The following is a 115,343-nucleotide window of genomic DNA, read 5'->3' as shown; positions in this document are numbered from 1 at the left end:
GAACCATCGCGGCCTTGACGGTGCGTGACGTGGTCAGTGGTCCGGGGGTCAGCAACAGCGGATCGCCAGTTTCGGAACAAGCCGGCGATGCATACGTGGAACCGGTCATCGATGTCTCCTTGTGGGTCGATTTAGGTACTGCGCAGGTGCGTGAGACCCACTCTAGGAGCCGCAACAAAAACAGTCAAGATGCCAAAAAATGCCACATTCCAGTCGGACGCGCGAAACGCCGCCTGAAAGTTCGCGAAGTCCGCGATGGATATGGGAAAGCGGCCGCCGCTCGGGACAAACCCGCATGGGGAGACAGGAGGGGATAACCGGGGTTGGTGGAGTGCAGGGCGCGGCCTGATGCGTCACCGGTCAGAAGCCCCGTGGCCTGCCGTCATCGCCGAAACCCACGCTGAGAATCAGAACAGCCGCATCAGCGCAAGGCCGGCCAACGTCAACGTAGCGGCCGCGGTGCGCACGCGGCTGAACGGCTCCTTGAGCACATAGACGGCGATGAAGCCGGCGAACACCACGCTCGTCTCGCGCACTGCCGCAACGAGGGCGATGGGAGCGACGGTCATCGCCCAGATCACGATCCAGTATGCCGCGAGGGACATCGCGCCGCCGGCGAAGCCCGGCAGCAGAAAACGCCGCATCGGCGCCATGCCGGCCGGCCCGTAGCGATACAGGCAAAGCGTCAGCATCGGCAACGCATCGAACACGAACAGCGTCGCCGCGTAGGAGTTCGGATTGCCGGCGACGCGCGCGCCCACGCCGTCGACGACCGTGTAGCCCGCGATCGTCACCGCAGTGAGCAGCGCGAAGCCGAGCGCGACACGGTTTTCCGACGCGGAGTGATGGCGGCCGCGCAGCGACAGCAGCAACACGCCGCTGCCGAGCAGCACGATGCCCGCGACGCCGCCCGCGCTCATCGTCTCGTGCAAGATCGTGACGGAGACGAGCGCGGTGATCAGCGGCGCGGAGCCGCGCGCGATCGGGTAGATCTGGCTCATGTCGGCACGACGGTATGCCTCGCTCAGGCACACGTAGTAACCGAAATGAAGCGCCACCGATCCCGCCACCCAGGGCCACGCAGCAGGCCGGGCGAATCCGGTGAACGCGAGCGACGGCAGCGCGATCAGACCGCAGGCGATGCACAGCAGGGTCATCGCCAGAAAAGGATCGAGGCGCACCTTGATCACCGCGTTCCAGCCCGCATGCAAAAGCGCGGCCGACAGCACGGCGAAGAACACGGGAAGCGTCATCGTCATGCTAGCTGTGGCGATTGGCGATGATGACTTCCCAGCGCTGTTCGGCGCAGGCGCGCACGATGCCCGCGGGCGGCTCGGCGTCGACGATCAGTCCGGCGATGTGCGGCACGGGCGCGATCAGCACGGGCGTCTGCTGTTCGAACTTGCTGTGGTCCGCGAGCACGTAAACCTTCTTGCCCGACTTCATCATCAAATGGCGTTGCTCGGCGGCGAGCCGCGAGTAATCGGTGAATTCGCCTTCGGGCGAGATGCCGCCCACGCCGACAAACACGAGATCGACGCGGAAATGGCTGAGCGCGGTCATCGTCTCGACGCCGATAGCGGCTTCGTCGTTCGGGTCGATGTCGCCGCCGAGCACGACGACCTTCACGCCAGGCGCGCGGCACAGCATCAGTGCGATCGGCAGGCTGTTGGTGATGACGGTCAGGTCGCGATGATGCTGCAGCGCCTCGGCCAGACCCAGCGTGGTCGAGCCCGAATCGATCAGCACGACCATGCCGTCCGCGACGAGTCGTGCGGCCGCGGCGCCAATCGCCGCCTTGCCCAGCGCGTTGACCGCTTCGCGGCTCGCCAACGACGGTTCGGCGACCGGGCGCTTCGCCGCGCCGCCGTGCACGAGATTCGCGCGGCCCTGCTCCGCGAGGATCTTCAGGTCGCGGCGGATCGTTTCGCGCGACACGCCGAGCGTCGCCGACAGGTTCGCGACGCTGACCGAGCCGCTCGCCTCGAGGCTTTGCACGATGTAGTCGATGCGCTCGATCGCGAGGCGGCGGTTCGGGTTCACTGAAGCGGGCACGGGCCCCGCTGAGCGGTTATCGAGCATGGTGTGGCTCTCCGTGCGCATCGTCGGCGAGGACGTCGCTGGATGAATGGCAAGTTGCGTCGGGCAGACCGCGCGGATGCGATCGATGCGCTGCCTCGCCCGGGCCTTCCGTCTCCCGTGCGAGGGCGGCGATCACAGGCGCGGCCGCGCTGCCCGGATAGCGCACTTCGACGCGTGCCGCGGCGAAGAGCTGCGCATAGTGCGCGTCGAGCGGCGCATCGGTGACCAGCACGTCGATCTCGTCGGCGTTCATCGCGCGCACCAGCGCGCTGTGCTCGAACTTGGCGTGCACGGCGACGACCACCCGCTGCCGCGCCTGCCCGAACGCGGCACGCGCGAACTCGACATCCCACGGCTGTGCGTCCATGAAGCGTCCCGCGCGATCGACGGCCGTCAGCGAGACGATTGCATACTTGACGTGAAATTGCCGGATGTAGGCGAGCACGGGCTCGCCGAGCGCGGCGGCGTCGTCTGCGCAGAGTTCGCCGCCCGCCATGAACACGCGATTGCCGTTGTGCTGCGCGAGCAGGCTGGCGATGGCGGCGGAGTTGGTGATCACCGTGAGCGGGGAGCGGCTGCGCAGTGCCTGGGCGATGTGCGTGCAAGTAGTACCGCTGTCGAGGATCAGCGAGTCGCCGTCTTGCACGAATTCGCAAATCTGCTGCGCGACGATTTCCTTTTCCGCCCGGTGCTCGTGCATACGCCGCCGGAACGGCGACTCCTCTAGATGGCTGGGCAGCATCACACCACCGTGCACCTTGATGAGCAGGCCCTCCTCGATTAGCGGCTTGACGGTGCGGCGGATCGTTTCGTCCGATACGGCGAGCGCCTCGGCGAGCTGGGTGATCGAGGTGGTGCCCCGTGACTGGGCGATCCGCAAAATCTCGGCACGACGTAGCAACGGATACATAAGCGGCCAGCGTGACAAAAACAGAAAGGGGCGCGACGCGTAACGGCGTGACGGGTTTCGACCGTCAGGATGCCACAAAATAACACAACTTTCCTCGTCGATCGGGATTTTTATTGCGGTTGGATACCCGTGGCCCCAGCTCGAAAAAGGCGAGGTGGGAAGGTGTCTCGCGGATTACGGGCCTGCGTACAATGCCCATTACTCAAGGCTTTTCGGCGAATTTTCACCGTGTTCGCGCTCTCCGCTGCTCCCGGCGATTTCCGGTTTTTGTTGTTTTTTGCGTTTTTTTGTTGCAGTCTATGGCCACAGCGTTTTCCACACATTGCCACACACTTCCAAAAAAGCGAGGTCGCCCGGTGTCGACGGAAATTCCAAGCCACGCTCGTGTCGTCATCATCGGCGGCGGCATCGTCGGTTGCTCGGTTGCGTGGCACCTGACCAAGCTCGGCTGGACCGACATCGTGCTGCTCGAACAGGGGCAGCTATCGTGCGGCACCACCTGGCATGCGGCCGGTCTCGTCGGGCAGCTGCGGGCGCAGGAAAGCATGACGAAGCTGATCCGCTACTCGACGAAGCTTTACGCGGAACTCGAGGCCGAGACCGGCCTTGCCACGGGCTGGAAGCAGTGCGGTTCGCTGTCGGTCGCGCGCACCGCAGAGCGCATGACCCAGCTGAAACGCACGGCGGCAGTCGCCCGCGCCTATGGCGTGGCCTGCGAAGTCATCGGGCCGCGCGAAGCCGGCGAACTGTGGCCGGTGATGCGCACCGACGATCTGCTCGGCGCGGTCTGGCTGCCGGGCGACGGCAAGGCGAATCCCACCGATCTGACGCAGTCGCTCGCGCGCGGGGCGCGCATGCGCGGCGCACGTATCGTCGAAAACGTTCGCATCACCGCAGTGCAGACTCGGCCGGCGCGCCAGGGCCGCGAGGCCTGCGGCGTCACCTGGCGCCGCAAGGACGGCGCCGAAGGGACGCTGCACGCCGATATCGTGGTCAATTGCGCAGGCCAGTGGGCCAAGGCGGTCGGGCGGATGTGCGGCGTCACGGTGCCGCTGCATTCGGCCGAGCACTACTACATCGTCACCGAGCCGATCGCCGGCGTGCACCGCGATCTGCCCGTGATGCGCGATCCGGACGGCTACATCTACTTCAAGGAGGAAGTGGGCGGCCTTGTGATGGGCGGCTTCGAGCCGAACGCGAAGCCGTGGGGCATGGCGGGCATCCCCGAGAACTTCGAGTTCCGGCTTCTGCCGGATGATTGGGATCAGTTCGAGATCCTGATGCAAAACGCGCTCGTGCGCGTGCCGGCGCTCGAAACCGCGCAAGTCAGGCAGTTCTATAACGGCCCCGAATCGTTCACGCCGGACAACAACTTCATCCTTGGCGAGGCGCCGGAGCTGCGCCGCTTTTTCGTGGCGGCCGGCTTCAATTCGATGGGCATCGCGTCGGCGGGCGGCGCGGGCATGGCGCTCGCCGAATGGATCGTCGCTGGTGAGCCGACCATGGACTTGTGGCCGGTCGACATCCGCCGCTTTGCGCGCTTCAATGGCAACGACACGTGGCTGCACGATCGCGTGAAGGAAACGCTCGGCCTGCATTACGCGATGCCGTGGCCCAACCGCGAGCTCGATACGGCGCGGCCGTTCCGGCGTTCGCCCCTGTATGCGCTGCTGCGCGACGACGGCGCGTGCTTCGGCAGCAAGATGGGCTGGGAGCGCGCCAATTTTTTCGCACCGAGCCCCGAAGAAGTGCGCATCGACTACGCGTTCGGCCAGCAGAACTGGCTACCGTGGAGCGGCGCCGAGCACCGTGCGTGCCGCGAACGGGTCGCCCTGTTCGACATGAGTTCGTTCGCGAAACTGCTCGTCAAGGGGCGCGATGCCGAAGCGGTGCTGCAAGGCATCGTAGCGAACGACGTCGCCGTGCCGCCCGGCACCACCGTCTATTCCGGCGTGCTGAACGAGCGCGGCAACTACGAATCGGACGTGACGCTGACCCGCGTCGCCGACGACCAATACCTGATCGTGACGGGCTCGGCGCAGGCAACGCGCGACCTCGATTATCTGGAGAAGGCGATTGCGCCCGAGCGCCACTGCGTGGTGGTCGATGTCACGAGTCAGTACGCGGTGCTCGCGGTGATGGGGCCGCACGCTCGCGCGCTGTTGCAAAGCGTGTCGAAGGCGGGCTGGAGCAACGAGGCGTTCCCGTTTGGCCAGAGCCGCGAAGTCGACATCGGCTACGCGACGGTGCGGGCGACGCGCCTCACCTACGTCGGCGAGTTGGGCTGGGAGTTGTATGTGCCGGTCGAATTCGCGGTCGGGGTCTATGAGACCTTGCACGCGGCTGGCGAGCCGTTCGGCCTCGTCAACGCCGGTTACTACGCGATTGAATCGCTGCGGATCGAAAAAGGCTATCGGGCGTGGGGCCGCGAGCTGACGCCGGATTGCAATCCGTTCGAGGCGGGCCTCGCATTTGCCTGCAAGCTCGACAAGAACATCGATTTTCGCGGCCGCGACGCGCTTCTGCGTCTGCGCGACGCGCCGCTGCGCCGGCGTCTCGTGACCCTGACAGCCGACGGCGTCGAGCATCTGATGCTGTGGGGTGGCGAAGCTATCCTGCGCGACGGCGAGCCGGTAGGGGCGGTCACCTCAGCCGCGTTCGGGCATACCATGCGATGTCCGGTCGCAATGGGTTTCGTGAACCGTGCCGATGGTCCCGCGGATGCCGCGTGGCTCACGCAAGGCCGCTATACGATCGACGTGGCGGGCGAACAGGTGAGGGCAACCGTGCATCTGAAGGCGCCGTACGATCCGCGATCCGAACGCGTGAAGAGCTAGATGCAACATCCTTCGATCCAAACCTTGAACGGTCCCGCGATAGAGCCTGTGTGTCGGCGTCCACGAAACGATTCATGGATTTGATGACAACCGATCGATCGCCGCGTCGGAACGGATGCGTAGCATGGGAGACTTGCCGAATGAATTCTTTTCGTCACGGTGACGCGTCATACGCGGCTGAAACCTTGCTCGGTGTCGGCGTGGTGATTCAGCGCGAAGGCCGTTATCTTCTGGGTCTGCGCCGTAGCGAATATGGCTACGGCACATGGGGCTTCCCCGGCGGCAAAGTCGACATGGGTGAAGATCCGCTTGCCGCTGCTTCGCGCGAGTTGCTCGAGGAGACGGGTCTGGTGCTAACGGAACCGGTGGCAACAACCTGGAGGACGGGATGGATCGAGTCCGGCAAGCTTCGGCATATCACTTTGTTCGTCGAGGGCGATTCAACAGGAACGCCAATATGTATGGAGCCGGACAAATGCGAAGCATGGTCATGGTTCGCGGAAGACGCTCTGCCGGCGAATCTCTTCGAACCAACCGAGCTCTATTTTTCTCGGGCGCAGGGAACGGGATCGCCGTAAGGGGGAGACAGTAGACGTAGGCGACCGGTCCGCACGGAAAGCGCAATCCGGTCGATCTGTCGAGCATCGCCTACCTATCCGGCCGATACCGTGGGACGCTGCTCAATGGTTGCTGCGTCGCTTTCTCGCACTGTCAATCTGTTCCTCACCGACTTGACACCGAGCACTGATCTCGCCGCATTGGCGGCGCGCGAGATCTGCCAGCTTTCCGGCACCGTCCCGGTGAGCGTAACGACGCCGTGGCTCGCCCTGATGTGAATCTTTGAATCATCCATATCCGGTACGCGCCTGAGGGCACGGCGAACGTCGCGAACTATCGAAGTATCCGGCTTGGGTCGAGGCGGTGAGCTCGAGGCCGCCACCTTTTGTGCGACCACGTCGGTCGTCGCGCTCAGACCTGGTTGCGCGTTCGCATAGGCCGAGGCACTCGCGATGGCCGCGACTAAGGTTGCGCCGATTATTCTGCTCGCATTGCTTTTATTCATGCTGCCTCCGTTGAGTTCTGTCGACCTTGCGGTTCAAGACAGAAAGATGGGGCGCGGCTCCGCCGTTCGTAGCGCGGTTGAGCGATTTTGTGGCATTTCCGTGAACGCGTCCTGCCCGGCAACAAAAGGAATAGGGCGGTGACGCAAACCCACGTAGTCCACTGCCGTCAATTCCGACGCATACGTTCAAGAGAGTACGCCTTACGCGGAAATCAGAACAGGGAACAGATAGAAACGCGCCAGGTTGATAGGCGGGGCGTGAATATCCGGTTTGCGCGAAGCTGGGCCTCATGTGGTAAAGGCGCCGGCGGCCGTGCGGTTGAGCAGGAGGAGCACGTGTTCTTAGGAGCCTGGCAGCAGCAGTGTATTTGGGTTTTTTTTGCCACCGGGGAGTCGCAATCAGCCAGGCATTTGGGCGAATCGTGACGCTGTCGAACGTCGCAGTCGCCATCCGCACACAGCGGGAGGCACCCTAAAGCGCCGCCCGGTTTCAAGCGACTTGAAGCATCCCATGGAATCGCGACGCCGCCAGTTCTCAACGGTTAATTTACCCGCGCATCGCACTCGCTAGAGTGAGGGGTTTCTGGGCTTTTCGCGTGGCACTCTTCACGAATATCTTCATTTGCCGAGGCACCTTGCAGGGCCTCTGGCGGCTTGCACGGAATCGCTGTTTCGTCCGGCTCAATGTCGGCACAGAGGCCGATTTCCGATTGTGCGTGGCGCAGGAACAGAGCAAGAAGTTCGGGACGCAGCCCATCACCGCTTTGCGCTGCAAGTGCATGCAGCGAGAGAAATGGCAACATGGTTCGACTCCAATCAATATTGGGCTGTTCGATTCAGGAAAGATAAAAAGTCACTTCGAATCGGCAACCCTAACAACGGGCATCGCTATACTCCGGCCGAGCGATCAAATAGGGTGATCTCGCCGCCACGGTCAGGCGGCAAAAGCGGGCCTTGCGGCTACCAGGAGAAACGTTTGTCACGCCGGTTGATCTTGAGCGTCGGCGTCTTTCAACTCGACGTAACAGGGAAACGCGTGCTATCCGAACCATGTCGCCAACTATTTTTGACCAGCTTGTATCGCATGCATACCCCCATTTGGGAGTAACGAATGATTGACGCCAAAGTGAATCATGATTTGCGTCAACGAGATGAACGATATTTTGTTGTAGTTACACGATGAATATTCGACCACATTTTCCATCGATTCTGGCGGCGTAATGCCGCCCAAAGGCGTTTTAAAGCGTCGAGACGTGCTTAAACTGGAAATCGTCGAGGTTAGGTGATCCCTCTCGTGGCAAGGATCAGGCGATTGTGGGCACAGACAATATTCATTTGGCGATTCAGCGTATCTACGAAGCGGTTCTAGCGCCGCAAGCGTGGGAAGAGGCTGCGGCAAGTATTGTCACGGCCATCGGTGCGGACTGGGGATTTTTAATCGCGACCCAGAGAGGCGCGACGGCGCTTTCAGTGTCGGCGGGGCTCGAGCCGGTTTTTGCCCGAGGGCTTCAGCGCGAATTTCAAAACCGCCTTCCGCAGTGGATCAAAAATATTCCAGTCGGAACACCGCGACGACAGTCATCAGAAATCTCAGACTCCGAGTTCAAACGCACTCACATCTATAACGAGGTAGTCAAGCCCGCGAATATGTTCTATGGGCTCGTTCTGCCGGTTTCCCGCACCGATATGCAGCAGGTTTATTTCTCGGCTGGTAGACAGCTCGGTGCCATAGACTTTGGCGAGGCCGATCTTTCGGCTGCCGCAATGATTGCGCCACACCTAGCCGCGGCGTTGAACGCGCGCAGTCATATGGTGTCGGCTGATCTGCGCGCCAATGGTGCATTCGACCTTTTGATGCGCCTCAATATAGGCGTCGTGCTTCTGGACTCGAAAGCCCAACCCGTCTTTGTCAATCGCTATGCAGAGGCGCTTTGCGAACCTCACGATGGTTTGATAATTAACCATCAGGAAGTATCTGCCCTTGTTCTGTCGGACGCGAAAAGCTTACGGGACACGATTGCTTGCGCGATCGATATCAATGGTGACCGGTCGCATCTGACCATCAGTCGCCTGACGATGCGTGCAGCGCCTCGCTGCTATGTTTCTCGACGATCTCCGCGATTACCGTTGATTGTTCGCGCCATACCGGTGATGCCGCCTGAATCCTTGGGTGGGATCAGTCCACTTGTTTGCACGGCTTTATTAATTTTCGATCCGGAGCGACCCGTTGCAGTCAATCAGTCGGACGTAGCGAAAACATTCGGGCTCACCCGGCGCGAGGCCGAGTTCGCAGCACTATTGGCGCGCGGGCATGATGTTGACGAAGCCGCGTTGATCATGGGAATCAAATCTAAGACCGCACGAGAATATCTGAAGGACATTGAGGGGAAAACACAAACGCATCGCCAGTCACAGTTGGTCTCGCTCCTGCTGCGTGGTGGCACGATATCTTTCGCGAATAGAGAATGCCCGCCATCTGCGGTTCACGGCCGAACGATGCCGAGGAACCGGGAGTCAATCGCTACGACTTCCACGCAAAATCCGGTCTCCGAGTCGAACGATTTCCTTGACCAGCAGATCCAGGTCGTCCCGACGTGTCCGGTGATTGCATATCGCGACCCTGAGGCAATGTACTCCTTGCACCGTCGTATCGGACAACGCAGCGATACCAGCCTCCTGAAGCTGCAACATGATCTCGATGTTGAGAGCCTTTAACGCTTCCTCTTCCATTTCCTTCTCTGGCCGATATCTGAAGCATACGATGTTGATGTTGGTCGGCACGACCAACTCGAGGCGTTGCTCAGAGACGATGAGCTCACTGAGGTAGCGACCCTGCGCGATGTTTTGATCGATCAGACGGCCGAACTTCTCGACACCATGCTCTTTCAGAGCCATCCACACTTTCAGCGCACGGAAACCTCTGGACGTCTGCAATCCATACTCGTATAACCACGGAGCCGAAGCAATGCCACGCGTTGTCGGTTGCAGATATTCCGGAGTCAGCGCGAATGCGCCTCGATGCGCAGCGGCGTCGCGAACGAGCGCGCAGCCGACCTCAAACGGGGCGTGCAGCCACTTGTGAGGATCGAGCGCGATCGAATCAGCGCGTGCGATGCCCGCAACGCGATTTGCATTGTCGGGCGCGATCGCTATCAGCGCGCCGATGCATCCGTCGACGTGTAGCCAGACGTCCTCTTCAGCGGCCAAATCGGCCAGCGCGATCAGATCGTCGATCGCGCCGGTATTGACGGTCCCTGCCGTTGCGATCACGCACGCAGGCTGAAACCCCGCGGCCCGGTCCTCTGCGATCGCATTCCGCAGAGCGGCAACGTCGATTCGCAACGCCCCATCGGTCGGAATTCGCCGCAACGCCGTATTTCCCAGGCCGAGCGACTCCATCGCCTTACGATGGCAGCTATGCATCTGATCGGAGCCATAAAACCGCAACGGCCGCTCGATGGCGGCGACACCATGCTCCCGCACGTCGATTCCAGCCTTCGCGTTGCGCGCCACTGTCAACGCAATGATATTGGCCATTGAGCCGCCGCTGACCAATGTGCCGCTGGCCGAAGCGGGAAAGCCGACCATCTCCTTGCACCAGTCGACGACCTGCTGATCCATCAACGCCGCCGCATGATTGCCGCCACCCAGGTTGGAACCCTGAATGGCCGCGAGGAAGTCTCCCAGTGCCCCGGTGAAGTTGCTTGCGCCCATGTACCAGGACCAGAAGCGAGGATGCACGTTGCCCAGTGGATAGGGCATCAAATTGTCGCAAAGCTCGTGATAGATGCTTTCCGCCGATGCTCCCGAGCGTGGTAGCGGCTGCTCGAACAAGGCCTTGGCGTCTTCGGGCATGCTTTGCCACACTGGCCGGCTGCGGACGTCGCGCAGGTAGTCGATCGCATCGTCGACGATGCGGTGCGAGAGTGCGCGCAGCGCCGTCCAATCGTCGGGATCGAGGGTTTCCTCGGCACGCGGCACGCCGTGGATAGGGAGCAAACCGGCTGCGTCGTTCTTATCCATCACGGCACCTGTCGGATTCAATGTTGAGCGAACAAGAATAGCCCCAGCAGGAGACACAGGACGAAGAAAGGGCGCCTTTCACACCAGTGGTGAACTCATCGTCCTCGATCCGCCTCGTCCGCGAGCGCAGCGTCGATCGTTTGGAGCGCATAAAGGAAACCCAGGCTGCCGCCCTCCTGCCGTAGCCGCCGCAGTTCCTTCAGCAACACGGGATCGCGCTTGCCGGTTCCATACGGGACGAGCGCCCGTGCGCGCGCCACGAAAAATGCAGAAAACGGCGATGGTTCGCGGCGCGCGTAATCTTCAAGGGCCGCGGCATGATGCGCGGCCGCATTCCAGCGTTCGCGGTCGATGCATGCATCGATCGCATCGCGTCGAAAGAGGAAGTGGTTGTGGCTCACCGCGCCGGCAGCGAGCAAAGCTTCGCCTTCCGCGAGCGCCTGTGCGAAGACCACGGGGTCGTCCGTCGTGCGCGCGAGCACGCCGAGATAAGCCGCGCCCAGGTAGTTCATGCCGGTCTCGCGACTGATCGACAGCGCCGCTTCGATATCGGCGCGCGCTTCGCGCTGACGGCCGGCGACACGATGCATTTCCGCGCTAAATGCGAGCGCTTCACCTTCGAAGCGCCTCGATTTCAGCTCGCGCGCGCACTGTAGCGCAGGAGCCACGTGCTCCCACGCGCGATCCCACTCCGCGCGATCGTGCAGGCAGTGCCATGCCGCGTGATGTGCGACGGCAAGCGCGCGGGGATGACCCACCTTCTGCGCCGCGGCGACGCTGGCGAGGGCGGCGTCGAGGGCGCTCGCGGCTTCGCCGGTAAACCACGTGGTGATGGCCCGCATCGGCAGATTGGCAACCTCGATGCGACCGAAGCCATGGCATTGACAGAGTTCGATGCAACGGCTGAAGGCCTCGTGGGCGCTGATCATCCGTCCGCGCATGTACTCGGCGTCGCCAAGGCCGCCAAGTGCGGCCGCTTCCTGTTCGGGGTCACTGGCGTCGCGCGCGAGGGTCAGGCTGCGTCCGTGTTCACGCACGCAACCGTCGATATCGCCGCGCGGAAAACACAGATTGCCGCGCAGGAAGTGAATGCGCGCCTGTTCGTGCGCAAGGCCTTGGGCGGCTTCGGCGGCATGATCGAGGTCGGCCCATGCACCGTCGAGATCGTCGATGATCCGCTTCACAGTCGCCCGCCCGATCCATGCGCGGCAACGCTCCGCGTCGGACGTCGCGAATTCGAGGGCGGTTTCGAATGCATGGAGCGCCGACTTCATGTCACCCAGGTCATGCAGGACGTTGCCACGCAGACACTCGAGTGCGGCGCGCTCGCTACGTTGATCCGCGAGATCGAGCCCGCGTTCGACAAGCCGCAGCGCGGTTTCATGGTGGTAGCCGGACGCCTGCGCCCGCGCTGCGTCGCAATAGGCGAGCGCTGCCCCGGGGTCTCCCGCGCGATCGAGATGTTCGGCCCGCAGCACGAGGTCGCGCTCGCCGTACCACTGTGCGGCGCGTCGATGCAAATCGCGGCGCCGGCTTTTCAGCAGCCCGTCATAAATGGCGTCGCGAATGAGTGCGTGATGGAAGATGAATCCGCTGCCTTGACGTCGTAACAGCAGACCGATCACGAGCGGTTCCAGCGCAACACCGGCATCGGCGCTAGCGCCGTCGCCATCGACGAGAAAATCGACTGCCTCCTTCTCAAACAACTGGCCGAGCACCGAGGCAGCCTGCAGCACGGTCTTATTGGCCGGATCGAGTCGATCCAGTCGCGCCTGTACGAGGCTTCGCACCGACCCCGGCACGCCTGTCCCTTGACCGTCTTGCGCATCGTTCAGCAACTGCTCGAGAAACAGCGGATTGCCGGCCGCCCGTGCGATGCAGCGTCCCGCCAGATCCGCCTGCGCCCCGGGGAACGATCTGGCCATCGCTTGCGCGTCGCCGGTGCTCAGCGGACCCAGATCGATCAGCGAATACGGCTCGCCGATCGCCGCGCGCCATGGCTCCTCGCTCGAATCGCCGTGCGTTCGCGCGGTCAGCACGAGTACGGCCGGACATTGCGCCATCGTTGCCGACAGCCCGGCGAGGTCGCGGAGCGTCGATTCGTCCGACCAGTGAATATCCTCGACGACCAGTACCCGAGGCCGCTCGCGGCTCGCGCGCTGGACGAGCCGGGTAAGGGCGTTGCGCCGGCCGCGAACGCGCATTTCGTTGTCCATGGCTTCGTAGACCGCCCGGTCCTCGAACCCCATCGGCACATCGACCAGATCTTCGAGAAACAGCGCGTCGCCAGCGTCGATCAAACCGGCATCGAGCGCGTGTTCGACGCCGGTGGCACTCGCATCTCGATCAGTTGAGCCGTCGGGTGCCAACAGGCCGCGCACGAGAGACTGAATTGCGCCACGTCCGGTTGACGCACCGAAGTCGAGCACGAGGCCCGTATGAGAAAGGAATCCTGACTCCCGTGCCGCGCGTTCGAATTCCTCGACCAGCCGTGTTTTGCCGATTCCGGCCTCACCGCGCAGCAGAACGGTACGTCCGGCCCCGGTCTCACGGCACGAATCGAGCACGGTTCGAAACTGTTGCAGCTCACGATGCCGGCCGACCAACGGCCGGCCCGGGCGTGAGCGCAGCAGGCCGGCAATAGACCACGCCGTGACCGCTTCCGCGAAGCCTTTAACCGACAACGCGCCGCGTTCGGCGCAGTCGAGGCGGTCAGCCAGCGGGCGCCGCACGGTTTCCGATATCAGGATCTGCCCGGCCTCGGCCGCATCCGTGAGACGGGAGGCGAGGTTGACCGTGTCGCCGGTGACGGTGTATTCCCGGTGAGTCACGCTGCCGGTGCCGCTTGCGACGACTTCGCCGCCGGCTATGCCGATATGCACGGAGATGGAGCGGCCGAGAGAACGCGATAGGCCGGGCATTCCGTCCCTGATCGCGAGTGCCGCCCGCACGGCGCGTTCGACATCGTTGCCATGCGAGACCGGCGCGCCGAATACGGCCATCACGCAGTCGCCGACATGCTTGTCGACGTGCCCGCCGTGCTGCTCGATGGTGCGGTCAGCCTGCTCGAAGTAGCGTTCGAGCACGGCGAGTACTTCCTCCGCGTCGACTTCACGGCTCATCTGCGTGAAGCCGGCGAGATCGGCGAAAAGGACGGCGACTTGCCGTCGTTCGCCCTTCGCCTCGGCGGGGCTCGCGGCGCTGTGCCGGGGTTCGGTTTGCGCCCGCAATTCAGTCAACGCGGCGAGCAGTTTGCGGCGATGACCTACCGACGCAATACCCAGTTCTTTCAGGTCGTCGGCGGTGAGATTGCGGAGCACGTCGGCGTCGATGGCGTTCTCGCGAAACACCGGTTCATACCGCTCCATTCCGAGGCTGTGCAGCCATACGGCGACGTCCACGAGCCGTCCTGACAGGAAGGTTTCGAATTCGTCAAAGATAGCACGCGGTTACACCGCGCCCGGCCCGCGGTTCGAGCGTGCCAACGCGAGCGCGAGCCTTGCGCCGACCTCGGCATTGTGTTTTACGAGCGCGATGTTTGTCGCCAGGCTGCGCCCGCCTGTCAACGCTTTGATGCGCGCCAGCAGGAAGGGGGTCACCGCCTTACCGGTGATTCCTTGCGCAGCGGCCTCGTCGAGCGCCTGCTGGGTCAGCGCGTCGATCTCTTCGGACGACATCGCTGCCGCTGCCGGCACTGGCGTGCTCAACACCACACCGCCGTCGAGGCCGAGGTCCCACTTGGTGCGGATGAAACGTGCCTGCTCCGCCGCGTCGTCCAGCCTGAAGTCCGCGCGAAAGCCGCTGTCACGCGTGTAGAACGCCGCAAAATTGTCCTGTTCGCAACTGAGCACCGGCACGCCGTGGGTTTCCAGATATTCCAGCGTGAGCCCGATGTCCAGGATGGACTTCGCACCGGCGCAGATCACCGCGACCGAGCTCTTCGCGAGTTCCTGCAGGTCGGCCGAGATGTCGAAGGTCTCCTGTGCACCTCGGTGTACGCCGCCGATGCCTCCGGTGACGAAGACCTCGATGCCGGCCAACGCCGCGCAGATCATCGTGCCAGCCACGGTCGTGGCGCCCAGGCCGCCGCCAGCGAGGACGGCCGGAAGGTCACGGCGGCTGACCTTATGCACGTGGTCGGAATGGCCGATCATTTCCAGTTCGTCGTCTGAAAGACCGATGCGGATTCGACCGCCGATCAGCGCGATCGTCGCCGGTTCGGCGCCCGCGTCACGGATCAAGGCCTCCACTTCGCGCGCGGTGCGAACGTTCTCCGGGTAGGGCATGCCGTGGGCGATGATGGTCGATTCCAGCGCCACGAGCGGGCGGCCGGCGGCCTGCGCAGCGGCGGCAGGCGCGCTCCAGGTCAACCAGGAGCGTGCAAGGTTGGCAACCATGTCGATCCTTTCGGGGGCGATTCATCGAAGTATGCGGGACAAGACCGGGTTAGGTGTCCGTGCGTCCCTGGCGCCTTAAAACGACATGGGCGGCTTTCTCCGACGCTACGAATTCAACGCATTCGTATCCCAGAGCCCGCAAGTCGACCCCTTCGAACAGCGATTCTCCCCGGCCGAGCAGGACCGGCGCGATAGCAATGTGCAGCTCGTCAATGAGGCCCTCGCGGAGATACTGCCGGATCGTCTGCGGCCCACCGCCGATCCGCACGTCCATTCCGGCAGCGGCCTCGCGTGCACGGTCGAGCGCCTCGCGAATGCCCCCTGTGACGAAGTGGAACGTCGTGCCGCCCGCCATCTCGATGGGGGCACGCGGATGATGGGTCAGGACGAAGACCGGGACGTGATACGGCGGACTGTCTCCCCACCAGCCTTTCCAGCTTGTGTCCGGCCATTCCCCACGAATGGGGCCGAACATGTTCCTGCCAAGAATCCAGGCCCCGACATTCTGAAAGCCGCGGGCGGCGAAATCATCGTTAACCCCCGTCGTACCGTTGTCCTTGCCGAACAAGGCTCGCTGGAAAGTGCGGGTTGGGACTAGCCACTGATGCAATTCCGTCCCGCCAATGCCGAGCGGATTGTCGATGTCCTGATTCGGACCTGCGCCGTATCCGTCGAGCGAGATGGTGAAGGCCTGAACGCGAACGCGTGTCATCGTTCCCCTCCGATTGGACGCCTAACGTAATGTGGACTGTGGACCGTAGATCTGCATGATTTGCGGAACTACGCGAAATAGTCTGGCAGCAGATTTATGCTTAACCATACGTGTTCAAGAGAATTTTCTGAATTTGTAGGTTGGCATACAGCAGTGATCATCCGCCCACAGTATCGCCTGCGTCAGGCGTACGATAAACAGCATCGTCCCGTTGGCGGACGCCTTGATTGATGGGAGGATCGAGATGAGACGTCTTTATTTCCTCGCACCCGACACGACGACGGCGAAGGCGATCGTAGACGACTTGCTGCGCTCGCGAATCACATGGCGGCATAGCCATGTTCTCGCGAATCACAGCGTCGCACTCGAAGAGTTACCCGAGGCAACTTTGCTGCAAAGCAGCGATGTCGTGCACTCGCTCGAACGCGGCGTGGCGCTCGGCGGTGCGACCGGAGCGCTCGTTGGCCTCGTGGCGCTGGCGTTTCCTCCCGCGGAGCTCGCCATTGCGGGCGGAGCCGTTGTCGCATTGACGTTGGCGGGTGCCGGCTTCGGGGCCTGGACGGCCGCGATGATCGGCGTCGGCGAACCGAACGCACAACTTGAGCGCTTTCGGGGCGCGATACGTGACGGCCAGCTCCTGATCATGGCCGACGTGCCTGGATCGCGCGAACAGGAGATCGAGCAGATGGTCGCGCAGCATGTACCGAAGGCCGATCTGGAGGGCGCGGAGCCCACGACGCCGATCTTCCCGTAAGAAGCGGCTGAGACGAGGCCATCGGCGTCAGCCGGATGGGTAACAGAGGCGTCCCGGCCGATGCCGTCGCGGGCAGCTTTCGTTAGAATCTGTTTTCGATTCTTTTACTCGTCAATTACTGGAGGCGAACGTGCCAGGTTTACTTCCCGATGTCGACCGCGAGGGACTCCTCGAATATTCGGTCGTGTACACCGACCGATCAATCAATCATATGTCGGAGCTCTTTCAAGGCGTCGTACGCGATATTTCCGCCTCCCTGAAAAAAGTCTACAACGCGAAGTCGACCGTGATCGTCCCCGGCAGCGGGACGTTCGGCATGGAAGCCGTCGCCCGGCAGTTCGCGACGAACAGGAAGTGTCTGGTCATCCGCAATGGCTGGTTCAGTTACCGCTGGTCGCAGATTTTCGACATGGGCGGCATTCCGTCTGAATCGATCGTGTTGAAGGCGCGCCCGGTCGGCGAGGGAAGGCAGGCCGCCTATGCCCCGGCTCCGATCGAAGAAGTGGTCGCTGCGATCAAGGAACACAAGCCGGACCTGGTGTTTGCGCCGCATGTCGAAACCGCATCCGGGGTGATGCTGCCCGATGCCTATATGCGCGCGGTGTCCGACGCCGTGCATGCGGTCGGCGGCATGTTCGTTCTCGATTGCATCGCCTCCGGCACGATCTGGGTGGACATGCAGGCGAGTGGCATCGATGTCCTGATCAGCGCACCGCAAAAAGGATGGAGCGCGTCACCTTGCTGCGCCATGGTCATGCTCAGCCCGCTCGCCCGCGAACGAATCGACGCGACGACCAGCACCAGCTTCGCTTGTGATCTTCGCAAGTGGCTGCAGATCATGGAAGCGTACGAGAACGGCGGGTTCGCGTACCACGCCACGATGCCGACGGACAGTCTCGCGACGCTGCGCGACGTCATGAAGGAAACCGAAGCATATGGCCTCGACAAAGTGAGGGCAGAGCAGCTCGAACTCGGCAAGCGCATTCGCTCACTACTGAGCGACAAAGGCTTCAAAAGCGTCGCGGCCGAAGGTTTTCAGGCTCCGGGCGTCGTGGTCTGCTATACGGACGATGACGGCATACGATCCGGCAGGAAATTCGCCGATGTCGGTTTGCAGATCGCGGCCGGTGTTCCTCTTCAATGTGACGAGCCTGACGACTTCAAAACCTTCCGCGTCGGATTATTCGGCCTGGACAAACTGCATGACGTCGAGGGTTCGGTAGCCAGGTTCGCCAAGGCGCTGGACAGTATTCTCTAGCGCGTTTTTCCAAAGCATGTGCGCATGGCTCTGCCGGAATAGCTATGCGCACTCCAATGCCTGAGCTATAGCTGCGAACGTAGTTGTGGATGATCGGCTCCGCCGCTATACCACTTGCTTTGACCGAGTAGGGGATTTTGTGATTGCTACTGAGTCACTGGATCGTGACAACACACGCAAATCCTGTTTCCCTCTGGGTCGCGGAAATACGCGCCGTAATAGTTCGGGTGATAGTGCGCGCGCAAACCGGGAGGGCCTTTGTAAGAACCTGTGTTTGCCAACGCGGTAGCGTATGCGCTGTCGACTGAACGACGATCAGGCGCAAGCAATGCCACCATCTGGCCGTTTCCGTGTTCCGCTGGGTTGCCATCATATGGCCTGCCGATAAGGAAAGCGGTCGAGCCATACCACAGCCATCCTCGGCCCTTTAGGCGTTCGCGAGTGCGGGCCTGCGACTGGAAACCTGGAAGCTTCGATTAATAAATCTGTAATAGCGAGCGACAGAACCGTGCACGCATGCCCCATCTTGGGCGGACTAAGGAAAGCGCGCTCGCACATGGTGCCTGGGTACATGCCGCATTCGGCGAAGAAGCCTTCTGACGGTCCCGCCACCCAATTCTGCTCCGTTCCTCTCAACATCCATCTGATCGCCGTAAAACCCAACGCGCGGCGCCTCCGATAACTCTCCCGCTCCAATACCGTTCGTGCAAATGGCATGACAGTTGCTTTGAACGTCCCCGCGCGCTGAGCCACGGTCATCGTAGGCCAGCATCGGGATGGGCGATCAACGGAGAGGCAAATTGAAACTAATAACTGCGGTCATCAAGCCATTCAAGCTTGATGAGGCTCGTGAAGCCTTGTCATCGCTTGGCGTCTCTGGAATCACGGTGACGGAGGTCAAGGGCTTTGGGCGTCAGAAGGGCCACACCGAGATGTATCGGGGCGCGGAGTACGTCGTCGATTTCCTGCCGAAAGTGAAGATCGAGGTCGCCGTCCCGGATGACATCGTCGATCAGGCTATCGAAGCGATCGAGCGTGCGGCGCGTACGGGCAAGATTGGTGACGGGAAGATCTTCGTGACGCCGATCGAGCAGGTGATCCGGATCCGCACCGGCGAGACCGGCGCCGACGCCCTATAAAGACATTCGGACAAGAGGAAAGAGAGATGCGCAAACTGTTGATGACTTTGTTGATGGCGGGCTCGTTGCTCGCGGGCGGGCTGAGCCCCGCATTCGCGCAAGACGCGTCGGCACCCGCGGCCGCCTCCGTGCCGGTCGCGCAAGCGTCCGCGGCTCCCGCGGCAGATGCCGCTGCATCGGCGCCGGCCGCGCCCGCCGCGCCGACCGCACCGTTCTCGGTCGATTCGTCGAAGATCAACTCCGGCGACACCGCGTGGATGCTGACCTCCACCGCGCTGGTGCTGTTCATGACGATTCCGGGCCTCGCGCTGTTCTACGGCGGCATGGTCCGCAAGAAGAACGTGCTCGCGACGCTGATGCAAAGCTTCGCGATCACCTGTGTCGTGACGATCGTCTGGACCGTGATCGGCTATAGCATCGCGTTCACGCCGGGCGGCTCGTTCATCGGCGGCTTCTCGCGCGTGTTCATGACGGGCATGAACTACATCAAGGGCGACAAGGCCACGACGCTGACCGTCAGCCATCTCGCGCCGACGATCCCCGAGACGGTCTACTTCGTCTATCAGATGACCTTCGCGATCATCACGCCGGCGCTGATCACCGGTGCGTTCGCGGACCGCATGAAGTTCTCGGCGATGCTGGTGTTCATGACGCTGTGGTCGATCCTCGTCTACTCGCCGATCGCGCACATGGTGTGGGAGCCGAGCGGCTGGCTGGCTAGCGCGGGGATCCTCGACTTCGCGGGCGGCACGGTGGTGCACATCAACGCCGGTATCGCGGGTCTGGTCTGCTGTCTGGTGCTCGGCAAGCGCGTCGGCTACGGCAAGGAGGCGATGGCGCCGCACAACCTGACGCTGACGCTGATCGGTGGCGCGATGCTGTGGGTCGGCTGGTTCGGCTTCAACGCGGGTTCGGCGGTAGCGGCCGACGGCCGTGCCGGCTTCGCGATGTTCGCCACGCAGGTGGCGACCGCCGCGGCGGCGCTCGCATGGATGTTCGCCGAATGGGCGGCCAAGGGTAAGCCGTCGGTGCTCGGTATCGTGTCGGGCGCGGTCGCGGGTCTGGTGGCGGTGACGCCGGCGTCGGGCTTCGTCGGCACGGTCGGTGCGCTCGTGATCGGCATTGTGGCGGGTGTGGTCTGCTTCTGGTCGGCCACGTGGCTCAAGCACAAGCTCGGTTACGACGATTCGCTCGACGCGTTCGGCGTGCACTGCGTGGGCGGGATCGTCGGCGCGATCCTGACGGGCGTGTTCGCGGTCAAGGACATCGGTGGCGCGGACGGTGACGTGCTGCTGCAGCTCAAGGGTGTCGCGACGACGCTGATCTATAGCGGGGTTGTTTCGTTTGTCCTGCTCAAGGTAATCGACGCGGTGATGGGCTTGCGCGTTGCCGAGGAAGAAGAGCGCGAAGGACTGGATCTGGTGCTGCACGGAGAGGCGGTCGAATAACGGTTGCGCCGCGAATGGAGTGGGTACGACGGTCACAGTCGGTCGTGGCCTGGCACTGACAGCGCTCAGGCCACGACCGAAGCCGGAGCCCACTTCGTACTTGAGGCATGCGGGCGTCTGTCCCGTAGGCGCCCGTATTGCCGAAGTTCGGCCAGACGAGCGAGGAGGTCGTAGCGGGTTCGAGCAACCGGATATCCGCCAGCCAATGAAAAAGGATGATCAGCAGCATATTGCGGTACTGGTTGTTCTTATATCCCAAATCGCCTTTCTGGCAATGTTCGCATTCGCTGAGCATGTCGTCAGGCATAACAAATGGATCGCCGCAGGATTTGGTTTCGACCTTCTATTCGGGCTGATTCTCTCGGTCGGTTTTGTCGGGATCTGGCGCGCGCGCTCTATCGATTCAGATTTTCTCGGCCTTCTTCTGGCCAATCCGGTCGAACTGGCTGTCGTTATTGCGACCGCCGGTCAGTTATTGGCCATTCTCCTTGTTTAAGGCGATCGGAAAGTACGTGTCGCGACATACGCTCAGCTATCGACATGGCTCGCGACAAAGCTCGCGAACGCGTTATACGGAAGCGGAAGCGCCGTGCCGTTGATCATCAGGCCGTAAGTGGAGTCCCCGCTATCGAGCTCGTAATACATCGCCGATTGGATGTTCTTCGTCTTTCTCGCCTGATAGTAACTGAGCAGACGCGAGCTGATGTAGTTGGCCCGGTATGCCTCGCTCTTCTCGGGCCCAGTGTTCCATTCCGAGATCATGAAGGGGACGCCATAGCGGGCCTTGCAATAGGTGGGCAAATCGAAGCCCGGGCCGGACCCGTCGGTGCCGATGTCGAAGATGTCGCCGTACACCTCGTAGTTGTGCCACGTAGTCAGGTCCCATCTCACGGTCGGATGGCCGCTCGTGCCATCGGGCTGCTTGCCATCCCACAGAGCGTCGGATGCGCCGGTATCGGCAACACAGAAGTTGACGCCGCACTTAGCGTCCGCCTGCACCGACTTCACTCCGTCGATCATGCCGCGCATCGCACCGCGCATCAGCGGCCAGCTCGCGTTGTTGAAGTCGGCCAGGCTCGTTCCCGCGCTGGTGGAGTCGAGAATGATCCCGTTCGCGCGCGTCAGTTCGTTGCCGCATTCATACATGGTCACGCCGTGGGGTTGCAATGCCGACGCGACCGTCACCGCGCAATTGAAGCCGCGCGTATAGGCCGCCGATTCACTCGTGAACAGGTTGCCGTTACCGTCGTAGATGCCGACGTCGACCAGCACGAAAAGCTTCAAGCCCGCCGGCTGGAATGCTTGCGCCAACGCCAGGACCTTGGCGAGTTGCGGTGCGTAGTCCGTACAGCTGAGCCGGTACGTCGAGCAGCCGAGGGCTTGCATGATCGATACGATATCTGAGGTCGAATACAGGTAGTCGTAATGTCCGTTGATACCGTGAAACGAGCCGGCCGGTGCCGCTGTCGCGATGCGCGGATCGTTGCATGGCAACCATTGATCGGCATCGCCGCATACATAGAACTGACCGCCGGTCGATTGTGCCCAGAACTTGCCGCCGTACCACAGCAGCAGCGCTGCATTCGACATCGTGCCGACGGCACTGCGGTTGCGGTACACGACGCCGTTCACGACGGTCCATATCGAGCCGGCCTTGTCGATCAGATACGTCGCGGGCGGGATCATCGCGCCGTCGGCCGAGGTGCCGCCCAAACGCGGGTCGTTGCACGCGCGCCATGTCGTTCCATTCCATCCGTAAAACTGACCGCCGGTTCCCACGTGATAGATCGCATTCCCGTACCAGAGGATCAACGAGACGTTGTAGGTGTTGCCCGCCGCGACGCCGTTCCGGTAGACAGACCCGCCGACCAGGGTCCACGACGCGTTCTGACTGTCGATGATTACCGTCGCCGGCGGGATCGTCGTGTTCTGCGGCGAAGCGTTCGAAGCGTTGCCGGGCGACCCCAAGTTCGGGTCTGATGCAGAGCCAGAGCTGTCGCCCGAGGTCGAGCCGGACGTATCGGCGGGTCCCGTTCCATTCGATGGCGCCGGCGACGAGCCGTTCGCCACGGTGGTCGCGCTACCTGTCAACGGCGCAATACTCGAGCTGATGGTGCCGGTCGTGCCCGTCGAGGCCGCGATGCCGGAGGTTGCCGTGCCGGTGGAGGGTGCTGCCGCCGTGCCCGACGGACTGGCGGAATTGCCCGTGGGAGAACCGCCGGTATCCTGCGTACCACTACTACCACCACCGCCGCCGCACGCGCTCAATACGACGCTTCCGCCGAACGCAGTAAGACAGCCAAGAAATTGACGTCGTCCAATCATGACAATAGCGCGGGCTGCCGCGAGGCGGCCCACGAGAAAATCTGGAGTGAGATGGGGAGTCCTGCGGGTCGCGAGTGCGTCGCGTGAGCCGTTCAGGACATTTGATGTGCGGTAGTGGATGGTCTTTCGTTGCTGCGACCGATCACTGAGTCCGGCAAGTCGTGGCTGTCTGTCGGCACAAGTTGTGCGTGGGAGCAGGGTGGTGCGGAAATAAAATCTTTTCGCTCGCAATGGATGAACTGCGGAAAGATTTCACTCGCTGGGTGAGGGCGTGGGAATCGGGCGAGGTGTGGGCAACGGCGGACCTGGCTGGCCGCCGCCTTTCGCTACCGGTAGATCGACAGCACTGCCGAGCCGCGTGCGCAGCCCAGTAAGAGAGCGCGTCTCGCTGCGAGTTCCTGCTCCGAACTCAAGCCTTCGAATTCGAGGCCGTGCGTGCAAAGTGCCGCTGTGATGCCGCCTATGCGCGATGCGGCCCGACGATGCCCAGCCGCGCAATGCGCCGGTACAGCGTCGCGCGCGATATGCCCAACGCCTGCGCGGCGGCGTTAGGCCGCCACTGGCAACGCGTGAGCGCCGCGACGATGCGTGCCCGCTCGTCGTCGGCGCTCGCTGGCGACGTGGAGTCCGCCGCGAGAGCCGGTGTCGCAGCGGGCGCGAGTTGCGCGGCGAACTCCGGCGACACGTGCCGCAATTCGACGCGAGCCGAATCGCAGACCGCGCACGCATAGCGCAACACGTTGCGCAACTGCCGGATATTGCCGGGCCACGAGAAAGCGGCAAGACGCTCGGCGAATTGCGGATCGAGCATCAGCACGTGGCTGGCCGCCTGAGCTTCCTCGTTGAACACCGTATCGATCACATCGCGGATGTCGGTGCGCTCGCGCAGCGGCGGTATCCGCAGCGTCGCGCCGCTCAGGCGATAGTAAAGATCTTCGCGGAACGATCCGGCATCGACCATCTGCATCAGATCGCGGTGCGTCGCGCAGATCACGTCGATATCGACGCGCACCGGCGTGTCGCCGCCAAGCGGCACCACTTCGCCCTCGGCGAGCACGCGCAGCAGGCGTGTTTGCAGGCCGAGCGGCATGTCGCCGATCTCATCGAGAAACAGCGTGCCGCCATGCGCGAGCGCGATCTTGCCGCGCGCGCCGCGACTGCGCGCGCCGGTGAACGCGCCAGGCGCATAACCGAATAGCTCGCTCTCGATCAGCGGCTCCGGAATCGCGCCGCAATTCACCGCGACGAACGGCCGCGTGCGCCGCGAACCCGAGTCGTGCACCGCGTGCGCGAACACCTCCTTGCCGACTCCGGTTTCGCCGAGCAGCAGAACCGGCAGCCGCTTGCCGGCGATCCGCAAGGCGACTTCAGCGTTGCGCGCGACTCGTTCGTCCGAGCTGTGCAGAAAGCGGCTCATTGCGCCGATGCTGCTATCGGCGTGCAGATCGCCCGGCCGCGTCGTGACGAGCGGGCGAGCCGCGCGTCTCATCGGCGCGCGAATGCGTGCATACAGCATCGCGCCGGTCGAGCGCAGCCGCAGCGCCACGATCATGTCGGTGCGCGCGACGTCGTGCAGACGGACCTCGGACGTGTCGAATATCTCGTCGATGTGGCGCGGACCGTCGAGGCCCGCGATGCTCTCATGCGCCTTGCGGTTGGCGGCGGCGATGTTGCCGCATTCGTCGAATGCGATCAGCGCTTCGGGTTGCGCTTCGACGAAATGGCGGCTTTGATGGCCGAACAGCACCCAGTGCTGCGCGGTCTGGTTCAGGAAGTAGCCGTCCTCGATCAAACTCGCGCTTTGCCGCACCAGCTGAAACACCAGCCCCTGGCTGTCGCGGTTGTCGGGCGATCGGATCGCCGAGGCGTCGAGCACGCCGATCAATTCGCCGGTCGGCGCGAAGATCGGTGAAGCGCTGCACGTGAGCGTCGTGAAAGCGGCGCGGAAGTGATCGGTCTTGTGCACCGTGATCGGCGCGAGATCGGTGAGCACATTCGCGATGCCACAGGTGCCTTCTTCGCGCTCGGACCAGCATGAGCCGATATGCAGCCCCGCATGCTTGAAATCGTTGCGCCGGTCGCGGTCGATCCGATAGTCGATCGTGACGCCGTGCGCGTCGGACAGCATCACGCAATAGTCGGCGACGCGAATCATTTCGTGCAACCGCGTCAGGCACTGGCCCGACGCGCGCAGAAAGGCTTCCTCCTTGCCCTGGACTTCACGCAGCTCGGCGGACGACAGCACGCGCGGGCCGATCGCGGAGCTGGGGTCGAGCCGGTACTGCTCGTACGAGCGTTGCCACGACGACACGAGGCGCGGCGAATTCGCTGGCGCGGGCAAGCGTCCTTCGATGGCCCCGCGTACGCGATCGACGTGCTGCGTTTGAGAAACATAGGCATGGCCGGCTCCAGGCGAGCGACACCGAGTAGGGCGAGTCCCTGTCTTGTAGCACATCCGGAACGGGCAATCACATTGCGGCGCAGCACTCGAGCCGCGTGAGACGAACGTCTCAGAGGCTGGCGAGACGCTGGTCGCATCGCGCAAACCCTTGTCTGGCGCGGTGCCGCGCAAGCGCCGCGACGTGCGTCGAGCCTTGCTCCGCGTCGCGAAGCGCGCTCGTGAGACACAGTGAACTGCGCGGCGCAGGTCTGATGAAAGCGGCCGCAAGCGCCGATTCTCCGCGTCTGCCTTTTGAACACGGCGCTTCCGGCGCGTGCGCACGGCACGCAAGCAACTGGCCCGACCTTTGCAGTGTCGCTGGCAGACGAAAGCAAACGCGACAGCAAGCGCAAAAGCGAGCGCGCTTCACCCAGCAAGTCCGCTTCGCAACTCGCGCACAGGAGACAAGCCAGTGTTATCCCCCATCACCGTCGGCGTGATCGCGAACCCGGCATCGGGCCGTGATATTCGACGCCTCACCACCCACGCTTCGGTGTTTCCGACCGCCGAGAAAGCGAACATGGTCGTGCGCCTGCTCGCGGGCCTCGGCATGCTCGGTGTCGCTCGCGTGCTGACCTTGCGCGACCGCACCGGTGTCGCCGCCCTGGTGCTGCGTGCGCTCGAAACCCATGCGGCCGTGGCCGAGCCGCAGCCCTGGCCGAAGGTCGAATTCCTCGAACTGCCGATCACGGACAGCGCGGCGGACACCCACGCGGGTGTCGCGCGAATGGTCGGCTCGGGTGTCGATCTGATCGCGGTGCTCGGCGGCGACGGCACGCATCGCGCGGTGGCCGCGCATTGCGGCGACGTGCCGCTGCTCACGCTATCGACGGGCACCAACAACGCATTTCCAGAAATGCGCGAAGCGACGGTGGCGGGCCTCGCGGGCGCGCTCGCCGCTTCCGGGCTCGTGCCGCCCGAGGTCGCGCTGACGCGCAACAAGCGTCTCGTGGTCCGCTGTGTCGCGGGCCCGAACAAGGGACGCGAGGAAATCGCGCTGGTCGATGTGTGCGTGAGCCGGCAGCGTTTCGTCGGTGCGCGGGCAGTCTGCGAGCCGGCGGATCTCGAAGCGCTGTTTCTGACGTTCGCGGCGCCGGATGGCATCGGCCTGTCGTCGATCGGCGGCGCGTGGGCGCCGGTCGAGCGCGGCGCGCCGTACGGGCTGCATCTGACGTTCGCGCGCGCGGGCGAATCCGGCGTGCCGATCTTCGCGCCGCTCGCACCGGGCCGTGTCGACCAGGTGACGATGCGCACCTGCGAGCGCTTCGAAGCGGGCTGCTGGACGCCGCTGCATACCGAACGAGGAACGCTCGCCTTCGACGGCGAGCGCGAGATCGAGCTCGAACGCGACGACCGCTACGAGATCGCGCTCGACTGGGCGGGACCGCTCACGGTCGATGTCGGCCGCACGCTGCGCTTTTGCGCGTCGCGGCAGTTGATGCGCGAAGCAGCGGCGCGTCGGAGGTAATCAAAGGAGGAAGCGAACGCTGGAAGCAAAGCCGGCTGAAGTAGCAGTGACCATCGAGATCATTCCAAGGAGACACACCATGTCTGTTTCGACGCAGTTGAGCAAGGAAAAGCTGCTGGAAGCGTACCGGATGATGCGCACGATCCGCGAGTTCGAGGAGCGTCTGCACGTCGAATTCGCGACCGGCGAGATACCCGGCTTCGTGCATCTGTATGCCGGCGAGGAGGCGTCGGCGGTCGGCACGATGATGCATCTGAACGACGCGGATTACGTTGCGACCACCCACCGCGGTCATGGCCACTGCATCGCGAAGGGCGTCGACGTGCGCGGCATGATGGCGGAAATCTACGGCCGCAGCACTGGCGTGTGCCGTGGCAAAGGCGGCTCGATGCATATCGCCGATCTGTCGAAAGGGATGCTCGGCGCGAACGGGATCGTCGGCGCGGGCGGTCCGCTCGTGTGCGGCGCCGCGCTCGCCGCGAAGCTAAAGAAGACCGGCGGCGTCGGCGTGTGCTTCTTTGGCGACGGTGCGTCGAACCAGGGCGTGATCTTCGAATCGATGAATCTGGCGTCCGTCTGGCGCCTGCCGGCGATTTTCGTCGCGGAGAACAACGGCTATGCGGAGGCAACCTCGTCGACGTGGTCGGTCGCGGCCGACAACATCGCCGACCGCGCGAGCGGCTTTGGAATGCCCGGCGTGATCGTCGACGGCTTCGATTTCTTCGCGGTGCACGAGGCGCTCGGCGCCGCGATCGAGCGGGCGCGCGGCGGCGGTGGCCCGACGCTCGTCGAAGTCAAGCTGTCCCGCTATTTCGGTCACTTCGAAGGCGATGCGCAAACCTATCGCGCACCTGGTGAGGTGCAGAAGCTGCGCGACGAAAAAGACTGCCTGAAGCGCTTCGAGGAGCGCGTGGTTCGCGCCGAAATGCTCAGCGCCGACGAATTGCGCGGCGTCGATGCCGAGGTGAAGCAGTTGATCGACGGCGCGGTGACGGAAGCGAAGGCCGCGCCTCTGCCGACCGCCGCTGACCTGCTGACCGACGTCTACGTGTCCTATCCGTAATCCACAGCGCGAACCATTCAATCAGGAGACAGTCATGGCACGGAAGATCACGTTTTCTCAGGCAATCAACGAAGCGCTGAGCCAGGAGATGGCGCGCGACGAAACCGTCATCGTGATGGGCGAGGACAACGCAGGCGGCGCCGGGTCCCCAGGCGAGCAGGATGCGTGGGGCGGTGTGCTCGGTGTGACGAAAGGGCTCTTTCACAAGTATCCGGGGCGCGTGCTCGACACGCCGCTATCCGAAGGCGGCTTCATCGGCGCGGCGGTCGGTGCGGCCGCATGCGGGATGCGTCCGGTGGCCGAGCTGATGTTCATCGATTTCATGGGCGTGTGCTTCGACCAGATCTTCAATCAGGCCGCCAAGTTTCGCTACATGTTCGGCGGCAAGGCAGTGACGCCGGTCGTGATTCGCACGATGCAGGGCGCGGGCCTGCGCGCGGCCGCGCAGCACTCGCAGATGCTGACATCGTTGTTCACCCACGTACCCGGCCTGAAAGTGGTGTGCCCGTCGACGCCGTACGACGCGAAGGGCCTGCTGATCCAGGCGATCCGCGACAACGACCCGGTCATCTTCTGCGAGCACAAACTGCTGTATGGCCGCGAGGGCGACGTGCCGGAAGAGTCGTATGCGATTCCGTTCGGCGAAGCGAACGTGGTACGGGAAGGCGACGACGCGACGATCGTCACCTATGGCCGGATGGTTCATCACGCGACCGATGCCGCAGAAAAGCTCGCGAAAGAGGGCATCCAGGCCGAGGTGATCGATTTGCGCACGACCTCGCCGCTCGACGAGGAAACGATATTGGAAAGCGCCGAGCGTACCGGGCGCGTCGTCGTGGTCGACGAGTCGAATCCGCGCTGCTCGATTGCGACCGATATCGCCGCGCTGGTCGCGCAGCGCGCGTTCCATTCGCTGAAGGCGCCGATCGAACTCGTGACCGCGCCGCATACGCCCGCGCCTTTCGCAGGCGTGCTCGAAGACCTGTATATCCCGTCGGCGGAAAACATCGCCGCGGCCGTGCGGAAAGTAAGGAGCTGAGCAATGCCGATTCACATGATCACGATGCCCAAGTGGGGGCTGTCGATGGAGCAGGGGCAGGTCAACGGCTGGCTGAAGGAGGTCGGCGAAAAGGTCGCGAAGGGCGACGAGATACTCGACGTCGAGACCGACAAGATTTCGTCGGGCGTCGAGTGCGCTTTCGACGGCACATTGCGCCGGCTGATCGCGCAGCAGGGCGACACGCTGCCGATCGGCGCGTTGCTCGGCGTCGTCGCGGACGCCGAGACGTCCGACGCCGACATCGATGCTGCCGTCGAGGCGTTCCAGCGCGACTTCGTGCCGGCCGCCGCGGATGCCGCGGACGCGGGACCGCAGCCGGAAAAAGCGCAGATCGGCGGGCGCACCGTGCGTTACCTGAAGATCGGCGACGGCGGCACGCCCGCGGTGCTGATCCACGGCTTCGGCGGCGATCTGAACAACTGGCTATTCAACCATGCGGATCTCGCCGCGCACCGCGCCGTGTGGGCGCTCGATCTGCCGGGGCATGGCGAGTCGGGCAAGGCGCTCGACACGGGCAGCCTCGACGAGCTGGCGGACAGCGTGATCGCGTTTCTCGATGACCGGGGCATCGAGCGCGCGCATCTGGTCGGCCATTCGATGGGCGGCGCCGTGTCGATGACGGTTGCCGCGAAGGCGCCCGAACGCGTCGCGTCGCTGGCCTTGATCGCGGGCGCGGGGCTCGGCGACGAGATCAACCGCGAGTACATCGAAGGCTTCGTCTCGGGCAGCAGCCGCAACACGCTGAAGCCGCATCTGGTGAAGCTGTTCGCCGACGGATCGCTGGTCACGCGGCAACTGGTCGAAGACATCGTCAAGTACAAGCGGCTCGAAGGCGTGAACGACGCGCTGCGCAAGATTGCGGCGTCCGCGTTCGAAGGCGGGGTGCAAAGCCGCGTCTATCGCGACCGGCTCGACACGCTCGCGCCGCGCACGCTGGTGATCTGGGGCGCGCAGGATCAGATCATTCCCGCCGTGCACGCGCAGGGGCTGCCCGCTCAGGTGCGCGTGCACGTGATCGACGGCAAAGGGCACATGGTGCAGATGGAGGCTGCATCGGACGTGAACCGCCTGCTCAACGAGTTCTTCGGATAACCGCGATGGACGCCGCTTCTCCTACCGACAGCTTCACGGCGCTTGGCCAGCATGGCAAGCGCAATCGCGACAAGCTCGCCCGCATTCCGGTGAAGATCGTGCCGGCGGACCATGCGGCCGTCTTGCCGAAGCCGCCCTGGCTGCATGCTCGGCCGATGATGAGCGAAACCGTCGCGGGCGTGGCGGCGGTGCTGCGCGAGCACAAGTTGCATTCGGTCTGCGAGGAGGCGATGTGTCCGAACATCGGCGAGTGTTTTGCGCAGCGCACCGCGACATTCATGATCATGGGAGGGATCTGCACGCGGCGCTGTGCGTTCTGCGACGTCGCGCATGGCCGGCCGCAAGCGCTCGACGACGACGAGCCCGCGCGACTCGCCGACGCTGTCGCGGCGCTCGGGCTGCGCTACGTCGTGATTACATCGGTGGACCGCGACGATCTGCGCGACGGCGGCGCCGCGCACTTCGCGCGCTGTATCAAGCTCGTGCGCGAGCGCGTACCGGGAATTCGCGTCGAAATCCTGACGCCGGATTTTCGCGGGCGCATCGAGCGCGCGCTCGATGCGCTGTCCGGGGCGTGGCCGGACGTCTTCAATCACAACATCGAGACGGTGCCGTCGCTGTATCGGGCGGCGCGGGCCGGCGCGGACTATCGCGGCTCGCTCGAACTGCTGTCGCGCGCGAAACGCCAGAACCCGGCGGTATTGACCAAATCCGGGCTAATGGCCGGCCTCGGCGAGACCGACGGCGAATTGCTCGCGACGATGCGCGATCTGCGCGCGCACGACGTCGACGTGCTGACGATCGGTCAGTATCTCGCGCCGTCGCGGTATCACATGCCGGTGCGGCGATATGTGCCGCCCGCGACTTTCGACATGCTGCGCGATGAAGGTTTGAAGATGGGGTTCGTCGAAGTGGTGGCGGGGCCGCTCGTGCGTTCGTCGTATCACGCGGATCGGACGCCGCAAGGCCGCGCGCCAATCCCGTGAATACCTCCCCGTAACCTCGGCTTTTCGACCGATTGGCCGCCAGCCAGGTAGCCGACAATTGGTGGCTATACGAGGCGAGTCCCAGCGCGCGGCTGCCTCCCGGACGACGAAACGGTATTCGTCACCACGTGCACTTTGTCGAGGCAGACATGTCAAGCAACATTACGATCACGGACGAACTCGTAGCTGAAATCGCAAACCGGATGGCCGACGAGGGCCAAAAGGTGTCCCCCGTAGCCATCTGGTCCGAAGTCCATAGCGGTTCGGTGGTCGCGGTGTCCGCGGCATTGCGCAAGTGGCGCGAAACGCGCGCCGCGCGGGTGCCGCAGGTCGTCGAACGTCCTGCTTTGCCGGAAACCGTGACGGACACCATGCGCGAAGCGCTCGACCGGCTGTGGACGTCGGCGCAGGACGAAGCGGAACGCTCGGTGGCGCGACGCCTCGCCGCGATGCGCCAGCGTGTCGAAGACGCCAGCAACGAGCGCGACGAAGCGCTCGCCGAACTGCAAACCACCGTCCAGGAACTGGATGCGCTGCAAGTCCAGCTGGACAAGATGACCCGAGCCTACGACGAGAAGGTCGATGCCGTGGCCGGGCTGGAAGAGGACATCGCGCTCGCGGTGCAACGCACCGACGCAGCCGAGAAGCGCGCGCAGGAGCTGGCCGAGCGCGTTTCGCACCTCGAAGCGGAACTGGAGCGCGCGGAACAGGCCGCCGGGCGTGGAGCGATTGCGGGCGACGGGAGCGATGGCGAAGGCGAGGTGGCGAGCGAGTCGGCTGAGCCGGTTGTCGAAACGCCGGCAGGCGAAGCAGAGCGCGCGGCGCAGGAAGCGGAGCATGCCGAAGCGGTCGCTCGTCTTCAGAGCGAGCTCGAAGCGATTCGCGCGGAGCTGCAGGCCGAGCAGGAAGCGCATGCGGCTCGACGCGAAGAGATCGCCGGCGCGCAGGCCGAACGGGATGCCGCCGCGCTCGAATTGCAGAATGCCCAGACGCAAATCGCCACCCTGAGCGATGAGCGCGATGCGGACGCCTCCGAAATCGCGCGGTTGTCGGCCAGCTTGTCCGAAGCGCAGGAACGTGCCGACGCGGAGCCGCAGCGCGCGGCCGAACTGGCCGAAAGCGCGGCGGCGAGCGAGAAGGCCGAGGACGTGGAATCGGCGTCGTCGGCGGGTGTCGACTCGCAGGAATTCGAAGCACTGAAGGCGCAGATGTCGCGCGATGCGGAAGCGCATGCCGCCGCGATTGCCGAAGCACGGGAGACCGTCAGGAAATGGTCCGACTACTCGAACGCACTGAAGCAGCAACTGACTCAGGCGAATGAAAAAATGGTGGTCGTTCTTGCCCGCGGCGCAGGCGAAGCGACCTTGAGCCGCCGGCTTTCCGCTGAACTCAGTCAGGTCAAGCCGGAGCATGAATTGCTGCGCAAGGAGATCCAGCAGCAAGTGATCGTCGAAACGATCACCGCTCACCTCGAGAAACAAGGCTACCGCTACGACGAGCAGACGGGTGCGGTGTCGAAGCTGAACACCGAAAGCTCGCCTGCGTGACGGGATCGTTGATGTGATGGCGCGCGTCGCGGGAATGGCGACGCGCAATGGGCTCGTAGGGAGGGCGGCGGCGTCGAAGGCTGGGTCCGCTCACTCGGAAGCGGGAACACCTGCCGGAGCAGTGTGGCGGGCGCGCGAGCCGTCGTTCGATGCAAACAGGTAGTAGGTCACTGCCGTCGCCACCAGTCCGACGATCCACGAAACGTCCGCGCCGCCCATGATCGATGCCCACGGACCGTGGAAGAAGCTCTCCTCCATGAACGGGACCTGAACCGCGATCCCGAAGATGTAAATCGCGATGGCCTTGAAATTGAACGAACCGTACACGCCGCCGTTACTGCTGATGATTTCCGACACGCGGTAGCGCCGGTTGCTGATCAGGTAGAAGTCGACGAGATTGATCGCTACCCATGGCGCGAGCACGATTCGCATCGCGAAGATCGCGGTCAGGAAGATCGCGATAAAGTTGCTCGAAGCCCACAACGCAGTGACGGTAGACGAAACCAGCAGCACCGTCGACACGATGATGCGAACGTTGCGGCCCGGCACCCAGTTTGGACGGAACGTTTGCGCGGCGGTAATGAACGACAACACGCCGCCATACAGATTCATGCCGTTGTGGCCGATGATATTGACCAGGAACAGCAAGATCAGCACGTAGCCGAACAGGCCGGTTTGCGTGCGGATGGCTTGCATCGCATCGGTGGCGTGGCTGGTGCTGATCGCAAGTACGCCGAACAGGAACGCGAAGATCGTGCCGAGCGACGTGCCGAAATACGTGAACGCGAAGGTCTTCATAAAGCCGGTGGTGGCCGGAAGGTAGCGCGAATAGTCGGACGTGTAGGGAGCGAAGCTGATCTGCCAGACGGCACAAAGTCCGAACATCGCGAACCAGTTCGACAGATCGAAATGGCCTTGCTGAAGAATTCGCGCGTCGAGACCAGGCGCCATCATGATCATGCCGATCAGCAGCGCGCCGCCCATGAACCATGCGCCCACCTTGTTGAAGCGGTGGATGAAGTGATAGCCGATAACGCCGACCAGCGTGGCGAGAATCGCGCCGAGCACGGTGCCAAGCGCCACCGGTACCGCAGGGACAGCGGTGTGCAGCGTCTTGCCCGCGAGGATGATGTTCGAGACGAAGAAGCCGAGGTAAATCAGCGTGGTGAAACCGACCACGAGCAGCGAGCCATAACGGCCGAACTGCGCGCGGCTTTGAATCATCTGCGGCACGCCGACGAGCGGGCCTTGCGCGGAGGTCAGCGCATGGAAGACCGCGCCGAAGAACTGGCCGGCGGCGATCGCGAGAATCGAGCTCACCACATCGAGGTGAAAGACGAGTACGGAAGTCGCACCGGAAATCACCGCGAGCGGCGCGACGTTCGTGCAGAACCACAGGGTGAAAAGATCGACCGGTTTGCCGTGCCGATCCGACGGAGCGACGTACTCGATCGAGTTGCTTTCAATGGCCAGAACGCTGTTGTCGTTCGACGGGCTTTTCATAGTGTCTCCATCTTTATCGCACAGGCGTGCGCGATGCCACGTTCGATAGACGTGACATGGCGTTGCCCTCTATGGCTTTGAAACGGTGCTGCGGGGGAATGGACCGCGCGTTGGACTCAGCGCATCACGAACGGATCGCTGATCGGTTCGTCCGAGGTGCGCAGCCATACCGACTTCGTCGTCGTGTATTCGAGCGCCGCGGCCAAGCCGCCTTCGCGGCCGTGGCCAGACAGGCCGAAGCCGCCGAACGGCACCAGCGGCGACACCGCGCGATAGGTGTTGATCCACACGATCCCCGAGCGTACGCGCTTCGACACGCGATGCGCGCGAGTCAGGCTGGTGGTGAAAATGCCCGCGGCGAGACCGTAGGCCGTGCTGTTCGCCTTGTCGATCGCTTCCTGCTCGGTGGTGAACGTATCGACCGAAAGAACCGGCCCGAACAGCTCCGTCGTGATGCTGTCGGCGTTGCTTACGCCGGTGCAGTCGAGAATCGTCGGCGCGTAGTAGTAGCCGTCGCGCGCGAGCGCGTTGCCTCCGGCGAGTACCCTGGCGCCCTGGCGTACCGAGTTCGCGACGACCTTCTCGATGTTGCGCAGTTGCCTCTCGGTGCAAAGCGGTCCGTACTCGGTCGACATCTCGTTGGGCGAACCCACGCGGATGCGCGATACACGCTCCACCAGCAGGGCGAGAAACCGCTCTTTCACGGAGGCTTCGATCAGCAGCCGCGAGCCCGCCACGCAGCTTTGGCCGCTCGCCGCGAAGATGGCCGCGACCTGCGCGTTCACGGCGCTCTGGATATCGGTATCGGCGAACACGATGAAGGGCGACTTGCCGCCCAGTTCGAGCGACACCTTCGCGAGGTTGTTCGATGTATTCGACACGATGTGCCGCGCAGTTTCCGGGCCGCCCGTGAACGCAACCTTGTCGACCTTCGGATGGCCGCTGAGTACCGCGCCGCATTCCGGCCCGAAGCCGGTGATCACATTGACGACGCCCGGCGGGAAGCCGGCTTCGTGCACCAGCTTCGCGAATTCGAGCAGCGGCCCCGGCGCTTCCTCGGACGCCTTGAGCACGACCGTGCAACCGGCGGCGAGCGCCGGTCCGAGCTTGACGGCGGACAGGAACAACTGGCTGTTCCACGGCACGATCGCGGCGACCACGCCGACGGGCTGCCGTTCGAGCCAGACCTGCATGTCAGGCTTGTCGACGGGAATGCTGCTGCCTTCGAGCTTGTCGGCGATGCCGGCGTAGTAGCGGTAATACTCGGCGACGTAGGTGATCTGGCTGGAGGTCTCGCGAATGATCTTGCCGGTATCGTTCGTTTCAATTTCAGCGAGTCGCGGCGCAGCCTGTTCGACGAGCCCGGCCAGTTTGTACAGCAGCTTGCCGCGCGCCGACGCGGTGAGGCCGGCCCACGCGGAATCGGTGAGCGCGCGATTGGCCGCCTCGACCGCGCGGTTGACCTGCTCGGTGCGTGCTTCGGGCATCTGCGCCCATGCTTTGCCGGTGGCCGGATTCACGCTCGCGAACGTGGCCGCGCCGGGTTCGAACTGTCCGTCGATATACAGCTGAAAATGCGAATCCATGGCGTCGGCCCCTTACCGGAATGCAGGCATCACGTCGTTGATCATGCGTTCGAGCGATGCCTTCTTGCGCTCGAAGCTCATGCCCGTGTCGATCCAGAACGAGTACTCGTCGAAGCCGAGTGCCTCGTATGCCCTTAGGCGCGCGATCACTTCCTCGGGCGTGCCGATCACGTTGTTCTTGCGCATCGCCGCGGGCGTATAGAACGGATGAGCAGCGATCTCTTCCGGGCTCAGCGTCTTGATCATGCCGCGGCTTACCGGTCTCTCGTTCTTGAACCACGCGCCGAAGTAGTTGTAGAACGTGTTCACTTCGTCGGCGGCGATCTGCGCGTCGTTTTCGCTGCTCGCCACATACGTGTGACGCAGCAGCATGATCTGCGGGCGCGGCAGGTTGCTGAACTTCTTGCACGCGGCGTTGAAGTGGCCAACCAGCTTCTCGACCTCTTCGTCGCCCAGATGCAGTGGCGTCACCTGCACGTTGCAACCGTTGGACACCGCGAACTCGTGGCTGTTCGGATCGCGCGCGGCCACCCAGATTGGCGGGTGCGGGCGCTGCAGCGGCAGCGGCGAAGACGTCGTGGCAGGGAATTTCCAGAATTCGCCTTCGTGCGCGTAATCGCCTTCCCAAAGCTTTTTCACGGCCGGGATCAGTTCGCGCATGCGTTGACCCGCGCCCCACGCGTCGAGCCCCGGATGCAGGCGTTCGTATTCGAACGAATACGCGCCGCGCGCGATGCCCAACTCCAGCCGGCCGTTCGAAATGATGTCTGTCATCGCGGCTTCGCCGGCCAGCTTGATCGGGTGCCAGAACGGCGCCACCACCGTGCCGGTGCCGAGCCTCACGTGCTTCGTCTTGTTGGCGAGGTCCGCGAGATTGATGAACGGATTCGGCGCGATCGTGAAGTCCATGCCGTGGTGCTCGCCGGTCCAGACGGCGTGCATGCCGCCGCGATCGGCAATCTGGCAAAGCTCGACCATTTCGTCATACAGCTGCTTCTGACTGGTCTGCTCGGAGACGCGCTCCATGTGAACGAAGAGGGAAAATCGCATGATGTGACCTTTCAGGAATGAAGCGGGCGGACTGTGCCGTTGCTATGGTCGCCGAAGTACAACCCGTAGCTCTTCAACTGGCTTTCCTTGCGGTAGCGGTGCAGCATGCTGGCCAACGCGCTGTCCTGCAACGCTTGCGTGTCGATGTCGTCGAGGCTGATGAATTTGCCCGAAGCGTGACCCGAAGCGGCGCGTTCATCCGGTGCGCTGCACAGGAACGAGATGTACTGGTATTGGGTTTCGGTGTTGTTGTAGGTCGAATAGATGAAGCTTGCCGATGCGTCGGGCTGGTACTTCTCGAAGATCTCGGCGAGTGCCTTGTCGGCGCCTTCGTTGCCGATCTGTTTCGACGGGAGTCCCCATTTGTCGTCTGCTGTTTTGACGAGCAGCACTTTGTCGTCGCGCGCGATGATCGCGCTGACGATCACCTTCGGGCCCGCGATGACTTCGGCCGACACTCTGGCCGGCGTGAAATAGCCGCCGCGGTAGTAGCCGAGACCCGCGCAGCCGGCCGAATGGAACGCCTCGACCTTGCCGACGATCAGCGCATGGTCGCCCGCGTCGATCACCGCGTGCGTCGTGCAGTCGAACCACGCGCTGACGTCGTCGATCAGCGGGTTGCGGTTTTGGCTCAGATGCCAGGCCACGTTGGCGAAGCGATCGTCGCTCGGTCGCGCGAAAATGTTGGACAGATCTTTTTGCCCTTCCGCGAGGATGTTGATCGCGAAGTGCCCGCTGGTGGAAAACGTCTGAAAGTTGCTCGACGTCTTCGCGATGCTCACCAGCAGCAATGCGGGGTCGAGCGAAACGGACGAAAACGAATTGGCGGTGAAGCCGAGCGGCTTGCCGTCGTCACTCGCGGTGGTCACGATCGTCACGCCGGTCATGAACGCGCCGAACGCGTCGCGCAGCTCGCGCGTGTTGAGTTTCGGCGCTTCCTGGCTAGCTACCTGACTAACATGCTGGCTCGTCTGTTGGCTCATTTCACACTTCCAATTCGTGGTCTTGCGTCTGCGGCGTCGTCTGCAACCAGGCACGCAGGGCGCGATTGACTTCGCGAGGCGCGGTCAGATTCACCATGTGTCGCTCGTTGTCGATCACGACCGCGTGGCCGTGACGGGCGGCTTGCGCCATCTGTCTGGCCATCGCCGGGGTCGAGTTCGGATCGTCGGAACCGGTGAGCACGAGAGCAGGGCGGGCGATTGTGTTCCAGCCGTCGGCATATACGTCGTCGCCGTTCGCGAAGGCCGTATAGGCGGTCGCGTAGCCACACAGGTCCGCCGACTTCAGCCACGACTCGACCCGTTGCGCGGCAACCCGTTGCGATTCCTCGGCCGTGAACCAGCGCTGCAACGGTGTTGCCACATCGACGGCGCCCGAGCGCAGTTCGGCCGCGCGACGCAGCACGGCATCGCGCGCTTGCGCGGTGCGCCGATACACACCGTTCAACACGGCGACGCGCTTGACCAGATCGGGCCGCGTGACCGCGACGCCCGCCGCGATCAACGAACCCATCGAGTGACCGGCCAGATTGACGGGGCCCATATCCAGCGCCTCGATGAAACTCGCTGCCCACTCGACGAACTGTTGCAAGCCGGCGCCCGGTTCGAGCGGATCGCTTCGACCGTGGCCGGGCATATCGACCGAGATCACCCGGAACTCGGGCGACAGCGCTTCGATCTGCGGATACCACGCGTGCGCCTGCATGCCCACGCCGTGGATCAGCACCAGCGGTTCGCCGCTGCCCTGCTCCAGATAGTGCGCGACGCGCTTATTTGACAGCTGCAGGGTTCTTGACGTCATTTCCGAGCTCTGCGAGGTCTTTGTAGCGATCGCCAATGCGGTGATGCGGACGGCCGCCAGTAGCAGCGCCAATCGCGATCACGAGTTGGTCTGCGGCCGGCGCGTCCGCAATCGCAAACTGCAGCGTCAGATAGTGCGAACGGCGGCCTTCGTCGTTCTTGTCCATCATCGGGATCAGCAGCGGCGCATTGGCGGGGCCGCGCGTGTTGTTGAACGCCAGATACGACTTCGCACCGACGGCCGAGCGATACGTGTTGCCGAAGTGCAGTGTGTGGATCAGCGCGGACGCGTGCTCGATCTCGCCCGCAAGGCCGACGATCGCGCTCTTGCCGAACGCTTCGACCGCTTCGCCGGAACCGGCTTCGTCGATGATCAGCCTGGTCAGGTGCTCGCTCAGTTGCGGCGCGAGCGCGCGAATCTCCGGCGACAGGTCTTCCACATAACCGCGGCCCGCCCACGGGTTCTTGATCACGGCGGCCGCGCCGATCATTTTCAGCGGCTTCGCGGCGACCTTGTCGCCGTCGACGAAGACGGTCTCGACATGGAGGATGGATTTGCGAATCAGGCTCATGGCAGCTTCCTGCGTGGGTTGGATGTGTGAGGCATTGTGGTATACCATGTTACGGCATGCCATGAGTGTTAACCCGCGGCGTCGGCGGAAGCCGCGTCGGGCGGGGAGAAGGGCGTTTTTGCGAGGGATTTGACGGCGAGCAGCGACGCCAAAAACACGCAGCGCGCGGTTTGTCAGACCATCAAGGAAGCGGCAGGCATTGCGCAAACCATTCCGGATTTAGAAGGAGGAGATATGGCTGCATATTGGATCGCCCACGTAACCGTGCTCGACGCGGCGAAATACAAGGGCTACACGGACATCGCACCGCAGGCGTTCAACAAGTACGGCGCGGTGTTTCTCGCGCGCGGCGGCGCGTCGGAGGTGCTGGAAGGCGAGTCGTTCGAGCGGCACGTCGTGATTCGCTTCAGGGACATGCAAACGGCGCTCGACTGCTATCACTCGCCGGAGTATCAGGCCGCCAAACAGAAGCGCGATGGACATTGCCGGGCGCAGATCACGATCGTCGAGGGCTTGGTGGATGTTTGAAAACAAAACGTGTCCTGACGCAAATGGCTAAGTCACCGTTTGTATGAATATTCGTTCTTCCTCGCAATTCCCTCGTTGCAAAAAAATGGTCTAGGCGCGCGGCGCGCTGCAAAAACGGATTTGCAAATGAAATCTGTACTGACGTCCTTGGGGCGTGCCGCGCAGGCAGGCACGCAGCAAGTTCTTATCGGGGAAAGCTGCCAGGGTTCGCTTTGCGATGACCTCCTCGCCTGCCGGCATCAGTTCGGATATCGATGTACGTGCTGACTGTACTGTCAAGGCGGGGAGGGTGGCCAGCCCTTCACCACCGTCACGTTGGACAGGAAATCTTCATCGCCAGGCTCGCCTCAATTACGGATCTCACCCTCGCGACGGGGAGCGGTTGACGATGCAGAAACAGCCTGCCCGCCAGGTTTCCCGGGAGGGGGCGGCTGCCGCAGTACGTGGAGTTCCGGTAGGGCAGCGCTATCCGGCCGGGGCGGGGCCGCACTGCCTGCGCTTGCCGCTTGCGGACCCTCTCCGTAGGGGAGATCGTCGGTTTGCAGCGACAGGTTGGTCTCTTCCGACGACGTATGAAGCTGCATTTGCGGCAATGGGATCTCGATGCCGGCCGCATTCATCTTAAGCTTGAGCCTTGCGTTGAACGCGCGGGAGATGCTCCACTGCTGCAGCGGTCGAGTCTTGATCTGCCCTTTCACCACTAGCCAGTTGGTGTCGAAGCGCTCGAGCCCCCACACCTCGATCGGCGCGAGTATCTCGTCGCGGAAGCGATAGTCTTCGATCAAATCCGTGCCCACTTCCGCGATGATGCGCGTGACTTGATCAATGTCAGCAGAGAACGGCACTCTTACTTCGAAGACCGCGTTGGCGAAGTCGCGGGACAGGTTCTTCACGATCTTGATCTGCGAAAACGGAATCGTGTGGACCGCGCCCTGCCCGTCGCGTAACCGGACCGTGCGGATCGTCAGATCCATGACGATGCCCGCATGGCCGCCATCGACGTCGATCCAGTCGCCGACGGAGATGGTCTCCTCGACGATGATGAAGAGCCCCGTGATCAGGTCAGTGACGAGCGATTTCGCCCCGAAGCCGAATGCAAGACCGATTACGCCTGCGCCCGCGAGCAGGGGCGTCAGATTGATGCCCAGGCTGGCCGCGCCGATGATGGCGGCCAGGGTTGCCACCGTCGCAAGGGTTGCATTGCGCACCAGCGGCAACATCGTACGCGCACGAACGCCGGGCTCCAGTGCCTTGTTGCGTGAACTGCTCGGGCCTAGAACCTCGAGAATGACCGTGTCGACGAGAATCCAGACGAACCATGCGCCGAAAACGGTCGCGATGACTGTAAAAAGCGCATGTCTGAAACCGGGTGTCATCGCACTTCGTTTGACCAGCCTTGCAATCGGGCCACTCCACAGAACCAGTTCGAATCGAATGTACGCGAGCCACATCACGAGAACGAGCAGCGAACTGGCAAAGCGCAGGAGCCGCATCAGGTGTGGCGCGCGGCGCTCGGCGCGGCTGTCCATTCGACGCGTCAGGTGCGGCAGCAGCACCGACGCAAACAGCGTGAGCACGAGCAACAGCGCGCTGAGCAGCGACGGCTGCCATACGTTGCCCTCGTCGCTGCGTCCAGCAATGGTGGCGACGACCGAAGCGACTGCAATCAGCAGTATCGGGATGTGCCACAGCGAGGCGAGGATATCGAGCGCTTCGGTGGCAAGTTTGTGGTCGCGTCTTCGCGAATAAGGTCGATTGCGAATCAGATGCGTGACGGGGCGGCGGTATGCAAGCGCGAAGTAACCGCTCAAAACGGCCGCCGCCATGTTTGCGAAGCTCGACACGATGCCGGCAACATTCGGGCCGACAATGCGCGTCACGTCAGGGTCGGCCATTGCGTCGCCGAGCGCGCCGAATGCCCCTATCGCGAAGATCGGCAAGAGGCCGCCCGCCAGCAACTGCCGCACTGCGACACGCCGGTGTGCCGTGCTAAACGCCGAAATCACGACCACGCAGAGCACCCGGAAGGTTATACCCACGACGATCGCGTAGGCGATCACGAGTCCGAGCGTACGGCCAATGGCTTCGGGCATGCTCTGCCCAAATAGCAGTACCGCTACGAACGCGATGATCCATGGCCCTGTCTTGCGCAGCGTGAAGCTCAACAGGTCCACGAAACTCGGATCCGCAGCTAGTGTGACGTCCCGGCCATAGTGCGCAAGCACGCGCCGCTGCAAGTGGACTAGCAGCGCGGCATACGCGCCCCACCCCGCAAGCGTCGAGGCGATGCCGAGCAAAGCCTGGCCGAGTGTTTCGCCCCTCCCGCCCATGACCAGGGCTCGCAGTTCGCTAGCGGCCGAAGCAAAACGTGCCGCCCAGAAGTGCAGCGGTGTCCGGCCTTCGTTCAGATTCGTTTCGACCGACGCAATGCCCGATGCGATCACGCCGAGAAGAGCGCCATTAGTCTGCGCCGACGCCGCAACGGGTGCCGGAGCTTGTGTCCCGTCGCGGAGTCCCTTCAACTGGGCGATAAGCGCTTCGCGCCCTTTCTCATTCTCAAGCGTGACGATCAGGGTGTTCAGCGAACGCGTAAGTTCTGCCTGACTGGCGGGCGAAGGTGCAGAAGCGGCCTGTGGCGCCGAGGGCGGCTGTGTAGAGGCACCCGTCATAGCGGTGACGCTGCTTTGCAGCGGGGCAGGCAAGGGCGCTGCTGCGGCCGCGCGGACCCATGCTGGCAGCAGCGCGAGGATGCCAATCAGCATCATGCATGCGCGAGCACGCCGTGTGGTTCGTCCTGCCGTTCCGCCCATCCTTGGTGTATGCGACGGAGCAGCTACAGCCCCGAGAGTATTCGGCGCGGAAAGAGGCCGGGCGTGGCCAGATTGACGCCGCATGAACGCGTTCATGGACATCCTTCAGGAAGGTCGCCACCAGTACGGTGCCGCGTAGTCGGGTGCGTTCGCGCAGCAGACATTAGAAGTGACTCTTTTCCCCCTCGAGAAAATCAGTGCCTCGCGTGCTGCAGTGCGACGCCCTGTGTTTTTGCGGCGACGAGAGAAGGCAAAATGCGCGTCAGACGTTGAACGCTCGAGAAGCGGTAGCCTCCGACTTCCATAACGAATGCCATCGACATGAGCGAACCTGTTTCCAGGAGGGCGATCCTGACAAGACATTTAATGATTGACTGCCGGGCAAATTGCGTGCACGGCGACGTTCGATCGTCTTCGGAGTCTTACCGTACACGGTCAAGCGGGCAAAACCAATGGGACCAAAGTCCGATAGCAGCCCGGCGCTGCACTTTTTACCGCGCTGGACCTTGCGGTCGGCTCGTCGGACCCGCTAGAAACTCATCGCGAATCCGAACGACACGCCGTGCACGTTGCGACCGAACACGTAGCGCACCATCGCGCGCGTGCGGGTGACGATGACGGGATACCTGCTGCTATCGAGTTCGAGGCCGACTCCCAGCGACGTGAGGTCGTTGAAACCCAGCACCCCGGCGCTGTCGCCGAAATAGTGCGAGTAAGCGGCTTCGAGCACATAGCGGACTGGCCGGTCCAGCGCGTGCCAGCCGGTGGGCGCGCGCCAGCGTGTCCATAGGCTCACTTGCTGGGCCGTGGCCGAGCCCTGAACGGCCTGCGATGAAGCGCCGAAACTGCGCAGGTAGATATCGGTCGCCCGCAATTCGGCGTCGATTTCGTAGTTTTCGCGGTAGTGCTCGTAGTCGAGCATCAGGGAGCCGCCATAGCCGTAGGCATTGAGCGAGCCGTTCTCGAGGAACTGCAGGTTGCTGTCGGTGACGTGATTGAACAGCGTCTGCCCCACCTTCAGGTCGCTCGACACGCGCCCGATCGTACCGTTCAGGATCGGGCGGAATGCCAACTCGTCGGTGATGCGGAAATCCCAGCCCAGGCCGACCGTGCCGCTGAAGGTGTTCCACTTGGTGGGCACCGCACGCTGCTGGGCGCCATCCGTGGCGATGAAAATCGGATCGTAGCGGCTGTAGGCGAGCGTGCCCTCCATGTACAACGGAAACGACCTGCTGAGCGTGAAGCCGCCGCCGAATTGCGTCTGCCCGAAGCCGGGATTACCGGTCAGGCCGTTATTGACCGACAGATTGCTGGTCGTGACGTCCGGGACCGTCGTGTAGCTCATGATCGCGAGCACAGCGTCCGCGTGCTGCTTTACATTGCCGCCGATCACAGTGTTGATCGAAGATCGCGCTGGGGTCGTCTGGGCAATCACGAGGCCGGGTAGCAGGAGCAAGGACAGAGCGACACACATCCGTGACGTGTGAAGAGTCCGATGTAACGGCAGTGCACGCATTCTTAAGCAACCTGGCCGGTTCTCCATGATGAGTAGGCATCGACACCCCGGGCCTGCCTCTGAGCTGCCTGTTCATTGCTGAAGTTGCATGAGCCCTTGAGGGCTTGCTCGAGGGCGATCGAAATGTTGACCGGCTTGCCAAGGGGAATGGATGGGGTATTGCAGCCGGCACCGAGAAACGGCAATAGAAGTAGGGAAAGAGAAACATAGGTGGGCATGGCGATCTCCTGCCGAGACTCATACGATACCGGTCTGCCGGACGATCGATTTCAGGATCGGACAGCCACTGGCCTGCTAGATTCTGGAGAGAGAATGCCCACGAGCACCGCGTTTCCCAGCAAGTTGTCTGGTTGGCGTCGTGTATGTGTCGGGCAGCACGTGCGCGCCACTGAGGAAGTCGATGTGGCTTGTGGCGGATGTATTCCACGGAGCAGATCCGCATCAGTGACGTTCCCGCTCTGCGGGAAGTGAGCGTGCGCCAATACGTTTTCCCCTCAGTGCTCAATAGAAAGTCACGCCAGTCACGAGCATCATGTTGCGAACCTGGTTCGTCACGCTGCCGAGATTGGGGTTCAGTTGACCCCAGAAGTCGGCCGTGAAGGTTCCGCTACTGAAGCCTTCGCAAATGCATAGACCCCGCCGTTGAGTTCGGGCTTGCGCAAGGCTAGCGCCTGGAACACGAATGCAAGCATCAGCATGCCGACCGCGGTAATTGTCCAGCCGATCAGCACGGCGCCGGCATCCGCACTGGCCGCCATGTTCTGTGGCAGTGAAAAGATGCCGCCGCCCACCATCGAGCCTACGACGAGGGCAGTGAGCGCGCCGAGGCGCAGCTTGTTCGCTGAGGCGGGCGTCGCGGCGCTTTCGGGTGTCGGGGCGGCACGAGGCGTGGACGTCGAATCGGACATGGATGGTCTCCGGTACAAGCCGGTCGCGCCGCAGACTCGCGTTGCACCGACCAGTGAAAGCGCTTTCTTGTGTGAGGAGTGCGCGAATTTCCTGAAGCAAAAATGGAAAGCGCGCCTGATCGCGTTTCAAATCTGCTAGGGAACGACACGGCTCACAATAGGACCTTGGTCCAATAGGGCAAAGCTTTTGGTAGAAGTCGCTACTGCTGGCGTGTGTTCTGGAAATACAAGAATTGCGCGGAAAGTAAGGAGCGGTATTTCGAGGGGTATGCAAGACCGATTTGTATGAACGCCGGTCATGTCTTTCTCCGGCAGCAAAGTGGACGACACCGCTTTGTGAGACCAGGTACGCCTCAGTTACTCCCGTTTCTCACCATTTACATCGAAGCACCGAATGGCCTTTCAGGATGACCGAACCGATCAATCGAATGATTATCGGACCAATACTTGCCGGAACCGGAGGCCTGCGGCCGCAAACGGAGATGCAATTGGCAAATCTACGGCTGCTTTCAGTGGAGAAACCGCCATTTGAAATGGCCCCGCGTTGGCATGCGTGAATAGCAGTTAGCGGCCGCGTTGCGACCCGCTACGGGGTGCGGTTTCATGCGAGATAGGCGACGCCGCCCGCTCGGAAGATGTTGGGGAGGTCATAGCAATGACAGCCTCCGGGCGTAATGGCCGTCGGCGTCTGCATGCTGATCGAACTCCCATGCTAGCGCAGAAATTGGCCGCTAAGAGAGCGCGTTGATCGCACTGTGTGCGATTCTGAGTAAGGTCGCCTTTTGCCACAAAACCTGTGCGCTCATAATCTTACGCCGATAGCTCTTAACGTATCGCTCCCGTGCGTCCTTTTCATTCAGATGATACTGTCTTCGATTTCCGGGAATGGCTACGCACGATTCTGACCGCGTTTTCGGCGCGGGAGCGAGCGCTCTTCAAGGATGCAACACGCGCCTCGCCGAGTGCGATCATGGCGTCGGTGAGTTGTTCCATTTGCGTGTCCATTGATCTTTCGTCGCCAGACTGCAAGGAAATAAAGGCACCGTCAAAGCCAAGCATGCCAAAGTGAGCAACGTCGTCGACGACTTCTGATGCCCGGGTGTCGTCCTGAACGCTGAAAGCGTTCTGGACCAACTCTCGCATATAGCCGCGGCCCTCGTTGCGGACTTTGATAACCATCCGCAGAGCTTCAGGTTCCGCGGCCTCGTTGCTCATGACCAGGACGAGCATCAATCGCAGGAAGTTTTCCCGAGTCTTAAACACCTCGCCCGCCTTTTTGAGGTACCACCTTAGCCGCTCACGCGGTGTGCCACCTTCAGGTGGATTCCGGTGAGCTTCCTGCATGGCTGCGAAAAAGCCCCGGGCCCCCTGAGCCATCACTTCGGCCAGCAGTCCGGCTTTAGAGCCAAAGTGATGGTAGATCGCACTCTTCGGGATGCCGGTTGCATTGACAAGGGCGGACATTGAAGTGCCGGCATAACCGTAAGCGGACATCACACGCGATGCCGCGTCGAGGATTTCCTGGCGCGATCGCCGACCTCGACGATTGGTCGTCTTTTGCCGCTTTTCCATTGAACGATGATAGTCCCTAAAGTTATGAACCGAGCAGTACATTTCTTATGGCTTACCCTGGTGTTGGCTTGTGGACCTATTGGTACACTTTCAAGGTGCCCAAGGCGGTCATTTCACGGACCGGCGTATCGGGAGAAACATGAGAAACGAAAAGCTCACTGTGACTGACTCGATGACACCGCGTGCGGTTGCCGCTTTGCGTGAGTGGTTGATACGGATGACACGATCCGGCCTGAGACACGCGGTGAAGCCGACGATGCAGAAGAGACATCAGGCGTTATCCGACCCACAAGATCTCCTCGCGCAGAGCCTGCATAGCATTCTTGAGGTGGTGCCCGCGGTCGCGCTGGTACTCGATAAGTCTCATCACGTTGTCTGGGCCAATGGAAGGGCGACCCAGGTACTTGGTTACGCGCTCGATGAAATGTCGGGTATGCAAATCGAGTCAATTCTCGTTCCTTCGCCCCGCGACAACCGCCCGATTTCGTTTGCCGCAGAGAGGGTCCTGCAAGGTTTGTCTCAAAGCACTACGTGGTCGGCCGTTGCGCGCACAAAGAGCGGAAGAGAACTTCAGGCTCAGGTCAGCATGTCTGCTTCGCTGGCGATCGAACCGGAGCCGCGGGTGGTGATCGTTATTGAGCCGCAAGGAGTGGATGCAACGGATGTGCTGGCGCGCGGCGACCTGGAAGGCATCCCGCTGCGCACGAGCACGGCGGATCTCGGCGACCTGGCTGCCGCGCTGGGCCACGAAGTCGATCAGCCGCTCACCGCCATTCTCAGCAATGCCCAGGCGGCACAGCGGTTTCTCGCGCAAACGCCACCGGCTCTCGGCGACCTGCGCGAGTTGTTAGCGGACGTTGTTGCCGACAGCGAGCGTGCGCACGCCATCGTCCGCAAGATGCGTCGGTCCGCCAAAGGCGAACCAACCGCAACGAGTCTGGTTGACCTGGGCAGCCTCGTGCGTGAAGTCATTCGACTGTTGCGTCGCGAGACGCAAGCGCGCGGTGCAACGGTTTGCGCCAGCGTTGCAGACGGGCTGCCGCGGTCGCGCGGTGATGTCGTTCAACTCCAGCAGGTGCTCGTCAACCTGCTGCTCAACGCGCTCGATGCTGTGCGCGACTGCCGCGCGGAGCATCGCAGGATTGATGTTACGGTTTGTGCCAGTGACGATCGCAGCAAGGTATGCATCGCGGTGATAGACGAGGGCCCGGGTGTGGATGCGGACCGCTTCGAGACGCTGTTCATGCCGTTCGTCACCTCCAAACCGCGAGGGCTCGGTCTTGGACTTGCCATCAGCCGGACCATCGTCATGGCGCACGGCGGTCGGTTATGGGTCGAGCGCAATGCCGGGCGCGGCCTGACGTTCCATGTCGAACTTCCTACACAACCGGGATGCTGAGAACGGGGTTTTGCAATATAACGGAAAACGCGCCTGCGCCCAGGACGTGTGCAACGCCCTGCGTGGCTCGCTGGGATCAAGCAACTACAGCGTGCAGGCCTACGGTGTCACTCGGGCTGACGGGTCGGATGAACAAGCTAATTGAGGACGAGCTTGGCGCGCCGGAGAAGACCGTCAAGATTCATTGGGCACGGGTGACGGAGAAGACGAACCTGGAGTCGCTTGCAGAGTTGGTATGCCGGCAAAGAAAGGCGCGGAGTTTGCCGCTGTTGCACGCGAGGTTGTCACGGCGCTGGGAGCCGGCAACCCGCACACCGCGGTTCAGTGGCGCATTACAGATTGTGCGGCGAGCGTTACGCGCCATGCTGGGTATCAGCCAGGTCCAAATTGCGCGGCGTGACGTGCGCGCCGGGGAAACGGTCGCGGCGCGGCTTTCGGTCCCGCGCAAGCGGCTGAGTGCGAGCGCGGCCCCACTGACGATGCAGCGCGAGTCTGGCCTAAGCCAGATCCCGTCGTCATGCACGCCACGAACGCTTTCGCACAGCGCGTGACGGATCGGCACTGTCCGGGCATTGACCTGAGGAGTGAGACGGATGAGAAATCGGTATCCAGCAATCAAGCTGCCTGAGTCGGTGTTGCGCTACGCAAGGGAGCTAGCAGACACAGGGACCTACGCGGACTGGATCGCAATCTCCCAGCCCCTGTGTGCTCGATATGGGGAACACCGAAGCGCCCGGTTGCTGAGCGACCCCGCCGTTCGCGATGAGCTTGACCGGCGCTGCAATTTCGCGTCGCATCAGCGACAACAGCAACATGTGAATCCTCCGGGGATGCTTCCATGACGATACTGGCGGACGGGCCAGGTCGCGTCATGCCTCTTTCATGTATTCGCCCAGCATGGTGGATGACACTGAGGGATTACCGTCCCGCGCAAGAATGGCAGTGGATTCCTGGTAGCTGCCCACAACAGAATAGCATTCGCACGAGAGAGAGCGATGCTGCTGCAGGCGTCTGCCGAACGTCGGATCTTATAAAGGCAGTGTCGCCCGAAGAGACCCAAACACTGCGAGACACCCGAACACTTCGCCGGCGTGTCGGGAGTCTGCCGCCATTTGGACTTCCTTGACGAAAGAACATTGACTTACGGGAAAGATCGGCGAGCTCGGCCTATTCGCCAACTCCCTGGTGTGCTGCCGCTATTGCAGCATCACGCTCCTTTCCGGCTGCTGTCTTTTTCTCATCGAAAACTTTCTTTGCAGCGGCTACCTTCTTGTTGTAAACACGATTAGCTGCTGCAACCTGTTGGTGCATCCGCACGATTTCGTCGGGATGCTCTGTGGTCGCAGGCGCATTGCTTGCTGAATTGTCCTGGGCCCATACGTACGAATTCGATAGCACTACAACGAAGATGGCTGAGGCCGCAAATGCTGAAATCCTCATGATCTACTCCGGTGCGAGTTTGTGGATATGTCGCCGCCCTAAAGGTCGGTTGAATATCAACCTATACGACCACCTGCATGAAGCCAATGGGACTAAAGACCGATGGTGCTCACGAAACTCTAGTTAGGCGCGCAGTTCTTCCACGGACTCACGGACCGGAAAGGTGTGAAGGCCAACACGACCGCATGTCTGCGCGTGATCACTTCGGGGCTCGTGGCGTGCACCTTCATCCAATTCGGCATCACACTCGCGGCTCTGCTCGGCATGCTTCGTCTGACACATCGCTCGAATATGAGACCAAAGTCCAATAGCGTGCAGGCCACAGAGGAATTATTTTTGGCGTACACCCGGCAGCGATCGCCGGAGACCTGATTGTCGCTCTCTGATCGGATGTGCTGTCTGGACGTCGTCACAGACGGGCCGAGATGAAGATTGCGATTGGCGGTACGGCTGCGGCGCGTCGCGGGTCGGCGCGTGACTGCGGATGCCGCGTCAATAAGGGAGAAAGCCATGAAAGTAAACAGAACACTCAAGCTGGCTAGTGGAGCATTGATCGCTGTCGCATCCATCAACGCATGGCCGCAAGGAAACGAGTCCGCCGCCACGTCCACGGAATCGGGCACGACGGCGGCTCCATCGAAGTCGGACATTAGAAAAGCGAACGGAGCCCTCAGCAAAAAGGTGCTGCGCGCGCTTACAAAGGGTGGGGTCGACACCTCGCACTTCACAGTGCTGGTCAAAGGTAGTGCGGTGACGCTCGCAGGGCATGTCCCGGATAATTACCAGATCGAAAAGGCCGGCAACATTGCGAAGGACGTTCCCGGCGTTACGTCGGTGACGAATGCCCTGGCGATTCACGACTGACACTATTGTTTTCCGTCGTGTGAATCGTAAATTGCGTTACATGAATCACTATTTCCATAGAACGGATGCTTGAAGGATTTGAATGAGCGCTGTCCTTGGTGCTATTCAATCGGTCTGCAACTCAATGAACGTCGCATGAGCGGCGTGAGGATAGCTGCTCGTGGCTCACGCGCAGCAGGGATTTCTGAACGCCCGCTTCACTTTTGACAGCCGCTAATTGCTGCGAGCTTTATCGTCCAGGGCCGGTGCACACGTGCACAGTCATATAACGATATCGACGTGGACCGCCGCTGTCCTTGCAACGATCACGGCTCTGTCCTTTGACGCGTGCGCCGACGAAAAGCAGCCGCTCAGTTTTACCGATCCTGATGATGGGAAACTCGACATGAGCGATTTCCTCATCAAACACAAAGGCGCGTTACCCGTGCCGGTCGTGATCACCGAACCGGCCGTTGGCTATGGCTTCGGACTTGGGCTGCTGTTCTTTTCCGGGCCGATTGGCGAATCAGGCGCGACGGATTCGACGGGCCAATCTGCCAACCGTGGTCCGCCGAACGTCACGGCGCTGGGTGGTCTGTACACGCAGAACGGCACCTGGGCCGTGGCGGCCGCTCATTTCCACACGTGGGACGACGACCGTTTCCGCTACCTCGGCGCGGTCGCGAAAGTCGACGCGCATCTCGACTACTTCGGTCTATCCGGGCAGCCAAGGGCCTACACCTTGCTGGGCGCGGGTCTGCTTCAGCAGTTTCTTGCGCGCATTGGCAATAGCCGCTGGTATGCGGGCGTGCGTTATGTGTTCTTCGATGCTTCGTCGAACTTCGCGGGCGGAGTCGTTCCCACCGAGGTGCGCAACTTCCAGTAGGATCAGCGGATCGGCGCCGGCAGTCTGATCGTGGACTATGATTCGCGCGACAACATCTTCTATCCCGGCTCCGGCAGCTTCGCCGAACTCGAGAGCCAATTCGCGCGCACGGGCTTCGGCGGTACGCAGAATTACATTCCGTTTTATGCGCAGCCGTACGTCGATTTGCGTGGAGTGCAGAAGGGCCGTTACCAGGACCGCAATGCGATCTCGATCGAGGCGGAGTTGCGGTGGGATCTTACGCCGCGTTGGTCAGTTCTAGGTTTTACTGGCGCCGGCAAGGCCTACGGGCGACTGGAGAGCTTCTCCCAAGCTCAGGACGTCCAGAGTGTCGGCGTCGGGTTCCGATATCTGATTGCGCGCAAGCTCGGCGTTTCGATTGGTATCGACATTGCCCACAGCAAGGATCAGAACGCGTTCTACGTACAGGTCGGCAGCGCATGGCGTTGAGACACGACGCGATCGCGCCCTTCGTCATGGTCATCGATACGGAAACGATCGATCGCTACGAGGAAACCAACCCGTCAGGGCAGGCCAGAATCCGAAACAGGTTTCCTTTGCAAAGAACCCCTGGGCAGAACCACTGGGCGGCTGATTGTGCCCTCGTGTGCAAGCCTGGACGCCGGATAAGTCATAATATGGCATTCCACGCCCGCGCCCTTGGTGGGGGCCTTCGTCCATCGTCCCACTGCCGCCTATGCACGACCTCAAAATCGACCGCAATGTCAAAACCTTGCGTGAGCTCACGCTCGACAAACTGCGCGCCGCGATAGTCCAGGGATATTTCCGGCCGGGCACCCGTCTCGTCGAACGCACGCTGTGCGACGAGCTTGGCGTGAGCCGCACTGTCGTGCGCGAGGTGCTGCGGCATCTGGAGACCGAAGGCTTGGTCGAGATCGTCGCGCGGCAAGGTCCGATCGTCGCGCGGCTCGACCCCGCACAGGTCGGCGAGATTTACGAATTGCGCGGGCTGCTCGAAGCGAACGCCGCGCGGGCCTGCGCCGAGAACGCGACGCCAGAAGTCGTGCGGCAACTGCGCGAGATCCGCGCAGTCATCGAAGACGCGTTCGAGAAACGCGATCTGCCGCGCGTGCTGGAGTACACCGAGCGCTTCTACGAAACGCTGTTCGAAGCCGCCAACAAACAGGTGTCGCTGGCGGTCGTCACGTCGCTGAACGCGCGCATCAACCGGCTGCGCGCATTGACCATCGCAACGCCGGGCCGCGGCAGCGACTCGAACCGCGAGATGAACCTGCTGCTCGACGCGATCGAGCGGCGCGACGGCGACGCGGCTTCCGCAGCGTCGTTCGCGCATATCAAGCGGGTGTCGGAACTGGCTTTGACGGTTCTTGCGGAGCAGAACGAAGCGACCGGCGACGCCTAAACCCCATCCGCAGCCGCCCCATCAAGGCCGCCGGCATCTGCCGGCGGCCTTTTTTTGTTTGTTTGATCAGCCAAACACACAACGCTTAGCCCAAAGCGTGCCTGAGCAATTCCCCCAATATCATGGTATTCCATAATACGCCATGCATTGTCGTAGGCCATAAGATGGCATACCATAATCTCATCGATTTTGTATTGCGGCTCGAAGCCTGAAAGGAGAACCCAATGACGTTCGAAGTGGAGCGTGTCCGATGAAGCCCGATTTATCGCCGACGCGCGTGATTTCGCATGGTCAGCGTGGCCGAACCGCGGGCACCTGCTACAGCGTGTACGCGCCGCAATCGGACGCCGCCGCCGAAACCGTCGTGCTGATCCACGGCGTGGGCATGAATCAGAGCGTGTGGGCGCCGCAGATCGATGCGTTAGCCGAATCGTTTTGCGTCGTTGTCTACGACATGCTGGGGCACGGCGACAGCGTGCTGCCGAGCGCGGAGCCCTCGCTCGACGAATACGCGGCGCAGCTCGCGTCGCTGCTCGACGCGCTGCGGATCGAGCGCGCGCACGTGGTGGGGCACTCGATGGGCGCGCTGGTCGCGCTCGAATTCGCGCTGACCCATCCCGAGCGCACGCTGAGCGTCGCCGCGTTGAACGCGGTGTACGACCGCACGCCGGCACAGCGCGAGGCGGTGGTGACGCGCGCGGCCACGCTCGGCGATGCGCGTGCCGACACCGGGGTGGACGGAACACTGTCGCGCTGGTTCGGCGATCCCATTCCGGGACATCTGACCCAGGCCGCGCGGGCGGTGCGCGCGCTGCTGCTTGCCGTCGATCCGGTGGGCTACGCGCGCACCTACCGTCTGTTCGCCTGCTCGGACGACGCGCATGTCGGGCGTCTCGCGAGTCTCGCGGTTCCCGCGCTATTTCTGACGGGCGAGGGCGACCCGAATTCGAGCGCGCAGATGTCGCGGGCGATGGCCGCGGCGGCACCGCATGGCCGCGCCGAAATTATCGCGAACGCGCGCCACATGATGAACGTCACCGACCCGGAGCGCGTGAACGCAAGCCTGCTCGCTTTCCTCGTCGAAGCATCGGCGCTGCGACGGAAGAAGCCCGCAACGACCACAGCAACGAACGCAGCAACTACCGCAGTCGCAGTACCAACCGGAGAACGCCATGGCTGAGTCGATTACCGCCCCGAGCGCGCAACCCGCTTTCGATATCGTCGATTTTCGACGCGCGCTCGGCGCTTTCGTGACGGGCGTCACCGTCGTCACGACGATCCAGGCAGACGGCTCGCCGCGCGGCTTTACGGCGAACTCGTTCACGTCGGTATCGCTCGATCCGCCGCTGATTCTCGTGTGCATCGCGAAGACCGCGGCGAGTTATGCGGTGTTCTCGGACACGCACCGCTTCGCGGTCAGCGTGCTCGCCGAAGACCAGAAGCATGTGTCGGGCGTGTTCGCTTCGAAGGCCGTGGACAAATTCTCGCAAGTACCGTGGAGCACGCGCAAAACGGGCGCGCCGGTGATGGATGGCTCAGCGGCGAGCTTCGACTGCACGACGCATCAGGTGGTCGATGCGGGCGATCACATCATCCTGATCGGTCGCGTGGTGGACTTCGTGCAAACGAGTTCGTCGCCGCTTGGCTACTGCCGCGGCGCGTACGTGAACTTCAGCCTGTCGCAGGACGCGCTGGCCGCGGCGGGTGCGCGCGCGAAAGTCGGCGCGATCCTCGAGCATCGCGACGGGCTGGTGCTCGTCGACACCGGCAATGGTTTGGGGCTGCCAACCGGCATCAAGCTCGACCCGGCCACCGACCCCGCGAGCCTGCACGGCGTGCTCGCGAAGCTCGGCCTGCGCGTGCATCTCGACTTCCTGTTCGCGGTATTCGAGGACGGCAGCGGCAAGGAGCCCGGCGTGCATATCTACTATCGCGGCCGCGTGATTCCGAACGGCTCGCCGTGGCTCGACAGCAGCGTGCGCATCGTGCCGCTGTCCCAGATTCCGTGGGACGACGTGAGCGACGCCGCCGTGCGCTCGATGCTCGAACGCTATGAGCGCGAACGCAGACAGGACGCGTTCGGCATTTATGTCGGCGACAGCGAAGCCGGCACCGTGCAGCCGGTCGGCCTCGCGCATTGACAGCGCGGCACCGCTGCAACCCAAAACTCACAACTCACGACGATGAAGCCGGCGCGTTTTCTCGCCGCCGGACCGACGAAGCAACACCCAACCGTATCCCGGAGACAGACATGAGCAGCAGAAGCATTCCGTTTATCGCACCGTTGTTCGTTGCTTGCGCGACGGCGTTCGCGGCAGCGCCCGCACTCGCCGCAGACCCGATTGTCTTCACGAGCTGGGGCGGCACCACGCAGTCGTCGCAACAGAAGAATTGGGCGCAGCCGTTCACGCAGGCGAGCGGCATCACCGTATTGATGGACGGCCCGACCGACTACGGCAAGCTGAAGGCAATGGTCGATAGCGGCAACGTGAGCTGGGACGTCGTCGATGTGGAGGGCGACTTCGCGTACGCCGCGCAAAAGGCCGGCCTGATCGAGCCGATCGACTACTCGGTCGTGAAGAAGGACGAACTGGACCCGCGCTTCGCGACGCCGGACGCGGTAGGCAGCTTCTATTACTCGTTCGTGCTCGGCTACAACAAGTCGAAGTACACGGGCGCACAGCCGCAGACGTGGGCTGATCTGTTCGACACCAAGAAATTCCCCGGCAAGCGCACGTTCTACAAATGGTCGGCACCGGGCGTGCTGGAAATCGCGCTGCTCGCCGACGGCGTGCCGCCGAACAAGCTCTATCCGCTCGACCTCGATCGCGCGTTCAAGAAGCTCGACACGATCAAGGGCGACATCGTCTGGTGGAGCGGCGGCGCGCAATCGCAGCAACTGCTCGCATCGGGCGAAGCGCCGATCGGGATGTTCTGGAATGGTCGCTTGCACGCGCTCGCGCAGACCGGTGTGCCGGTGGCCATTTCGTGGAACCAGAACCTGACCGCCGCCGACATGCTCGTGATTCCGAAGGGCGCCAAGCATCGCGCGGAAGCGATGAAGTATCTGGCGGCCGCGACGAGCCCGCAGGCGCAGGCGAAATTCGCCGCGGAGACGGGTTACGCGCCGATCAACGTGAAGTCGGCCGCGCTGATGCCGGCCGCGATGGCGAAGACGCTGCCCGACCAGTACAAGGACTCGCAAATCAATCTCGACATGAAGTACTGGGCCGACAACCGCGACGCGATTGCGAAGCGCTGGTACGCATGGCAATCGAAATAAGCCGCACGGACCGACGTTAGAGCCGAGCGCCGCGCAGTGAATCGGCGCGCACAGAGACACCGAGCAGGAGACATCATGCCCAACGTAATGAGTACCGTCGCGCATCCGCCCGCGACGGCCGCGCGCAAGCGGCGCGACTGGCGCAGCGCCTGGCTGCTGACGCCGGCCATGCTGCTGCTGCTGATCTTCTTCCTGCTGCCGGTGCTGTCGCTGCTATTGCGCAGCGTGCTCGAGCCGACGCCGGGACTGGAGAACTATCAGCAACTGGTTGGTTCGACCACGTACCTGCGCGTCTTCGGCAATACCTTTCTCGTCGCGACGGTCGTCACGCTCGTGACGGTGCTAGTGGGCTTTCCGATGGCATGGCTGCTCGCGATCGCGCCGCGCAAGCTCAGCTCTTTGCTATTCGCGATCCTGCTGCTGTCGATGTGGACCAACCTGCTCGCAAGGACTTTCGCGTGGATGGTGCTGTTGCAGGGCACGGGTCCGATCAACCGCGCGCTGATGGCGATCGGCCTGATTCACGAGCCGCTCGCGCTCGTGAACAAACTCACCGGCGTGACGATCGGCATGACGTACATCATGCTGCCGTTCCTCGTGATGCCGCTGCACGCGACGCTGCGCGGCATCGATCCGTCGACGCTGCGCGCCGCCGCGGTTTGCGGTGCGAGCCGCTGGCAGGCGTTCTGGCGCATCCTCGTGCCGCTCGCGATGCCGGGCGTGGCATCCGGCGCGCTGATGGTGTTCGTGATGGCGCTCGGCTACTTCGTCACACCCGCGCTGCTCGGCGGCCCGTCTTACATGATGCTCGCCGAACTCATCGCACAGCTCGTGCAGGAACTGCTGAACTGGGGCCTCGCCGGTGCCGCCGCTTTCGTACTGCTGAGCGTGACGCTGGTGCTCTATGCGTTGCAATTGCGCTTCACCGGCAGTGCGCGCGCAATTCAGGGAGGACGCTGACATGTTGCTCGATTTCGATCGTCTCGGCGGGCTTCGCTGGGCACTGGTGGCGATAGGCGCCGCCGTCGCACTGTTTCTGCTGCTGCCGATCCTGTTCATCGTCGCGCTGTCGTTCGGCGATTCGCAGTGGCTGATCTTCCCGCCGCCGGGCTGGACGCTGGAGTGGTATCGGCAGCTTTTCACGGACCCGGGCTGGATCGATTCGCTGCTGACGAGCGCGAAGCTGGCCGTGATCGTGATGGCGCTTTCGGTGCTGCTCGGTTTTCTAGCGTCGCTTGCGCTGGTGCGCGGCAAGTTCCGCGGCCGTGAAGCGGTGAAAGGCTTCTTCCTGACACCGATGGTGCTGCCCGTCGTCGTTCTGGCCGTCGCGCTGTATGCGTTCTTTCTGCGCATCGGCCTGAACGGCACGATGACCGGTTTCGTGATCGGCCATCTGATCATCGCGCTGCCGTTCTCGATCATCTCCATCAGCAACTCGCTGGTGAGCTTCGATACGGCGCTCGAAGACGCGGCGCTGATCTGCGGCGCGTCGCCGCTCACCGTGAAGCTGCGCGTGACCCTTCCCGCGATCCGGCTCGGCCTGTTCGCCGCCGCGATCTTCGCGTTTCTGGCGTCGTGGGATGAAGTCGTGGTGTCGATCTTCATGTCGAGCCCGACCTTGCAAACACTGCCCGTGCGTATTTGGTCGACGCTGCGGCAGGACCTGACGCCCGTCGTTGCGGCGGCGTCTTCACTGCTCGTCGCATTGACGACCGTATTGATGCTGGCGGGCGCCGTGCTGCGCCGCGCGCGCTAATCGACGTAATCAGCGAGGTAAACAAGCCATGACTGCATTCCTGCAAATCCAGCGTCTGCGCAAGACCTACGACGACGTCGTCGCCATCGACCAGGTTTCCCTCGATGTGCGCAAGGGCGAGTTCATGACCTTTCTCGGACCGTCCGGTTCGGGCAAGAGCACGACGCTGTATATCGTCGCGGGCTTTCAGGAGCCCTCCGACGGCCGCGTGCTGCTCGACGGCAAGCCGCTGCTGGCGGTCGCACCGAACAAGCGCAACATCGGCATGGTGTTTCAGCGATATACGCTGTTTCCGCACCTGACCGTGGGTGAGAACGTGGCATTTCCGCTGCGCGTGCGCCGGCGCCCGCAAGCCGAGATCAACGCGAAAGTCGACAAGATGCTCAAGCTCGTGCATCTGTCCGAGTGCCGCGACCGGATGCCCGCGCAGTTGTCGGGTGGGCAACAGCAACGCGTGGCGATTGCTCGCGCGCTCGCCTACGATCCGCCCGTGCTGCTGATGGACGAGCCGCTGTCGGCGCTCGACAAGAAGCTGCGCGAGGAAATCCAGCTCGAATTGCGCCGCATCCACCAGGAGACGGGCGTGACGATCCTCTACGTCACGCACGACCAGGAGGAAGCGCTGCGCCTGTCCGACCGCATCGCGGTGTTCAACAAAGGCCGCATCGAGCAGGTGGGCACCGGTGAAGAGCTGTACGCGAACCCGGCGTCGCGCTTCGTCGCGAGCTTCATCGGCAATTCGAATTTTTTGCCGGTGAAGGTCACGAAGAACACCGACGGCCGCATGAACGGCGTGTTCCCGAACGGTCACGAGATCGCGTCGGACGCCTTCAGTCCCGCGCTCACCGCGGGCGACGACGGCACCTTGATGATCCGCCCCGAGCAGATGCGCATCAGCGCGCTGCAAGCTGCCAGCGGCACGAGCGGCCTGCCTGTGACGGTGCGTGATATCACGTATCTCGGCGACGCGATGCACTACGCGGTGGCGACGCCGTGGCAGCAGGAAATCTCGATCCGGATGCCGGCCGCGCATCGGCACGACAGCGGTATCGCGATCGGCACCCAGGCGCTCGTCGACTGGGACGCACGCGATGTGCGCCTGTTCGCTCAAGCATAACGGCGACTGTCATGAGCGGCGCACTGCCATCGCTGAAGGTTCAACGCCCGACGACCACCTTGCGCGAACTCGCGCTCGAAAAAATGCGCACGGCGATCCTTGAGGCCCATTTCCATCCCGGCGAGCGGCTCGTCGAGCGCTCGCTGTGCGAGATTCTCGGCGTGAGCCGCACCGTGGTGCGCGAGGTGTTGCGGCATCTGGAAACGGAAGGGCTCGTCGACTCGATACAGAACCAGGGGCCGATCGTCGCCGTGCTCGACTTCGATACGGCGGCGGAGATCTACGAGATACGCGCGCTGCTCGAAGGCGAGGCGGCGATGGCGTGCGCTCAGCATGCGGACGAGCAGACAGTTGCCGATCTGGCTGATTTCATCGAGCAGATCCAGGCGGCGTTCGAAGCGCAGGATCATCGGGCCGTCAGGGCACTCACTTCGGCGTTCTACGAACGCATGTTCATCAGCGGGAAAAAGCATGTGGCCTGGGAGATCGTGCAGTCGCTGACCGCGCGCATCAACCGGCTCAGAGCGCTGACGATCGCTTCCGACGACCGCGGCCGCCAGGCCGTCGACGAGATGCACCGGATTCTTTCGGCCATCGAGGCGCGCGATACCACGGCCGCGCGCGAGGCCGCGATCGCGCATGTGCACCGGGTGGCCGAAATCGCCCGCAAGCTGCTGGCGGAAGGGCACGAGCAGGCGGTATGGCGTCAGGCGCGCTAGCACTCGGACGTTTCCAATCAACCGGCGCGCGGAACATCGCATCAACCGCATTTTGTGTAATGAAGGAAAGCAACGTGGAATTGAAGACCCTGTTGAAGGACGCGGCGCTTCTGCGCCATCAGGCTTATATCGACGGGCAATGGTGCCCGGCCGACTCGGGTGCGAGCTTCGACGTATCGGACCCGGCAACGGGCGCAACGCTCGGCAGCGTTCCGTCGATGGGCGAGGCCGAAACGACGCGGGCAATCGATGCGGCCAACGCCGCGTGGCCAGCGTGGCGAGCCCGCACGGCCAAGCAGCGCGCGGTCGTGATGCGCCGCTGGTACGAGCTGATAATCGAGAACGCCGACGACCTCGCGCTGATCCTGACCGCGGAACAGGGCAAGCCGCTCGCCGAAGCGAAAGGCGAAATCGCTTACGGCGCGTCGTTCATCGAGTGGTTCGCCGAGGAAGGCAAACGCGTGGCCGGTGACACACTCGCGACGCCGGCATCGGACAGGCGGCTCGTCGTCCTCAAGGAGCCGATCGGCGTGTGCGCCGCGATCACGCCGTGGAATTTTCCGAACGCGATGATTACCCGCAAGGTGGGCCCGGCGCTCGCGGCGGGCTGCCCGATCGTCGTGAAGCCCGCCGAAGCCACGCCGTTCTCCGCGCTCGCGCTCGCGGTTCTGGCCGAGCGGGCCGGCGTGCCCAAGGGCGTGCTCAACGTCGTGACCGGCGATCCGAAGGCAATCGGCGGCGCGATGACGAGCAGTTCAGTGGTTCGCAAGCTGTCGTTCACCGGATCGACCGGGGTGGGCAGATTGCTGATGGCGCAAAGTGCGCCCACGGTGAAGAAGGTCACGCTCGAACTGGGCGGCAATGCGCCATTCATCGTATTCGACGACGCCGATCTCGATGCAGCGGTAGAAGGCGCAATTGCATCGAAGTACCGCAACAACGGGCAAACCTGCGTGTGCACGAATCGCTTGTACGTGCATGAGCGGGTGTACGACGCGTTCGCATCGAAGCTGGCTACGGCAGTCGAAGCCCTGAAGGTCGGGCACGGTATGGAGGGCGGCGTCACGCTGGGTCCGCTGATAAACGACGCGGCGCTCAGCAAGGTCGAAGCGCACATCGCCGATGCGCTCGGCAAAGGGGCGTCGCTTGTCACCGGCGGCAAGCGACACGCGCTCGGCCACGGCTTTTTCGAGCCCACGGTGCTGACCAACGTCACCGCGCAGATGGCCGTGGCGAAAGACGAGACCTTCGGCCCGCTCGCGCCGCTGTTCCGTTTCTCGAGCGACGAAGAAGTGGTGAGGCTCGCCAACGACACCGAGTTCGGTCTGGCCGCCTACTTCTACAGCCGCGATATCGGCCGCATCTGGCGCGTGGCCGAACAACTCGAATACGGGATGGTGGGGATCAACACCGGCCTGATCTCCAACGAAGTGGCGCCGTTCGGCGGCGTGAAGCAGTCGGGGCTCGGCAGGGAAGGCTCGCACTACGGGATCGATGACTACCTCGTGATCAAGTACCTGTGCATGGCGGTTTGACCTCGCTCCGATAGTCAGCGCGCGGCACGGCCAAGCGTAGAATTGCGGGCGCAGCGGCGAGCCGATTCGTCGCCGGACCGGAGACCGATGGCTGATGGAAATCAAGTGGATCGAAGACTTCATCGCGCTCGCCCGCTATCAGAGTTTTTCCCGCGCGGCGGAGTTTCGCAACGTCACGCAGTCGGGTTTCAGCAGACGGATTCAGCAGCTCGAACAATGGGTCGGCGCCGATCTCGTCGACCGTACCGGCTTTCCGCCGACCTTGACTCCGGCAGGCCAACTGTTTCGTGACGCGGCCGAAGACATCCTCGAAAAGCTGTTCGACACGCGCGCGATCATTCGCACCGAACAGCGCATCGCGGGCACGAGTCTGCAGATCGCGGCGGGCCACACGATCGCGCTGAACTTCCTGCCCGCTTGGTTGCGCACGCTGTCGAAGCATGTCGGCGAAGTGCGCGCGCGCGTGATTCCGGCGAACGTGCACGATTCGATACTGATGCTGGTCAACGGCAACTGCGAGCTAATGTTCGCTTATCACCATCCGCAGCTGCCGTTGCATCTCGATCCGACCAGGTACGAATGCGTGACCGTGGGCGTCGACACCTTCATGCCGGTATGCAGGCCCAACCAGCGGCTTGCGCACGTGTACCGTCTGCCGGGCCTGATCGAACATCCGATGCCGTTCATCGCCTATACGGAGACCAGCTACTTTGGGCGCTGCTTCAAGTTGCTGATGGAGCAGAGCAAAGCGTCGCCCGCCTTGCATCTTCATTACGAGTCCGACATGGCCGAGGTCGTGAAGAAGCTCGTGCTGGAAGGCGAGGGCGTCGCATGGCTGCCGAAGAGCTCGATCGCCGCCGAACTCGATAGCGGCCAACTCGTCGCCGCCGGCCGCTCGGAATGGCAACTGCAACTGGAGTTGCGCGTGTACCGTGATCTGACGAATCGCAGCGAACTGCTCGATACGCTGTGGCGGCATCTTCGGGCTTCGTCGGGGCCCGCCGAGCAGCGCTGATAGGGTTATCCCGCGTTATGCGAAACTTGCATAGCCGTATGCAACACTAGCATTCAAGGCGGTTCTGCCGTCTCTAGAATTCCGTCCAGACACAAAAAAGCGGTACATCGACATGCGATGTGCCGGCCATTCCCGAGCGCGCGCCGGTCGATGCCGACCGTTCGTGCGCCATCCCAGGACGGAGACACATGAAGAATCGGCTCACCCTCTACATCCTCGCCGGCATGCTGCTCGGCGTGGCCGTCGGCTATGTCTGCCATCGCACGGCGGCCGATGCCGCGCACGCGAAGGAGATCGCCGGCTACTTTTCGATCATCACCGACATCTTCCTGCGGCTCGTGAAGATGATCATCGCGCCGCTCGTGTTCGCCACGCTCGTGTCGGGTCTCGCCGGCATGGAAGGCACCAGCGACGTGCGCCGCATCGGCCTGCGCTCGATCGCGTGGTTCCTGTGCGCGTCGCTGTTCTCGCTCGCGCTCGGCCTCGTGCTGGCGAATCTGCTGCAACCGGGCGCGGGTTTGCACATGGCCCAGACGAGCGCTGACGTGGCCACCGGCCTCAATACGTCGAGCCTGAACTTCAAGGACTTCGTCACGCACGCGTTCCCCACCAGCATCATCGATGCGATGGCGCGCAACGATATCCTGCAGATCCTCGTCTTCTCGGTGCTGTTCGGCATCGTGCTCAGCGTGATCAAGTCGGACCCGCGCGTCGCGCCGCTGATCGCAGGCGTCGAAGCGCTCGTGCCCACCATGCTGAAGCTAACCGATTACGTAATGCGTCTCGCGCCTCTCGGCGTATTCGGCGCGCTGGCCTCGGCGATCACGGTGCATGGCCTCGACATGCTGACCACTTACGGCAAGCTCGTCGCGAGCTTCTATACAGGGCTCGCGCTGCTGTGGGCGGCGCTGATTCTTGCCGGCTACGCGTTTCTCGGCAAGCCGATCTGGGCCTTGCTCAAAGCGATCCGCGAACCCGCGATGCTGGCGTTCTCCACCGCGAGCAGCGAGGCGGCGTATCCGCGCCTGACGGAGAAGCTGGAGGAATTCGGCGTCGACAAGAAAGTGGTCGGCTTCACGTTGCCGCTCGGCTATGCGTTCAATCTCGACGGCTCGATGATGTATCAGGCGTTCGCCGCGATCTTCATCGCGCAGGCGTTCGGCATCGACATGCCGATCAGCACGCAGATCGTGATGCTGCTGGTGCTGATGGTGAGCAGCAAGGGGATGGCGGGCGTCGCGCGCGGCTCGGTGGTCGTCGTCGCGGCGGTGGCGCCGATGTTTCATCTGCCGCCATCGGGCGTCGTGCTGGTGCTCGCGATCGACCAGATTCTCGATATGGGGCGCACGGCGACCAACGTGATCGGCAACAGCATCGCGACGGCGGCCATCGCGAAGTGGGAAGGCAAGCGCGTGGCGCGCCAGGAGCGCCGCGCGGCGATCGCGACGGCTTCGTTCGGTCAGCTAGAAGGCGAGACGAAATGAGCGGCATCGATGCAACCGCTGCCACGAGCGCGCGCAAGTTCGGCGTGGTGGGCGGGCTCGGCCCGCTCGCGAGTGCGGACGTGTTCTTCAAACTGATCAAATCGACGCCGGCCACGCGCGACGCCGAGCACTTCGATGCGATTTTCGAGCAGCAGCCGTTTCGCAGCGCCGATGCCGACAGCGAGACATTGACGCAGCGCAAGCTGTACATCTTCGATCTGATCAGCAGTTTCGAGAAGCGCGGCGTGACGACAGTCGTGCTGCCGTGCTTCCTGAGCCACACGTTCATCGACGAACTGAAAGCCAATTCGCCGCTGCAAATCGTCGATATGGTCGAGGCGGTGCGCAGCCACGTGCGCAGAAGATTTCCCGCGGTACGCCGCGTGGGCGTACTCGCGTCGGCCTATACGCGGCGCAAGCGTCTGTTCGAGAAGTACTTCGCGGCGCCCGAATTCGAAGTGATCCATCCGCGTATCAGCGACGGAACGGATTTCGTCACCGAAGCGGTCTATGGCGAGGATGGCGTGAAGAGCGGCAATCTGCGTGGCCGTCCGGTCGAGTTGCTGCGCGCGGCTTGCGAAGATCTGATCGCGCAGGGCGCCAATGTGATCGTGCCGGGGCTCACCGAGATCGCGCTGGTCGCGGACGAACTGGGTGCGTTGCGTGTGCCGCTCGTCGATTCGAACCTGGCTTACGCGCAATACGTCGTGTCCGGCCAGTACCACACGCCGGAGACGATCTTCAAGGTCGGCGTGGTGGGCGGCGTGGGTCCCGCGGCCACGGTCGATTTCATTCACAAGATCGTGCGCGCGACGCCCGCGCAGCGCGATCAGGACCACATCAAGCTGCTCGTCGAGCAGAACCCGCAGATCCCGGATCGCACGGAGAACCTGATCGGCGACGGACCCGATCCGACCATCTCGCTGTACGCGACCTGCAAGAAGCTCGAAACGGGCGGCGCGGATCTGATCGCGATCCCGTGCAATACCGCGCATGCCTTCGTCGAGCGGATTCAGCCTTATCTCGGCGTGCCGATCGTCAATATGCTGACGGTGACGGTGCGTTATCTGCGCGAGTCGTTTCCCGCGCTGCGCTCGGTCGGTGTGCTTGCGACATCCGGCACGCTCGCGAGCGGTGTCTATCAGAAGGCGCTCGAATCGCAGGGTTTGCGGCAGGTCGTGCCGTCACCCGCGCTGCAGGCGCGCGTGATGGACGCGATTTACGGCAAGCAAGGCGTGAAGGCCGGATTCACCGCCGGGCAGTGCCAGCAAGACCTCGCCGCGGCGATCGATGGGCTCATCGCCGAAGGCGTCGAAGTAATCGTTCTCGGCTGCACGGAACTGCCGCTGCTGCTGCGCGATCCCTATGTGATCGGCGCGAACGGCGCGCGCGTGAGCGTCGTCGATCCGACCGATGTGCTCGCGAAGCAGTGCGTCGCCTGCGCGACCGCGCCGCCCCGATAACCCAACCGCATCACCCATTCAACGCGACGGACCTGCACACGACGTGTGCCGGATGACCCCGCTCGCCTGTCGTTTTCAGAACCTGAGAGGACCTCATGCTTGCACCGACCGAACGTATCGAACACGACCTTCTCGGCGATCTCGCCGTGCCCGCGACCGCGTATTACGGCGTTCATACGCTGCGCGCGTTGCAGAACTTTCCGATCACCGGCCTTCCGATCTCCGTGTATCCGAACCTCGTCAACGCACTGGCGAGCGTGAAAGAAGCCGCGGCGCTCGCGAATCACGATCTCGGCCTGTTGAGCGCAGTGAAGATGCAGGCCATCGTGCATGCATGCCGGCAAGTGCGTTCAGGCACCGCGCACGAGCATTTCGTCGTCGATGTGATTCAGGGCGGCGCGGGCACCTCGACCAACATGAACGCGAACGAGGTGATCGCCAATCTCGCGCTCGAACATCTCGGGCGACAGCGCGGCGAATACGCGATTCTCCATCCGAACGAGGATGTGAATCTCGGCCAGAGCACCAACGACGTTTACCCGACCGCGCTGAAGATCGCCACGTACGCCGGAATCATGCAACTCGTCGATGCGATGGGCGTGTTGCGCGCGTCGTTCGAACGCAAGGCGGTGGAATTCGGCAACGACCTGAAGATGGGCCGCACGCAGCTTCAGGACGCCGTACCGATGACGCTCGGCCAGGAGTTCAGCACTTTCGCGGTGATGCTCGGCGAAGATGAAGAGCGGCTGAAGGAGGCCGCTCAACTGATCTGCGAAATCAATCTCGGCGCGACGGCGATCGGCACCGGCATCAACACGCATCCGGAATACGCGCAGCTTGCATGCAGGCACCTGAGCGAAATAACCGGTATCGCATTGACCACGTCGCCGAATCTGGTCGAAGCGACGCAGGATGTCGGCTCCTTCGTGCAGCTTTCCGGCGTACTGAAGCGCGTCGCCGTCAAACTGTCGAAGACCTGCAACGATCTTCGCCTGCTTTCGAGCGGCCCGCGCGCGGGCCTCGGCGAAATCAACCTGCCGCCGGTGCAGGCGGGCTCGAGCATCATGCCGGGCAAGGTGAATCCGGTGATTCCGGAGGTCGTCAACCAGATCGCGTTCGAAGTCATCGGCAACGATCTGACAGTGAGCTTTGCCGCCGAAGCAGGGCAGCTCCAGCTCAACGCGTTCGAGCCGATCATCGCGCACAGCCTGTTCAAGAGCGTCGCCCATTTGCGCGCGGGGTGCCTGACGCTCGCGTCGAAATGCGTCGACGGCATTAGCGCGAATCGCGAGCGTCTGCGCGCGATCGTCGAGAACTCGATCGGCATCGTGACCGCGCTGAACCCGTATATCGGCTACACGCACTCGACCGAAGTCGCGAAGGAAGCGCTGGCCTCGGGCAAGAGCGTCGCGCAGATCGTGATCGACAAAGGGCTGCTGAGCCAGGCGCAGCTCGACCAGATCCTTCAACCAGCGATGCTGACGCAACCGAGAAAAATGTCCCCAGCGCAATGAGCGACGAAGGTTTTGCTGGACACAGGTCGCGTGCATACGCACGCGGCTCTTTCAAACGATGTGGAGACGAAACATGAGCATCAAGATCAATCGAAAAGCAATGCGGTTGTGCGGTTCGGCGGCACTGCTGATCGCCGCACTTGCCGCGGGTACCGGCGCGCAGGCGGCCGACGCGTCATCGCAACAGGCAAGCGCCGTCACCGCAATGCCGCGCGTTCTGCTGCTGGCCACCGGCGGCACGATTTCCGGTACCGCCGATCCGCGCTCGGCGATCGGCTACAACTCGGGCAACGTGAAGGGGCAGGAACTGGTGCGCGGCGTGCCGGGCATCGAGAAGCTCGCGAGCATCAACGCGGAGCAGGTCTCGAACGTCGGCTCGCAGGACATGAACGACAAGATCTGGTTGCAGCTTGCGCGGCGGATCGACGAGGCCTTCGAGCGCAACGAGGCCGACGCCGTCGTGATCACGCACGGGACCGATACGATCGAGGAAACCGCGTTCTTCCTGAACAACGTGCTGCACTCCGACAAGCCGGTGGTACTGGTCGGCTCGATGCGCCCGGGCGGTTCCACGAGCGCCGACGGTCCCAACAATCTGTACGAAGCCGTCGAAGTGGCGGCGAGCCCGCAGTCGCGCGGCCGGGGCGTGATGGTCGTGATGAACGATCAGATTCACGCGCCGCGCTGGATCACCAAGACGAATACGACGGCGGTACAGGCGTTCGCGTCGCCGAACGCGGGCGCGATCGGTTACGTCGATCCGGCCAGCGTGCGCTTCGTGATGCCGGCGGTGCAATCGGCGCGCACCGCGCTGAGCCTGCCCGCGAACGGGCAATTGCCGCGCGTCGATATCGTCTATGCGCATAGCAACATGGATGGCCGCCAGATCGAGCATGCGATTGCCGATGGTGCGAAGGGCATCGTGGTAGCCGGCGAAGGCGATGGTGACATGTCGAAGGAAGCCCTCGCGGCGCTCGACCGCGCCGCCGCAAAAGGCATCGTGGTGGTTCGTTCGACCCGCCTCGTGTCGGGATTCGTGAACCGGAACGTCGAGGTGGATGATGACAAGCGCGGCTTCGTCGCATCGCTCGATCTGAATCCGCAGAAGGCGCGCTTGCTGACGCAGTTGCTGGTGGCCAACGGCGTGACCGACCCGCTCAAGGTACAGCAGGCGTTTAGCGGCACGTGGTGACCGGTTGGCGGCGGTGCGGCATCGCAAGCGACGGATAGCCGCTCTATCGCCCCTGCATCAGCGACGAAAGCAGCTTCAGCAGGCTGTCGATATTGACGGGTTTGACGAAGTGATAGTCGAAGCCCGCCGATTGCGCGCGCAGCCTGTCGTCCGTCTGTCCGTAACCCGTGATCGCGATCAGCAACGGCTTCGCATCGCCTTTGCGGCGAAGCTGTCTCGCCAGTGCGTATCCGTCGATATCCGGCAAGCCGATATCGAGCAACGCCACGTCCGGCGCGAATAACGGGGCGGCTTCCAGCGCCTCGGCTGACGAATACGCGACGCGGGCAACATGCCCTTCGGATTCGCACAGCATCGAGAGTGAATCGGCGGCGTCGCGATTGTCATCGACGACCAGCACGCGCAACGCGGTTCGCGCGTGCCCCGGCGCGGGCTCCGACAGCGCGACCGCCGAATGGCGCTCATGGTGGTGCAGACGCGGCAGTCGGACCGTCACCGTGGTGCCGAGATTGGGGCCGTCGCTATGCACGGCGATCGTGCCGTTGTGCATTTCGACGAGCTTCTTGACGAGCGACAGACCGATGCCGAGGCCGCCATCCGAGCGATCGAGCGTGCGTTCGCCTTGCGAAAAGAGCTCGAACACCTTCGGCAGAAGCTCGGCCGAAATGCCTGTGCCGGTATCTTGCGTGACGATGGAAACCCATTCGTCGTCGGCCGCTACGTTCACCGTGATATGTCCGTTCTCCGGCGTGTACTTGCTCGCGTTGTTCAGGATATTGACGAAGATCTGCGAAATCCGCGTGATGTCGCCGGATACCCACGTGGTCGGATCGCAAACACTGACATGCAACTGCTGATGACGAGCTTCGGCCATCGCCGCGATCGCCTCCACAGCGTGATAGACGGCCGTGCCGACCAGAACGGGCTCGAGTTGCAGCACGATGCGTCCTTGCGTGATGCGCGACACTTCGAGCAGGTCGTCGACGATTCGCGTCATGTGCTCGACCTGCCGGCGCATCAGGTCGATCAGCTCATGTGGGCGCGACACCGTGCCGGGCTGCTTGTCGAGCAATGCGATGGCCGTGCGCAGTGGCGCGAGCGGATTGCGCAACTCGTGCGCGAGCATCGCGAGAAACTCGTCCTTGCGGCGATCGGTTTCGCGCAGCATCAGTTCGAGCTGCTTGCGCTGGGTGATGTCGATCACGCTGGCGATGATGCGCAACGGCTTGCCGTCCGCGCTTCGCTGGAGCATCGCGCTGCCGTGCATCCATTGTTCGCCGTGCGCGTTCTGCAAACGGAATTCGAAGTTCGCGACCGGGTCGTGGCCTTCGGCCAGTCGGCAGACATATTGTTCGAGCATCGCGCGGTCGTCGGGGTGCACGTTGCGCAGCGCCTCGTCGTAGCTGAGCACATGGTCTATCCGCGGTGCGAGGCCCTCTTCGAACGATAGCGTGCGCGAGGCCAGGTCGAAGCAGACGATGTTCAGCCGCGCCGCCTGCATCGCCACCGACAGACGCAGGTTGCGCGCCTCGATCGCCAGTTGCGCTTCATACTGAGGCGTCACATCGGTCGAGGTGCCGAACCACTCCTGTAGTTTGCCGTGGCTGTCGAACAGGGGCGCCGCCTGGGCGTGCATCATCCTGTACTGGCCGTCGTGACGCCGCATGCGGAACATGGTCGATGCGGGTGCGCGTCGCTGCAGCACATCGACCCACACCTGCCGGGCCGCCTCGCGGTCGTCCGGATGAACGTAGTCGAGCCAGCCCCAGTCCGCCAGACGGACCACGTCGTCGCCCGTGAACCGGCTCCAGTGCTCGTCTGCGGGCCGGATGTCGCCGTTCGGCTCGGCCGACCACACGAGCGCGCCCGTCGATTCGACCAGCACCCGATAACGCCGCTCGCTGAGACTGAGCTGTTCTTCGGCTGCCCGCTGCTTGCTGATATCGAAGGTGACGCCGTACACGTGCGCGAGCGTGCCGTGCTCGTCGAATTCCGCATGGCCGCGCATGCGCAGCCAGCGTGGCGAAGCCGAGCCACCATGCAGCACGAAATCGAATTCGAAGGGACCGCCGTGTTGCAGGGCGTCATCGAGCTTGCGCTGGAATAGCGCCCGATACTCGGGCTCGATCTGATTCTCCAGATCGGATAGCGCAAGCGCATCGGTGCCGGGCGGAAAGCCGTACAGATCCGCGAGTTGCGAGGTCATTCGCACCACGCGGTTCTTCATGTCCCATTCCCACGCACCCATGCGAGCGCCGTGGAAGGCAGCCTTCAGGCGTCGCTCGCTCGCCTCGTACATGGCCCACGCGTGACGGGCTTCGTGGATATCGGTCGCGACGCCCACCGTCTCGCCGATGCGGCCACTCGCGTCGCGCTCGGCTTGAAGATGCAACACGTGCCAGCGATACTCGCCGTCCGCGCGCAGCAGACGCACTTCGACATTGCCGAGCAGCGTGCCGTCCCGCATCTGCCGCACTGCGTCGAGCACATGATCGATGTCGTCGGGATGAACGAAGGCCTTCCAGTGCATCCCGACCAGTTCAAGAGCGGGAATGCCGAGATACCGTGATGTCCACGGGTTGGCATAGCGAATGACGCCGTCGCGATCGGCACGCCAAACGAATGAGGGAAGGAAGTGAGCAGGATCGTTCATCAGCGTCCTTGCATCGGTTTCCTCTGCAGACACGGCGCCGAAGAATGATCCAGCGCTGCCCGGATGGTGTGCCTGCTTACATTAGCCAGCCCGAACTGCCAAACACGATGTTTGTACCATGCGAATGTTGATGCGGTAAAGGCGAGCCAGGCAGTCGAAGACTTGCCCATGCAATAACGGTGTGTTTATGGAAAAATATATCTCACAGTGTGATATGTTGGACGTGCGTGCCGGAAGACATTCACATCGTCGACCGTCGGTACCGCCATCGCTTGCTTTCGTTGCGGACGGATGCCGCCGTGGCATTGAATTTGCTAAATGATGTATATCAGGCTGCGAGTTTTCGTCGCAACGGACGCATGGGTCATTGCTGCTTTGAAAGCATCCGTGACGGGAACTCCGGCCATCCAGAAGGAGACAACGATGAATTACCCCGAAAACAGCAAGCCGCAGGAAGGTCAGCCGCGCGACGCGGATGGGATGAGCGAAACCTACGTGCCGTCATACCGTTTGTTGTTGAAAGAGCCAACTGTACTGCTTGCTGGCAACCCGATCGACCGCACGGATGTCGCGACGGCGGCGATCCTCGGCTACAACTGACGATCGCGCGCGATGCGCCGGTTCTGCATCCATCAGTTACAAAGCCGCGCGAAGCGCCTCATCGGCAACGGCAAGGCGCAACGCAATCGTCTTCACGAGAAACCGGTGCAACTGTTGCGCGGTTGCCGGATCGTGCTGTTCGAGTTCGAGCAGCCGGGAGATCGACAGTCGGTACACGCGCGTCGGCGCCTCGGCAATCACGTCCGCGCTGCGCTGCTGCTGCGTGTACACCGCCATTTCCCCCACGACCGTGCCAGGGCCGAACGAGCGCAGACGCGCGGAACGGCCATCGGCGAGGGGCAGCGAGATCGCGACACGTCCTTGCGCGATGAAATACAGCGCATCGCCCGGCTCGCGATGACGAAACAGTGCCTGGCCCGAAAGCAGATCACGCTCCTCCAGACACGCGATCAAGCCGTTCAACGCGCTGGCCGTGAAATGCGGCTCGAGCATCGCCCGCAGATCGCCGCCATGCGCGAGCGCGAGCGAGTTCGACGCTAGCAGCTTGTCTTCGATCCACTCGAGACCCGCATCGAGCGTATCGAATTGATGGATCTTCAGATTGAGCGTGCCGGTCTTCTCGAGCAGATCGCGTGAGCGCGGCGGCAGCGCGGTCAATACGAGGTCCGCGTTTTTTGCCGCGCAGAATTGCCTCAGCTTGACGAAGCTGATTGATACGGACGCATCCATGCCATGGGTCGCCGCAAAGTCGAGCACGACGAAGCGGATCGGCATCTGGTTGCTTCCACCGAAGCGTTCCCGCAGGCGCTGCAGAATCGAATTGGCCGTGCCGAAAAAGAGGAACCCTTGCAGGCACATTCCGCATACCTGGGCGCCGATTGCACGCAGCGCCTGGGTGTCTTCGATGCTGCGCTCCACATTCGAGGACCGCGCGCACAGGTCGAACTCCATGCGTATGCAGCCGACCCGGCCGTAGAGCAGCGTGAACATCACACACGCCGCAACGACGCCCACTACCACGCCGACGATCACGCCATACGCCGCGATGGTGCCGAGAATCACGGGCACGAGCAGATACTCATACCAGTCGAGCCTGGTCCAGGCGCCCGCGAGCCAATGCACGAGCAGACGCAGCCCCATGAACAGTTGAAGACCGACCAGCACTGGCACCGGAAACAGCGCCACGATGTCGGGCGAGGTGGCGAGCACGACCACGCACGCAAGCGACGCGAACACGCCCGCTACCCGGCTCGTCGCGCCCGCCCGCGCATTGAGCATCGAGCGATTGAACGACTGGTAGCCGACCATGCCGCCCAGCAGTCCGCTCGCGAGATTGGCGAGGCCGGCGGCGCGCATCTCGCGATTGAGGTCGACGTCCTCTCCGGTAGCGGTGCCGATCGCCGTCGAATTCATCAGGATCGTCACTGCCGACACCGATGTCACCACCAGGCTTTCGGGAAGATGCGCGCCGACCGCCGACCAGTCGATGGCGCCCTGTCCGAGCCTCGCGGCCAGGTGCAACTCCGGCAGCCCGGCAAGTTGCAGCTTGACGCGCGGCAGCAGCAGACCCATGCCGCGCGCGTCATCGATCGAAATTCCGGCAACCTGTAGCAGAACGTAGAAAAGCACGACACCGAAGGCCAGTGTGAGCGGCAGCGCGGCAATGTGCTGCCACGTGCGCATCAGCACCGTGGCGAGCACGCCGACGACGAGCGCCGGAATCCATGTGATCCAGTGAAGGTGCGCGAGCAACGCGAGCGTGTGCCACTCCAGCGGCTGGCCCGTCAGCACGCGGAACGCCCCGGCGAGCAGCAGGTAGCCCGTGCCGGCGAGGAACCCGCCGAGCACCGGATAGGGCAGGAACTGCAGCGAGCGGCTGCGCCTGGACGAGCCGATCGCATAGAGCACGATGCCCGTCATCACCGAACAAAGCGCGATGGCGATCAGCACCGTGAGGATCTGCGTCTGCGGTGAGCCGCCGTCCGCGCGCACGCTGCTGGCCACACCCGCCGCCACGCCCGCGAGAAAGGCCGCCGCATTGCTGTCGGGCCCGCCGATGTTGATGCGCATCGAACTCGTTAGTGCGATCACCAGCGCCGTGACGACGCAGCTCACGAGCGCGGTAGGCACGCCTAGCATCGCGTAGCGCGCAAGATCGGCGCTAAAGATCATCGTGCCGAGGCTCATCGCATAGCACAGCATGACGAGCGTCGAAACGGCGCCCGCCGCCACGTCGCCTGGCAGGCCCGCCAAACGCGAGCGCAGCGGGACGTCGGAGACGGAAACGGTCTTGCCCGGCTTCACGTGGATTCCCGATCGAATGCGAGGGCGCCGCGAGGCGCGCCAGCCAGTATCCTGCGCGGCTCGAACGGCTGTCAAACGCGATGCAGCGTGCTGATCGGACACCTACACTGATTATTCATCGGCCTCGTAGCTGGCGCACTCCACGCGAGTGCAATGCACCTCAGGGCCGTTCACGCCGGCGGCCGGCACGCGCGCTATTCATCAGAGCTTTTGCCCGCGGGGCCACGCATCGGAGGCAGGGCGACGAACATGGATATCGAGAAATGGCTGCGGGGCCTCGGGCTCGAGCAGTACGTCCACGCGTTCGCGGCAAACGACATCGACATGTCGCTGCTCGGGCAGCTGACCGACGCGGACCTGAAAGAGCTTGGCGTACAGTCGCTCGGCCACCGCAAGCGGATTCTGGCCGCGGCGACGGCATCGCCAACGATAGCGGCGCCGCTATCGCCTCAGTCTGCCGCCGACAACGAAGTGCCCGCGGACGAGCGCAGGCAGGTCACGATTCTGTTCGCCGATCTGTGCGGATACACGATGCTGTCGCGCTCGCTCGATCCCGAAGACTTGCGCGCGCTGATCGGACGCTACACGGCGCTGGTCGACGGGATCGTGCTCGCCTATGGCGGCACGATCGACAAGCACATCGGCGACGCGGTGATGGCGTTGTTCGGCGCACCCCGCTCGCACGAGACGGACACGCTGCGCGCCGCGCGTGCCGCACTCGACATTCACGACGGCGTGGCGCGGCTCGCCACGCAGACCGGGCGGGCATTGCAGGCGCACATCGGCATTGCGAGCGGCGAGGTCATCGCAGGCGCGCTGGGCCGAGCCGACGCGCAGGACTACACCGTGCATGGCGATCCGGTCAACCTCGCCGCCCGGCTGGTGGCTGCCGCGCCAGCGGGCGAAACGTGGCTATCCGACGACGCAGCGCGCACGCTCGGCGACGTCGCCAGTTGCGAAGCGATCGGCGAGCGCCGCTTCAAGGGCATCGACACGCCGGTGCGGCCATGGCGCCTCGTCGCGCTCGGCAGCGAGCCGGTCAGGACGAGCCACAGCCATTTCGTCGGACGCGAAGCCGAGCTCGAACAGTTCCACGGCATCCTGCATGCGTGCATGGCAAAGCGCGCGGGGCACGTCGTGCATGTGCGAGGCGAAGCCGGGATCGGCAAGACGCGGCTCGTCGACGAGATGCGCCGCCATGCGCAGGCCCAGGGTTTCACGCTGCATCGAAGCCTCGTGCTCGATTTCGGCGTCGGCAAGGGCCAGGACCCGGTGCGAACCATCGTCGGCAGCCTGCTCGGTTTGCCGGCCGGTGCATCGAGCGAGGCGCGGCAGGCCGCTGCCGCGCAGGTCGCGGCGCAAGGCATCGTCAAGGCCGAGCAGATCGTGTTTCTGCACGACTTCCTCGACCTTCCGCCGAGCGCCGAATGGCAAACCATCTACGAGGCCATGGACCACGGCGCGCGCAAGCGCGGCAAGCAGGCGCTCGCCACGATGCTGACCGAGGACGCTTGCGCGCACGCGGCGACGCTCATCGTCGTCGAAGACCTGCATTGGGCCGACGCCGAAGTCGTCGGCTACCTGTCGGCGTTCGCGTCCGGCATTGCCAACGGCACGGGCCTGCTGGTGACGACTTCGCGCGTGGAAGGCGATCCGATCGATGCAGGCTGGCGCGCACGTTGCCGCGACACGCCGTTCGCCACGATCGATCTCGGACCGCTGCGCAAGGACGAGGCGCTGAGCCTGGCGGGCAATTTCATCGATGCGACGCAGCGCGTCGCGCTCGCCTGCATCGAGCGCGCGGGCGGCAATCCGCTGTTTCTCGAACAACTGCTGCGCAACGCTGAAGAAGGCAGCGGCAGCAACGTGCCCGCGTCGATCCGCAGTCTGGTGCTCGCGCGGATGGACCGGCTCGCGCCCCGCGACCGCCTGGCGTTCCAGGCGGCCGCGGTGATCGGCCAGCGTTTCGGCCTGGCGCTGCTGCGGGAACTGGTCGACGATCCCGGCTATGTCTGCGCCGGCCTGCTCGTCAATGCACTGGTGCTGCCGGAAGGCGAGGACTTCCTGTTCGCGCACGCGTTGATCCAGGAAAGCGCTTACTCGACGTTGTTGCGCGCGCGCCGCCGCGAGCTTCATCTGCGCGCGGCCGAATGGTTCGCCCACAGCGATGCCACGTTGCACGCCCAGCATCTGGACCGCGCCGAAGACCCGCATGCGCCGCACGCCTACCTGGGCGCGGCGGTGGCCGAGCGCGCCGCTCATCGTTTCGAAGCCGCGCTGCGGCTGGCCGAGCGGGGCATCGAGATCGCGCAGTCGGACGCGGACCGCCATGCACTGAGCTGCTGCAAGGGCGAGCTTCAGCGCGACCTGGGCGACATTGCGGGATCGATCGCGACGTACCGCACCGCACTCGCCGCCGCCACCGACGACACCGCCCGATGCGACTGCCAGCTCGGCCTCGCGGAAGGTCTGCGGGTCAGCGAGGGTCTCGACGAAGCACTCGGCCTGCTCGCGCAAGCGCAACGGATCGCGGAGCGGCACAACCGGCTGGCCGAGCTGGCAAGCCTGCATTATTTGCGCGGCAACATTCTGTTTCCGCTCGGCAAGATCGACGCCTGCTGCGCCGAACACGAGCGCGGTCTCGCCTATGCGCGCCGCCTCGATCTGCCCGAGGCAGAGGCTCGCGCGCTCGGCGGCCTGGCGGATGCGGCGTATGCGCAGGGACGTATGCGGACCGCGTTCCATCATTTCAGCGAATGCGTGGCGATGAGCCGTGAACACGGCTTCGGCCGCATCGAGGTCGCTAATCTGTCGATGCAGGGCTTCAGCCGCATCTATCTGAACGACGCGGGTCCGGCACGCGAGGACGCCATTGCCGCCGCCCACACCGCCGAGCTGATCGGGCAGCCTCGCGCGCAACTGCTGGGGGAGACGCTGGGGGTATTCGCGTGCCAGGAATTGGGCGACGTGCAGGCGGCCAGCAAGCATCTGGCGCAGGAGCTGCGCGTGATCCGGCAACTGGGTGCGCGCCGCTTCGAAGCGCAGAACCTGGAGATGCAGGGGCGCCTGTTACTGGACCAGGGATGCCGCAGTGAAGCGGTAATGGCGCTGCGCGAAGCACTGGCCATCTCACGCGAAGTGGGCAGTCAGTTTTCCGGGCCAAAGACCTTGAGCGCACTGAGCCGCGCGGTTGACGACAAGGACGAGCGGACGCGGCTACTGGCTGAAGGCGAGGCGCTGTTGCGCCTTGGCGCGGTCGGCCACAATCACCTGTGGTTTTACCGCGACGCCATCGAAGCGATGCTGGAGGCGGGCGATCCTGCCGGCACGCTGCACTACGTGGACGCACTCGAGGCCTACACGCAGCGCGAACCGTTGCCGTGGTCCGAGCTATTCGCGGCGCGTGGCCGTGCGCTGGCGTTCGTGCTTCAGGCGCCGCTCACCGACGCCGCACGGCATGAACTGCTGCGGCTACTCGAGGCGCTACAGCAGGCCGGCTTTCGCAACTACGTGAGCGCGGTCGAAGCGGCCCTTGCGGCTTGAGACACGCGCGGAGCCGATCGTCAGCGTGGCGCGGAATCGTCGCGGGGCGGCTCCTTGTGGACCACCTCCATGTCGATGGTGCGGCCATCGTCGTCGGGCGTGTCCCTGTGAACGACCTCCATGTCGACGGTGCGGCCGTCGTCGCCATACGCGGCCGCCTGCCGGCGCAACTTGCGCATCTTCCACCACAGATAGCCGACCACGACCGTGCCGACCGCGAACAGCACGGCGAACAGCACGATCGACAGCATCGCGGCCACCACGAACAGGAGCGCGCTCAAGGCGACGGTCAGCAACCGTCCGAACCAGCCCGAGCCACCGATCCGGATCCCTTTCTCATATGTCACCCGCCGCGGCGGCGGTCTGTCGTTTTGCATCGTTCATCTCCCGGCCGCCGTCCGGCGGCTGATGCGGGTAAGTCCTAATCCGTCGTCATTATGCGGGATGTGAACCGCGAGCGTCGCCCGCGCGGGGCGGCTCAGCGTATAGTCGACTCATGCCGTTGAAGAAGGCCGCGCGTTTGCTCGTTTAACATCGGTAGTAAGTTGCCGCCCGCCAGGACTGACCGAGCGGCGTGGTTTTCAGTTACCCCGGTTGCCCGCGTGATCATGCGACGCCTGCATCTGCTCGAAATCGAAGACCAGCCCTGGTGCCCACGCGCCCTCCGTGACGGCGGGACGGATTGGCTGCATTTTCTGGCCAATTCCCACAAGGGCTTCAACGTGATCGCGGGCAAGCTGCGCGCGGCGATGCGCCGGGTCGGCAGCGACCGGATCGTCGATCTGTGCTCGGGCGGCGGCGGGCCGTGGCAGACGCTTGCACCGTTGCTCGCGCTGTCCGGCCGCGTGATGGTGCAGTTGACGGACTTCTATCCCAATCGCGCGGCATACGAGCGGATCTCGGCCGGGGCGACCAACTGTGTCACCTATGTGAGCGAACCGGTGGACGCGATGAACGTGCCATCGAGATTCGACGGCGTGCGCACGATGTTCAACTCGTTCCACCATTTTCGGCCGGACGATGCGCGCGCGATCCTCGCCGACGCTGTGACGAAACGCCGCGCGATCGTCGTCGTCGAGGGTGCGGATCACCGGCTGCTCGGTATCGTGTTCATCCTGGTGATGCCGCTGATGATGCTCGCGCTGACTCCGCTGATCCGACCGTTTCGCTGGTCGCGGCTAGCGCTCACCTATGTGCTGCCGGCGATCCCGCTGCTGTGTCTGTTCGACGGCATCGTGTCGATGCTGCGCATCTACAACCCCGACGAAATGCGTGAGATGGTCGCGAGTATCCCCGATCAGCAGAGCTTCGAGTGGGACATCGGCACGCTGCCGGTGCAGGGCTCGCCGCTCGGTCTGACTTATCTTGTCGGCGTTCCGCGGCAACCCGCAGGCTTGAACGCAAGCGCGCGCCGTCGGGAGCGGCGCGCGGATCACTTGCCGGCCAGATGCTCGGGTGTCTGGGTGTTGCCCGGCGGCAACTCGCCCATCGCCTGAAACAGCGTCGCCGTATCGGCCAGGCGCCGGCCGACCAGGCGGATTTCTTCCAGCCTCGCTGCTTCGTACTGCTGCTCGCCGCCGCGAGCGGATGCAGCGGGCAGCGCGCCGAGCCGGTGACGTGAGGTGGCATCGTCGAACGTCTCGCGTGCGTCGCGGGCAGCGCCGCTCGCCGCTTCGAGCGCCTGCGCGTCGTGTTCGAGCGACGCAAGCGTGTCCGCGACGTTTTCGAACGCGGCCAGCACGGTCTGCTTGTACTCGAACACGGCGGCCTCGTAGGTGTCGATGGCCGCGCGCCGCTGCGCGACGAGCGCGCCGCCATGAAACAGCGCTTGCGACATCGTCGCGGCGATGCTCCAGATCGCGCCGGCGCCCGACAGCGCGAGCGGCCAACTGAACCCGCCTTGTCCCATCGAGGCGTTCAGCGTCAGGCTCGGAAAGAGCTGGGCGGTGGCGACGCCGACATCGGCCGCGGCGGCTTTCAGCGCCGCCTCGGCGGCCGCGATATCGGGCCGTGAGCGCAACAGGTCCGATGGCAGCACGACGGGCAGGTCCCGCGGCAAATGCAGGCTCGCCAGATCGGGCTCGGGCGGCGCCGCGTCGGGCGTGCGGCCGAGCAGCACCGCAAGCGCGTGTCGGGTCACGGTCAACCGTTGCCGCAGATCGGCCACGCTGACCTGGAGCGCGGCGATGCTTTGCCGCGCAGTGGACACGTCGCCGCGCGTCAGCGACCCGAGTTGGTAATGCCGTTCGGTATCGTGAGCCTGATCGCCAGCCAGCACGATCAGGCGCTCGGTCGCATCGATTTCGGCGCGCAGCATCGCCGCCTCGATCGTCGCCGTGACGATGTTGGTGGCCAGCGCGCGGCGCGCGGCTTCGCGTTGATACGCGTCGATGTCGACCCGCGCGGAGCGCGCCGCGTTGGCCTTGCGCACCGCGCCGAACAGGTCGAACGTGTATTGCGCCTGGACTACGCCGATGAACTCGTTGTAAAGCAGCGTATTCGGCGCGCCAGGAACCGGAATGCCGAGATCGCGTCCGCGCGAGGCCTGCGCGACCAGGTCGACCGACGGCAGCAGCGTGGCGCCGATCTGCGCGCGCAGTTGTTCGTGCGCGGCGGCCAGGTGCTTGTCGGCGGCGGCGAGCGTCGGGCTGTTGCGCAGGCCTTCTTCGACGAGATCATTCAACGCCGTCGATCCGAACAGGCGCCACCATTGCGGCACCGGCTGCGCGCCGGAGGTGAAGCGCTGCGCGACACCGAGCGCCTCGACCGTTTGCGCGGGCTGCGGCTCGACGCTGTAATGGGCGGGCGAGGGCATCGCCGGCGGCTCGCCGCTCGGACCGAACGAGCATGCGCCAAGCGCGATCGCAGCGGCCGCGCCGAACGCCGCGCGCCAGCCATGGCTCGCTACGGCCCGCGCTCGGCGCGGCGCGCCAGTGAAATGCGGCGCGCTCGCCGGCCCGTCGACGGAGTTGCAGTCTGTGCGCACGATCAGCTCCACGTGTATTCGATCGTCGGAGACGCGGTTCGCACAACGCGTTCGAAGTGCCGCACCTTGAACGCGGTCGCGTAGAGCGCGGGAACGAAGAACAGCGTCAGCACGGTCGCGCCCGTGATGCCGCCCATCAGTGCGGTCGCCATCGGCCCGAAGAAGGCCGATTGCAGCAGCGGGATCAGCGCGAGCACGGCGGCCGCGGCGGTCAGCATGATCGGGCGGAAGCGCCGGACCGTGGCGCCCACGATCGCGTCGAAGCGCCCCTGGCCCGCGGCGATATTGCGTTCGATCTGATCGACGAGAATCACCGAGTTGCGCATGATGATTCCGGACATCGCAATGACGCCGAGCATCGCGACGAAGCCGAACGGCTTGCCGAACAGCAGCAGTGCGGCGACCACGCCAATCAGCCCGAGCGGCGCGGTGAGCACGACCATCAGCACGCGCGCGAAGCTGCGCAGTTGAATCATCAGCAGCGTGAGCACCACGACGAGCATCAGCGGCAACTGCGCGATCACCGACGCCTGCGCCTTGCCGCTGATCTCGCCCGCGCCGCCGGTCTCGATCCGGTAGCCGATCGGCAACGACGCGCGTAGCGGCGCAAGCGTCCGATCGATCGCCTGGGTCACGTCGAGGTCCAGCGCGTTGCCGCGCACGTCGGCCTGGACCGTGATCGTCGGTTGACGGTCGCGGTCCCAGATCACCCCGTATTCGAGCTCGTTGTGCAGATGCGCGAGCGTGCCGAGCGGAACCGGGCCGTTCGGCGTCGGCATCGCGAGGTTCACGATCTCGGCGGGATCGACCCGCTCACGCTGCGGCGCGCGCAGCTCGACGCTGATCAACCGGTCGCGCACCCGGTACTGCGTGAACGTATAGCCCGACAGCGTCATCGCGAGGAAGCTCGCCACGTCTTCCGACGTGACACCGAGCTCGCGCGCCCTCTGCTGGTCGATCTCGAAGCGCACCGAGCGTTCGCCGGGTTCGTCCCAGTCGAAATGCACGCCCGTCGTGCGGGCATCGGCCTTCATCGTCGCCGCGACTTTTTCCGCGATTTCCCGCACGGTGGCGAGGTCGTTTCCGCTGACGCGAAACTGCACCGGATAGCCGACCGAGGGGCCCGTCTGAAGCGGCGAAACGCGCGCACGCACGGCGGGAAAGCTGTTTTGCAGCGTGCTCGCGAGCCAGCGTTCGAGCTTCGCGCGCTCGTCGACGGACCTGGCGGTGATCACGAGCTGCGCGAAGTTCGGCTGAGGCATCTGGACGTCGAGCGGCAGATAGAAGCGCGGCGCGCCCGTGCCGACGAAATCGACCAGATGATCGATCTCGGGCCGGCCCGCTAGCGTCTTTTCGAGGCGCGCGGCTTCGCGCAGCGTCGCTTCGAACGACGCGCCTTCGGGCAGCCGCAGGTCGACGAGCAGTTCGGGCCGCTCGGAGCTCGGGAAGAACTGTTGCGGCACGAGCGCGAAGCCGGCCAGCGCGACGACGAACAGCGCAGCCGTGACGCCAATCACGACGAGGCGGCGCTTCACGCACCACGCGATGCAGTCGCGCAAGCGGTCATGAAAGCGGGTGGCGCGCGGCGCCGCCAGCGGGGCGCGGCGCGTCTGCGCGTCGTCGCGCCGGCGCAGCTTGCGAAGCGCGCGCCGGGGCGGCGTCTCGCGCGCGCTGTCCTTGCGTTCGGGCAGCAGGTGATAGCCGAGCAACGGAATCAGCACGACCGCCGCGAACCACGAAGCAACCAGCGCAATCGCGGACACCTGAAAGATCGAGCGCGTGTATTCGCCGGTGGCCGATTTCGCCAGCGCGATCGGCAGGAATCCCGCCACCGTGACCAGGGTTCCCGTCAGCATCGGAAACGCGGTGCTGCTGTAGGCGAACGCCGCGGCCCTCGCGCGGCCCCAACCCTGTTCGAGCTTCACGGCCATCATCTCGACCGCGATGATCGCATCGTCGACGAGCAGCCCCAGTGCGAGGACCAGCGTGCCGAGCGAGATCTTGTGCAGGCCGATGTCGAACCCGTTCATGCATAGCGCAGTGACCGCGAGCACGACCGGGATCGAGATCGCCACCACCACGCCGGCGCGCCAGCCCAGTGAGATGAGGCTCACGGCCAGCACGATCACGATCGCTTCGGCGGCGGCGCGCAGAAAGCCGTTGACCGAATGCGAGACCGCGTGCGGCATGCTCGACACCTGGACGAGTTCGAGCCCCGCGGGCAGACGCGCGCGCAATTCGGCCGTCTTCGCGTCGAGCAGCTTGCCGAGCTGAATCACATCGCCGCCAGTCTGCATCGTGATGCCGATGGCGAGCACCGGGCGGCCGTTGGTGCGAACCTGCGAGACCGGCGGATCGTCGTAGCCGCGCTTGATCGTCGCAATGTCGCCGAGACGGACCAGGCGGTGATTGATGTCGATCAGCGTGTCGCTCATCGCCTTCAGGTCGGTGAACTGGCCGCTCGGACGCACGAACACGCGGTCGAACGCGGTTGTGAGCGTGCCGCTCGGCGTAACCGCGTTTTGCGCGTTGATCGCACGCGCGAGCTGTTGCGGCGTGATGCTGAGGCGCGTCAATTGCGCGTTGGGAATCTCGATCGTGATGTGCTCGTCGGGGTCGCCGAAATAATCGACTTTCGCGACACCCGGCACACGCAGCAGCACGCCGCGCAGTTCGTCCGCATAGTCGTGCAACTGGGCCGGCGAGAAGCCGTCGCCGGCGAGCGTATAGATGTTCGTGTAGACGTCGCCGAATTCGTCGTCGAAGTACGGTCCTCGCACGCCGGGCGGCAGCGTATCCGCGATGTCGCCGATTTTCTTGCGCACCTCGTACCACGTGTCGCGCACCTCGCGCACCGGCGCGGAGTCTTTCATCGTGAAGACGATCAGCGATTCGCCGGGACGCGAGTAGCTGCGCAGATAGTCGAGATGCGGCGTCTCCTGCAGCTTGCGGCCGATCCGGTCGGTCACCTGCTCCTCGACCTGGCGCGCGGTCGCGCCGGGCCAGAAGGTGCGGATCACCATCGCGCGGAACGTGAACGGCGGGTCCTCGGATTGGCCGAGCCGGGAATAGGCGAGCACGCCGAACAGCGTCGCGAGCACGACGGCGAAGAAGACGAGCGCCTGGTTACGGATCGCCCACGCGGACAGATTGAAGCGGCCGGAATCGTCCGGTGCTGGGCGTCGCGGTCCGCCCGGTTCACCCGGTCCGCCCGCTCCGTCGGGGCCCTGGCCGAACAGCGCTCTCATGATGCGAAGTCCTCGGGATGCAACGGCGCGACCGCGCGCACGGTTTCGCCGGCGCTGACGGTATGCACGCCTTGCAGCACGACGCGCTCGCCGTCGGTGAGGCCTCGCGCGACCGAGATCGTGCGGTCGTCATAGCGGCCCACCTGGACCCGGCGCAGTTCCAGCGCCTCGTCGCCGGGGCGCACGACCCAGACGGCCGGCGCGCTGCCGTCGTGAAAGAGCGCGCTGGCGGGCAGCGTGATCGGGTCGTCCGCTTGCGCCTCGCCGGACGCGTCGGCGAAGGTGATGGTGGCCGTCATGCCGAGGCGGACCTCGGGGCCTGGCGCATCGAGCGTCAGCTTCGCGCGATAGGTGCGGCTGCCGGGGTCTGCTGCCGGCGACAGCTCCCGGACGTGCGCGGTGAAGCGTCGGTCCGTGACGGCCGGCAGCGACACGCTGGCCGCGCTGCCGACCGCGAGCGCGTTCAGCAGGCTCTCGGGCACGTCGCAGAGGATATCGACCTCGCCGGACCACGCGAGGTGGTAGACCGGCTGTCCCGCGGCGACGTTCTGCCCGGTATCGGCGTCTTCGGCGGTGACGACGCCGGCATGATCCGCGGTGAGGACCGTGTATTGCGTCTGATTCTTCAGCAGCGCGAACTGCTGTACCGCCTGATCGCGCTGCGCGGCGGCCGCCACATACGCATCCTGGGTCTGTTCGAGCTGCGCCGTCGAGATCAGCTGTTCCTGCGCCTGCGCCCGGTCGCGATCGAGTTGCTGCTCGGCGAAGGTGAGCCGATGCTGCGCCGCCATCAATTGGGCCTGCGCGCTCGCGAGGCTGCGCTGCGCGTCGTCGGCATCGAGCCGCGCGAGCACCTGACCGGCCGTGACCGTATCGCCGAGCCGCACCTTCCGCTCGACCAGCTTGCCGGCGATGCGAAACGACAGCGGCGTCGCATAGCGTGCGTTGACTTCGCCCGGCAGCGTCGCGAGCACGGGCTTGCTGTCCCGATGCACGACCACCGCGATGACCGGGCGCGGCAGCGTCACCTCGGCTTCTTTCGCGTGACAGGCGGCGAGGGCGAGTGTGCCCGACACCGTCAGCATGATCTCGCGCCAGCGCATGCTCACGAGTGTTCCTCCAGCTCGCCGGCTTCGAACTGGGCCTTGGTCCGGCGGCGCTGCACCTTGCCGCTCGAAGTCCGCGGCAAGCTGCCCGCCTGCACGATGGCGACGTGACCGACCTGCAGGCCCGCGCATTCGGCGACCTTCTGCGCGATCGCCCGGCGCAGCGCCGTGGCCTCGGCGGGCTTGCCCTCGGCGCAGACGACCAGCGTCTCGTCGCCGTCGCGCATCACGCTGAACGCGATGACGCCGCGGCTTTGCACGCTCGGCAGCTCGGCCACCGCCCATTCGATGTCCTGCGGATAGAGGTTCGAGCCGTGAATCACGATCAGGTCCTTGCTGCGGCCGCAGATATAGAGCTGATCGCCGGCGACGTAGCCGAGATCGCCGGTCTGCAGCCAGCCGTCGCGGTACGCGTCGGCGCTCGCTTCGGCCAGCCCGTAGTAGCCCACGGTGATGCTGGGCCCGCGCGTGACGATCTCGCCGACACAGCGTTCGGGCAACGCACGCCCGGATTCATCGACGATCCGAAGCTCATGTCCGGGAAAGCAATGGCCGCAGCCGACCAGTTCGATCGTGCGCAAGCCGGTATCACGCGCGGCCGGTATCGCCCGACCGAGCCCCAGCGGGGCCGCATAGACGACGTCGGTGACGATCGGCTGGCCGTGGTCGTGAAACGTGATCGCGAGCGTTGCTTCGGCCATCCCGTAGCACGGCAGCAGCGCTTCAGCGCGAAAACCGGCCGGCTCGAAGCGCGCGGAGAACTGGCGTAGCGCTTGCGCATTGATCGGCTCGGCGCCGCAGCCGGCCACGCGCAGCCGACTCAGGTCCAGGCCTTCGAGGTCCTGGTCGCGGGTGCGGCGCGCGGCGAGCGCATACGCGAAGTTCGGCGCGAAGCTGATCGTGCCGCGGTACTTCGTGATCGCCTCCATCCACAGGCCGGGCCGGCGCACGAATGCTTCGGTTGAGAGCAGCACGCTCGGCAAGTCGCAGATCAGCGCGCCGAGCACGCTGATGAGTCCCATGTCGTGGTGCAGCGGCAGCCAGCTCACATAGACGTCCTGCTCGTGCAGATCGATGCCGCGCGGTCCGAGGAACGCTGTCGCATTCGCGATCAGATTGCGATGCGTGACCATCACGCCTTTCGGCAGCGACGTGCTGCCCGACGTGTATTGCAGAAAGCACAGATCATCGGGATGCGGCGTGGGCAAATCGCACGCGGGCGGCTCGCTCTCGAGCAGCGCTTCGACGGTCACGATGCGTTCGAGGCCGGTGTCGGCGGCCAGCACGTCCTCGATGGTCTCGCGTGTCGAGTTCGACGTCAGCAGCATCCGCGCGCCTGCCGAGCGCACGATGTGACTGACGGTTTCGGCGTAACGTTCGCGGGTTCTGAAGTTCAGGCTTCCGCGCGGAAAGATCGGAACCGGCACCAGACCGGCGAACGACGCGCCGAGAAAGCTCAGGATGAACGCTTCCGGGTCGAGGATCACGAGCGCGATACGGTCGCCCTTGTTCAGGCCCAGTGCGACGAGCTTTTGCGCACGCTTGCGTGCCTCGCGCTCGAGCGCGTCGTACGGATAGTAGTGCTCGTCGCCGTGCGAAGAGACAAAGCGAAGGCCTCGTGCGTCGCCGCGCGGCAGCGCTGAAACGGCATCGACTAGCGTCAGGTTCATGGTGACGGCTCCCCGCTTACTTGGTCGAGATTCCGTGATCGAGCGAAGCAGCGGGCGACCAGTCGCGGATCGGCTGCAGACGGCGACGCAAGAGCGCGATCACCTCGTCGTCGCTGCGCGCCGGCGCGCCCGGCAAGCGCACGAAATGCCTGGCGAGCTTGCGGTGCTGGCGCGTGACGAGCAGCAGCCAGATCTGCGCGATGTCGATGCGATCGAACACGACCGCGTCCTCCTGACCGTACTTCTCCAGGTTCGCGGCGAACTCCTTCGTGAGCTCGCTGAAGTGCGTGCCTTTGCGGACGTGGTGGTAGATGTGATAACCGGCGTTGAAGACGCGCGCATTGAAACGCGAGTCGATCGTATTGGTGCTGTTCCTGTACGGGTTGTCCGGATGATCGGGGTCGATGAACGCGTGCTGGACCCAGTTGCCGATCATCATCATCAGCCGCACGAACACGAACGGAAACACGAACACGACGAGCGTTGCCCGCAGGTTCCAGTACGCGGCCGCGCCAATCGCTGCGTAGAACGCGATCTCACCGACGAGCAGTTGCCGGATCAGCCTCGTATTGCGCGAGCGCCACAGATAGACGCTGAGCTCGACCGGCACCAGCGCGGCGAAGCGCAGGTAGTAGTGCAGAAAGCCGATGACGCTATCGCGCTGAAAGCGCATCGTCGAGCTCAGGTCGCGTGGCAGGTTGTCGTCGATGTGATGCATGCCCATGTGATGGACATAGAACGTGCCCGGCGTCTGGCCGAAGAACGGGCACAGCACCCAGTCGAGCAGGATTTCGAGCGCACGGTACTTCTTCCTGAAGAGCCGCCGATGCAGCGTGCAGTGGTAGCTCATCGTGAAGCGGTCGCCGAACATGTTCCAGACGAGCACATAGGCCACGCCCGCCCACCAGGGGAAGTGGCCGAGCCAATACAGCACGGCCGCGGCGGGGATGAATATCAGCGCGCACTCGATGTAGAGCCACAGATGCGGCAGGTCGCGACGATCGTTGAGCAGGCGGTACATGGCAGTTTCCTTCAGAGGCGGTTGCATGGTCAGTCAGGGGGTGGGGATTCGTTTCAGGTCGGCTCGGGCAGTTCGATCACGCCGCTATGGCCATCGACCTTGAGCTGCATGCCTGACTGCACGCGCGTGGTGAGGCCGGGAATCTGTACGACGGTCGGGATGCCGATTTCGCGTGCGACGATCGCAGCATGGGTCAGCGGACTGCCGCGCTCGATCAGCAGCCCGCTCGCCGACGCGAATACCGGGACCCAGCCGGGGTCGGTCCGATAGGTGACGAGGATGCCGCCGTCGAATTCGTTCGCTTCGCGCACGACCTTCGCGCATCCTTCGGCGAAGCCCGGCGAGCAGGGTGTGCCGCGCAGGGTGGCGCCGGCCGCATGGGCAGGCGCCGCGTGCAACGCCGCGAGGTTCGCCGGCTTGCTGAGCCACGCCGTAACCGGCCCATGCGTGACGAAGCGTGGCGGCAGGTCGTCCATCGCGCGATAGCTCGCGTCGTCGCGCTTGCGCTGCTCGATGAGCGGGCGCAGTTCGCGGTGGGACACGGTGCCTTCGAAGCAGCCGCGGATTTCGTCGAGGCGCAGATGGAAGATGTCGCGGCCTGTGGCCAGCACGCCGTCGGCGGCGAGACCCTCGCCGATCGCGCGGAACATCCGGCGTGCGACGCCGAACGCGCGCGAACGGCAAAAGCGCACGGTCTCACGCGCGCGGATCGCGGCGCGCACGCGGCCGCGTGCGCGGGCAAAAATCCAGCGCTGCAGCGGATTAAGCCGCTCACGCACCAACGCGTCGATGCGCGCTTCGGTGGCGCTGCGATCTATCGTCGCGGCGCCATGCGCGAGCGACGCCTTCAACATATCGAACAGCACGCCAGGGTCTTCGCGCAGATCGGGTTCTTCGAGCTTCAGCTCGTTGTTGCTGCGGTACGCGAAGTCGGCGAGGTAGCGCTCGATGTCGGCGACGACCTCAGGCGCGCCGCATTCACGCAGCGCCGCATACGCTTCGCTTGACGGGGTATTGCGGATCAGCGCTTCGACCCGAGGCTTTGACCGCACGGCTTCGGCCAGCGCGGCCAACCTGCGAACCGGCTCGATCGACTCGATGTCGTCCATGCCGCCGATCACCGCCACTTCGAGCCAGTCGGGCGCATCGGGAATCCACCGCTTGATCAGGCGCCGGAGCACGCCGTAACTGAGACCGATCGCCGATTCGAGCACGATCATCATGCCCCAGCGTGCCAGTAGCGCCTGCTCGAAGCGGCAGTAGTGCGCATAGACGGCGTCGGCGGGAAGCGAACGATAGTCGGGCGCGTTGAACTCGTCGTAGACCGGATAGAAGAACGCGCGGAAGCGCCCGACGTTGCGCTCGAGACGCGCAAAGTGCCACGCGAACTTCGTGCCGCTCACGGCGCGGATGCAGGCGAGCCCAGCGCGCGAGCCAGCCTTGTACGGTTTGATCAGCTCGGCAAAACCCGCCAGATCGAGCGGCTCGTCGACGCCCATCTGGACTTCCATCATCTTGCGGCCGAGGTCCTGGAACGGCGCGAGCCCGGAAAGCTTGTACCAGTGCAGCAGGTTGTAGTACACGCGCCCGTTCAGGAACGCGAGCGTCGAGCCGAGGAAGCCGTCCATCTCGCGCCGCTGCTTGTGCGGAATCGCGAGCAGCCGGCAGAACTCGCGGAACACCTGCGCATAGACGTGCTGCGCGAAGGTGAAGGTTAGCTGCGTGGTCACGCCGGGATAGTTCTCGACGATGTTGGAGTTGTCCCACAGCTGGAATTCGCCGGTCCGCGATGGGGCCGGTGCGACCGGCGTGGTCACCGGGCGCGCCTGCAGAATCCACAACTGATGTTCCGCGATACACCATTCGATATCGAGCGGCTCGCCGAACCTGTTTTCGAGCGTGCGGGCCGCCGCCACGACGCGCTCGATCTCGTCGTTCGAGAGAGCTGCTGCATCGCGCAGCGCGGCCGGCACCTCGCGGATGTGGCGGCCGTCATGACGCTCGCGTTTTTCACCGATCACCACCTGCTTGTGCTGTCCGGTCTGGCGGTCCACGGTGATCGTGTCGGCGTCGACGGCGCCCGACACGAGTCCTTCGCCGAGCCCGTAGACGGCGCTCAGCACCAGCTCATCTCGGTTGCCGTTGGCCGGGTTGATCGTGAACACGACGCCGCTCGTGTCCGCCTGAACGAGGCGCTGCAGGATCACGGCCATGCCGGCGCCGGCCATGTCGAGTCCGTGTTGATGCCGGTAGCGCAGAGAGCGCTCGGAATACGCGGAGGCCCAGCACCGGCGCACGTGTTCGAGCGTCGAGTCGAGCCCGCGTACATCGAGGAAGGTGTCGAACTGGCCTGCGAACGAGAAGCTCGCGCTGTCTTCTTCGACACCGGACGAACGCACCGCGAGCGGTCCGTCTCCGATCGTGCCGTGCGCGCGTGCGATGTCGGCGCGCAACGCGGCGCTGATGTCGCACGTCAGCACGGCCTCGCGGATCTTGCTCGCGATCGCGGCGGCGTTCGCGGGCGTGAAGTCGCTGAGCAGCGCTGCGATGGTTTGATCGAGGCCGCCGTCGCGGCGGAACTCCGCAAAGCAGTCGGTGCCGAGGATCGCCCAGCGCGGCACCGCTACACCGAGATTCGCCAGCCGATGGAGCGATCGTCCCTTGTTGCCGGCGAGCCGCTCGATGGTTTCGGCGGGACTTGCCGCGGTGAGGATCACGCGTGGCGATGCTGTTGAGTCGGCGCTGCTGCTTGCGTCGAAGGTCTCGTGCGGTGCGTAGCTTCCGCCCGCTTCGAATTCGCCGCGTGCGCGTGCAATGGTGTCGAAATTCATTGAGGTCCCCGTTGCTCAGGTGCTCGACGAAGCGAGCAGATCTCTTGCTTCCTCGGCGGTACCGCGCCCGCCGTGAGCGGTCTGCGGAAAACGCGCGTGCAGATGCGCGCCGAGGTTGATCCAGTCGTAGGCGGCGTGGATCGTGCCGCGCCAGCCCGACGCCGTATCGAAGCTCGCCGGAAATTGCGGGTCGCCGCCGAGGTTGCGCAGACGCTGCGCGAGCACATCGGCCAGCGCGACGTAACGCTCGGCATCGGTTGCCGATCCGATCGAGCACTGTTCGAGTTCGCGGATGCCGTCGATCAGCGCGGTATCGAGAGGCAGCAGCCGGATCGCGTCGAGCGTCGCTTCTTCCATCGTCGACTGCGGCGTCACGCCGTGCGCGCCGAGCGTGACCATGCAGGCGGTCTGCATCATCCGTTGCAGCGCGTACTCGAGCACCTTCCATTGGCCGCGCTGCAGTGCGCCCTGGGCGTCCTCGCGCGCATTCTCGAGGCCGATGTTGGCCCAGACCATCTCGAGGCCCGCTTCGGCGAAGCGCCCGGCGGGCATCGGCAGCAACTGGGCACCGCTCGCGCGGCCGGCCGCGAGGCGCGCGCCGTCGATCGAGATCAGCGGCGCACGGGACACCGGCGTCGACGTCGCCTGCTCTCGCGCGTGGATTTCTCCGCTGCCCTTCCAGCGCAGGCTGACGAGACCCAGCCGGCTGAATTCGGCGATCAGCGCGCGCTGCCGGCTCGCCGCCTGCGCGTCGCCACGGCTCGCGATCGCCGTGCATGGGGTGTCGAAGGTGATCGCACGCCACGCCTGGGCGGCTTCGTCGTCGAGGGCGAAGACGTCGCTGCCTCGCAGCACATGGACCCGTTCGCCGATCTGCCAGGTCGTCGCGTCCTTGCCCGGGCCGATCAGCACGTTCTCCGCCGCGAGGCTCACACCGTTGACGCCGAACTCTCGGAGGAGCGCAACCCCGGCCGCGAGGAACGCGCTGTCGGCGCCATGCTCGCGCGGCGCGTGCAGCAGGTTCCACAGACGGCCGGCGAGGCCGGCGTCGACAGCCGCGCGTTCGAGCTGCAGCGACAGCCATTTCGGGCTCATGTAGCACTCGCCGACGCGCGCCACATGACTCTTCGCCGCATGAAACGCGGCGGTCCTGATCCACGCGCGGGCGTAGTCGGGCTCGCCGAGCGCGAACATCGCGACCGCATAACGGCCGGTATGGCGCGCGAAATCCTCGAACCACAGCGCCACCGCCTCGCAGAGCGCGTCGCGGCCAAGCTCCGCTTGCAGCGTTTCGATCAACGCGGGGTTGTCGATCGGCAGCGCGCCGATGAAGCGCTGGCACCGTTCGAGCAGATTCCACGACAGCCGCGCGACCGCGCGACGGCCTTTGCCGAGTGCTGCGCGAACCTGCGCGAGTTCGCGGCGCAGGCGCGCCGGACTCAGCAACCTGACTTCGATGCGGCGGCCGTCGATGAACAGGATGTACGGCATCGTGGCCGGCTCCAGCCCGCTATCGACGATCGCGACGAAGTCGACATCGGAGCGCTCGTTGCCGAAGCCTTCGGCGATCGAGCCTTCGAGAAAGACGGCGCACGGTGCCCGCTGTTCGAACTGGGCGCTCAACGCGTTGCGCGCTTTTTGCCAGAGCTCGGCGAGCATCGGATCGGTCATCAACATGGTTAGGCTCCCTGAGCGTCAAGTCGTGCGCGGCACGAAGTAGCCCGCCGCGATCCCGTAACGGAAGATCCTGCGCAGCAGCGTTTTGCCGGTCGCGCGAGGCAGGGCCGGCAGGATCGCGGCGGTCGCGTCGCGGCCGAAACGCACCTGACGCGTCAGGTACGACTCGTACAGCTTCACGACCTCGTCGTAGTAGCGCCGCTCGAGCGGTTTCATCGCGGCGGCGTCGAACACATGCCGCGGCACATAGCGAGGCACGTGAAACGACGGAAACTCCGCGCAGACGTCGTTGATTTCGCGCAGCGTGGTCGGCGCGCCGGAAGTCAGATGCAGCGTGCGTCCGCGCACCAGCGGGAACTTCACCAGCGCCTCGACGACGCAGTCGGCGACCCAGTCGATCGGCACGATGTTCAGCGTCGCGCCGTAGTCGCCGGGCATCGTGCGCACGAGGCCGGCGGCCGTCAGGCGCACGACCGTGTAGAGCGTGTCGAACTTGCGGATCACGCCGGTCGCCGAGTCGCCGACGATGATCGACGGGCGCAGCACGGCGGCCGGCTGACCGTTGCGCATCGCCGCCCGCACCGACTGCTCCGCGCGGTACTTGCTCTGCTCATACGGATTGCCCAGACGCTGGCCGAGGTCGAGATCGTCCTCGCTGAACACGCCGGGGCGCTCGCCGCAGACATAGGCGGTGCTCACGTAGAGCAGCGGAATCGGCGCGTCGTCGCGAGGCTGCGCGAACTCGACGATGCGTTCGGTGCCGCGAAAGTTGATCGCCTCGTAGACTTCGGGCTTGCGACCGAAGCTGGTTAGCGCGGCACAGTGGACGATCGCGCCCGTCGTCGCGCGCAGTGCCTCGTAGGTGCGTGGATCGAGCCCAAGCTGGGGTTCGGCGACGTCGCCCCGCACACATGCGAAGCTCCCGGCTGCAGGCGGGTGGCCGTCGTACGTGGTGGCCGCGAGCGGCGTGCCGTCGTTGCGGACGACCGGTCCTTCGGAGCGCAGGAATGCGACGACCGGGTAGCCCATCGCCGTGAGCCGGGCGATCACTTCGGCGCCCAACAGACCTCGCGCACCGGTGACGAGAACGTGCTTATCCATCGTGGGTGACCATCCAGGGTTGGGTGTCATTTGAGGAGAATCTCGGCCAGCAGTCCGAGCTCGACGGCGACGATGAAGCGCGTGCCCGCCCAGCGTGGCCGAGCCGGCCTGCTCGCAGGGCCCGGCCAGCTCGCGTTGAGCCAGACGAGCCATGCGAGTGGCAGCGTTGCGGCATAGATCGAATAGGTTTGCGACAGGCCTGCGAGGCGCGACAGCGCCACGTTGATGCCGAGCGCGAGAATCAGCAGGAGATTCAGCGCGACGCGGATTCCGTGCACCGACAGGTGATAGGGCTGCAGCGCAGTGGTGCCGACCTTGCGCGAGAACTTCCAGAATTCGTAGCCGCTCCACATCAAGCCCGTTACGCACGTCACGACGTAGAAGCTCAATTCGCGCCCAGCCATGTCGCGCCACAAGAAATAGCCGTACATGAAGATCACGAAGGGCGCCCCCTCGAAAGCGGGAAAGCAGAGCAGCGGGCGGCTCGGGAGCAGCCGCTTGAATACGAACGGCGCGGCGAAGGCGAGAGCGGTGGCGGCAGTTGCGGCCGTTCTCGCGTGCGCCATGCCGGTGTTCAGCGCAACGAGCAGCAGCGCGCTTGTCGCGAGGCTGGCGACGAGACGTGTGCGTCGTGCCTCGCGGCCCGCCAACAGCACGTGCCCGGCGGGATAGTCGCGTTCGAGATCGTCGAGATCGTCGATGAAGCGAAGCTGGACGAACAGCAGGAAAAAGGACGCGAGGCCGGTGAGCACACGCCAGCCCGGTTCAACGGCGACGCCGGCGATCCGTCCGTAGAGCAGCAGCGAGCAGACGAAAGCGCCGGCGATCGGCAGCGCCTCGGCGGCCAGCGGCAAGCGGCCGAGCGTGTTGCCGACAGCAACTGCCGCGGCCGCAAGCCGGCCACGTCTTGCATGCGAGGTGGCCAGCGAAAGGCGCGAGCTCATGTACGCATCCCCTCGTTGGCGTCCAGGCGGACGGGGGCGTGCCGGATGCACAGGTCCACGAGCGAGCCGACCGTGAAGTACGTTTCCGCGTGTTCTTCGTTCAACGCTTCTAGCGGCAGGCGCTCGATGCCGAACGCCTGCTCGACTGCGACCACCGCTTCGACGAGCGATAGCGAGTCGAGACCGAGATCGGCGATCAGCGAACTCTCGAGGTGAATCTCGGCGTCGAAGTCGCGCTGATGCTCGCGGCAGACGCGCAGTAACTGCGTGCGTACGATGCCGAATACGGTGTTGCGCATCGACGCATTTTTCGGTGTGCTGGCCATGCTGGGTTCCTTTCCGTTCACGCGTTGCTCGGCGCGGCGTAGCGCCACGGCAGAGTCTGGCCACCGGCCAGGATGCCTTGGGGATGCGCGAGCGCGACCGGCTCGATCGCCAGTTGCAGGCGGACGAGTGCGAGCGGCCGCTCCAACGCTTCTTCCCAGCGGTATGAGAGGGGAATGCGCGCGCGCTTGCCACGCAGCCACGCGCGGCGCAGAAAACGATGGACCCAGAAGTTCGGCCACCACGGCGCGGTCAGCGCGGTGCCGAGCAGACCGACGATGCGCGCACGCATCGGTTCGAGGCCGCAGTCGAAGGCGAGAAGCGAGGTCTCGCCGGCCCAGTCCTGGCCGTAGCCCGTCAACACATGCAGCAGATCGTGAATGCAGCCGCTGCGCTCGATGAACCACTGACGGTCCGGGCCCGGGAGGATTTCTTCGAGGCCGGCGGCCAGCCGGCTCGCTTGCAGCAGACCATCGGCGCTGTAGCCGCTGCGCTCCATCATCGCCATGTAGGCGCGGCCGAACGAGCCAGGCGGCAAGCGCAGCAGCGTGTCGGTATCTGCGAGCGTGCCGAGCAGTGACGGCTGCTCGGAAATCAGCGCGCCGGCGCCCGGCTCGCTCAGGAATCGCTGGTACATCGTCTCCATCTGACCGCCGTCGAGCGCGATCATCACTTCGTACGCGTGCTGAATGTCGTCTACGTTCTCCCTCAACGCCTTGATCGCTCGCAACGCGCGCGGCCAATCGATATGGCGTCGCGCCAGCGCGTCGTCCTTCAAGCTTGCTGTCATCTGCGGCTCCCGGCAAAGATCAAGAGGCGGGTCACGAGTGGCAATCGACTGGCGCCACTTCTTGCGGACGCTTTTTGCAGGGTTCATGCCAGTCATCCGTTGGCACCACGCAAGTCGTCCTCATCCCATGCAAGAACGGAACGAAGTGCCCAGATCTGAAAAGGCGGCGCGGCTATCGCGCGGATTGAAGCGGTGTCTGCGATTTGCCGACGCACTTTCAGGCGGAGCCCCCCGCAGCCTGCCGAATGTCGGTGCCGGGCCAACATGTGAAGGGCGTCTGTTGGTTGCCGCTCGACTGCGGGACGTCTGATACCGGCCCGGTTCACGTGTCAACGTCCAAACATCTATACGTGCGGATGTATCGCCCCGCCTTTTGAAATCTGGCTGCCTGCTTGCGTCATTGCATCTGACGGGGACTCAGTTCGCGCAGCAAAAGAACGCCTGGCACGAACAGTGCACTAGCAGCGCGAACACGGACGGTGCGCTGTGAAATTCGTAGAACTCACGAGGACGGAGGTAGAGCAATGAATCAGGCCTGGAAGGCGAAAGCGGGGCAGTTCCTGCCGGGGGCGAATCTGACTGTGCTGCCGCACTGGGAGCGCGACGCGGTGCCGAGCTACGATCGTGCCGAAGTCTCGGTGCCAGGGCGCCTTCACTTCGCCGTATTCGACTTCATGCAAATGATGCCCGGCTTCGGGGGCGGCGGACTCGGCGTATCGACGAGCACGGTCGGACACCGGATCACCGTCACGAAGACGAACAACGGCGAAGGCGGCTGCGACGTGCCGAGCGGGCGGCACATGCTCGAGTTGTTCAAGCGAACGGTCGGCTACGCACGCGACGACATCCGTGTGGATCGGCTGCGCAGCATTCAGCATCAGCACAGCGGATTCGGCTCGAACGTGTCGTTCAACACCGCGACGCTCGCCGGCTTGAACGCGTTGTTCGGCTCACCGTTTTCGCCGCACGACATGTGGGAAATGATCACCCGCAACTACGTCGAGACCGCGAAGGATGACGAGCATGTGTATTTCGGCCTCGAGACCGGCGTCGGCGAAGCGTGCCTGTTCTTCGGCGGGTTGGTCTGGGTCGACGAGAAGCACGGCAACGGTCGTTTCCTCGGCAACCTGAGTTCGGAAAACCTGTGGGTGACCACCGCCGTTGGCAACTACGACACGCTGTCGACCGAAGCGCTGCGTGCGCATGGCGAAGGCGCGGACATGTCCGGCACCACCGAGGCGGGCTTCGTGCCGACGCATTTCGTCGAGTGGCAGAAGCGCTATGGCGTCGCGTGGCGCAACTTCATCGAACAGAAACTGAGGCCGGCACTGCATCGCAATGACCTGTTCGCGTTTCTGAAGCACGGCTGGGAACTCAACAGCATGAGCAACATGAAGGTGCTCGAAGGCATCTTCCGGACCGACGTGATGCGTGAGTTCGACGAGACGATGCAACGCGAGGGCGCGGTGTACGCGGGGATGAGCAGCGCGGGTCCGGGCTTCTATGCGTTCTCCGACTGCGAGGAAAAGGCGAAGCACCTCGCGACGGTGATGCTGCATCGGTTCAGTGAATTCATGAGCGAGATGACGGTGGCCCGCGCGGGCCAGAAGATGTCGATCGACGTCGCCGTCTAGCCGCATGCCCGTGAACCCTCGCGAAACTTTCCACTGAGACTGATCGAACATGGCCAAGCGCGTCACCTTCGTCAACACGAACCAGATCAAGCCGGCGATTGCGCCGATTGCCTTCGACTATCTGTCGGCGCCGATGGAGCGAGCAGGGTTCGAGCTCAATTTGCTCGACCTGTGCTTCTCCGACGATTGCGAGGCGGCCATTGCCGAGCACTGCCGCACCACCGCGCCGGATTACTGGGGGGTGACGCTGCGAAATACCGACGACGTCTATTTCTCCAGCGGCTACAGCTTTCTCGACCGCATCAGGGACATCGTTGCGATGCTTCGGCGTGCGCGCGCGGTCCCGATCGTGATGGGCGGCGCGGGCTACTCGGTGATGCCGGAGAAATTGCTTGCTTACCTCGACGCGGACTTCGGCATCGTCCGGGAAGGCGAATTCAGCTTTCCCGAGTTGCTGACCTGCCTCGAAGAAGGTAGGAGTTTCACGCACATACCCGGCGTGGTCTACCGCGATACGGCCGGTGTGCACGCTACGCCGCTCGCGCCCAACACATGCGGACCACTGGCCAGCATAGGGCCTCACAAACGCGAACTGGTGAACAACCCGCACTATTTCGCCAAAGGCGGCCAGATCGGCATCGAAACGAAACGCGGCTGCAATCGCTCCTGCATCTATTGTGTCGAGCCGCTGATCAAAGGCCGTTCGGTGCGCATGCGCGAACCTGATGATGTCGTCGCCGAGATGGCATCGCTCGAGGAGCGCGGGGTCAACGTCTTTCATATCAACGACTCGGAATTCAATCTGAGCGTCGCGCATCCGATGGCGCTGTGCGCGGCCATCATCCGGCACGGGCTCGCCGGCAAAATCCAGTGGTATGCGTACGGTATGCCGCGGCCGTTTCCCGATGAACTCGCGGCCGCGATGAAAGCAGCCGGTTGCGTGGGCATGAACTTCGGCGTCGACACCGCTAGCGCAACGATGCTGAAGATACTGCGCCGCACCTTTAGCGCACCGGACATCGAACATGCGGTCAATACCGCGAAGCGCCACGGCCTCGAGCACATCATCGAACTGCTGTTCGGGGCGCCCGGCGAGACGCAGGAGACCGCGCGCGAGACGATCGAGTTCATCAAGCGGGTCGATCCGGAGCGCGTCTCGGTCACCGTCGGGCTGAGAATCTTCCCGGGCACCGAGCTCGAACAGATGATCCGCCGCGAAGGCCTCCATGCCGGGAATCCGAATCTGCACGGCCATATCGAAGGCAACGACGATCTTCTGCATCCGGTGTTTTATCTGCCGACCGCATTGGGACCGGATCCGCAGCAATTCATTGCCGATCTGATCGGCAATGATCGGCGGTTCTTCGGGACCAATGCGAGCCTGTTCAACTACAACGCGAACGACGCGCTGGTCGAAGCGATCGCGCAAGGCGAGCGCGGCGCGTATTGGTCGATCCTGAACCGGATCGAGAAACGCTTCGAGGCGGCCCATAACGCGCGCGCTTGTCACCGCACGTCCGCGGACGGCGGCGATCCGGACTGGACGCCGATCGAGATTTTGCCGATCGAGCAAAGCGCCTGACGCGGTATGTGATGCCCGAAGCGGCCAGTCATCCGCTGGCCCGCGCATTTTTTCAACGCAGGAGGAGTGCATGCTTCCAGAAAACAGCCAGCCTGAGCCGTACAGGATCAAGATGGTCGAGCCGATCAGGCTGATCGACCGCGAGCAACGGCAGGCGCGGCTTGCCGCTGCCGGGTACAACGTGTTTCGCCTCGAAGCCGACGACGTCTATATCGATCTGATGACGGACAGCGGCACTACCGCGATGAGCGCGAACCAGTGGGCAGGCATCATGACCGGCGACGAGTCGTATGCCGGCTCCCGCAGCTTTACGAAGCTGACGCAGTCCGTGCGGGACATGCTCGGCTTCGAATACGTGTTGCCGACCCACCAGGGGCGCCCGGCCGAGCACTTCCTGTTCCGGACCCTCGTGCGCCCGGGCCAGGTGGTGCCGTTCAACGCTCCGTTCGATTCGACCGAGGCGCACGTATCGATTGCCGGCGGGACCGCGATATCGTGCGTCGCCGAAATCGGTTACCAACCCGCTGTCGAGCATCCATTCAAGGGCGACGTGGATGTGCAGAAGCTGCGCAACGTGATCGAGAGCGAAGGGCGCGGCAACGTGCCGTTGATCATGGTCTCGCTGACAAACAACGCGGGCGGCGGCCAGCCGGTATCGATGGCGAACCTGCGCGCGGTGAAAGCGTTGGCCGATGAGTTTGCGATTTCCGTGTACTTCGACGCGGCGCGCTGCGCGGAGAATGCTTACTTCATCCAGCAGCGTGAGAGCGGCTATGCGAACCGGTCGGTGGCGGAAATTCTGAAGGAGCAGTTTTCCTATGCCGAGGGCTGCACGTTCAGTTGCAAAAAGGATGCGCTGGTCAATATCGGCGGCTTGCTCGCGACACGGTCGCGCGCGCTCTACGACCAGGTCGTGCCGCTGCTCGTGCTGCACGAAGGCTTCGTCACCTACGGAGGGATGGCAGGCCGCGATCTCGAAGCGCTCGCGATCGGTCTGCGCGAGATGGTCGACGACAGATACCTGCAACACCGCGTGGGTCAGGTCGAACGGCTAGGCGACACACTGCTTGCCGGCGGGGTTCCGATCCTGAGGCCCACCGGCGGACACGCGGTGTATGTCGATGCGGCCGCCTTCCTGCCGCACGTGCCGCGCTCGGAGTTTCCAGCCGAGGCGCTGGCTGCCGAGCTTTATCTGGAGGGCGGCGTGCGCGCCGTCGGTCTGGGCTCGTTGGCGTTCCTGAAAGAAGATCCATCGACGGGCGCGCTCAGCGCTCCGAGGCTGGAATTGCTGCGGCTCGCCATTCCCCGCCGTGTCTACACCGATAGCCATCTCGCGGCGGTTGCGGCCGCGTTGGTCCGCGTCTATCAACGACGCGATGCGATCCGCGGAATGCGCATCGTCTCGGCGCCGCCGATGCTCAAGCACTTCACCGCGGTCCTCGCACCGGTCGATGCCCGTGACGAGATGCTCGCGGAGTGTCGCGAAGTTATGGTCTGAGGTGATTTCATGTCGAATGCTGTGTTCGAAACGCTCGAGCTCAAAACCCATGCTTATCCGGGCGTGCTAGTCACGTTGTGCGGTGTGGATGGAGCTGGGAAGTCTTCACTGATGGAAAAGCTCGAAAGCGCGTGCACGCGTGCCGGGCTCAACTGCGTGACGACGTTTACACCGACCAGTCGCATCCGCAAAGACGCGGTGTTCCGGGATATGGTCGACAGCCACTGGCATACCTCCAAAACCAGCCCGGGGCCCGACGCAAGCGTACGCCGCGTCGACATGCTGGGCATTCTGCTGTCCATCATGGGAGACCTCCTCCAGCATCTGACCGACACGGTCATACCGGCACTGGAGCGAGGCGACGTGGTCTTTTGCGACCGCTATGTGTTCACCTCTCAGGCCGAGATCGGCACGCGCGCCGATCCCGCTGAGACCGCGCCGGTGCTCCGCAGCATCGCTGGCCATGTGCTGCGTCCCGACGTCGCCTTTGGTCTGAACGTTTGCGGCGCGACTTCACACCGCCGCGTGCGGTCAAGGAACGACGAGAAAGACCAGCCGCCGCCGATGAGCTTTCTGACGCGCCAGGTGGCGGCTTATCGCGCCGTGTTCGAGGCCAACGGCGTGGTCGCTCTGGATGGAGAGCGCAGTATCGACGAGACGTACCGTGCGGCACTCAGTCATATCGCGGCTATAGAACGGGTTGCGGGGCGGTTGGGTTCTATCGCGGCGGCACATCCTGCACGAACCCTGGCGGCATGCTGAGGCTTCGACCTGCGCGGAGACGCCGCATTCTGGCGCCGAGGTGTGCGACAAAATGCACGTCGACACGTTTTGGTGAGCATCTATCCTTCAAGACAGGACCATGTTGCATGGAACGTCAGAGCCAAGGAGACGATGATGCTCAGCCCACATGAGATCGCAACGCTCATGCTTCTCGAAACAAACCCGCGTCCGGAAAATTTCGATCCCGGCGATCTCGACGCGCTGTGTGAACATCAACTCGTATTTCTGGAAAAGCTCGCGTCTGGGTACGCGCGAGGGCATCTGACTGCTCAAGGACGCTCGATGTTGAGGTCGGTCGGCAGAGTGCACTAGTTCTGCGCTCTGCATTGCCGCGGAGGTTCAATACGCGGCGTTTTACAGCCAGCACAGGCGGCTGGAAGAGGAAGTGATTTTGCCGCCGCGTTGCGATATCTGACTGCGGACGACTGGATGGAACTGGACGAGGTGTTCGGCGCCAATCTGGATCCGTTCAGCGGCAGCGAGATCGAAGGGGAAATGGACCGCCTGTTTTCGCTGATCGTCAGTACGGTCTCCGAGTCGATTCACTAGGCCGCCAACGGGACAGCGCCCGTGCATTTGATTTCATCGAGGCAAACGCTCGACTTGACTCCGCTCACACCCGGAATGCGCATCAGCGTATCGAGCAGAAACTCCGACAGCGCCTTGAGGTCGTGCGCGACGACCTTGAGCATGTAATCGATATCACCCGTGACAACGAAGCATTCCTGAACCTGGGTGAGTTCCGAGATCATCCGCTTGAACTTCGACAGGTCGCGCACATGGCCTCGCTCCATCGTCACCTGGATGAAAGCCACTACGCCGAAGCCCAGCAGCTGCGCATCGAGCCGCGTCTCGTAGCACTTGATCACGCCCATTTCCTCGAGCCGGCGATGACGCCTCAGCGTTTGCGCGGGCGACAGCTTGATCGCCTCCGCCAGCTCGAGATTGGAGATGCGCCCTCGCGACTGAAGAATCTCCAGCAAACGCACGTCGATTCGGTCTATGTCGATTGTATGCACTGTTATTTCCTTGTTCCGCAACGAAATGAAATGTTAATGCACAAATCAGGGTTTGTCTGCGTCCGCTACGAAATCCTATTGCATCGATAAAAAATTAAACTGATTCCAGATGTCGCTGCGACGCGAGCATGTACGTTGAGAAATGCTCAGATGCGCAGGTGGCGAGAAGACGCTGCCTGCTAGACGAACAGAGAAATTTTCTTTCATTTCTATAACATGCCTCCGCATCACACTCAGTGCTAGTCGCTCGCTATCAATCATTCACCATTCGCTGAACCCGAGAGATCATGGCCGACCTGTTTGACAATCCAATGCAACTGATGGGCTTCGAATTCGTTGAATTTGCTTCGCCCGTGCCCAACGTCCTCGAACCGCTGTTCGAGCAGATGGGCTTCACACTTGTGGCTCGCCACCGTTCGAAGGACGTGCTGCTTTACCGCCAGGGCGAAATCAACTTTATCGTCAATCGTGAGCGCAATAGTCAGGCCGCTTACTTTGCCGCCGAGCATGGCCCGAGTGCGTGCGGCATGGCGTTTCGCGTGAAGGATTCGCACAAGGCCTACGCCCGTGCGCTGTCGCTGGGCGCTCAGCCGATCGAAATCGCTACCGGTCCGATGGAGTTGCGATTGCCGGCAATCAAAGGCATTGGCGGCGCACCGCTTTATCTGATCGACCGCTTCGAAGACGGCAAGTCGATCTACGACATCGATTTCGAGTTCATCGAAGGTGTCGAGCGCCGGCCGGCCGGTCATGGCTTGCGCCTCGTCGATCACCTGACGCACAACGTCTATCGCGGGCGCATGACGTATTGGGCCAACTTCTACGAGACGCTGTTCAACTTCCGGGAGCTACGCTACTTCGACATCGAAGGCGAATACACGGGGCTCACGTCGAAGGCGATGACGGCGCCGGACGGCAAGATCCGCATTCCATTGAACGAGGAATCCGGCAAGGGCAGCGGCCAGATCGAAGAATTCCTGATGGCCTTCAACGGCGAGGGCATTCAACACATCGCCTTCCTGACCGACGATCTGATCACGGTGATCGACAACCTGCAGATGGCAGGCGTGCCGCTGATGACCGGGCCGAACAGCTACTACTACGATGCGCTCGAAACGCGTTTGCCGGGCCATGGTCAACCCGTTGGCCAATTGCAGTCGCGCGGCATTCTTCTCGATGGAACGACGGCGGACGGATCGCCGCGCCTGCTGCTGCAGATCTTTTCCAAACCGCTGCTTGGCCCCGTGTTTTTCGAATTCATCCAGCGCAAGGGCGATGAAGGTTTCGGGGAAGGCAATTTCAAGGCGCTGTTCGAGTCGCTCGAACGCGATCAGATCGAGCGGGGCACGCTGAAAGTTTGACGCGCATACAACCCGTTCGTCGCCACTTCAACAATACCTAATCCCAGCAAGACACGACACCGGCGTCACAAGCGTCGGCTGTGAGGCCTCGGCATATTTCGCCTGCTCTGACCAGAGCAGGCGAAAAACGAGGCGTGGCGTCCAGAACCAACCGCAGGACACAGGAGACAACATCGTGGCACATCAGGAGCAGGGCACGCTAAAGCGCGGCCTGAAGAATCGTCACATTCAGTTGATCGCGCTTGGAGGCGCAATCGGCACGGGTCTTTTTCTCGGCATCGCGCAGACCATCAAGACGGCAGGGCCGTCCGTATTGCTCGGGTACGCAATTGCCGGCATCGTCGCCTTCTTTATCATGCGGCAACTCGGCGAAATGGTCGTCGACGAGCCCGTTGCAGGTTCGTTCAGTTACTTCGCAGGCAAATACTGCGGGCAATTCTCCGGTTTTGTTTCCGGGTGGAATTACTGGGTGCTGTACGTGCTGGTGTCCATGGCGGAACTGTCGGCCGTTGGCATCTACATGCAGTACTGGTGGCCGGGTCTGCCAACGTGGGTGTCCGCGCTGGTGTGCTTCGGCGTAATCAACGCGATCAACCTCACCAGCGTGAAGTCGTACGGCGAACTCGAATTCTGGTTCTCGATCGTCAAGGTCGCGGCAATCGTTGGCATGATCGGCTTTGGCGGCTATCTGCTGATTTCGGGCCATGCGGGTCCTGACGCGGGCGTGGCGAATCTGTGGCGCCACGGCGGCTTCTTCCCGAACGGCGTGTCGGGTCTCGTGATGGCGATGGCCGTCATCATGTTCTCGTTCGGTGGACTGGAACTCGTGGGCATTACGGCGGCCGAGGCCGAAGATCCTTCGCACACGATCCCGCGCGCGACCAACCAGGTGATCTACCGGATCCTGATTTTCTACGTCGGCGCACTCGGGGTGCTGCTGTCGCTGTATCCGTGGGAAAAAGTCGTCGCCGGTGGCAGTCCGTTCGTACTGATCTTTCACGCGATGAACAGCAACTTCGTCGCCAACGTGCTCAATGCGGTGGTGCTCACCGCCGCGCTGTCGGTGTACAACAGCGGTGTCTATTGCAACAGCCGCATGCTTTACGGCCTCGCAGGCCAGGGCAATGCGCCGCGCGCTCTGCTGAAGGTCAACTCGCGCGGGATTCCGCTCGTCGCGCTGGGGATTTCCGCCGTGGCGACTGCCGCCTGCGTGGTGATCAACTACCTGATGCCGGGCAAGGCATTCGAGGTGTTGATGGGGCTCGTCGTCTCGGCGCTGATCATCAACTGGGCAATGATCAGTATCATTCATTTGCGTTTCCGCGCTGCGAAAGCTCGCGCCGGTGAGAGGACCCTGTTCCGCAGCCTCGGTTATCCGCTTACCAACTATCTTTGCCTGATCTTCCTTGCCGGCATTCTGGTCGTGATGTGGCTGATACCGGATCTGCGCATGTCGGTCTACCTGATCCCCGTTTGGCTCGTTGCGCTGGGCGTCGGCTATCGCGTGCGCAATAGGCGCGCCGCCGCCTCGGTCGCCGTCGGCGTGGCGACGCGCTAGGCATCGCGCTTTTGCAATCTTTTGGCCTGATCCAGGGAACTAGCATGTTTGAACACATCGATGCCTATGCGGGCGACCCGATCCTCACGTTGAACGAGAACTTCGCGAAGGATTCGCGCGAGCATAAGGTCAATCTGAGCATCGGCATTTACTACGACGATCAAGGCCGCTTGCCGGTAATGCAGGCGGTACGCGAGGCCGAAGGACAACTGCTCGCCGAGCTCGGTCCCAAGCCGTACCTGCCGATGGCGGGCTTCGCCCACTACCGCGATTCCGTGCAATCGCTGGTATTCGGCGACGACTCGGCGGCGCGTACCGAGGGGCGCATCGCGACCGTGCAGACCTTGGGCGGCTCGGGCGCGCTGAAGGTCGGTGCGGATTTCATCAAGCGCTACTTTGCGGGCTCGCGCGTATGGGTCAGCGATCCGACGTGGGAAAACCACCGTTTCATCTTCGAGCGCGCGGGATTCGAAGTCAACGCGTACCCGTACTATGACGAATCGAGCGGCGGTCTGAAGTTCGAAGAGATGTTATCGGCCATCGACGCGCTACCCGCGCGCAGCGTCGTCCTGTTGCACGCGTGCTGTCATAACCCGACGGGTGTCGATCTAAACGACGCGCAATGGGTGCAACTGATCGAGGTCATCAGAAAGCGCAACCTGCTGCCCTTTATCGACATGGCATACCAAGGCTTCGGCGCAGGTATCGACGCCGACGCATTCGCGATTCGTGAACTGGTGCGCCAGAACGTGCCGGCGTTGGTGGCCAATTCGTTCTCGAAGAACTTCTCGCTGTATGGCGAGCGGTGCGGTGGACTGTCGGTGATTTGCGAGTCGGCGGAGATTGCCGCGCGCGTATTGGGTCAATTGACGAGCGCCGTGCGCGCGAACTACAGCAATCCGCCGACGCACGGCGCGAAGATCGTAGCGCGGGTGCTGACCACACCGGCGCTGCGGCAATCGTGGCAACAGGAGCTTGGCTCGATGTGCCGGCGCATCATGCGCATGCGCGCGGAGATCCATGAACGCCTGCGCGGCAAGGTGCCGGACACGCTGCTCGCGCGCTACCTCGAGCAGCGCGGCATGTTCACGTACACGGGGCTGTCGGCGGAGCAGGTGGACACGCTGCGCGAACGGGACGGCGTCTATCTGATCCGGTCCGGGCGCATGTGCGTCGCCGCGCTCAATGACAACAACGTTGCGACGGCGGCGCAGGCCATCGCGAGGGTCATCTCGCGGACAGGCGATTGACACCGCCGCAGGCTGAGCGCGCCAGCCTGATACGCGACCAGTCCGACTGCATCCACGCCGGATCGAGCGGACGGATCGCGAGTCTCGATTGAGCGTCGCGGGGCGCCGCGCGACGCGGCATGATCGAGATGCCGCGTCCGGCTTCGACGAGTCCGAGCGATGTCGTCAGAGGCGCCGTCCGTCCATTTCAGTTTTGTCGCGCGCTCGCGTTGCCGCTGTGCTTGAGCGTCGGATCGATCAACGAAGCCTTGACGTCGACCGAAGACGCTTGCCCGAGCTTCGCATAGTCGCTCTTGAGCCATACGTCGGCGACTTCACGGCCGCGCTCGAACAGCGTGTTGAGCAACGACCACGACGTGCTGCTCTTCGACACGAAACCGAACTTCGCCAGAAAATCGTCGTCGCGGATCAGGTGGAACCTGACGGGCTTGTAGCGGCTCTTGCGCGCCGCTTCCTCGCCGACCGAATCGAGCACACGGTTGACCGCTTCGATCGCGTTGATCTCCAGCACCACGGACGCGTTGAACCCAATTTCATTGAGCCGGTCGAGAATGCCGCGCGCATCTTTGGGCGGCATATCGTGGCGCACGAACGGATTCGCGAGCACGAGAATCAGGTCCTGGGCATGCTCGATCAACGGCGCCAATGGCGGGTTGCCCAGATAGCCGCCGTCCCAGTACGGTATGCCGCCCACGCTGACGGTGCGAAACTCGTTCGGCAGGCATGCGGAAGCGCGCAATACGTCAATGGAAATAGCGGGGCGGGTGAACATTGCGCGTTGGTTGGTTCGTACGTCGGTTGCGCAAATGAATAGTTGCGGGCCGTCGCGCGTCGTATTGAGCGCGGCCAGATCGTGTTCGGGGAGCGCGGCACGGATCACCGGCCCGAGCGGATCGCGGTAAAACGGATTGCCATAAGGCGAAGCGACGAGTCCGACGGCCTCCAGCATGATGGCGGCGGGATTCCAGTCGATATTCCAGCCGCCGAATGGGCCGGGTTCGGAAAAGCCGAGGAGCGCGTTGCCCGCCAGCGCGCCGGCGCGCGATACCGCTTCCCAAAAGGCGCGCAGCATGTCGCGTGCTTTCGGTGCCCCGCTGGTTGCGAGACCCGCCGCGCACAGCGTCGCATTGATGCCGCCCGCGCTCGCGCCGCTGATTGCCGCGATATCGAGTGGCATTGCCTGCGACGAAGCCTCCAACAGACGGTCGAGCACACCCCACGTGAACGCGCCGTGCGAACCGCCGCCTTGCAGGGCAAACGCGACCTTGGGGCCTTTGTGTCGCGTCGAGTTCCGAGGTTCCTCCATCGCCATGGCTCCTTCGCGTCTTGATCGCGTTCCGGCAATCTTACCCGGAAGTGTCACGCGTTTGGTCTAGCCTCGCCAGACGCGGCTGCGGGTTTGTCTCGGTTAAACCGCCGCCCCGCAGCAGGTACAGTGTGAGACGATTTGCGGCGGGCCGGAGTCCAACCTCGGCCGATCGATACTATTAATAGTCGCAAGCGACATATCCGATATAAAACGGGCCATGAGAGAGAAGTTGATTGACATAAGCCAGCGTGCCAGGGCGGCATCGCGGGCTCACCGCGCTCGTCCGGGGGCGTCTCGATGAAACGGGATCTCGATCCGGATTCCCGCGGCGCGATCACGCTAAACGGGCTGGCGCGCCAGCTGGGACGTACCCGTGAGCAGCTGATGCAGCGCTGGATCGCCGAGACCTCGGAGCAGGGCGCGCACCCCGCCGATGCGGACAGCGGACAGGGACTGACCGACTGTTTCGCCTACATGCTGGCCGAGGTATGCGCGTCCTTGCTGGTCGCCGACAGCGACCCGTCCCTATCCGATCATGTAGGCATCGCGCAGCCTGGCAGGTTCTGGCCGGACGACTGGCGGGTCACGGATCTGTTTCGCAACATGGATCTGATGCAGCGCTCTCTGAAGCACGAGATCCGCGCGTATTTCGGTCCCGTTGCCGCTTCCGTCGACGTTCACATGCGCGCGCACGACGTTGTCGAGCGCACCTTTCGCGCGATGATCGAAAACGCGATCGAGGCGCACATGCAACGTCAGGCGGCCGAGGTGGCGGCGGCACAGGACAGCCTGCACACCGCGCTGACCGCGCTGAAGCTCACGGAGGAGCGGCTGCGAGTCGCGACGAGCGCGGCGGGCATCGGCATCTTCGAGTGGTGTGGCGCGTCGCGACAAGGCGTGTGGGAAAACCGCCGGATGTATGAAATCACCGGGCAACCCGATGACAGGGGGCCGTTGACGGAAACCGAGTTCATGACGTCGGTCGTTCATCCGGACGATGTCGAACTGCTGCGAAGTCATTTCCAGTCCCGGCGAATCTCCGGCGAGCCGGTGCATGTCGCGTTCCGGCTGCACCGTGTAATCGACCGTGCGCTTAGGACCGTCGAAATGTTCGGGTATCTGCGACCGCCCGTTCATCAGGACGATTACACGTTCATTGGCAGCTTGTGCGACGTGACGGAGCGCGCCGACGCGGAGGCGAAACTGCGCGACGCGGATCGCCGCAAGGACATCTTTCTGGCCACGCTCGCGCACGAGCTGCGCAATCCGCTGGCGCCCGTGCGCAACGCCGCGCATCTGCTGGGTCACAGCGCGGGAGCCGATCCCGCCAAACGCGAGTGGCTGCGCAATGTGATCGAACGCCAGACCGGTCACCTGTCGCATCTGATCGACGACCTGCTCGATGTTTCGAGAATCACCACCGGCAAGATCGTGTTGAAGCGCGAGGTGTTCGATATCAGGCTGGCACTCGACCACGCTCTGGAAATCACGATGCCGGCTGCGTTGCAGCGGCATCACGACATCGTGCGTCTGCCGCTGGAACACCCGCTGTACGTGCACGGCGACCCGGCGCGCATCACTCAGACATTTTCGAATCTGCTCGATAACGCGATCAAATACACCGACGATGGTGGCCGGATCGTCGTATGCGCGACGCTCGTCGGTCAGGAAGTGTCCGTGACTGTGTCGGACACGGGCACGGGTATTTCGGACGATGCACTGCCTCACGTGTTCGATCTGTTCGTCCAGGGTTCGTGCCACGGCGAGCCGTCGCGGGGCGGTCTAGGGATCGGGCTGTCGGTGTGCAAGACGCTGACCGAGATGCACGGCGGGACCATTGCCGCGAGGAGCGAAGGCAAGAACAGAGGCAGTGAATTCGAAATACGTCTACCCGTTTGCCAGGGCCGTAACCAGGACGCTAAGGACGGTACCGAAGCCGGTCTGCCGGCGTCCGACCGATTGCGGGTTCTGATCGTCGACGACAACAGCGACGCCGCGCTTTCGCTCGCGATGATTCTCGACACGCACGATGTGCGCACCGCACACAGCGGCGAAGACGCGCTTCACATCGCGGCTGCGTTCGAGCCGCAGATCGTGTTCCTCGATCTTGGGCTGCCGGGAATCAGCGGCTATGAGGTCGCGCGTCGGCTGAGGGATCATCAGGCGGCGGGCAAGCACCTCGAAATCGTCGCCGTGTCGGGATATGGTCAGCCAGAGGACGTGGCTCACTCGGCGGAGGCGGGGTGTGATGCGCATCTCGTCAAACCCGTCGATATCGAGGAGTTGCTCGCGATCATCAGGCGGATCACCGGAGAAAATCCGGGCCTCAGTCGCCAATCGAGCGGATAACTCACCGGCCGTCACCCCGGCGATGATCGTTGCCCGGCCGTGATCCAGACGATTCGCTCGATCACGATCGGACTGGCGCGTTGCGCCCGCATGACGCTGGGATCGTTCTAAGGGATGACCCGATGTGATGGGAACGCTGGCTGGCCGGGTACGCTGTTTGATGAGTCAAGCCCGAAGGGCGACGAATCATGAGCCGCCAATGACCCGGTATGCACGTGAATGCGAGCCGTGACGCGCCGTCTGTACCCATTTTCAATCTGCGACAATAGCCGCGATTCTCGTCCACGCCGATCGTGAAATGGAACTCAGACAATTACGCTATTTCCTCAGCGTCGTCGAACACGGCAGCATGGGAAAGGCCGCGCTCGAACTCGGCGTCGTCACTTCCGCGCTGAGTCAGCAGATCAGCCGCCTCGAAGGCGAACTGTCGACGCGCCTGCTGCAGCGCACTTCCAGCGGCGTCGTGCCGACCGATGCCGGTCTCGCGTTCTGGCGTCAGGCGCAACTCGCGCTGCGTCATATCGACGACGCGGCGCTCGCCGCGCGCGCTGCCCGGCTCTCGGGCCACGTCAGCGTCGGCATGGCGCCGAGCACCGCCAGCGTGCTGGGCGTCCCCTTCATGCAGGCCATGCGCGCGCGCTATCCCGACGTGCGGCTGCGCATCGTCGAAAGCCTGTCCGGGTATCTGGCGTCGATGCTGAGCGCGCGCCAGATCGATCTTGCCGTGCTGTTTCGCCCGGAGCCCGCGCAGCGCTGGAGCGTCGTGTCGCTGCTCGACGAGCGGCTGTTCGTGATCGGCCGGCACGAGCTCAAAGACATGCCGGCGGGCGCGAGCGTGCGTCTCGGGCAACTCGGCAAGCTTCCGCTCGTCCTTCCGAGCGGCGCGCACGGCCTGCGCTCGCTGCTGTCCGCCGCGTTCAAGCGGGCCAAATATGAACCGAACATCGCGGCCGAAGTGGACGGCCTCGCGCTGCTGATGGACGTCGTGCGCACGGGCATCGCCGCGACCATCCAGCCCGGCGCCGCGCTCGCGCGGCCGGAGAACGCGGTTTTGGCTAGCGTGCCGGTGACCGAAAGCTTCGCCACACGGCCCAATATGATCGCGAGCATCTCCGACGACGAGCTTTCGCCCGCGGGGCTCGCCGCGCGCGTGGTGCTCGCCGACGTCGCGCGCGAACTGGTGCGCGAAGGCCGCTGGCCCGGGGCGCGCCTGCGTCAGTCGGAGGCCTTCACAAAAACTGAAGGCCCGTTGACGGCCCGCTGATGGCGGAGGACGAGCGCGACCATTAGAGTGCGTCCGAAAGGAGGCCCACAAGATGGTCGACGTACTCGTAATCGGAGGAGGCAATGCGGCGCTTTGCGCGGCATTGATGGCGCGCGAAGCCGGCGCGTCGGTTCTGCTGCTCGAATCCGCGCCGCGCGAATGGCGCGGCGGCAATTCCCAACACACCCGCAATTTGCGCTGCATGCACGACGCGCCGCAGGACGTGCTCGTCGATGCCTATCCGGAAGAAGAATTCTGGCAAGACCTGCTGAAAGTCACCGGCGGTATCACGAGTGAGCATCTCGCGCGGCTGACGATTCGCGCGTCGTCGTCGTGCCGGCCCTGGATGCAAAAGCACGGCGTACGCTTTCAGCCGCCGCTGTCGGGCGCGCTGCATGTGGCGCGCACCAACGCGTTTTTCATGGGTGGCGGCAAGGCGCTCGTGAACGCCTATTACCGCAGCGCCGAAGCGCTGGGTGTCGAGATTCGCTACGACACGCCCGTCGATTCGGTGGAACTCGACGGCGGCCGTTTCGTCGCGGCCCGAAGCGGTAACCAGCGCTTCGAGGCGCGCGCCTGCGTGCTGGCGGCAGGCGGCTTCGAATCGAACCGCGAATGGCTGCGCGAGGCCTGGGGACAGAACGAGCGCGGCGAATGGCCCGCCGACAACTTCCTGATCCGCGGCACGCGCTTCAACAAGGGCGTGCTGATCCGCCACATGATGGATGCCGGCGCGGACATGATCGGCGATCCGTCGCAGTCGCACTGCGTGGCCATCGATGCGCGCGCGCCGCTCTATGACGGCGGCATCTGCACGCGCATCGACTGCGTGTCGCTCGGCGTGGTCGTCAATCGCGAGGCCGAGCGCTTCTACGACGAAGGCGAGGACTTCTGGCCGAAACGCTATGCGATCTGGGGGCGCCTCGTTGCGCATCAGCCGGGGCAGATCGGCTACTCGATCATCGATTCGAAGGCGATCGGCCGCTTCATGCCGCCGGTGTTTCCGGGCGTAAAGGCCGACACGCTGCCCGAACTCGCACGGCAGTTGAAGCTGCCGGAAGCGCGCTTCATGGAGACGCTGTCGCGTTACAACGAGTCCTGCCGCGTCGGCAGCTTCGATCACACGTCGCTCGACGACTGCCATACCGAAGGCGTCACGCCGCCCAAGACGCACTGGGCGCGCCCTATCGACACGCCGCCGTTCTACGGCTACGCATTGCGTCCCGGCATCACGTTCACGTATCTCGGCCTGAAGACCAACGACCGCGCCCAGGTGCACTTCGGCGGCGAGGCGAGCGAGAACCTGTTCGTCGCGGGCGAGATGATGGCGGGCAACGTGCTCGGCAAGGGCTATACAGCGGGCGTCGGCATGTCGATCGGCACGGCGTTCGGGCGCATTGCCGGCACTCAGGCCGCGCGCGCCGCACTGCAGACAACGGAGGTTTCCTGTGCAGCAAACTGACACGCTCGCGCCCGAACGCACGCGCGCCGCGGCGTTCGAATCGAAGCAAGACATGCAACGCACGCGCGGCGGCTCGCGCGTGATTCCAATCGTGCCGCTGACCGCAAGCGAAGGCGAAGTGGCGCGCCAGATGCAGATCTGCAACGCGTGCCGCTATTGCGAAGGCTTCTGCGCGGTGTTCCCGGCGATGACGCGCCGCCTCGAATTCGGCAAGGCCGACGTCAACTATCTGGCCAATCTGTGCCATAACTGCGGCGCCTGTTACCATGCGTGCCAGTACGCGCCGCCGCACGAATTCGCGGTCAACGTGCCGAAGGCGATGGCGCAAGTGCGCCTCGAAACCTACACCGAATACGCGTGGCCCAAGGCGCTAGGCGGGTTGTACAAGCGCAATGGCGTGACGCTGTCGGTCGCGCTGGCGGCGGGGCTAGCTCTCTTTCTGCTGCTCGGCACGGCCATGCATGGCGGTTTGAGCGGCAACGTCGCGCCCGCGAACTTCTACGCGATCTTCCCGCACAACCTGCTGGCGGCGATGTTCGGCGCGGTCTTCCTGTTTGCCATCGTGGCGCTCGGCATCGGCGTGACGCGCTTCTGGCGCGACGTGTCGCAGGGAACCGCGAACGCGAGCACGCCGGCTGTGACGGAAGCGGCGAAAAACGCGTTGACGCTCAAGTATCTCGACGGCGGACATGGCGACGGCTGCAACGAATCGAACGATGCCTTCACGCTCGCGCGGCGGCGCTTTCACCACTTCACGTTCTACGGCTTCATGCTGTGTTTCGCGGCAACGGTGGTGGCGACGCTCTATCACTACCTGCTCGGCGAGGAAGCCCCGTATCCGTTCTTCAGCTTGCCGGTATTGCTGGGTACGGCGGGCGGGATCGGCCTGATCGTCGGGCCCTTGGGGCTGCTGTGGCTCAACCTGAAGCGCCATCCGGAGCAGGGCGATGCGCGCCAGCGTCCGATGGACCGTGCCTTTATCGCGCTGCTATTGCTCACCAGCGCGTCGGGCCTCGGGCTGCTGGCTTTACGCGAAACGGCGGCGATGCCGTGGCTGCTGGCGGTGCATCTGGGCATCGTGATCGCGTTGTTCGCAACGCTTCCGTACGGCAAGTTCGCGCACGGCATTTTCCGTTCGGCGGCGCTGCTCAAATCGTCTATCGAAAAGCGCCAGCCCAATACGTTGGGTCTCGGCTCGGACTAGGCGCGACACGCGCCGCATATTGGCATAACAACAGGGGACATATTCATGAACGCTACCGAACCACTAGCCGGCACGCCGGTCGGGGCGCGCTCGTCCAAAGCCGCGGCCGTACTGCGCGTGACGAGCGGCAACTTCCTCGAACAGTTCGACTTCTTTCTGTTCGGCTTCTACGCGACGTCGATCTCGAAGATCTTCTTCCCGGCGTCGAGCGAGTTCGCGTCGCTGATGCTGACCTTCGCCGTGTTCGGCGCGGGCTTTCTGATGCGTCCGTTGGGCGCGATCTTTCTCGGCGCCTATATCGACAAGGTAGGGCGGCGCACCGGCCTGATCGTCACGCTGTCGATCATGGCGAGCGGCACGATCCTGATCGCGTGCGTGCCCGGTTACGCGACCATCGGCCTGCTCGCGCCCGCGCTCGTTCTGCTCGGGCGGCTGTTGCAGGGCTTCTCGGCGGGCGCGGAACTGGGCGGCGTGTCGGTGTATCTCGCGGAAATGGCCACGCCCGGCGCACGGGGCTTCTACACGAGCTGGCAGTCGGCCAGCCAGCAGGTCGCGATCGTGATGGCGGCGGCGCTCGGCTACGGATTGAATCACTGGATGAGCGCACAGCAGATCGGCGCGTGGGGCTGGCGTATTCCGTTTTTCATCGGCTGCGCGATCGTGCCGTTCCTGTTCCTCCTGCGCCGTTCGCTGCAGGAAACCGCCGCGTTCGAGGCGCGCCGCCATCATCCGCAGACGCGCGAGATCTTCGCGATGCTGCTCAGCAACTGGCGCACGGTGATCGCCGGCATGCTGCTCACCGCGATGACGACGACCACGTTCTATCTGATCACCGTCTACACGCCGACCTTCGGCAAGTCCGTTCTCAAACTGTCGACGTCGGATAGCCTGATGGTGACGTTGCTGGTGGGCGTGTCGAACTTCATCTGGCTGCCGATCGGCGGCGCGCTGTCCGATCGGATCGGCCGCAAGCCGATTCTGCTCGCCATTGCCGTGCTGGCGATTTTCACCGCGTATCCGGCATTGTCGTGGCTCGCCGCGGCGCCGAGTTTCGGCCGCATGCTGAGCGTGCTGCTGTGGTTCTCGTTCTTCTTCGGCATGTATAACGGCGCGATGGTCGCCGCGCTTACCGAGGTGATGCCGGCGGAGGTGCGCGTCGCGGGTTTTTCGCTGGCGTTCAGTCTCGCGACGGCGCTGTTCGGCGGCTTCACGCCGGCCGTGTCGACCTTCCTGATCGAAACCACGCACGACAAGGCCGCGCCCGGCTACTGGCTCAGTTTCGCCGCGCTGTGCGGGCTTGGCGCGACGCTTGGACTCTATCGGCGGCGCGCGGGGCGGGCGGCTTCGTCGGCTTCGTCGGCGCAACGCTTTTAGCGTGTTGCCGTTGACGCGCCGAGCTGGATGGAGAGGGTGCCGCCATGCCTGGCGGCGCGCTCTCGTGCAGATGATATGAGGCCCGCCGAGTTTCCTCGGCGGGCCCCGATGCGGATGAAACTACAAGGTCAGTCGAGAATCAGAACGCGGTGCGAAGGCCAACACGTGCAATGGCCTGCGACGCCGTGCTGGACGATCCGTTGGGACCCATGATGCCGTTGATGGCAGCGTGCGAACCTGCGCTCGCCTTCTGATAAACGCCCTCCGCATAAACCATGCTCCGCTTGGAGAGCGAATAGTTCAGCGTTGCGCCGAGCTGATGCGCGTGGTTGTTGTCGAGTTCCTCGTTACCCTTCAGGTACATATAGTTCCCGCCGAAGGACCATGCGGGAGTAATCTGCCAACTGGCGCCAACTTGCGCGGCATAGGCCGCCGCGCCGTTGAACGAGTTGCGCACGGTCGTGAAGTCCGCGACCGTGTAGACGGGTCCGATTACATAGTGCGCGCCGACACCCCAGTTCGTGATCGGAATTTGCGGCGAGCCCGTGCTGGAGCCGGGATATTTCGCTTTGGTGTAGGCGGCCCCGACTCCGAACGGACCGGCACCGTAATTCAGCCCGAAGCTCATGGTCGAATTCGACCCGAACGAACCAGCCACTCCGCCGAGCGAATACAACGCCCCAGCGGACAAGCCCGCAAACACCGGTGATTGATACTTGATCGAATTGGCCGCCGGGATGCCGCTCGTGCGGCTCCAGTCGAACCAGCCGGTCGGGTTTTGCGGAATATTCAGTTTCTGGAACGGGCCTGCCGCGAAGTTGTACAAGCCGCCAGTGAACACGGCGGGAGCATTGCCTGCCTCGGACAGCGACGTCGTCATGAAATCTAAGACATTGCCGAAAGTCAGCTTGCCGAAGGTAGAACTATCCAGACCCACGTAAGCGTTTCGCCCGAAGATGCCCGGCTGCACCGTCGCGCCCGTACCGAGCTGAAACTGGTTCTCCAGCTTGAAAATGACCTTGTTTCCAGCGCCGATATCTTCGGCGCCCTGCAAGCCGAACAGGTTCGGCGTATAGATGCCGTCGTCAAACTTCGTGACCGAATGCCCGCCCTGGTTCGTCACATAGGACACGCCGCCGTCAATCAGACCGTACAGCGTGACGTTGCTCTGCGCGAACGCGTATCCGGCAGGCAGAAATCCCAAAAGAATTGCAATGGAATGTTTTTTCATTCCAGTCTCCAGATAGTGTATTTGATCGATCTTTTTTGGCAGCTTCAATGAGGCGGCTCATTCGCGCCCATCAAGCCTGGCGTGCGTGTTTCAAGTCGAGTGCGACGTCGACGATCATGTCTTCCTGACCGCCGACCATGCGGCGCTTGCCCAGTTCGACCAGAATGTCGACGGTCTTCAGGCCGTACTTGTTCGCGGCCACTTCCGAATGACGCAGGAAGCTCG

Annotated in this window: 88 protein-coding genes and 4 pseudogenes (1 of these 92 running past the window's edge); 49 read left to right on the top strand and 43 right to left on the bottom strand. The window is 63.7% G+C overall.

Annotation, left to right across the window (positions count from 1 at the left end):
- The 4 genes from AB3X89_RS14470 to AB3X89_RS14455 form a co-directional block, all read right to left on the bottom strand.
- Window positions 1-109, bottom strand: partial view of a 2-aminoethylphosphonate--pyruvate transaminase gene (locus AB3X89_RS14470; RefSeq protein WP_368583903.1) — the 5' end (the start) only. Its footprint begins 1,049 nt before the window's first position; the window shows 109 of its 1,158 coding nt (coding positions 1-109); its start codon is at window positions 107-109; its stop codon lies beyond the left edge, outside the window.
- A gap of 298 nt (window positions 110-407) precedes the next feature.
- Window positions 408-1,259, bottom strand: a complete 852-nt coding sequence (locus AB3X89_RS14465) for an EamA family transporter (RefSeq protein ID WP_368583902.1) — start codon at window positions 1,257-1,259, stop codon at window positions 408-410.
- Window position 1,260: 1 nt separating this feature from the next.
- Entirely contained in the window at window positions 1,261-2,082 is an 822-nt protein-coding gene (locus AB3X89_RS14460) for a DeoR/GlpR family DNA-binding transcription regulator (protein ID WP_368583901.1), read from the bottom strand.
- Window positions 2,072-2,992 (bottom strand): DeoR/GlpR family DNA-binding transcription regulator, encoded by a 921-nt coding sequence (locus AB3X89_RS14455; RefSeq protein WP_368583900.1) that lies wholly within the window; start codon window positions 2,990-2,992, stop codon window positions 2,072-2,074. The genes AB3X89_RS14460 and AB3X89_RS14455 overlap by 11 nt, the downstream gene beginning before the upstream one ends.
- Before the next feature lie 356 nt (window positions 2,993-3,348).
- Between AB3X89_RS14455 and AB3X89_RS14450 the strand changes: the two genes are divergently transcribed.
- Both AB3X89_RS14450 and AB3X89_RS14445 read left to right on the top strand, forming a co-directional pair.
- Entirely contained in the window at window positions 3,349-5,829 is a 2,481-nt protein-coding gene (locus tag AB3X89_RS14450; RefSeq protein WP_368583899.1) for an FAD-dependent oxidoreductase, read from the top strand.
- Window positions 5,830-5,969: 140 nt separating this feature from the next.
- Window positions 5,970-6,407, top strand: coding sequence for an NUDIX hydrolase (locus AB3X89_RS14445; RefSeq protein WP_368583898.1), 438 nt, complete (start codon window positions 5,970-5,972; stop codon window positions 6,405-6,407).
- Window positions 6,408-6,481: 74 nt separating this feature from the next.
- Here the strand turns inward: AB3X89_RS14445 and AB3X89_RS14440 are convergent, their stop codons facing one another.
- The 6 genes from AB3X89_RS14440 to AB3X89_RS14415 all read right to left on the bottom strand — a co-directional run bounded on the left by AB3X89_RS14440 (window position 6,482) and on the right by AB3X89_RS14415 (window position 16,024).
- Window positions 6,482-6,892: a BON domain-containing protein gene (locus AB3X89_RS14440; protein WP_368583897.1), complete on the bottom strand. Its 411-nt coding sequence runs from the start codon at window positions 6,890-6,892 to the stop codon at window positions 6,482-6,484.
- Between the two features lie 542 nt (window positions 6,893-7,434).
- A complete protein-coding gene (locus tag AB3X89_RS14435) occupies window positions 7,435-7,695 on the bottom strand; it encodes a hypothetical protein (protein WP_368583896.1) in 261 nt (86 codons plus the stop codon).
- Between the two features lie 1,711 nt (window positions 7,696-9,406).
- Entirely contained in the window at window positions 9,407-10,915 is a 1,509-nt protein-coding gene (locus AB3X89_RS14430; RefSeq protein ID WP_368583894.1) for an aspartate aminotransferase family protein, read from the bottom strand.
- Window positions 10,916-11,010: 95 nt separating this feature from the next.
- Window positions 11,011-14,316 carry an adenylate/guanylate cyclase domain-containing protein gene (locus AB3X89_RS14425; protein ID WP_368583893.1) on the bottom strand — a complete coding sequence of 1,102 codons (3,306 nt, stop codon included), beginning with the start codon at window positions 14,314-14,316 and terminating at the stop codon, window positions 11,011-11,013.
- A 48-nt stretch (window positions 14,317-14,364) separates the two neighbouring features.
- Entirely contained in the window at window positions 14,365-15,312 is a 948-nt protein-coding gene (locus tag AB3X89_RS14420; RefSeq protein ID WP_368583892.1) for a pseudouridine-5'-phosphate glycosidase, read from the bottom strand.
- Between the two features lie 49 nt (window positions 15,313-15,361).
- Entirely contained in the window at window positions 15,362-16,024 is a 663-nt protein-coding gene (locus AB3X89_RS14415; RefSeq protein WP_368583891.1) for a dihydrofolate reductase family protein, read from the bottom strand.
- 244 nt (window positions 16,025-16,268) lie between these two features.
- On the opposite strand from AB3X89_RS14415, the gene AB3X89_RS14410 reads away from it, so the two are divergent.
- Together AB3X89_RS14410 and AB3X89_RS14405 are read left to right on the top strand one after the other, a co-directional pair.
- Window positions 16,269-16,778, top strand: coding sequence for a DUF1269 domain-containing protein (locus tag AB3X89_RS14410; RefSeq protein WP_368583890.1), 510 nt, complete (start codon window positions 16,269-16,271; stop codon window positions 16,776-16,778).
- Window positions 16,779-16,908: 130 nt separating this feature from the next.
- The gene (locus tag AB3X89_RS14405) at window positions 16,909-18,036 is read left to right on the top strand and encodes an aminotransferase class V-fold PLP-dependent enzyme (RefSeq protein WP_368583889.1); all 1,128 of its coding nucleotides are present in this window, start codon (window positions 16,909-16,911) and stop codon (window positions 18,034-18,036) included.
- Between the two features lie 146 nt (window positions 18,037-18,182).
- On the opposite strand, the pseudogene AB3X89_RS14400 reads toward AB3X89_RS14405, so the two are convergent.
- Window positions 18,183-18,428 (bottom strand): annotated as a pseudogene (locus AB3X89_RS14400) (VOC family protein); the annotation flags it as partial.
- 408 nt (window positions 18,429-18,836) lie between these two features.
- On the opposite strand from AB3X89_RS14400, the gene AB3X89_RS14395 reads away from it, so the two are divergent.
- The 3 genes from AB3X89_RS14395 (at window position 18,837) to AB3X89_RS14385 (ending at window position 21,119) form a co-directional block, all read left to right on the top strand.
- Window positions 18,837-19,175 (top strand): P-II family nitrogen regulator, encoded by a 339-nt coding sequence (locus AB3X89_RS14395; RefSeq protein WP_368583888.1) that lies wholly within the window; start codon window positions 18,837-18,839, stop codon window positions 19,173-19,175.
- Between the two features lie 26 nt (window positions 19,176-19,201).
- Complete coding sequence (locus AB3X89_RS14390) at window positions 19,202-20,623, top strand: ammonium transporter (protein WP_368583887.1); 1,422 nt, start codon at window positions 19,202-19,204, stop codon at window positions 20,621-20,623.
- A 205-nt stretch (window positions 20,624-20,828) separates the two neighbouring features.
- A complete protein-coding gene (locus tag AB3X89_RS14385) occupies window positions 20,829-21,119 on the top strand; it encodes a hypothetical protein (RefSeq protein ID WP_368583886.1) in 291 nt (96 codons plus the stop codon).
- Between the two features lie 32 nt (window positions 21,120-21,151).
- Here AB3X89_RS14385 and AB3X89_RS14380 read toward each other — a convergent pair whose 3' ends face one another.
- Window positions 21,152-22,693, bottom strand: a complete 1,542-nt coding sequence (locus AB3X89_RS14380; protein ID WP_368583885.1) for a hypothetical protein — start codon at window positions 22,691-22,693, stop codon at window positions 21,152-21,154.
- Between AB3X89_RS14380 and AB3X89_RS14375 the strand changes: the two genes are divergently transcribed.
- Entirely contained in the window at window positions 22,575-22,934 is a 360-nt protein-coding gene (locus AB3X89_RS14375; protein ID WP_368583884.1) for a hypothetical protein, read from the top strand. The two genes, AB3X89_RS14380 and AB3X89_RS14375, sit on opposite strands and share 119 nt — an antisense overlap.
- A gap of 474 nt (window positions 22,935-23,408) precedes the next feature.
- On the opposite strand, the gene AB3X89_RS14370 is transcribed toward AB3X89_RS14375, so the two are convergent.
- Window positions 23,409-25,403, bottom strand: a complete 1,995-nt coding sequence (locus AB3X89_RS14370; protein WP_368583883.1) for a sigma-54-dependent Fis family transcriptional regulator — start codon at window positions 25,401-25,403, stop codon at window positions 23,409-23,411.
- 397 nt (window positions 25,404-25,800) lie between these two features.
- Between AB3X89_RS14370 and AB3X89_RS14365 the strand changes: the two genes are divergently transcribed.
- From AB3X89_RS14365 to AB3X89_RS14340, 6 genes are all read left to right on the top strand, one after another.
- Window positions 25,801-26,856, top strand: coding sequence for an ATP-NAD kinase family protein (locus tag AB3X89_RS14365; protein ID WP_368583882.1), 1,056 nt, complete (start codon window positions 25,801-25,803; stop codon window positions 26,854-26,856).
- A gap of 79 nt (window positions 26,857-26,935) precedes the next feature.
- Window positions 26,936-27,919: a thiamine pyrophosphate-dependent dehydrogenase E1 component subunit alpha gene (locus AB3X89_RS14360; RefSeq protein WP_013094295.1), complete on the top strand. Its 984-nt coding sequence runs from the start codon at window positions 26,936-26,938 to the stop codon at window positions 27,917-27,919.
- Between the two features lie 34 nt (window positions 27,920-27,953).
- Window positions 27,954-28,958: an alpha-ketoacid dehydrogenase subunit beta gene (locus AB3X89_RS14355; RefSeq protein WP_368583881.1), complete on the top strand. Its 1,005-nt coding sequence runs from the start codon at window positions 27,954-27,956 to the stop codon at window positions 28,956-28,958.
- Between the two features lie 3 nt (window positions 28,959-28,961).
- Window positions 28,962-30,071: an acetoin dehydrogenase dihydrolipoyllysine-residue acetyltransferase subunit gene (locus tag AB3X89_RS14350; RefSeq protein ID WP_368583880.1), complete on the top strand. Its 1,110-nt coding sequence runs from the start codon at window positions 28,962-28,964 to the stop codon at window positions 30,069-30,071.
- Between the two features lie 5 nt (window positions 30,072-30,076).
- The gene (gene lipA / locus AB3X89_RS14345; protein ID WP_368583879.1) at window positions 30,077-31,057 is read left to right on the top strand and encodes a lipoyl synthase; all 981 of its coding nucleotides are present in this window, start codon (window positions 30,077-30,079) and stop codon (window positions 31,055-31,057) included.
- Window positions 31,058-31,206: 149 nt separating this feature from the next.
- On the top strand, window positions 31,207-32,604 hold the full coding sequence (locus tag AB3X89_RS14340) for a DNA-binding protein (protein WP_368583878.1): 1,398 nt from the start codon (window positions 31,207-31,209) through the stop codon (window positions 32,602-32,604).
- 90 nt (window positions 32,605-32,694) lie between these two features.
- On the opposite strand, the gene AB3X89_RS14335 is transcribed toward AB3X89_RS14340, so the two are convergent.
- The 6 genes from AB3X89_RS14335 to AB3X89_RS14310 form a co-directional block, all read right to left on the bottom strand.
- The gene (locus tag AB3X89_RS14335) at window positions 32,695-34,107 is read right to left on the bottom strand and encodes a cytosine permease (RefSeq protein ID WP_368583877.1); all 1,413 of its coding nucleotides are present in this window, start codon (window positions 34,105-34,107) and stop codon (window positions 32,695-32,697) included.
- Between the two features lie 116 nt (window positions 34,108-34,223).
- Window positions 34,224-35,693, bottom strand: a complete 1,470-nt coding sequence (locus AB3X89_RS14330; protein WP_368583876.1) for an aldehyde dehydrogenase — start codon at window positions 35,691-35,693, stop codon at window positions 34,224-34,226.
- Window positions 35,694-35,705: 12 nt separating this feature from the next.
- On the bottom strand, window positions 35,706-36,743 hold the full coding sequence (locus tag AB3X89_RS14325; RefSeq protein ID WP_368583875.1) for an LLM class flavin-dependent oxidoreductase: 1,038 nt from the start codon (window positions 36,741-36,743) through the stop codon (window positions 35,706-35,708).
- Window positions 36,744-36,754: 11 nt separating this feature from the next.
- A complete protein-coding gene (locus AB3X89_RS14320; RefSeq protein WP_368583874.1) occupies window positions 36,755-37,726 on the bottom strand; it encodes a flavin reductase in 972 nt (323 codons plus the stop codon).
- 1 nt (window position 37,727) lies between these two features.
- Entirely contained in the window at window positions 37,728-38,546 is an 819-nt protein-coding gene (locus AB3X89_RS14315; protein WP_368583872.1) for an alpha/beta fold hydrolase, read from the bottom strand.
- Window positions 38,515-39,117 (bottom strand): amino acid synthesis family protein, encoded by a 603-nt coding sequence (locus AB3X89_RS14310; protein WP_368583871.1) that lies wholly within the window; start codon window positions 39,115-39,117, stop codon window positions 38,515-38,517. The genes AB3X89_RS14315 and AB3X89_RS14310 overlap by 32 nt, the downstream gene beginning before the upstream one ends.
- A gap of 234 nt (window positions 39,118-39,351) precedes the next feature.
- On the opposite strand from AB3X89_RS14310, the gene AB3X89_RS14305 reads away from it, so the two are divergent.
- Entirely contained in the window at window positions 39,352-39,645 is a 294-nt protein-coding gene (locus AB3X89_RS14305; protein WP_368583870.1) for a DUF1330 domain-containing protein, read from the top strand.
- A gap of 347 nt (window positions 39,646-39,992) precedes the next feature.
- Here AB3X89_RS14305 and AB3X89_RS14300 read toward each other — a convergent pair whose 3' ends face one another.
- The 5 genes and pseudogenes from AB3X89_RS14300 to AB3X89_RS14280 all read right to left on the bottom strand — a co-directional run bounded on the left by AB3X89_RS14300 (window position 39,993) and on the right by AB3X89_RS14280 (window position 46,451).
- On the bottom strand, window positions 39,993-42,410 hold the full coding sequence (locus tag AB3X89_RS14300; protein WP_368583869.1) for a mechanosensitive ion channel family protein: 2,418 nt from the start codon (window positions 42,408-42,410) through the stop codon (window positions 39,993-39,995).
- 574 nt (window positions 42,411-42,984) lie between these two features.
- Window positions 42,985-43,929, bottom strand: a complete 945-nt coding sequence (locus AB3X89_RS14295; RefSeq protein WP_368583868.1) for a hypothetical protein — start codon at window positions 43,927-43,929, stop codon at window positions 42,985-42,987.
- Window positions 43,930-43,973: 44 nt separating this feature from the next.
- Window positions 43,974-44,189 (bottom strand): hypothetical protein, encoded by a 216-nt coding sequence (locus AB3X89_RS14290; protein ID WP_368583867.1) that lies wholly within the window; start codon window positions 44,187-44,189, stop codon window positions 43,974-43,976.
- 301 nt (window positions 44,190-44,490) lie between these two features.
- Window positions 44,491-44,765: pseudogene (locus tag AB3X89_RS14285) on the bottom strand (arginine-ornithine antiporter); the annotation flags it as partial.
- A 966-nt stretch (window positions 44,766-45,731) separates the two neighbouring features.
- Window positions 45,732-46,451, bottom strand: coding sequence for a TetR/AcrR family transcriptional regulator (locus AB3X89_RS14280; protein WP_368583866.1), 720 nt, complete (start codon window positions 46,449-46,451; stop codon window positions 45,732-45,734).
- A gap of 139 nt (window positions 46,452-46,590) precedes the next feature.
- Here AB3X89_RS14280 and AB3X89_RS14275 point away from each other — a divergent pair, with 139 nt between their 5' ends.
- Window positions 46,591-47,850, top strand: a complete 1,260-nt coding sequence (locus tag AB3X89_RS14275) for an ATP-binding protein (protein ID WP_368583865.1) — start codon at window positions 46,591-46,593, stop codon at window positions 47,848-47,850.
- Window positions 47,851-47,978: 128 nt separating this feature from the next.
- Window positions 47,979-48,401 carry a hypothetical protein gene (locus AB3X89_RS14270; RefSeq protein WP_368583864.1) on the top strand — a complete coding sequence of 141 codons (423 nt, stop codon included), beginning with the start codon at window positions 47,979-47,981 and terminating at the stop codon, window positions 48,399-48,401.
- Between the two features lie 616 nt (window positions 48,402-49,017).
- On the opposite strand, the gene AB3X89_RS14265 is transcribed toward AB3X89_RS14270, so the two are convergent.
- A complete protein-coding gene (locus AB3X89_RS14265; RefSeq protein WP_368583863.1) occupies window positions 49,018-49,290 on the bottom strand; it encodes a hypothetical protein in 273 nt (90 codons plus the stop codon).
- A gap of 510 nt (window positions 49,291-49,800) precedes the next feature.
- On the opposite strand from AB3X89_RS14265, the gene AB3X89_RS14260 reads away from it, so the two are divergent.
- From AB3X89_RS14260 to AB3X89_RS14185, 16 genes and pseudogenes are all read left to right on the top strand, one after another.
- Window positions 49,801-50,154: a BON domain-containing protein gene (locus AB3X89_RS14260; protein WP_368583862.1), complete on the top strand. Its 354-nt coding sequence runs from the start codon at window positions 49,801-49,803 to the stop codon at window positions 50,152-50,154.
- A 304-nt stretch (window positions 50,155-50,458) separates the two neighbouring features.
- Window positions 50,459-51,469: pseudogene (locus AB3X89_RS14255) on the top strand (glyceraldehyde-3-phosphate dehydrogenase).
- Between the two features lie 247 nt (window positions 51,470-51,716).
- A complete protein-coding gene (locus tag AB3X89_RS14250) occupies window positions 51,717-52,403 on the top strand; it encodes a GntR family transcriptional regulator (protein ID WP_368583861.1) in 687 nt (228 codons plus the stop codon).
- A 250-nt stretch (window positions 52,404-52,653) separates the two neighbouring features.
- Window positions 52,654-53,583 (top strand): alpha/beta fold hydrolase, encoded by a 930-nt coding sequence (locus tag AB3X89_RS14245; RefSeq protein WP_368583860.1) that lies wholly within the window; start codon window positions 52,654-52,656, stop codon window positions 53,581-53,583.
- On the top strand, window positions 53,576-54,544 hold the full coding sequence (locus tag AB3X89_RS14240) for a flavin reductase (RefSeq protein ID WP_368583859.1): 969 nt from the start codon (window positions 53,576-53,578) through the stop codon (window positions 54,542-54,544). Before AB3X89_RS14245 ends, AB3X89_RS14240 begins: the two co-directional genes overlap by 8 nt.
- A gap of 110 nt (window positions 54,545-54,654) precedes the next feature.
- Window positions 54,655-55,686 (top strand): polyamine ABC transporter substrate-binding protein, encoded by a 1,032-nt coding sequence (locus tag AB3X89_RS14235; protein ID WP_368583858.1) that lies wholly within the window; start codon window positions 54,655-54,657, stop codon window positions 55,684-55,686.
- 75 nt (window positions 55,687-55,761) lie between these two features.
- Window positions 55,762-56,646: an ABC transporter permease gene (locus tag AB3X89_RS14230; protein WP_368583857.1), complete on the top strand. Its 885-nt coding sequence runs from the start codon at window positions 55,762-55,764 to the stop codon at window positions 56,644-56,646.
- 1 nt (window position 56,647) lies between these two features.
- Window positions 56,648-57,442: an ABC transporter permease gene (locus AB3X89_RS14225; protein ID WP_368583856.1), complete on the top strand. Its 795-nt coding sequence runs from the start codon at window positions 56,648-56,650 to the stop codon at window positions 57,440-57,442.
- Window positions 57,443-57,470: 28 nt separating this feature from the next.
- On the top strand, window positions 57,471-58,559 hold the full coding sequence (locus AB3X89_RS14220; protein WP_368583855.1) for an ABC transporter ATP-binding protein: 1,089 nt from the start codon (window positions 57,471-57,473) through the stop codon (window positions 58,557-58,559).
- Window positions 58,560-58,570: 11 nt separating this feature from the next.
- Window positions 58,571-59,278, top strand: a complete 708-nt coding sequence (locus tag AB3X89_RS14215; RefSeq protein WP_368583854.1) for a GntR family transcriptional regulator — start codon at window positions 58,571-58,573, stop codon at window positions 59,276-59,278.
- Between the two features lie 59 nt (window positions 59,279-59,337).
- Window positions 59,338-60,813, top strand: a complete 1,476-nt coding sequence (locus AB3X89_RS14210) for an NAD-dependent succinate-semialdehyde dehydrogenase (RefSeq protein WP_368583853.1) — start codon at window positions 59,338-59,340, stop codon at window positions 60,811-60,813.
- A 94-nt stretch (window positions 60,814-60,907) separates the two neighbouring features.
- Window positions 60,908-61,828 carry a LysR substrate-binding domain-containing protein gene (locus AB3X89_RS14205; protein ID WP_368583852.1) on the top strand — a complete coding sequence of 307 codons (921 nt, stop codon included), beginning with the start codon at window positions 60,908-60,910 and terminating at the stop codon, window positions 61,826-61,828.
- Between the two features lie 188 nt (window positions 61,829-62,016).
- Window positions 62,017-63,312 (top strand): dicarboxylate/amino acid:cation symporter, encoded by a 1,296-nt coding sequence (locus tag AB3X89_RS14200; protein ID WP_368583851.1) that lies wholly within the window; start codon window positions 62,017-62,019, stop codon window positions 63,310-63,312.
- Window positions 63,309-64,775, top strand: coding sequence for an aspartate/glutamate racemase family protein (locus AB3X89_RS14195; RefSeq protein ID WP_368583850.1), 1,467 nt, complete (start codon window positions 63,309-63,311; stop codon window positions 64,773-64,775). Before AB3X89_RS14200 ends, AB3X89_RS14195 begins: the two co-directional genes overlap by 4 nt.
- Window positions 64,776-64,870: 95 nt before the next feature.
- On the top strand, window positions 64,871-66,289 hold the full coding sequence (gene aspA / locus AB3X89_RS14190) for an aspartate ammonia-lyase (RefSeq protein WP_368583849.1): 1,419 nt from the start codon (window positions 64,871-64,873) through the stop codon (window positions 66,287-66,289).
- Window positions 66,290-66,362: 73 nt separating this feature from the next.
- Window positions 66,363-67,481, top strand: coding sequence for an asparaginase (locus AB3X89_RS14185; protein WP_368583848.1), 1,119 nt, complete (start codon window positions 66,363-66,365; stop codon window positions 67,479-67,481).
- Window positions 67,482-67,524: 43 nt separating this feature from the next.
- Here AB3X89_RS14185 and AB3X89_RS14180 read toward each other — a convergent pair whose 3' ends face one another.
- The gene (locus tag AB3X89_RS14180) at window positions 67,525-70,134 is read right to left on the bottom strand and encodes a PAS domain-containing protein (protein ID WP_368583847.1); all 2,610 of its coding nucleotides are present in this window, start codon (window positions 70,132-70,134) and stop codon (window positions 67,525-67,527) included.
- A gap of 318 nt (window positions 70,135-70,452) precedes the next feature.
- Here AB3X89_RS14180 and AB3X89_RS14175 point away from each other — a divergent pair, with 318 nt between their 5' ends.
- Complete coding sequence (locus AB3X89_RS14175; protein WP_368583953.1) at window positions 70,453-70,734, top strand: hypothetical protein; 282 nt, start codon at window positions 70,453-70,455, stop codon at window positions 70,732-70,734.
- A gap of 36 nt (window positions 70,735-70,770) precedes the next feature.
- Here AB3X89_RS14175 and AB3X89_RS14170 read toward each other — a convergent pair whose 3' ends face one another.
- The gene (locus AB3X89_RS14170) at window positions 70,771-72,999 is read right to left on the bottom strand and encodes a SulP family inorganic anion transporter (protein WP_368583846.1); all 2,229 of its coding nucleotides are present in this window, start codon (window positions 72,997-72,999) and stop codon (window positions 70,771-70,773) included.
- A 249-nt stretch (window positions 73,000-73,248) separates the two neighbouring features.
- Here AB3X89_RS14170 and AB3X89_RS14165 point away from each other — a divergent pair, with 249 nt between their 5' ends.
- Complete coding sequence (locus AB3X89_RS14165) at window positions 73,249-76,542, top strand: adenylate/guanylate cyclase domain-containing protein (protein WP_368583845.1); 3,294 nt, start codon at window positions 73,249-73,251, stop codon at window positions 76,540-76,542.
- A gap of 20 nt (window positions 76,543-76,562) precedes the next feature.
- Here AB3X89_RS14165 and AB3X89_RS14160 read toward each other — a convergent pair whose 3' ends face one another.
- Complete coding sequence (locus tag AB3X89_RS14160; protein ID WP_368583844.1) at window positions 76,563-76,919, bottom strand: hypothetical protein; 357 nt, start codon at window positions 76,917-76,919, stop codon at window positions 76,563-76,565.
- Window positions 76,920-77,150: 231 nt separating this feature from the next.
- Here AB3X89_RS14160 and AB3X89_RS14155 point away from each other — a divergent pair, with 231 nt between their 5' ends.
- On the top strand, window positions 77,151-78,038 hold the full coding sequence (locus AB3X89_RS14155; protein WP_368583843.1) for a class I SAM-dependent methyltransferase: 888 nt from the start codon (window positions 77,151-77,153) through the stop codon (window positions 78,036-78,038).
- On the opposite strand, the gene AB3X89_RS14150 is transcribed toward AB3X89_RS14155, so the two are convergent.
- Genes AB3X89_RS14150 through AB3X89_RS14100 form a run of 11 tightly spaced genes read right to left on the bottom strand, consistent with a single transcriptional unit; the run spans window position 77,975 to window position 94,240 of the window.
- Window positions 77,975-79,528 carry an efflux transporter outer membrane subunit gene (locus AB3X89_RS14150; RefSeq protein WP_368583842.1) on the bottom strand — a complete coding sequence of 518 codons (1,554 nt, stop codon included), beginning with the start codon at window positions 79,526-79,528 and terminating at the stop codon, window positions 77,975-77,977. The genes AB3X89_RS14155 and AB3X89_RS14150 overlap by 64 nt on opposite strands.
- Window positions 79,529-79,530: 2 nt before the next feature.
- The gene (locus tag AB3X89_RS14145) at window positions 79,531-82,776 is read right to left on the bottom strand and encodes an efflux RND transporter permease subunit (protein ID WP_368583841.1); all 3,246 of its coding nucleotides are present in this window, start codon (window positions 82,774-82,776) and stop codon (window positions 79,531-79,533) included.
- Window positions 82,773-83,879, bottom strand: a complete 1,107-nt coding sequence (locus tag AB3X89_RS14140) for an efflux RND transporter periplasmic adaptor subunit (protein ID WP_368583950.1) — start codon at window positions 83,877-83,879, stop codon at window positions 82,773-82,775. The genes AB3X89_RS14145 and AB3X89_RS14140 overlap by 4 nt, the downstream gene beginning before the upstream one ends.
- A gap of 2 nt (window positions 83,880-83,881) precedes the next feature.
- On the bottom strand, window positions 83,882-85,552 hold the full coding sequence (locus AB3X89_RS14135) for a fatty acyl-AMP ligase (RefSeq protein WP_368583840.1): 1,671 nt from the start codon (window positions 85,550-85,552) through the stop codon (window positions 83,882-83,884).
- A 16-nt stretch (window positions 85,553-85,568) separates the two neighbouring features.
- Complete coding sequence (locus tag AB3X89_RS14130) at window positions 85,569-86,573, bottom strand: fatty acid desaturase (RefSeq protein ID WP_368583839.1); 1,005 nt, start codon at window positions 86,571-86,573, stop codon at window positions 85,569-85,571.
- A gap of 53 nt (window positions 86,574-86,626) precedes the next feature.
- The gene (locus AB3X89_RS14125; RefSeq protein WP_368583838.1) at window positions 86,627-89,404 is read right to left on the bottom strand and encodes a phosphoenolpyruvate synthase; all 2,778 of its coding nucleotides are present in this window, start codon (window positions 89,402-89,404) and stop codon (window positions 86,627-86,629) included.
- Window positions 89,405-89,419: 15 nt separating this feature from the next.
- Window positions 89,420-91,081 (bottom strand): nucleotidyltransferase domain-containing protein, encoded by a 1,662-nt coding sequence (locus AB3X89_RS14120; protein ID WP_368583837.1) that lies wholly within the window; start codon window positions 91,079-91,081, stop codon window positions 89,420-89,422.
- Between the two features lie 18 nt (window positions 91,082-91,099).
- Window positions 91,100-92,182 (bottom strand): SDR family oxidoreductase, encoded by a 1,083-nt coding sequence (locus AB3X89_RS14115; protein ID WP_368583836.1) that lies wholly within the window; start codon window positions 92,180-92,182, stop codon window positions 91,100-91,102.
- Between the two features lie 26 nt (window positions 92,183-92,208).
- Entirely contained in the window at window positions 92,209-93,126 is a 918-nt protein-coding gene (locus AB3X89_RS14110; RefSeq protein ID WP_368583835.1) for a hypothetical protein, read from the bottom strand.
- Window positions 93,123-93,452 carry an acyl carrier protein gene (locus AB3X89_RS14105; protein WP_368583834.1) on the bottom strand — a complete coding sequence of 110 codons (330 nt, stop codon included), beginning with the start codon at window positions 93,450-93,452 and terminating at the stop codon, window positions 93,123-93,125. The genes AB3X89_RS14110 and AB3X89_RS14105 overlap by 4 nt, the downstream gene beginning before the upstream one ends.
- Before the next feature lie 17 nt (window positions 93,453-93,469).
- Complete coding sequence (locus AB3X89_RS14100) at window positions 93,470-94,240, bottom strand: Coq4 family protein (RefSeq protein WP_368583833.1); 771 nt, start codon at window positions 94,238-94,240, stop codon at window positions 93,470-93,472.
- A 524-nt stretch (window positions 94,241-94,764) separates the two neighbouring features.
- Here AB3X89_RS14100 and AB3X89_RS14095 point away from each other — a divergent pair.
- The 5 genes from AB3X89_RS14095 to AB3X89_RS14075 all read left to right on the top strand — a co-directional run bounded on the left by AB3X89_RS14095 (window position 94,765) and on the right by AB3X89_RS14075 (window position 100,049).
- Window positions 94,765-95,874, top strand: a complete 1,110-nt coding sequence (locus AB3X89_RS14095; protein WP_368583832.1) for a hypothetical protein — start codon at window positions 94,765-94,767, stop codon at window positions 95,872-95,874.
- Between the two features lie 49 nt (window positions 95,875-95,923).
- Window positions 95,924-97,456 carry a radical SAM protein gene (locus AB3X89_RS14090; protein ID WP_368583831.1) on the top strand — a complete coding sequence of 511 codons (1,533 nt, stop codon included), beginning with the start codon at window positions 95,924-95,926 and terminating at the stop codon, window positions 97,454-97,456.
- A gap of 70 nt (window positions 97,457-97,526) precedes the next feature.
- Entirely contained in the window at window positions 97,527-98,954 is a 1,428-nt protein-coding gene (locus AB3X89_RS14085; protein WP_368583830.1) for a tryptophanase, read from the top strand.
- A gap of 9 nt (window positions 98,955-98,963) precedes the next feature.
- Window positions 98,964-99,716, top strand: a complete 753-nt coding sequence (locus AB3X89_RS14080; protein WP_368583829.1) for a dTMP kinase — start codon at window positions 98,964-98,966, stop codon at window positions 99,714-99,716.
- Between the two features lie 135 nt (window positions 99,717-99,851).
- Window positions 99,852-100,049: a hypothetical protein gene (locus AB3X89_RS14075; protein ID WP_368583949.1), complete on the top strand. Its 198-nt coding sequence runs from the start codon at window positions 99,852-99,854 to the stop codon at window positions 100,047-100,049.
- A gap of 233 nt (window positions 100,050-100,282) precedes the next feature.
- Here the strand turns inward: AB3X89_RS14075 and AB3X89_RS14070 are convergent, their stop codons facing one another.
- Window positions 100,283-100,756: an Lrp/AsnC family transcriptional regulator gene (locus AB3X89_RS14070; RefSeq protein ID WP_176125529.1), complete on the bottom strand. Its 474-nt coding sequence runs from the start codon at window positions 100,754-100,756 to the stop codon at window positions 100,283-100,285.
- 287 nt (window positions 100,757-101,043) lie between these two features.
- On the opposite strand from AB3X89_RS14070, the gene hppD reads away from it, so the two are divergent.
- From hppD to AB3X89_RS14055, 3 genes are all read left to right on the top strand, one after another.
- Window positions 101,044-102,117, top strand: a complete 1,074-nt coding sequence (gene hppD / locus AB3X89_RS14065; RefSeq protein WP_368583828.1) for a 4-hydroxyphenylpyruvate dioxygenase — start codon at window positions 101,044-101,046, stop codon at window positions 102,115-102,117.
- A gap of 172 nt (window positions 102,118-102,289) precedes the next feature.
- Window positions 102,290-103,675: an amino acid permease gene (locus tag AB3X89_RS14060; RefSeq protein ID WP_368583948.1), complete on the top strand. Its 1,386-nt coding sequence runs from the start codon at window positions 102,290-102,292 to the stop codon at window positions 103,673-103,675.
- 44 nt (window positions 103,676-103,719) lie between these two features.
- Window positions 103,720-104,925, top strand: coding sequence for an amino acid aminotransferase (locus AB3X89_RS14055; protein ID WP_368583827.1), 1,206 nt, complete (start codon window positions 103,720-103,722; stop codon window positions 104,923-104,925).
- A gap of 187 nt (window positions 104,926-105,112) precedes the next feature.
- Here the strand turns inward: AB3X89_RS14055 and AB3X89_RS14050 are convergent, their stop codons facing one another.
- Window positions 105,113-106,231, bottom strand: a complete 1,119-nt coding sequence (locus AB3X89_RS14050) for a patatin-like phospholipase family protein (RefSeq protein ID WP_368583826.1) — start codon at window positions 106,229-106,231, stop codon at window positions 105,113-105,115.
- 300 nt (window positions 106,232-106,531) lie between these two features.
- On the opposite strand from AB3X89_RS14050, the gene AB3X89_RS14045 reads away from it, so the two are divergent.
- From AB3X89_RS14045 to AB3X89_RS14025, 5 genes are all read left to right on the top strand, one after another.
- Complete coding sequence (locus tag AB3X89_RS14045) at window positions 106,532-108,583, top strand: ATP-binding protein (RefSeq protein ID WP_368583825.1); 2,052 nt, start codon at window positions 106,532-106,534, stop codon at window positions 108,581-108,583.
- Window positions 108,584-108,881: 298 nt separating this feature from the next.
- Window positions 108,882-109,847: a LysR family transcriptional regulator gene (locus AB3X89_RS14040; RefSeq protein WP_368583824.1), complete on the top strand. Its 966-nt coding sequence runs from the start codon at window positions 108,882-108,884 to the stop codon at window positions 109,845-109,847.
- 52 nt (window positions 109,848-109,899) lie between these two features.
- Window positions 109,900-111,309: an FAD-dependent tricarballylate dehydrogenase TcuA gene (gene tcuA / locus AB3X89_RS14035; RefSeq protein WP_368583823.1), complete on the top strand. Its 1,410-nt coding sequence runs from the start codon at window positions 109,900-109,902 to the stop codon at window positions 111,307-111,309.
- A complete protein-coding gene (gene tcuB, locus AB3X89_RS14030; protein ID WP_368583822.1) occupies window positions 111,296-112,513 on the top strand; it encodes a tricarballylate utilization 4Fe-4S protein TcuB in 1,218 nt (405 codons plus the stop codon). Before tcuA ends, tcuB begins: the two co-directional genes overlap by 14 nt.
- 45 nt (window positions 112,514-112,558) lie before the next feature.
- Window positions 112,559-113,887: an MFS transporter gene (locus AB3X89_RS14025; RefSeq protein ID WP_368583821.1), complete on the top strand. Its 1,329-nt coding sequence runs from the start codon at window positions 112,559-112,561 to the stop codon at window positions 113,885-113,887.
- 139 nt (window positions 113,888-114,026) lie between these two features.
- Here AB3X89_RS14025 and AB3X89_RS14020 read toward each other — a convergent pair whose 3' ends face one another.
- Together AB3X89_RS14020 and AB3X89_RS14015 are read right to left on the bottom strand one after the other, a co-directional pair.
- The gene (locus AB3X89_RS14020) at window positions 114,027-115,118 is read right to left on the bottom strand and encodes a porin (RefSeq protein ID WP_368583820.1); all 1,092 of its coding nucleotides are present in this window, start codon (window positions 115,116-115,118) and stop codon (window positions 114,027-114,029) included.
- A 70-nt stretch (window positions 115,119-115,188) separates the two neighbouring features.
- Window positions 115,189-115,343: pseudogene (locus AB3X89_RS14015) on the bottom strand (4-hydroxy-2-oxovalerate aldolase); the annotation flags it as partial.

This window comes from Paraburkholderia sp. BR14320 (assembly GCF_040948665.1).
Lineage (GTDB): Bacteria > Pseudomonadota > Gammaproteobacteria > Burkholderiales > Burkholderiaceae > Paraburkholderia > Paraburkholderia youngii.
The sequence above is the reverse complement of the archived record's forward strand: the minus strand, read 5'-3'. Positions and strand labels throughout refer to the sequence as shown.

Coding starts and splice junctions, on each gene's coding strand:
- AB3X89_RS14465 (WP_368583902.1), bottom strand. CDS start 1,259: ATGACGATGACGCTTCCCGTGTTCTTCGCCGTGCTGTCGGCCGCGCTT.
- AB3X89_RS14460 (WP_368583901.1), bottom strand. CDS start 2,082: ATGCTCGATAACCGCTCAGCGGGGCCCGTGCCCGCTTCAGTGAACCCG.
- AB3X89_RS14455 (WP_368583900.1), bottom strand. CDS start 2,992: ATGTATCCGTTGCTACGTCGTGCCGAGATTTTGCGGATCGCCCAGTCA.
- AB3X89_RS14445 (WP_368583898.1), top strand. CDS start 5,970: ATGAATTCTTTTCGTCACGGTGACGCGTCATACGCGGCTGAAACCTTG.
- AB3X89_RS14440 (WP_368583897.1), bottom strand. CDS start 6,892: ATGAATAAAAGCAATGCGAGCAGAATAATCGGCGCAACCTTAGTCGCG.
- AB3X89_RS14435 (WP_368583896.1), bottom strand. CDS start 7,695: ATGTTGCCATTTCTCTCGCTGCATGCACTTGCAGCGCAAAGCGGTGAT.
- AB3X89_RS14430 (WP_368583894.1), bottom strand. CDS start 10,915: ATGGATAAGAACGACGCAGCCGGTTTGCTCCCTATCCACGGCGTGCCG.
- AB3X89_RS14420 (WP_368583892.1), bottom strand. CDS start 15,312: ATGGTTGCCAACCTTGCACGCTCCTGGTTGACCTGGAGCGCGCCTGCC.
- AB3X89_RS14415 (WP_368583891.1), bottom strand. CDS start 16,024: ATGACACGCGTTCGCGTTCAGGCCTTCACCATCTCGCTCGACGGATAC.
- AB3X89_RS14410 (WP_368583890.1), top strand. CDS start 16,269: ATGAGACGTCTTTATTTCCTCGCACCCGACACGACGACGGCGAAGGCG.
- AB3X89_RS14390 (WP_368583887.1), top strand. CDS start 19,202: ATGCGCAAACTGTTGATGACTTTGTTGATGGCGGGCTCGTTGCTCGCG.
- AB3X89_RS14385 (WP_368583886.1), top strand. CDS start 20,829: ATGAAAAAGGATGATCAGCAGCATATTGCGGTACTGGTTGTTCTTATA.
- AB3X89_RS14370 (WP_368583883.1), bottom strand. CDS start 25,403: ATGTGCTACAAGACAGGGACTCGCCCTACTCGGTGTCGCTCGCCTGGA.
- AB3X89_RS14360 (WP_013094295.1), top strand. CDS start 26,936: ATGTCTGTTTCGACGCAGTTGAGCAAGGAAAAGCTGCTGGAAGCGTAC.
- AB3X89_RS14355 (WP_368583881.1), top strand. CDS start 27,954: ATGGCACGGAAGATCACGTTTTCTCAGGCAATCAACGAAGCGCTGAGC.
- AB3X89_RS14350 (WP_368583880.1), top strand. CDS start 28,962: ATGCCGATTCACATGATCACGATGCCCAAGTGGGGGCTGTCGATGGAG.
- lipA (WP_368583879.1), top strand. CDS start 30,077: ATGGACGCCGCTTCTCCTACCGACAGCTTCACGGCGCTTGGCCAGCAT.
- AB3X89_RS14340 (WP_368583878.1), top strand. CDS start 31,207: ATGTCAAGCAACATTACGATCACGGACGAACTCGTAGCTGAAATCGCA.
- AB3X89_RS14335 (WP_368583877.1), bottom strand. CDS start 34,107: ATGAAAAGCCCGTCGAACGACAACAGCGTTCTGGCCATTGAAAGCAAC.
- AB3X89_RS14330 (WP_368583876.1), bottom strand. CDS start 35,693: ATGGATTCGCATTTTCAGCTGTATATCGACGGACAGTTCGAACCCGGC.
- AB3X89_RS14325 (WP_368583875.1), bottom strand. CDS start 36,743: ATGCGATTTTCCCTCTTCGTTCACATGGAGCGCGTCTCCGAGCAGACC.
- AB3X89_RS14320 (WP_368583874.1), bottom strand. CDS start 37,726: ATGAGCCAACAGACGAGCCAGCATGTTAGTCAGGTAGCTAGCCAGGAA.
- AB3X89_RS14315 (WP_368583872.1), bottom strand. CDS start 38,546: ATGACGTCAAGAACCCTGCAGCTGTCAAATAAGCGCGTCGCGCACTAT.
- AB3X89_RS14310 (WP_368583871.1), bottom strand. CDS start 39,117: ATGAGCCTGATTCGCAAATCCATCCTCCATGTCGAGACCGTCTTCGTC.
- AB3X89_RS14305 (WP_368583870.1), top strand. CDS start 39,352: ATGGCTGCATATTGGATCGCCCACGTAACCGTGCTCGACGCGGCGAAA.
- AB3X89_RS14300 (WP_368583869.1), bottom strand. CDS start 42,410: ATGATGCTGATTGGCATCCTCGCGCTGCTGCCAGCATGGGTCCGCGCG.
- AB3X89_RS14295 (WP_368583868.1), bottom strand. CDS start 43,929: ATGTGTGTCGCTCTGTCCTTGCTCCTGCTACCCGGCCTCGTGATTGCC.
- AB3X89_RS14290 (WP_368583867.1), bottom strand. CDS start 44,189: ATGCCCACCTATGTTTCTCTTTCCCTACTTCTATTGCCGTTTCTCGGT.
- AB3X89_RS14280 (WP_368583866.1), bottom strand. CDS start 46,451: ATGGAAAAGCGGCAAAAGACGACCAATCGTCGAGGTCGGCGATCGCGC.
- AB3X89_RS14275 (WP_368583865.1), top strand. CDS start 46,591: ATGAGAAACGAAAAGCTCACTGTGACTGACTCGATGACACCGCGTGCG.
- AB3X89_RS14270 (WP_368583864.1), top strand. CDS start 47,979: ATGAACAAGCTAATTGAGGACGAGCTTGGCGCGCCGGAGAAGACCGTC.
- AB3X89_RS14265 (WP_368583863.1), bottom strand. CDS start 49,290: ATGAGGATTTCAGCATTTGCGGCCTCAGCCATCTTCGTTGTAGTGCTA.
- AB3X89_RS14260 (WP_368583862.1), top strand. CDS start 49,801: ATGAAAGTAAACAGAACACTCAAGCTGGCTAGTGGAGCATTGATCGCT.
- AB3X89_RS14250 (WP_368583861.1), top strand. CDS start 51,717: ATGCACGACCTCAAAATCGACCGCAATGTCAAAACCTTGCGTGAGCTC.
- AB3X89_RS14245 (WP_368583860.1), top strand. CDS start 52,654: ATGAAGCCCGATTTATCGCCGACGCGCGTGATTTCGCATGGTCAGCGT.
- AB3X89_RS14240 (WP_368583859.1), top strand. CDS start 53,576: ATGGCTGAGTCGATTACCGCCCCGAGCGCGCAACCCGCTTTCGATATC.
- AB3X89_RS14235 (WP_368583858.1), top strand. CDS start 54,655: ATGAGCAGCAGAAGCATTCCGTTTATCGCACCGTTGTTCGTTGCTTGC.
- AB3X89_RS14230 (WP_368583857.1), top strand. CDS start 55,762: ATGCCCAACGTAATGAGTACCGTCGCGCATCCGCCCGCGACGGCCGCG.
- AB3X89_RS14225 (WP_368583856.1), top strand. CDS start 56,648: ATGTTGCTCGATTTCGATCGTCTCGGCGGGCTTCGCTGGGCACTGGTG.
- AB3X89_RS14220 (WP_368583855.1), top strand. CDS start 57,471: ATGACTGCATTCCTGCAAATCCAGCGTCTGCGCAAGACCTACGACGAC.
- AB3X89_RS14215 (WP_368583854.1), top strand. CDS start 58,571: ATGAGCGGCGCACTGCCATCGCTGAAGGTTCAACGCCCGACGACCACC.
- AB3X89_RS14210 (WP_368583853.1), top strand. CDS start 59,338: ATGAAGGAAAGCAACGTGGAATTGAAGACCCTGTTGAAGGACGCGGCG.
- AB3X89_RS14205 (WP_368583852.1), top strand. CDS start 60,908: ATGGAAATCAAGTGGATCGAAGACTTCATCGCGCTCGCCCGCTATCAG.
- AB3X89_RS14200 (WP_368583851.1), top strand. CDS start 62,017: ATGAAGAATCGGCTCACCCTCTACATCCTCGCCGGCATGCTGCTCGGC.
- AB3X89_RS14195 (WP_368583850.1), top strand. CDS start 63,309: ATGAGCGGCATCGATGCAACCGCTGCCACGAGCGCGCGCAAGTTCGGC.
- aspA (WP_368583849.1), top strand. CDS start 64,871: ATGCTTGCACCGACCGAACGTATCGAACACGACCTTCTCGGCGATCTC.
- AB3X89_RS14185 (WP_368583848.1), top strand. CDS start 66,363: ATGAGCATCAAGATCAATCGAAAAGCAATGCGGTTGTGCGGTTCGGCG.
- AB3X89_RS14180 (WP_368583847.1), bottom strand. CDS start 70,134: ATGAACGATCCTGCTCACTTCCTTCCCTCATTCGTTTGGCGTGCCGAT.
- AB3X89_RS14175 (WP_368583953.1), top strand. CDS start 70,453: ATGATGTATATCAGGCTGCGAGTTTTCGTCGCAACGGACGCATGGGTC.
- AB3X89_RS14165 (WP_368583845.1), top strand. CDS start 73,249: ATGGATATCGAGAAATGGCTGCGGGGCCTCGGGCTCGAGCAGTACGTC.
- AB3X89_RS14160 (WP_368583844.1), bottom strand. CDS start 76,919: ATGCAAAACGACAGACCGCCGCCGCGGCGGGTGACATATGAGAAAGGG.
- AB3X89_RS14155 (WP_368583843.1), top strand. CDS start 77,151: ATGCGACGCCTGCATCTGCTCGAAATCGAAGACCAGCCCTGGTGCCCA.
- AB3X89_RS14145 (WP_368583841.1), bottom strand. CDS start 82,776: ATGAGAGCGCTGTTCGGCCAGGGCCCCGACGGAGCGGGCGGACCGGGT.
- AB3X89_RS14140 (WP_368583950.1), bottom strand. CDS start 83,879: ATGCGCTGGCGCGAGATCATGCTGACGGTGTCGGGCACACTCGCCCTC.
- AB3X89_RS14135 (WP_368583840.1), bottom strand. CDS start 85,552: ATGAACCTGACGCTAGTCGATGCCGTTTCAGCGCTGCCGCGCGGCGAC.
- AB3X89_RS14130 (WP_368583839.1), bottom strand. CDS start 86,573: ATGTACCGCCTGCTCAACGATCGTCGCGACCTGCCGCATCTGTGGCTC.
- AB3X89_RS14125 (WP_368583838.1), bottom strand. CDS start 89,404: ATGAATTTCGACACCATTGCACGCGCACGCGGCGAATTCGAAGCGGGC.
- AB3X89_RS14120 (WP_368583837.1), bottom strand. CDS start 91,081: ATGTTGATGACCGATCCGATGCTCGCCGAGCTCTGGCAAAAAGCGCGC.
- AB3X89_RS14115 (WP_368583836.1), bottom strand. CDS start 92,182: ATGGATAAGCACGTTCTCGTCACCGGTGCGCGAGGTCTGTTGGGCGCC.
- AB3X89_RS14110 (WP_368583835.1), bottom strand. CDS start 93,126: ATGAGCTCGCGCCTTTCGCTGGCCACCTCGCATGCAAGACGTGGCCGG.
- AB3X89_RS14105 (WP_368583834.1), bottom strand. CDS start 93,452: ATGGCCAGCACACCGAAAAATGCGTCGATGCGCAACACCGTATTCGGC.
- AB3X89_RS14100 (WP_368583833.1), bottom strand. CDS start 94,240: ATGACAGCAAGCTTGAAGGACGACGCGCTGGCGCGACGCCATATCGAT.
- AB3X89_RS14095 (WP_368583832.1), top strand. CDS start 94,765: ATGAATCAGGCCTGGAAGGCGAAAGCGGGGCAGTTCCTGCCGGGGGCG.
- AB3X89_RS14090 (WP_368583831.1), top strand. CDS start 95,924: ATGGCCAAGCGCGTCACCTTCGTCAACACGAACCAGATCAAGCCGGCG.
- AB3X89_RS14085 (WP_368583830.1), top strand. CDS start 97,527: ATGCTTCCAGAAAACAGCCAGCCTGAGCCGTACAGGATCAAGATGGTC.
- AB3X89_RS14080 (WP_368583829.1), top strand. CDS start 98,964: ATGTCGAATGCTGTGTTCGAAACGCTCGAGCTCAAAACCCATGCTTAT.
- AB3X89_RS14075 (WP_368583949.1), top strand. CDS start 99,852: ATGCTCAGCCCACATGAGATCGCAACGCTCATGCTTCTCGAAACAAAC.
- hppD (WP_368583828.1), top strand. CDS start 101,044: ATGGCCGACCTGTTTGACAATCCAATGCAACTGATGGGCTTCGAATTC.
- AB3X89_RS14055 (WP_368583827.1), top strand. CDS start 103,720: ATGTTTGAACACATCGATGCCTATGCGGGCGACCCGATCCTCACGTTG.
- AB3X89_RS14050 (WP_368583826.1), bottom strand. CDS start 106,231: ATGGAGGAACCTCGGAACTCGACGCGACACAAAGGCCCCAAGGTCGCG.
- AB3X89_RS14045 (WP_368583825.1), top strand. CDS start 106,532: ATGAAACGGGATCTCGATCCGGATTCCCGCGGCGCGATCACGCTAAAC.
- AB3X89_RS14040 (WP_368583824.1), top strand. CDS start 108,882: ATGGAACTCAGACAATTACGCTATTTCCTCAGCGTCGTCGAACACGGC.
- tcuA (WP_368583823.1), top strand. CDS start 109,900: ATGGTCGACGTACTCGTAATCGGAGGAGGCAATGCGGCGCTTTGCGCG.
- AB3X89_RS14025 (WP_368583821.1), top strand. CDS start 112,559: ATGAACGCTACCGAACCACTAGCCGGCACGCCGGTCGGGGCGCGCTCG.
- AB3X89_RS14020 (WP_368583820.1), bottom strand. CDS start 115,118: ATGAAAAAACATTCCATTGCAATTCTTTTGGGATTTCTGCCTGCCGGA.